Raw genomic sequence first — 115343 nt, forward strand, 5'->3', positions numbered from 1 at the left:
TACTATGGTTGGTGGAACAAAATTCTATAGCCGTAAGGAAATTCGTGATGTGATTTCATACTTGAACGTTATTGCCAATACAGCTGATAATATCAGTTATGAACGTATTGTTAATGAACCAAAACGTGGTGTTGGTCCTGGAACGCTTGAAAAAATTCGTAGCTTTGCTAACCTTCAAAATATGAGCTTGCTTGACGCTTCAGCTAATATCATGCTCTCTGGTGTTAAAGGAAAAGCTGCGCAAGCTGTTTGGGATTTGGCAAATCTTCTTATGAATCTTCGTGCGGATTTGGATAAATACACAGTTACTGAATTAGTTGAAGCTGTCCTTGATAAAACAGGCTACCTAGATGCTCTTCGTGTGCAAAATACGCTCGAAAGCCAAGCTCGTATCGAAAATATCGAAGAATTCTTGACTGTAACTAAGAATTTTGATGATAATCAAGATGATGCTCCTGAAGATGAATCTGGTATTGACAAACTAAGTCGTTTCTTGAATGACTTGGCTTTGATTGCTGACACTGATGACGGTGATGCAGAAACAGCAGAAGTGACTTTGATGACCTTACATGCTGCCAAAGGTTTGGAATTTCCAATTGTCTTCTTGATTGGTATGGAAGAAGGTGTCTTTCCACTTTCTCGTGCCGCTGAAGACCAAGATGAGTTAGAAGAAGAACGTCGTTTGGCTTACGTTGGTATCACACGTGCTGAGCAGTTGCTTTTTGTAACTAATGCCAATACGCGTACGTTGTTTGGTAAGACAAGCTATAATCGTCCATCACGCTTTATTCGTGAAATTGATGATGAACTATTGCAATACCAAGGTTTGGCTCGACCAGCGAATTCATCATTTGGCGTTCGTTATAGCAACAGTAGTAGTGACTCGATGAGTTTTGGTAAGGGCATGAGTCTTCAACAAGCCCTTCAGGCACGCAAAGCAAAAGTTCAGCCGGCATCTCGTGCTGCACAGCCATATTCAAAAGCTGGAAAAGCTGTTCCATTTGGGCAATCAGCTAGCGCTTCAAAAGAAGCTGTTGACTGGCAAATCGGAGATATTGCTCACCACAAAAAATGGGGTGATGGAACAGTTCTTGCTGTCACTGGAACAGGTAAAACCCAAGAACTTAAAATCAATTTCCCAGAAGTTGGCCTTAAAAAATTACTTGCCAGCGTTGCACCGATTGAGAAGAAATGAAAAAGCACAGATTTTCTGTGCTTTTTTGATTAAAAATAAAAGTTTTCTGAATATTGTTGCATATTTAGAAGTGGTGTGGTATAGTTATTCTGTAATTAAATAAGATATTTGGGGTGCGTAAAAGCTGAGATTATACCCATTGAACCTGATGCAGTTAGAACTGACGAAGGGAAATGTGTGAGCAACAAAAAGCTGTTTTTTGTTGTGCTTAAAATCGATTTTAGATAGTTCTTTTGTATAAGCAAGAGAACTATTTCGCAGTTTTTAAATAGATAAGACTCCATTTGATGTTTTTCAGATGGCGTTTTTTATTTTCTGTGAGCTTTTAGTGTTCTGCCGGTGTCAGGAAAGGATTTTTTATGGCGAGTAATCGTGTACATCGTTTAACTATTTTAGCTATTATGATTGCCTTAGATTTTTTGTTAACACCGCTTTTTAGGATTGAAGGTATGGCTTTCATGTCAAGCGTAATGAATATCATTGCTGGAACATTTATGACGCCACTTTATGCTGTGGCTATGGCTTTTATTGTTGCTATTATGAGAATTTTAACTCAAGCTGGTGTGGCTAGTGTGGCTCCTTTAGCAATTATCGGTTCTGTTCCGGGGGCATTTTTAGCAACTTATTTTTACCGTTTAACGAAGAAACCAATTATGTCTTGGTTTGGTGAGTTTCTTGGAACAGGTATTATTGGTTCACTGGTCTCAGCACCTGTTATGGTCTGGTTCTGGACATTTTCAGCACATGGTGATGAAGAAGTCTTATCAAAAGCTAGTCAGGCACAATCATTACTCTTTTTTACACCAAGATTTGTTTTAGCAACACTTATTGGTGGTGCCTTAGCAATGGCTGTGCTTAAAGGATTAAAGTATTCAAGTTATTTCATGCATTTGGAAAAATTATATGTAGCTAAGGGAATCAAAGAGGGAAAATAGGTAATGAAAAAAGCAAAAATGTTTGATGGTTATGCAAATGCTTATGATCAATGGTTTATGTCAAATGCAAATGTCTTTGCTAGTGAACTGAAATTGTTACACCGAGCATTGCATGGTATTGAAAAGGATAATATTTTGTCGATTGGTTGTGGTAGTGGTTTGTTTGAAGCAGCACTCAATCGTGAATATGGTATCAAAGTTCAACGTGGTGTTGAACCTTCAAATGACATGGCTGAAATTGCCAGAAAACGTGGTATGACTGTTAAGATTGGCGATGCTGAAACAAGCCAATTGACTCCAAATGCTTATGATGTCATTTATTTAAATGGTTGTTCAAGTTACATTAAAAATTTATCGGCAGCTTACCAAAATTGCCATAAAGCTCTGAAAAAAGGCGGACATTTAATCTTGCTTGATGTGCCTGTTGAGAGTGCATATGGCATTTTGTACAAATTTGCTGCACATGTTGGTGAGTATGACAAGGAAATCTTTAAAGAAATTGCACCAACTTTCCCTTATCCAATCGAGCTTGTCCGCTCTGCCATTTTTCATTCGCCACTTGAAAAAGAAAATATTCTTCGTGATGAACTTGGTATGACAAACATTCGTTATTTCCAAACTCTGACTGCTCAGCCAATCTACACTAATGATTTTGTGGAAGAGCCGATTGAAGGATACGACAAAGGAGGTTATGTTGCCCTTGTCGCTCAAAAATAAAGCTGAAAAGGTTATTTTTCTAGATTTAGATGGTGTGGTTTTTGATTCTTATGGATTATGGGACGAGGTTATCGAGCAAGTATTATCACATGCAAACATCCCATATACTCAGTCAATTAAGAAGCAACTTTGGCGATTAAACATGATAGAAGCACAAGAATATTTAGCTAGTTTATTTGCGCAGCAAAATGTAGTCTATCAAGCCAAAAAAGTTAAAGAGCAGCTAGTCAAAGCTTATCAGAAAGTCTTGCTGATGCCTCAGTCAACTGAGTTTTTAGCAGATTTGTCTAGAGAGGGTTATGTAATCTATGCGGTCACTTCAAATTATGATGATTTGGCTAAAATAGGTCTTGAATCAAAAGGAGTATTGAAATACTTTTTTAAAATCTATTCTTGTATTGAGGAAGGATTTGCGGATAAAACCAAGGATTTCTTTAGGAATTTGCTTGAAAAAGAAGGTTTAAAGAGTGAGCAAATTATTTATCTGGAAGATAGTGTGAGAAATCTAGAGGAAGCAGCAAGATGTGGTATTAAAGGAATTTACCTATCAAATACTGATAATCCTCAAGATAATCAAGGACAGAGATGTTACACTATTCGATGTTTAAATGACTTTAAAAAATTGTAAAGGAAGAAAAAATGATTAATGAAATGAAAAAACGTAGTCTTATCTTTGTTGATAAGATTTATCAAGATGATTTTATCCAGAATATGATTGCAGGAAATTTGTCAAAAGAGGCTGTTTGTCATTATTTAAAGGCAGATGCGATTTATTTGGAGAAATTTACAGATATTTATGCCCAATTATTTGCGCGAATTCCAGATAAAGCAAGTAAAAATTTCTTTTTAAGTCAGATTGATTTCATTTTTAACCATGAAGTTGGAGCTCACCATATTTTAGCTGAAGCTGCTGGTAGAGATTATCATGATATTATTGAGGATAAAGCTTGGTATCCAAGTTCTGATCACTACATTAAGCACATGTATTATCAACTTTATCAAGATAATCCATCATATATTCTTGCGGCTATGCTTCCTTGCCCATGGATTTATCAGCAAGTTGCTCAAAAAGCTCTTGCAAGTGGCAAAATTGCTGATGAGAATCCTTTTAAAGCATGGTTTGAGTTTTATGCTGGTGATGGGGCAACATCATGTTTGCCAACTTATTTTGACTTATTAAAACGTTATAGCAAACAACTACCAGAAGAAAATAAAAAAGAAGTCATTCGTGTCTTTTTAGAAAGTTGCCAACATGAACGTAATTTCTTTCAAATGGCAGTAGATCAAGAAGAATGGCCAGAGGAGGTAAGAAATGTCTAAATTAAATGTCGCTTTAACCATCGCGGGAACAGATCCAAGTGGTGGTGCGGGAATCATGGCGGATTTAAAGAGCTTTCAAGCGCGTGGTGTCTATGGCATGGCTGTTGTTACCAGTGTCGTGGCACAAAACACCAAAGGTGTTCAGGCTATTTGTAATCTGGATCAAACCATCCTTGATGAGCAACTAAAGAGCGTCTTTTCTGATATTACTCCCGACGCGATTAAAACAGGGATGTTAGCTGAAGTTGAAACCATTGAACGAGTCAGTCAGTATTTGAATACTATTTCGTGTCCTTATGTCTTAGACCCAGTTATGGTGGCAACAAGTGGTGACCGCTTGATTAGCCAAGAAGCTGTTGAAGCATTGAAAGAAAAATTGCTACCTTTAGCGACGATTATTACGCCAAATCTGCCAGAGGCAGAAGTCCTTTTTGGACAAGAATTGAAAGATGAGGCTGCGATTCTTAAAGCAGGTAAAGCCATTCAGGAAAAATACGGTGTTAAAAACGTCGTCATTAAAGGTGGCCATTTGGAAACTGAAGCAAAAGATTTTCTTTTCTTAGAAGATGGTCAGGTGATGACATTTTCTGCTGAACGAATTCCAACCAAACACACGCATGGTACTGGTTGTACCTATGCAGCTGTTATCACAGCGGAATTAGCTAAAGGTCATACCGTCCAAGAAGCAGTAGCAACAGCCAAACGATTTATTACAAAAGCCATTAAAACAGCTCCTGAACTTGGTCATGGTAATGGTCCGGTAAATCATGTGACGTATAAAGGAGATTAAATGACATATTTAGACGATTTAAGACAAGAAAAGCCTTTGACTATTTGTCTGACGAATAATGTTGTTAAAAATTTCTCGGCCAATGGTCTTTTGGCTTTGGGAGCTTCACCTGCAATGAGTGAATACCAACTAGATTTGGAAGATTTTTTACCAAATGCAAGTGGTCTTTTAGTCAATATTGGGACTTTGAAAGAAGATAGTTGGCAACTATATAAAGATGCCTTAGATATTGCTGAAAAATATTCAGTTCCAACCGTTTTAGATCCTGTTGCGGCTGGTGCAGGTGCTTATCGTAAAAAAGTATCACTTGATTTGGTTGAACATCATAAGATTTCACTATTGCGAGGGAACGCTGGAGAAATTGCTGCGCTTATTGGGGAAGAGGTAGCTAGTAAAGGGGTTGACTCAGCTGATGTAGACAATATTGGTCACTTAGCTCTGCTAGCCAATCAAAAACTAAATATCCCAGTGGTTATCACCGGAAAGATAGACGCTATAGCTGTCAATGGGCAAGTGAAACTTCTTAAAAATGGTAGTTCAATAATGCCATTGGTGACGGGAACAGGTTGTTTACTTGGTGCGGTTTTAGCGGCTTTCATCGGATTGGCTAAAAAAGGAGATTTATTAGCTTGTCTGGAAGAAGCTATGTCTATTTATAATATTGCTGGTGAAATGGCAGAAGAGGCATCAGGTAAAGGATTACCAGGTAGTTTTCAGATTGCCTTTTTAGATGCCCTTTGTCAGATTAGCAATCAAGACGTTAAAAGATTGAAAAAAGTAGAGGATTATTGTGAATAAAGAACAGTTACAAGTTTATTTTATTTGTGGCACCCAAAATTGCCCTAAGGGAAAATTCCTAGGTACACTTGAGGCAGCTTTTAAGTCTGGTGTAACCTGTTTTCAATTTCGTGAAAAAGGCCAAGGAGCGCTCGTTGGGCAAGAAAAGACAGCTATGGCATTAAAAGTTAAAGAGCTTTGCCAAAAATATCACGTTTTATTTCTCATCAATGATGATATTGACTTAGCTCTGCAAATTGGTGTTGATGGTGTTCATATTGGTCAAGATGATATGCCGGTTCGTCAGGTAAGAAAATTATTTCCTGATAAGATTATTGGTTTATCTGTCGGAAATAGCAAAGAATTCTATTTGTCTGATATTGAGAAAGTTGATTATATTGGTGTTGGTCCTGTCTTTCCAACGTCTTCTAAATCTGATGCTGGTCAAGTCATTGGCTTAAAAGGCTTGAGAGAAATGCGGAAGCTGGATCCAAAAATTCCAATCGTAGCAATTGGTGGGATTACATTTGGTGATGTTGCGGCCATTCGTCAAACAGGAGCTGATGGCGTTGCAGTTATTTCAGCCCTGGCTCAATCAGAACAGATTGAACTAGATACTCAGCGTTTTGCCAGAGCTTTTGACTGAGAGGTATAGTTTGAAACTATATCTAGTCTTTTTTAATAAGTATTAGTCAAGTTTTTTAAAAGAGTGTAAAATTGTATGTACATTCAGAAATTTTAATGATTGGAGTACATGCCATGACACGAAAATATAATTTTGAAACTTTGCAATTACACGCTGGTCAAACTGTTGACCCTGTCACTAAATCTCGTGCTGTTCCAATTTACCAAACTACATCATATGTTTTTGATAATGCTCAAGAAGGTGAAGACTTATTTGGTTTAAAAAAACCAGGGAATATCTATTCACGTATTGGGAATCCAACAGTTGAAGTCTTTGAAAATCGTATTGCTGCCCTAGAAGGTGGTGTAGGAGCACTCGCTACATCATCAGGTATGGCAGCTATTACTTACGCAGTTTTAGGCTTGGCACACGCTGGAGATCATGTGGTAGCAGCCACAACACTGTATGGTGGAACATTCAATTTGCTTAAAGAAACACTTCCACGATACGGTGTAACAACAACATTTGTCGATGTTGCCAATCTTGAAGAAATTGAAGCAGCCATTCAAGACAATACAAAACTTGTTTTTATTGAAACTCTTGGTAATCCAGTCATCAATATTCCTGACATTGAAAAGATTGCTGATATTGCTCACGCTCATAAAATTCCTTTGGTGTCAGATAATACTTTCGGAACACCATATCTTATCAATGTTTTCTCACATGGGGTAGATATTGCCGTTCACTCAGCAACAAAATTCATCGGAGGTCATGGAACAACCATTGCCGGTGTTGTTGTTGATTCAGGTAAATTTGATTGGGAAGCTTCAGGAAAATTCCCACAATTCGTAGAGGAAGACCCATCTTATCACAATATTAGCTATACACGTGATATTGGTGCAGCAGCCTTTATTACAGCATTGCGTGTACAATTATTGCGTGATACTGGTGCCGCTTTGTCACCATTTAGTGCCTTTTTGCTCTTACAAGGTCTTGAAACACTATCGCTTCGCATTGACCGTCACATCGAAAATACTAAAAAAATCGTTGAATTTTTGGAAAATCATCCAAAAGTTGAGAAGGTTAATTATCCTAGCTTACCATCAAGTCCATACTATGAATTGGCTCAAAAATATTTCCCTAAAGGAGCGGGTTCAATCTTTACTTTCCATATCAAAGGTGGACAAGAAGAAGCACATAAATTCATCGATAACCTTGAAATCTTTTCAGATTTAGCTAATGTTGCTGATGCTAAATCATTGGTTGTGCATCCAGCGACAACAACTCACCAACAACTTTCTGAAGAAGATCTTCTAGCTTGTGGTGTTACACGTAATCAAATCCGCGTGTCAGTTGGTCTTGAAAACGCAGATGATTTGATTGAAGATTTGCGTTTGGCATTTGAAAAAATCTAATTGGTGATTCGTATTAAGTTCATAGGGTAAAAGCAAGCAGTCTGTATGCCAAATAGGCTGCTTTTTGATAGAATGATTTTTAGATGATAATACGATAGTTTTTGGAGGAAGTTTATGTCAAAATATGATGACATTTGTCGATCTTTTGAAGCTAATGCCAATCCTAAAAAGGCTCAAGAAATGTCAGCTTACATGAAAAATCGTTTTTTGTTTTATGGCATTCAAACCCCGAATCGACGGGCAATTTACAAAGAATTTATAGCTATTGAGAAAAAAAAGGGAACAGTAGATTGGGCGTTTTTAGATCACTGTTGGGAAGATAAGCATCGTGAATATCAGTACTTGGTACTTGATTATTTACGTGCCTTTCAAAAATACCTGACTTTTGAAGATATTAAAAAGATAAAGCCATTTATTTCAAGTAAGCAGTGGTGGGACAGTATCGATGTGTTAGCAGGAATTGTTGGTCGAATCGGTTTAGAGGATACTAGAGTAGATGATGTTATGAAAATATGGGCTCAAGATGACAATCTCTGGTTTCGTCGTATAGCCATACTTCATCAACTTGGCCGAAAAAAGAAAACGAAGCTAGAATTGTTAGAATGGATTCTTTTAACGAATCTTGGTTCAAGAGAATTCTTTATCAATAAAGCCATCGGCTGGGCTTTACGTGATTTTTCAAAGGTAAATCCTGATTGGGTAAGACAGTTTTTAGCTAAAAATGAAGAAAAATTGTCTTCACTTTCAATCAGAGAAGCTAGTAAATACCTATGATTTCCGAGCATATTTTTCGTTTTAAAAGTCATTTTTCGGTAAAATAAGAGATGAATAAAAGGCTTATTCATCTGATTTAGTATTATATTTGGTGGAAAAAGAGCCCCCTTATAACGGAGGAATAGATATGACAACTTTTCTTGGAAAACCTGTAAACTTAGTTGGTAAACAACTTCAAATTGGCGATGTTGCGCCCGATTTTTCACTACGAACATCTGATTTAACTATTAAGAGTTTATCTGATTTTTCTGGCTTGAAAAAAGTGATTAGTATCGTCCCATCAATTGATACTGGCATTTGTTCTACACAAACTCGTACCTTTAATCAAGAATTATCTAATATGGATGATACTGTTGTGATTACTGTTTCAGCTGATCTTCCTTTTGCACAGGCACGTTGGTGTGGTGTTGAAGGACTTGATAAAGCCATTATGATGTCTGATTACTACGATAATCGTTTTGGTAAGGCTTATGGTCTTTTAATGGAAGAATGGCATCTTTTAGCGCGAGCGGTACTTGTTTTAGATGCTGATAATCATTTGGTTTATGTTGAATACTTGGAAAATGTAAACTCAGAGCCAGACTATCAAGCAGCAATCAATGCGGTAAAATCAATTTAAAAAATTCCCTCACTTAGTTTGTCTAGGTGAGGGATTTTGTTTATGACTCTTAAAGAGTTTTATCCAGTGAAGCAACTTTGAGAATAATCTCAGTTAACTCTTCAGTACTTTCTTTGCCACCATTATTCACCCACAGTGAAATAATACTCTCAATAGAAGACAAATAAACCTCAGTAGCATACTGGAAAGGAATTCCATAGTAGGCGACAAGGATTTCTTTGAAATCTGGGATGGTCAAAAGAAAATTGTAGATAAAATCTTTGACGGTCTTGGAAAAATTAGAGTATGATGATTTTGAAAGTGCATAAGTTAATTTGAAATTGTCACGAACGTAATCAAGGCAACGTGTGATAACTTTTGGAGTATCAGTATAAAGGGAGTCGGTGTTGAGAATAGCAAACAAATCATTAAGAGTTTCATGTTTTAATTGGTCCATCATATCATATTTGTCAACGTAATGGAGGTAAAACGTCCCACGGTTAACTCCGGCAGTTTTTGTTAAATCAGAAATGGTAATTTCTTCAAAGCTTTTTTCTAATAAGAGTTTTGCTAAAGCCTGCTTGAGATAGTTCGTGGTTTCGGTTTGTCTTTTTGCCAAAATAACTCTCCTTTCTTGGATATAGCTAAAATGAACAGATTGTCTATTTTTGTCCTTGTTTAATAATTGTGAAAATTATATACTATTCCTCGAATTAAATCAACAACATGTTTAATTAAGAAATACAAAGAGGTGATTTTATGGCTTATATTGAAATGAAGCACTCATACAAGCGTTATAAAACTGGTGAAACTGAAATTGTAGCAAATAATGACATTAACTTTGCTATCGAAAAGGGAGAGTTAGTGATTATTCTTGGAGCATCAGGTGCCGGAAAATCAACGGTTTTAAATATTCTTGGTGGAATGGATACCAACGATGAAGGGCAAGTCTTGATTGATGGTGTTGATATTTCTCAATATAATGCTAAAGAATTGACAACATATCGTCGTAACGATGTCGGATTTGTTTTTCAATTCTATAATTTAGTCCCTAATTTAACAGCAAAAGAAAATGTTGAATTGGCATCAGAAATTGTAGTAGACGCAAGAGACGCTGAACAGACCTTGATTGATGTTGGCTTGGGTAAACGTTTGAATAATTTTCCAGCACAGCTGTCAGGTGGGGAACAGCAACGTGTGTCAATTGCGCGTGCGGTGGCTAAAAACCCAAAATTACTACTTTGTGATGAACCGACAGGAGCTCTTGATTATCAAACCGGAAAACAAGTGTTGAAGATTTTGCAAGACATGTCTCGTCACAAAGGTTCAACAGTTATTATCGTGACACACAACTCTGCCCTTGCACCGATTGCTGATCGTGTTATTCACATGCACGATGCTACTGTGAGCAGCATTGAAGTCAATGAGCACCCTCAAGATATTGAGACACTAGAATACTGAGGTGAGCATTATGTCAAAAAAGACTTATTGGAAAGATATCAGAAAATCAATTGGTAGTTCTAAAGGTCGTTTTTTGTCTATCATGCTCTTGATGATGCTTGGAGCCTTTGCTTTTGTAGCATTAAAAGTAACAGGCCCTGATATGCAAAGAACAGCTAGTGATTACTTGAAAAAGCAAAATGCTATGGATTTATCAGTCATAGCTAGTTATGGCTTTAGTGAAGATGATGTAAAAGAACTCGATTCGATTAAAAATAGTCATGTTGAGTATGGCTATTTAACAGACGTTACTATTAAAAATACTGATGATGCTATTCGTGTTTTTTCAAAGAGTAAGAAGATTTCAAAATATGAACTTGTCTCAGGGTCTTATCCTAAAACATCTGATGAGATTGCTCTTGCTTCAACTATGAAGAAGAAGTATCATCTTGGAGATACTATTACATTTACCCAATCTGATGAACAAGGCATTTTAAAACAGACAGCTTTCAGGGTTGTTGGCTTTGTTAATTCATCAGAATTGCTTTCAAAATCTAGTCTTGGAACCTCAAGTGCAGGAAATGGCGTATTGAAATACTATGCTATAGTTCCAGAATCAGCTTTTGATAGTGACTATTATACTATTGCTAGAATTCGCTATGATGACTTAAAAGATTTAAATCCATTTTCTGAAGCTTATAAAGAAAAAATTGCTCAAAAAGAGGATACATTAGATGACTTGCTTTCAGATAATCCAAGTCAGCGCTTAAAAGAATTGACTTCAAAACCTCAGGCAGAAATTGATAATAGCCAAGCAAAAGTCGATGAAGCCAAAAAACAACTAGAATCCCAAAAAGCAATGCTTGCTCAACTGCCTAAAGAACAGCAGCTAGCAGCACAAAGTTCTCTTGAACAGGCACAATCTCAAATTACAGAGAGTGAAAAACAAATCAAAGTAGCTCAAGGTAAGATTGATGCAATGAAAGAGCCTACATATACGACCTATACTCGTTCTACTCTACCAGGTGGAGGTGGTTATCAAACATATGCCTCTAGCACCTCAAGTATTGGCAGTATCGGAAATATTTTTCCTGTTGTTTTATATGTTGTTGCTGCTTTAGTCACATTTACAACGATGACACGATTTGTTGATGAAGAGCGAACAAATTCTGGTGTTTTAAAAGCTCTTGGTTACAGCAATAGTGATGTTATCAAGAAATTTGTTATCTATGGTTTTGTTGCAAGTATGACTGGTACCACCTTGGGAGTTTTGGGAGGTCATTATGTTTTATCACGAGTGATTGCAGAAATCGTGACTGGTGATACGACTTTAGGAAGTACCAATCTTTATTTCTATTGGTCATATACCCTTATTGCAGTTGTATTTGCACTGGTCAGTGCAGTTTTACCAGCTTTTATCATCGCCAGAAAAGAACTTAGTGAGAAACCTTCACAATTGTTATTACCAAAACCTCCGGTTAAAGGTTCAAAAATTTTCTTGGAGCGTTTGGGCTTTATTTGGCGTCGTTTATCATTTACTCATAAAGTAACCGCACGTAATATCTTTCGTTATAAACAGCGTATGCTGATGACTATATTTGGTGTTGCTGGCTCGGTAGCTCTCCTATTTGCTGGTCTTGGTATTCAATCTTCTTTAGGTAAAATTATTGATAATCAATTCTCACGTTTGATGCCTTATGATATGATTGTGGTGAAAAATGATGATAGTAGTAATCAAAAAGAGTTAAAAGAATTCCTAGATTCTGATAAAGTATTCCAATACCAAAGTATTTATTTATCACATTTAACAGAAACTATTCCAGGTTTGATTGATAAACAAGACATTTCAATCATGGTTAGTCAAAGTAAAGATTTTGGTGATTTCATTCATCTTAAAGATAAAAAGACTGGAAAAGCATTGACCTTAACTGATGATGGTGTTGTCATTTCAGAAAAACTTGCTAGTTTGTGTGGGGCTGAAGCGGGTGATACCTTTGACTTAAAAGATCAAGATGGTCAGAAACGTTCCATTAAAGTTTCGGCAGTGGCTGAAATGAACGTCGGTCATTATCTATTTATGTCACAAAAAGCTTACGAAAAGATTTTTAATGATGGTGTTAAAGATAATGCGTATCTAATCACTCTAAAGAATCATTCAGGTAAGAATATTGAAGATATGGCAACTAAATTATTGGCTATGGAACAAGTTTCGGCAGTCAGTCAAAATGCTTCAATGATAAAAAATGTAAACTCGGTCGTCATTTCATTAAATGGTGCAATGAGTATTCTTATTATCATTTCTGTTTTGCTTGCGGTGGTTATTCTTTACAATTTAACTAATATTAATGTGGCTGAACGAATTCGTGAATTATCAACGATTAAGGTTTTAGGTTTTTACGATAAAGAAGTAACCATGTACATTTACCGAGAAACAATCAGTCTATCAATTATCGGAATTGTGGTTGGGTTGATTGGTGGGAAATACCTACATCAAATGATTATGGACATGATTGGTTCAGATTATATCAAATTTGGTACAGAGGTTGGATTATCCATCTATATCATTCCAATTGTCGTTGTTATCGGAATACTATTTTTATTAGGCTGGCTTGTTAATCATATTTTAAAAACAGTTGATATGCTCGAAGCCTTGAAATCAGTAGATTAATATTAAAGTGATAAAAAATGCTCCTTAGATATAAGGGGCGTTTTTATTTGTCGAGAAATGTTCTTTTGATGTCATTAACCCTATTTAAAAAATGCTATTTTAATGATATACTTAACCGGTAAATTATTTTGAGGAGGCGACAATGACAGAAAATCCACATACAATGGAACATAGCCAACAAAAACAGTTAAATAAACGGTTGAAATCAGAGTTAGGACCGCATAAATATGAACTATATATTGCAGCATTTTTGTCCTGGATACAATTTATAATGCGTATTCTTTCATTTTTTATTATCGCAAAAGCGGTAGATGCCTTATATCAAGAAAGTGATATTTCAATACTCAATCTAGTTTTATCATTATTATTTTTAAATCTTATTGGTTATATATCAGCTTGGCTAGCGAAAAAATATCAAGGAACAGCCTCTCAATATCCACGAAATCGATTAAAACAAGCATTTTTTGATGCTTTTCAAAGACATGGTGGCGAATTTGATGATCAGAATTTTTCGACTGCTGACGTGATGACAGTTGCATCACAAGGTATAGTAAAGGAGCAGCAGTTGTGCTGCTCTTTTCGCTTGTTTAAAAACTATTTTAGTATTATAATACTAATATGTAAAGGAGATAGCTATGAATGAAGTAGTCGAACGTTACAGAGAAAATAATGTTGCTAAAATTTCTTTAAGAGAAGTGACGGAGCATTTTAAAGGAAAGGCAGTTTCTAAGCTAAATGATGTTGGAAATATTTCAGTTATTAATTTGAGTGATATGTTAGAAACTGGCATTAATTATGAAAGTCTAAGGAAGATTGAAGCTGAAGAACAAAGTTTGAAACGTTACTTGTTACAAGAAGGTGATGTTTTGATTGCTTCAAAAGGGACTGTTAAAAAAATTGCTGTTTTTGAAGAACAAGAAGTACCTGTCATTGCCTCAGCAAATATCACGGTTCTAAGGCCTATCGCAGATATTTCAGGTGGTTACATTAAACTATTCTTAGATTCGGAAGTTGGACAAGGTCTTTTAGATGAGACAAATACTGGGAAGAATGTTATGAATCTAAATACACAAAAAATCATTAGTATTGAAATACCAAATCTTCCTTTAGTTAAGCAAGCTTATTTATTGCAGCGCTATGAGCAAGGGCTTAGAGATTATAAGCGTAAAATAATGCGTGCTCAACAAGAATGGCAACACATTCGAGAAGAAGTTGAAAGAAATCTATTTTAAAGTATAAGGTTGGGATTAAGTATCCTAGCCTTATTTGTTTACTATAGAATGAGTTTGAATATGTATCCTTTTATCAGAAAAAAATCTCAAGCTTTGTTATAATAATAGTATTATTGAATGAGCGAGGAAATTATGAATAATATTAAATGCCCGCATTGCGGAACTGTTTTTACAATCAATGAGACAGAGTATAGTCAGCTTTTAGCACAAGTCCGTAGCAATGAATTTGACAAAGAAATCCACGACCGTCTGGAAAAAGAGAAAGCTTTATTGGAAGAGAAATCGAAGAATGATTTACAAGTTCAAGTAAGCATCAAAGATAAAGAAATTGCTGATCTTTCATCAAAACTAGAGCAGTTAAAACAGGCCTTAGAGCTTGAGAACCAACGCCTTTTGAGTGCTAAAAATCAAGAGATTACTGAATTAAAGTCACAACTTAATAACTTAACGTCGGTTAAAGATTTGGAGTTGACACAAGCTTTAACTGAAAAAGATAAAGAAGTCATTGGTCTCAAAAATCAACTTGAACGTCTGACACTTGAAAATAAAACAAGTTTAGTTGAAGCTGTTGCAAGTGTTGAAAAAGAACGTGATGAAGCAAAATCGAAGTTAGCGCTACAAGAAAAAGAAGCTGAATTATCTTTAGCATCAGTAAAAAGAGATTATGAAGCTCAGTTGAAAGCGGCTAATGAACAAGTTGAGTTTTATAAGAATTTCAAAGCTCAGCAATCTACAAAAGCAATCGGTGAGAGCTTAGAAGTTTATGCTGAAACAGAATTCAATAAAGTTCGTGCCTACGCTTTTCCAAATGCTACCTTTGGAAAAGATAACGAAGTATCAAGTCGTGGTTCAAAAGGGGATTTCATTTATCGTGAAACGGACGAAAATGGTATTGAAATACTATCTATCATGTTTGAGATGAAAAATGAAGCTGATGAAACAAAAACGAAGCACAAAAATAGAGATTTCTATAAAGAATTAGACAAAGACCGTCGCGAGAAAAATTGTGAGTATGCTGTTTTAGTAACCATGCTAGAAGCAGACAATGATTACTTCAATACTGGTATTGTTGACGTTAGTCATGAGTATGAAAAAATGTACGTTGTCCGTCCGCAACTATTCATTCAGTTGATTGGTATTTTGCGAAATGCTGCGCTTAATTCACTCAAGTATAAGCAAGAATTAGCTTTGGTTCGTGAGCAAAATATTGATATCACTCATTTTGAAGATGATCTTGAAACCTTCAAAAACGCTTTTGCTAAGAACTATACTTCAGCAAGTAATAACTTCAAAAAAGCCATTGATGAAATTGATAAATCAATCCGCCGTATGGAAGAAGTCAAGCGTTTCTTGACAACTAGTGAAAATCAGCTCCGCCTTGCTAACAATAAATTAGACGATGTTTCCGTCAAAAAATTAACACGAAAAAATCCAACCATGCGTGCCAAATTTGAAGCGTTAAAAGAAGAATAGGACCTTTCAATGTGGTGTTGTTTCTTTTCCTGAAATGTGTGAGGACTGAAAATGATTATTAGACCTGCTCAACTATTAGATATTGAAAAGTTATCCCCTCTTTATGCTGAACTTGGCTATCCTGTCAAGGAAGCTGAATTGGTTAGACGATTAAAAACAGTTCTTTCTCATCCTGATTACCATCTTTTAGTCGCAGTTGATGACAATGAAATCATTGGGATGATTGGTTATGCTAAAATGTTATTTTTTGAAAATGAAGGTGCCTACTATCGTATTCTTATTCTGGCAGTATTACAAAACTATCGCCGTAAGGGTGTTGCGACAGCCTTGATAGATGCTGTCAAAAATCGTGCACTATCTGAAAATATTCACGCTTTAGCGCTAAATAGTGGGGATACTTTAGAACGACAAATAGCTCATCGTTTTTATGAAAATTATGGTTTCAAGCAAGCTAGTCGTGGTTATTCTCTCTATCTAAAATAATGTTAATTGTTAATAGTTTCAAAATCATTGTCACTTTTCTGATGTGTTATAATAAAGCTATCAAATATTGAGGTAATTATTATGAACAATATTATAGATTTGAAAAAACCAGTTGCCGAGATTATCAAGGATCATCCTGAAATCAAAGATATACTGGTTGATTTAGGCTTTACGCCATTAGCAAATCCAGCAATGTTAAATACTGTTGGTAAGGTAACATCTCTTAAATCTGGTGTAAAACTGGCTAACCTAAAAAGTGGGTAAATTCATCCATATTACCTATGCGGCAGTTCGTGATGAAAACGGTGAATTCCAAGGTGTTTTAGAATATGTCCAAGACATTCAAGAATTCTTAGATATTGATACAGATGTTAACCGTGATATCTAGAAAGAATGAACAAGTTAAAGCAATACAAAGTTTTAACTTGTTTTTTATTGATGAAAACAGGTATAATATTATTTATGATTAACGGAATTATTAATTTGAAAAAGGAAGCTGGGATGACAAGCCATGATGCTGTCTTTAAGCTTCGTAAAATTTTACATGAAAAGAAAATCGGTCACGGTGGTACGCTAGATCCAGATGTTGTAGGAGTCTTACCAATTGCTGTCGGAAAAGCAACTCGTGTGATTGAATATATGACAGAAGCTGGAAAAGTATATCGTGGGCAAATCTGCCTAGGTTTTTCGACGACGACTGAAGATGCCAGCGGTGAACTAGTTGAGAAGTCACCAGTTAGCGAATTAAGTGAAGAAGAAGTTGACCTAGCACTTTCTCGTTTTATTGGTGAGATTACTCAGATTCCCCCAATGTATTCAGCTGTTAAGGTTAATGGGAAGCGTCTATATGAATATGCTCGTGCCGGTCAAGAGGTCGAACGTCCAAAACGTCATGTGTCAATTTATGACTTTAAGCGCACAAGTCCATTAAATTTCAAGGATGAGTGTTGTTATTTTGATTTTGAAGTTGCATGTAGTAAAGGGACTTATATCAGAACCTTATCAGTAGACTTAGGAAAATCGCTTGGTTTTGCAAGTCATATGTCTTATTTAGAGCGCCAAGCGTCAGCAGGTCTTCAGTTGGAAGATGCACTTACCTTGTCTGAAATTGCTGAAAAAGTTGCTCAAGATGATTTTTCATTTCTTTTGCCAATTGAATATGGTGTTATGGACCTACCTCGTATTGATTTGACCGAGGAACAAGTTACAGAGATTTCATTTGGTCGTAAAATTGCTCTAGATAGAAACGAAGAACAATTGGCAGCTTTCTATCAAGACAAAGTAGTTGCTATTCTCATTCCACGTGCTGACCTATACAAACCAAATAAAGTGTTTATATAATAGAATGGAAAAAATGAATATTCAACAAATAAAAGATGCTCGAGATATCAAACGTACTCGAGATAGTGTTTTAGTATTGGGATACTTTGATGGTCTTCACAAGGGCCACAAAGCTTTGTTTGATCAAGCGAGAGAAATTGCAAAACGTGATCAGTTGGAGTTAACTGTTTTGACTTTCAATGAATCACCGCGTTTAGCTTTTGCTCGCTTTACACCTGAGTTATTATTGAATTTGACTTCACCAGAAAAACGTTATGAAAAATTTTCTGAATATGGTGTAACTGATCTCTACTTAATTGATTTCACATCTGATTTTTCAAAAAAAACATCAAAAGAATTTCTTGAAACTTATATCAAAGCCTTACGCGCAAAAACAATTGTTGTTGGCTTTGACTATAAATTCGGACATGATCGTAAAGATGCTAATGATTTGACAGAAATTTTTGATGGTCAAGTGATAGTAGTGCCAGAAGTTCAAGACGATGGTAAAAAGATTAGCTCAACTAGAATTCGTCAGGAAATTTTATTAGGGAATGTTTCTGAAGTTAATCGCCTTTTAGGCTATGAATTCTCAATTAAAGGAATTGTGGTTCACGGAGATGCGCGTGGCCGTACAATTGGATTTCCAACAGCGAACTTAGCTGTTTTAGACCGAGTTTATCTTCCTGGTGATGGCGTTTATGTGTCAGATATCATTGTTTCAGGAAAACGCTACCGTTCAATGACAAGTATTGGTAAAAATGTCACATTTGGTGGTCAAGATTTACGACTTGAAGCAAATATTTTTGATTTTGATGAAGATATTTATGGAGAAACCGTCGAGATTATTTGGTTAGACAAGATTCGAGGCATGGAAAAATTCTCAGGAGCTGATGAATTAGTTAAGCGCTTAAAAATTGATAAAGAAATTGCCCAAAATTGGGGAAAAAATAGAAAACTTTTTTAAAATTTTGTATAATTAAGTTGAGAAGATTAGAGAGGTGGTTTTATGATTACTTTATTTTTGTCACCAAGTTGTACAAGCTGCCGAAAAGCACGAGCTTGGCTTAATGAACACGATGTTAAATTTCAAGAACACAATATCATTACCAGTCCTCTTAGTCGCGATGAATTAATGGCTATTTTGGCCTTTACAGAAAATGGAACAGAAGATATTATTTCAACTCGTTCAAAAGTATTCCAAAAGTTAGATATCGACCTTGACGAGTTATCAGTTTCAGAATTGATTGATTTAATTGCGAAAAATCCTGGCTTGCTTCGCCGTCCAATTATTTTGGACAACAAACGTATGCAAATCGGATTTAACGAAGATGAAATTCGTGCTTTTTTACCACGTGATTATCGTAAACAAGAACTACGTGATGCAACGATAAAAGCAGAAATTGAAGGATAGAATTAGAAAGGAATAACTTCTTAGTAAGAACTCTTGAATTCTCTTGATGTAGAGAGGAAAATAGGCTTTTCTCAGAAGTTTGGAAGATCTTTGTATGAAAAATTACAGCTATCCACTTGATTTGTCTTGGAGCACTGAAGAGATAGCATCAGTGCTTCATTTTTTAAATCAGGTTGAAGCCGCATATGAAACAAAAGTTGCTGTCAGTGATTTATTAGATAGCTATGCAACATTTAAAACGATTGTTAAAAGTAAAGCACAAGAAAAACAAATTGATCGCGAATTTCAACAAAGCAGTGGCTACTCAACTTATCAAGCCGTAAAAGCTGCTAAAGCAAAGGAGAAAGGATACATTTCCCTTGGAAAATAAGTTTCAATTTGCTAAAAAACTGATTCGTGAAGCGGGTGACTTTATCAAATCTAATATGGTTAACGAGCTTGAAATCGAAGAAAAAACACGCTTTGATGATTTGGTAACCAATTTAGATAAAGAAACGCAGGAATTGTTAATCGCTAACATTAAACAAGTCTACCCTGATGATCATATTTTGGCTGAGGAAAATGGTGTGCATCATAATATCACTGATGGCAATGTTTGGGTCTTAGACCCAATTGATGGAACAGTTAATTTTGTGGCGCAAGCTACACATTTCGCTGTCATGATTGCTTATTATGAGAATGGTATTGGTCAGTTTGGATTGATTTACGATGTAATGAATGATTTGTTGTATAGCGGTGGTGGCCAATTTGACGTTTGTGTGAATGACAAAAAATTATCACCATTTAAAGATCGACCACTGAACCGTTTTTTGGTAGGCTGTAATGCTAACATGTTCGCAAGTAATTATCACGGCCTTCACGACATGATTGAGCAAACTTTAGGTGTTCGAGTCTATGGCGGTGCTGGTATCAGTATGGCTGCTGTCATGGCAGGGCAATTGTTGGCTTACTTTTCATACATTCAACCTTGGGACTACGCTGCAGCAAAGGTGATGGGTGAGAAGCTGGGGTATGTTTTACTGACGATAGAAGGGAAAGAGCCTGATTTTTCACAACGTCAGAAAGTCATGTTTGTTCCAAAAGCAAAATTATCAACGATACAAACTTATTTATCTAAAACCTAGTATTTTTCTAGGTTTTTCTTTTATATCTGTGATAAAATAGGAGTAATTTAATAGAAAACGTTTTAATTAAATAATTTTTTTAAAAGGAGATTTTTTATGATGAATTGGCTAATGACACAAAATGTTGTCCTTTTAGCCTTGTTAGCAGGTCTATTTACATGGGGCTGTACCATTGTAGGGTCTGCTGTTGTCTTTTTCTTTACCAAAGTTAGTCGCAAATTACTTGATGTCATGATGGGGTTTGCTGCCGGAGTAATGATTGCAGCGTCCTTTTGGTCTTTGCTTGACCCAGCACTTTCTTATGCTAAGGCTGATTATGGTAATTTTGCTTGGGTACCTGCAGCAGTTGGCTTTTTATTAGGTGGTTTTAGTCTTCGTTTGATTGATGCCCTTGTCCCACACTTACACTTGGGGTTAGAAGTGTCTGAAGCTGAAGGGATTCAACCAAAGAAAAAACTATCAAAAACAGCTCTTCTCTTTTTAGCGATTACTATTCATAATTTTCCAGAAGGTCTAGCGGTCGGTGTTACTTTTGGAGCTTTGGCTTCTGGTAATATGACTAGTTCGGCACTTATTGGTGCTATTGGTCTTGCTATTGGGATTGGTTTGCAAAATATCCCTGAAGGTGCTGCGTTGTCGATTCCGATTCGAGCTGATGGCAGTTCACGGTTGCGAGCTTTCTTCTTGGGGTCAATGTCAGCAATTGTTGAACCTATTGGAGCTGTTTTAGGAGCAGCGCTAGTGATTATTATGCTACAAATTATTCCGTATGCTCTGGCCTATGCAGCTGGTGCCATGATTTTCGTTGTTGTTGAAGAGTTGATTCCTGAATCACAGACGAATGGGAATACTGATATGGCAACTCTTGGATTAATGGTTGGGTTTGTTATCATGATGGTGATGGATGTGGCATTAGGCTAATCACTTTATATTCAAAAAGAGGTTGAGGTAAAATTTCTCAATCTCTTTTTTGGCGTGCAAATTATTTGAAACAGTTTTCAAAATTTATTAAAATGGAGAAAAAAGAAAAAGGTGACCATATGGCAATTACAGTTAATTTGTATTATAAAGGTGCAAACGGCAGTGCTAGACAGTTTGTGGAAGAAATGGAAAAATCTGGTATAGCAGATGCTATTCGTGCTGAAAAAGGTAATTTACGTTATGACTATTTCTTTCCGGCTAAAGAAACTGAGACAGTTTTATTGATTGATAGTTGGGAAAATCAAGAAGCCCTTGATATTCACCATGCTTCACCAATGATGACTACTTTAGCGAAATTGCGCGATAAATATGATTTGCATATGACAGTTGAACGTTATATTTCAGATAATAGTGACGTTGATGACAGTGCTTTTATTCGCCATTAATTTATCAATTACATCGATTATTAAGTTTTCTACAGGGGGTATTCAGATGACATCATTTGCATCATTTTTTACAGAAATTACTGCACAAGAAGCTAAAAAGTGTTTAGAAGTAGCAGAAGGTTTTATTCTCTTTATTGGTCGCCCTAGTTGTCCATATTGTCGCCGCTTTGAACCGAAGTTAACTCAAGTTGCTAAAGATAATCAACTTACTGTTTACTTTATAAATAGTGAAGCAGTCGATTCTGATATTCAAGACTTAAGAACAGCATATGATGTTCCAACAGTACCAGGATTATTAGTTGCCAAAGCTGGTCATGTTAAAGTGGTGTGTGATTCGTCGTTGTCAGAAGAAGCAATTTTAGATTTTATCAAAAATTAGATTTGGAGAATATATGGACGTTAAGCAATATGACTATATTGTTATTGGCGGTGGTTCTGGTGGGATTGCTTCAGCTAATCGCGCAGCCATGCATGGTGCTAAGGTGATTCTTTTTGAAGCGAAAGAAGTTGGTGGTACTTGTGTCAATTTAGGATGTGTTCCTAAAAAAGTGATGTGGTACGGGGCTCAGGTCGCTGAGACGATTCAGACATACGCTAGCGAATATGGTTTTCACACGGCTGATACTACCTTTGATTTCAAAACTTTAAAAGCTAATCGCGAGGCTTATATTGACCGTATTCATGGCTCTTATGAACGCGGATTTGATAACAATGGTGTTGAGCGTGTTTATGACTATGCTAATTTTGTTGATTCTCATACGGTTGAAGTTGCTGGTCAATACTATACAGCTCCGCATATTTTGATTGCGACTGGTGGTCATGCTCTTTATCCTGATATTCCAGGTGCTGAATACGGCATGATTTCAGATGACTTTTTTGCCTTAGACAGTCTTCCAAATAGCGTTGCTGTTGTTGGAGCTGGCTACATTGCTGTTGAACTTGCCGGAGTCTTACATACACTTGGTTCAAAGACGGACCTTTTTGTTCGTAATGAACGACCACTTCGTACGTTTGATAAAGAAATTGTTGAATCCCTTGTTAAATACATGGCCGAAAGTGGTCCACAATTACATACGCACTCAATTCCAAAAGAAGTTATTAAAAATGATGATGACTCTTTGACGTTAATTTTAGAAAATGGCGAATCTTACACGGTAGACGCTATCATTTGGGCAATTGGCCGTAAAGCAAATGTGAGTGGATTCGGACTTGAAAAAACAGGAGTAGAATTAACCAAAGAAGGTTTCATTAAAACAGATGCCTATGAAAACACCTCTGTTGACGGTATTTACGCTCTAGGAGATGTTAATGGCAAACTTGAATTAACGCCAGTAGCAGTTAAGGCAGGAAGACAATTATCAGAGCGTCTTTTTAACAACAAACCAAATGCAAAAATGGATTATAAAGACGTTGCCACAGTCATTTTTAGCCATCCAGCGATTGGTTCTATTGGCTATTCGGAAGAAAAAGCTACTGAAGTATTTGGAGCAGATAAGATTAAAGTTTATCGCTCAACTTTTACGCCCATGTATACTGCTCTAGGTAATCATCGCCAACCAAGTAAAATGAAATTGGTTACTCTAGGTGAGGATGAGAAAATTATTGGTTTGCACGGTATAGGCTACGGTGTTGATGAAATGATTCAAGGCTTCTCAGTTGCTATCAAAATGGGAGCTACTAAAGAGGATTTTGATAATACGGTAGCCATTCATCCAACAGGAGCCGAAGAATTTGTGACGATGAGATAGATTTAAAATTTTTATAAACAAACAAAGCAGTTCGAATATAAGAACTGCTTTTTATTGACTAAATTGCTGATTAAATCAGTCATATGCTTGTCTTAAAGTTGTAAAACACATGTGAAATTGTTATCATATAAGTATGAAATTACCTGATAAATTTATTGAAAAATACCGTAATCTTCTTGGACAAGAAGCAGATGATTTCTTTGCAACTTTTGATCAAGAAGCTGTTTCTGGATTTCGTGTAAATCCTCTTAAAAATGCTCAGCAGACTTTTGAATCACCGATTCCTGACACTCCGTGGGGCCACTATGGAAAAGTATCAGGTAAGTCACCTGAACATGTATCAGGACTGGTTTATTCTCAAGAACCTGCTGCTCAGATGGTTGCTCAAGTAGCAGCACCCAAGGAAAACATGCGAGTACTTGATTTAGCTGCAGCACCTGGTGGAAAATCAACTCACCTTCTCAGTTATATGAACAATACTGGTGTTCTAGTCAGCAATGAGATTTCTAACAAGCGCAGTAAAATCCTTGTTGAGAATGTCGAACGATTTGGTGCAAAAAATGTTGTGGTGACCAATGAAAGCTCAGATAGATTAGCAAAAGTTTTCAAAGAGTACTTTGACTTGATTGTCTTTGATGGTCCTTGTTCTGGAGAAGGAATGTTCCGAAAAGACCCTTCAGCGACACAATATTGGCATGAAGGATATCCAGCTGAATGTGCCAGTCTCCAAAAGGAAATCTTAGAAGAAGCAATGAAAATGCTTGCTCCAGGTGGTACACTTGTTTATTCAACATGCACATGGTCTCCTGAGGAAAATGAAGGGGTGGTAAATTGGTTACTATCAGAATACGACAACCTTGAGCTTGTTCCGATTGAGAAAATCAACGGGATGGCTGAAGGAATTAACATGCCAGAAGTTGCTCGTATGTATCCTCATCGATTCAAAGGTGAAGGGCAGTTTGTTGCAAAACTTCGAGACACGCGTGAACCTGTTCAACGAAAAGTCAAAGCTGTTAAATCGAACTTAACCAAAGATCAACAAAAATTGTGGCAAGATTTTGCGAAAAAACATCTTAAGCTTGACTTAAAAGGGCTTCTTCAAACCTTTGGTGATAATCTTTATTTACTGCCTGAAGGATTACCAGATTTGGGAAAATTGAAAATTGCTCGCAATGGACTTCATCTTGGAACATTTAAGAAAAATCGCTTCGAACCATCCTTTGCATTAGGACTGGCTCTTTCACCAAATGACGTAGAACAGTTTGTAGAAATTGATATAGAACAGTTCAAGGTTTATGTTACAGGAAATGTCATAAACTTAGAACAAAGCTTAAAAAATGGCTGGTATTTAGTTTCGATAAACGGCAACGGCATAGGTTTTGCAAAAATTACTGGAAATATTCTGAAAAATTACTTTCCAAAAGGACTTCGCTTTAATCCATAAACTGTTATAGGTACAATTTTTGAGTGACATAGGTTGAAAACCACTTTTCAAGGTTTCAGTGATGTGATACTATTTCCTTGTGAGGTATTTGTAACACTTCATGTTAATTACTTTTTATTTTCAAATAAGTAGGAATCGCAAATGAAAAAAATGAAAATTCTTAGCTTTTTATTGCTAGTTACCTCAGTTACCTTTGCACTGTCTGGCTGCGCAAGCTGGATTGATAAAGGTCAGTCGATTACAAGTGTCGGATCGACAGCTTTGCAACCATTGGTAGAAGCTGCCGCAGATGAATTTGGATCGACTAATGTTGGAAAAACAGTCAATGTCCAAGGTGGTGGATCTGGTACAGGTCTTTCACAAGTTCAGTCAGGGGCTGTTCAAATTGGTAACAGCGATGTTTTCGCGGAAGAAAAAGAAGGTATTAATGCTGATAAGTTGGTTGATCACCAAGTAGCAGTAGCAGGACTTGCGGTTATTGTTAACAAGAAAGTTTCAGTTAACAATCTAACGACAGATCAGTTACATCAAATCTTTACTGGTAAGATTACGAACTGGAAAGAAGTTGGTGGTCCGGATTTAGCCGTTTCTATTATCAACCGTGCTGCAAGTTCAGGTTCTCGTGCGACCTTTGATAGTGTTATCATGAAAGGTGATCCGGCTATTCAAAGTCAAGAGCAAGACTCAAATGGTATGGTTAAATCTATTGTTTCGCAGACTCCAGGAGCTATTTCTTATCTTGCTTTTGCCTATGTAGATAGTTCCGTTAAGATAATTCGTTTGAACGGCTACAAACCAACTGCTGAAAATGTAACAAAAAATAACTGGCCACTCTGGTCTTATGAACATATGTATACGAAAGGTAAACCAACTGGTTTGACTAAAGAATTTTTGGACTACGTCATGAGTGATGATGTCCAAAAAGGTGTCGTTGAACAGATGGGGTATATTTCAGTTAACGATATGAAAGTTACCAAATCAGCAGATGGCACTGTTACAGCAAAATAAGGAGATACTATGAGAAATCAAGATCTTGAGAAACAGTTAACAACGCCTTCAAAAAATTCTCGCCTTGAGAAGTTTGGAAAAGGAATAACATTCTTTTGTTTAGTACTGATTGTTTTCATTGTTGCAATGATTTTAATCTTTGTTGCTCAAAAAGGGTTATCAACTTTCTTCGTTGACGGTGTTAACCCAATCAAATTCCTTTTTGGAAGTAAATGGGATCCAAGTTCAGGATCATTTGGAGCCCTTCCAATGATTTTGGGATCATTTATTGTAACAATTTTGTCTGCCTTGATAGCAACACCGATTGCTATTGGTGCAGCAGTCTTTATGACAGAAATTTCTCCAAAATATGGAGCTAAAATTCTTCAACCAGCAATTGAATTATTGACAGGTATTCCATCTGTTGTTTATGGGTTCATTGGACTACAAGTTATTGTGCCATTTACACGTTCTATTTTTGGTGGAACTGGTTTCGGTATTTTGTCTGGTGTCTGTGTTTTATTTGTCATGATTTTACCGACGGTTACGTTTATGACAATTGATAGTTTAAAAGCAGTACCAAGACACTATAAGGAAGCAAGTTTAGCGATGGGGGCAACTCGTTGGCAAACCATCTGGCGTGTCATTTTGAATGCTGCTAGACCTGGTATCTTTACCGCAGTTATTTTTGGTATGGCTCGTGCCTTTGGTGAAGCCTTGGCTATTCAAATGGTTGTTGGTAACTCAGCAGTTGTTCCAACTTCACTAACAACTCCAGCGGCAACCCTAACTTCAGTTCTAACAATGGGTATTGGTAATACTGTTATGGGAACTGTCCAAAATAATGTTCTTTGGTCACTTGCTTTAGTCTTGCTCATTATGAGTCTTGGCTTTAACATGCTCGTGAAATTTATTACAAGAGAAAGAAAGAGAAACTATGCACGCTAAGAAATTTGATAAGTTAGCAACAGGAATTCTCTATACAATTGCTGGAATTATTGTTGCTATTTTGGCATCATTATTACTATATATCTTGGTTAATGGATTACCTCATGTCAATTGGTCATTCTTGACAGGTAAGTCATCGTCATATGAAGCTGGTGGTGGTATAGGGATTCAGTTATATAATTCCCTCTTTCTTTTGGTAATCACATTGATGATTTCTATTCCATTATCAATGGGAGCAGGTATTTACTTATCTGAATACGCTAAAAAAGGGCGTTTTACTAACTTTATCAGAACATGTATTGAAATCCTTTCATCATTACCTTCAGTTGTTGTTGGTTTGTTTGGCTACCTCATCTTTGTAGTTCAATTCCAATATGGATTCTCAATTATTTCTGGTGCTCTTGCGCTTACGGTTTTCAACCTTCCTCAGATGACGCGTAATGTTGAAGATGGTCTTCGTAATGTTCACCACACACAACGTGAAGCAGGGCTTGCTCTAGGTTTATCGCGTTGGGAAACAGTTGTTCACGTGGTTATTCCAGAAGCTTTGCCAAGTATTGTTACTGGTATTGTTCTTGCTTCAGGACGTATCTTTGGTGAAGCAGCAGCTCTTATCTATACTGCTGGTCAATCAGCTCCAGCGCTTGATTGGTCAAATTGGAATCCGCTAAGTATTACAAGTCCGATTTCAATTTTCCGCCAAGCCGAAACTTTGGCTGTTCATATCTGGAAAGTTAATAGTGAAGGAACAATCCCTGATGCTACTCAAGTGTCACAAGGTAGTGCTGCAGTTCTCTTGATTTTCATCTTAATTTTCAACCTCTCAGCACGTTATATCGGTAAAAAACTTCACGCTAAATTAACGTCAGCAAAATAAAGGAGAAGAGATGACAAAATATAACTGGGATGAACGACATATTATTACTTTTCCTGAAGACAAACTAGCTTTAGCGACAAAAGATCTTCATGTTTACTACGGTCAAAAAGAAGCTATCAAAGGAATTGATATGCAGTTTGAAAAAAATAAAATTACTGCTCTTATCGGTCCTTCAGGATGTGGTAAATCAACTTTTCTTCGTAGCCTAAATCGTATGAATGATACAATTGATATTGCAAAAGTTACAGGTCAAATTTTGTACGAAGGTATTGATGTTAATGCTAAAAACATTAATGTTTACGAAATGCGTAAGCACATCGGAATGGTTTTCCAACGACCAAATCCATTTGCTAAATCAATTTATAAAAATATTACATTTGCCTATGAGCGTGCAGGTGTCAAAGATAAACAATTTTTAGATGAAATTGTTGAAACTTCTTTAAAACAAGCTGCTCTCTGGGATCAAGTAAAAGATGATTTGCACAAATCAGCCTTTACACTTTCAGGTGGTCAGCAACAACGTTTGTGTATTGCTCGTGCTATTGCAGTGAAACCAGATATTCTTTTAATGGACGAACCTGCATCAGCCCTTGACCCAGTTGCGACAATGCAACTGGAAGATACGATGTTTGAGTTGAAAAAAGATTACACAATCATTATTGTTACTCATAACATGCAACAAGCTGCACGTGCTAGTGATTATACAGCCTTCTTCTATTTGGGAGATTTAATCGAATACGACACAACGAATAATATCTTCCAAAATGCCAAATTGCAATCAACTAGCGATTATGTATCAGGACACTTTGGTTAGAAAGGCATGACATGACAGAACCTATTTTAAAAGTAAGAGACTTATCTGTTTACTATAATAAGAAAAAAGCGCTCAATAATGTCTCTATGGATTTCTATCCTAATGAAATTACTGCATTGATTGGTCCATCTGGTTCAGGAAAATCAACACTATTACGTTCAATTAATCGAATGGGGGACTTGAACCCTGAAGTAACCCTAACAGGATCAATCGTTTATAATGGACATAACATTTACAGTCCAAGAACAGACACTGTTGAACTTCGTAAAGAAATCGGAATGGTTTTCCAACAACCTAACCCATTTCCAATGTCAATTTATGAAAATGTTGTTTATGGTTTGCGTTTAAAAGGAATCAAGGATAAGCAAATTTTGGATGAAGCAGTTGAAAGTTCTTTGATTGGTGCCTCAATCTGGGATGAGGTCAAAGATCGTTTGCATGATTCAGCCCTTGGCTTGTCTGGTGGTCAGCAGCAACGTGTTTGTGTCGCGCGCGTTTTAGCGACAAGTCCAAAAATCATTTTACTTGATGAGCCAACATCAGCTCTTGACCCTATCTCAGCGGGTAAGGTCGAAGATACACTTTATGGTTTGAAAGATAAGTATACAATGCTTCTTGTGACACGTTCAATGCAACAAGCATCACGTATTTCAGATCGTACAGGTTTCTTCCTGGATGGAAAACTCATTGAATATGGTAAAACTCATGAAATGTTCATGGATCCTAAATGCAAAGAAACTGAAGATTATATTACTGGTAAATTTGGTTAGTTTTGGGAACACTCAAAAGGAGATGATATTATGTTGAGATCAAAATTTGATGATGAATTAGAAAAATTACATAACCAGTTCTACGCTATGGGTACTGAAGTGTTATCACAAATTAACAAGACAGTTCGTGCTTTTATTAGCCATGACCGTGAATTGGCTAAAGAAGTTATTGAAGGTGACGAAATTGTCAATAATTTCGAAACAAAACTTGAGAAAAAATCTCTTGAAATCATTGCCCTACAACAGCCTGTTTCACAAGATTTACGTACTGTTATTACCGTATTGAAAGCTTCTAGTGACGTAGAACGTATGGGTGACCATGCAGCGTCAATTGCAAAAGCCACTATTCGTGTAAAAGGTGAAGAACGTTTGCCAGAAGTAGAAGCAGAAATCAAAAAAATGGGTAAAGCCGTTCGTAACATGGTAGAAGAAGCTCTTGATGTTTATGTGACAGGTGAAGAAGAACGTGCTTATGAAGTTGCGGCTTCTGACGAAGTCATTGATAATTACTTTAAAGAAATTCAAAATATGGCTGTTGAATCTATTCGTCAACAACCAGATACTGTATTTGCTGGTAAAGAGTATCTTCAAGTAATTACTTACTTAGAACGTATCGGTGATTATGCTCGTAACCTTTGTGAATGGGTTATTTACCTTAAAACAGGAAAAATTATTGAATTGTAAAAGTTTAAAAGACTGTCTATTAGGCAGTCTTTTTCAATAGGCTTTTTAAAACTGACATATATCATATTTTGTGATATAATGATGAAGTTTGATGGTATTGTCGTTTTCTGAATTTTCATTTATTATACAATCCATCATCCGATTTAATTTTTAAAAGATTAGGTGATATGGGGAAGCAGTATACTGGTCCTCATTCTACGTTTTAAAGGAGTTATATGAAAACTGTAGAACATTTTATTGAAAAGTTTGTTCCTGAAAATTATAATATTTTCCTTGATATTAATCGTCAAGACAAAACTTTTTCAGGTAACGTTGCCATTAGTGGTGAAGCTTTAGATAATGTTATTTCATTCCACCAAAAAGATTTGACAGTTGCTTCTGTTTTGTTAGACAATCAAAATCTTGAATTTACGATTGATAATGATAATGAAGCTGTCCATGTTGAATTACCAGAAACTGGAACAATGACACTTGTTGTTGAGTTTTCAGGTAATATCACTGATAACATGACTGGTATTTACCCATCATATTACACAGTTGATGGGGTTAAAAAAGAAGTCATTTCAACTCAATTTGAAAGTCACTTTGCGCGTGAAGCATTTCCATGTGTTGACGAACCAGAAGCTAAAGCAACATTTGATTTAAGTATCAAATTTGACCAAACTGAAGGTGAGATTGTTCTTTCAAATATGCCTGAAGTTGATGCTGATCGTCGTAAGGAAACTGGTCTTTGGACATTTGATACAACACCACGCATGTCATCATACTTGTTGGCTTTCGCTCTTGGTGATTTGCAAGGTAAAACCGCTAAAACTAAAAACGGTACTGAAGTAGGAGTTTTCTCAACAAAAGCACATGCTCTTAAATCTCTAGATTTTTCACTAGACATTGCTGTTCGTGTCATTGACTTTTACGAAGAATACTTTGGTGTTAAATACCCAATTCCATTGTCATACCACGTTGCGCTTCCTGACTTTTCAGCGGGAGCTATGGAAAACTGGGGCTTAGTAACATACCGTGAAGTTTATCTTCTTGTTGATGAAAACTCAACAGTTAAGAGTCGTCAAAGCGTAGCCCTTGTTGTTGCTCACGAATTAGCTCACCAATGGTTCGGTAACCTTGTTACAATGAAATGGTGGGATGACCTATGGTTGAATGAATCATTCGCCAATATGATGGAATATGTCTCTGTTGATGCTATCGAACCATCATGGAATATCTTCGAAGATTTCCAAACAGGAGGTCTTCCATTAGCGCTTAAACGTGATGCAACTGATGGTGTTCAATCTGTTCACGTTGAAGTCAAACACCCTGATGAAATCAATACATTGTTTGATCCAGCTATTGTTTACGCTAAAGGTAGTCGCTTGATGCACATGCTTCGTCGTTGGTTAGGTGATGAAGATTTCCGTGCTGGTCTTAAAATCTACTTTGAAAAACACCAGTATAGCAATACAATCGGTTGTGACCTTTGGGATGCTTTGTCAGAAGCATCAGGAAAAGATGTTGCTGCTTTCATGGATGCATGGTTAGAACAACCTGGTTACCCTGTTGTGACTGCTGAAGTTGTTGATAATACACTTGTTCTTAGTCAAAAACAATTCTTTATTGGTGAAAGTGTTGATGAAAATCGTATTTGGCCAATTCCATTAAATAGCAATTGGAAAGGTCTTCCAGATACTTTAACAGAAGCTCGTCTTGAAATTCCTAATTACAGCAAACTTGCTTCTGAAAATGATGGAGCTTTCCGTCTCAATACAGAAAATACAGCCCACTATATCACAAACTACAAAGGTGAGTTGTTAGATACAGTTCTTGAACAATTGACTGAACTTGATACAGTTTCAAAACTTCAAGTAATCCAAGAACGTCGTTTGCTTGCTGAAAGTGGCGAAATCTCATACGCTGAGTTAGTGCCATTATTAACAAAACTTTCTGATGAAACATCATACTTGGTAGCAGAAGCTATTTCTCAAGTTGTTGATGGTTTGGATATCTTCTTAGACGAAGGAAGTCAAGCACAAGCTCAATTCAAAGCCTTGATTAGTCGTTTGATGCAAAAAAACTACGATCGTTTAGGTTTTGAACCAAAAGCTGGTGAATCTGATGAAGATGAGATGGTTCGACAAAATACTATTTCATTGATGTTGTATGCTGATAATGAAGATGCTGTTACAAAAGCTGAAGCAATCTTCCATCAACACAAAGATAATATTGAAGCCATTCCAGCATCAATCCGTATGTCAGTTCTTGCCAACCAAGTCAAACATGCTGAAACTGAAGATTTAGTATCACTTTACCTTGACACTTATGTGAAGACAAACGATGGTAACTTCAAACGTCAATTGGCATCTGCTTTGTCAAATACAAAAGATAATGCAACAGTTGAACGTGTATTGGCTGAGTTGAAAAATAAAGATGTTGTTAAACCTCAAGACTTAGCTATGAGTTGGTACCGTCCATTCCTTGATAAAACATTCTCTCAAGGTGCATTCTGGACATGGGCTAGAGAAAACTGGGATTGGATTAAAGCTGCACTTGGTGGCGATATGAGTTTTGATAAATTTGTTATCTACCCAGCTAATTCATTCAAGACAGTTGAACGTCTTGAAGAGTATAAAGCTTTCTTTGAACCTCAATTGAATGATATGGCTATTAGCCGTAACATCACAATGGGTATTAAAGAAATCTCAGCTCGTCTTGATTTAATTAGCACAAGTAAAGTTGCTGTTGAAGAAGCTCTAGCAGCAGTTAAATAAGCAGTGATAAAGAGGCGTTTGAGTGAAAACTCAGACGCTTTTTTTCTGCCTTTTAGGAAATCTTAAGCTCAATTCGATATTCTTTTGATAGACTAAATAAATTGCATTAAATACTTAGACCAAAGGGTTAAGTCATGATATAATAAGATGAATAAGGGAGCAGATATATGATTAAGATTTTATTAGTAGAAGATGATTTGAGCTTGTCAAATTCAATCTTTGATTTTTTAGACGATTTTGCTGATGTTATGCAAGTTTTTGACGGTGAAGAAGGATTATATGAAGCAGAAAGTGGTGTTTATGATCTTATCTTGCTTGATTTAATGTTGCCAGAAAAAGATGGTTTCCAAGTTCTTAAAGAACTACGTGAAGATGGCATTACAACACCAGTTTTAATTATGACAGCTAAAGAAAGTCTTGACGACAAAGGACATGGCTTTGAACTAGGTGCTGATGACTATTTAACGAAACCATTCTATCTTGAAGAGTTAAAGATGCGTATTCAGGCACTTTTGAAGCGTTCAGGTAAATTCAATGACCACACTTTATCTTATCACGAGTTAACTGCTGATACATCAACTAACACAACAACAGTAAATGGCGAAAAAGTTGAGTTGTTAGGTAAAGAATTTGATTTATTGGTTTATTTCTTACAAAACCAAAATGTTATCTTACCAAAATCTCAAATTTTTGATCGTATTTGGGGCTTTGATAGTGATACGACGATTTCTGTCGTAGAAGTTTACGTTTCTAAGATTCGTAAAAAGTTAAAGGGCACAAGCTTTGCTAATAATCTTCAAACACTACGAAGTGTAGGATATATTCTAAAAGATGCTGAATAACATACACAAAAAAATATCTACTGGGACTTTTTCTCACTTTTTCCATTTCTTTGCGGTATTTACTGGGATCTTTATCATTATGACTACCATTATCTTGCAGATTATGAGATATGGTCTGTATTCTTCTGTAGATACTACTTTGAAAAATGCAGCAGACAATGCAAGTGACTACGTTACACGAACGATGGAACGTAGTGATTCTCTGCAATCCAATAATGACTTTAGTGATTCTGGAAAGAGCAAACCAAGATCAAACATTGCAAGTTTAAGTAATGTCAGTGTTTTGCTGTATGATACAAATGGGAAAATTGTTAACGCTATCGATGCGTTCGTTCAATTTGGAACCCTGACTTCGAGTGTAGATGAGGATTCGGTTGGCGAGATTAAAGATGAAAAGATGACAACCATCTTTGGTCAAACGGAAAAATATCACGTTTTAACTGTAAGGGTGTACAGCAGTGATTATCCCTCAATTGAGTATGCAACCTTCTTGATTAGTGTTAGCCAACTTGATGAGGCAAATGAACGTTATGTAACGATTACCATTTCAGTTATGATTATTTTCTGGATGATTTCTATTTTGGCAAGTGTCTACTTAGCTAACTGGACACGTAAGCCAATTCTAGAAAGTTATGAAAAACAAAAACGCTTTGTCGAAAATGCTAGTCATGAATTACGAACACCATTAGCCGTGCTTCAAAATCGACTTGAAAGTTTGTTCAGACGACCTAATGCAACGATTCTTGATAATAGTGAAAGTATCGCGGCAAGTCTGGATGAGGTTCGAAATATGAGGATTTTAACAACGAATCTTTTGAATCTTGCTAGACGAGACGATGGCTTGAAAGTTGAATTGGAAGAGATTCAACCATCTACTTTTAACGAAATTTTTGAGAATTACAATATGATTGCCAAAGAAAATGGCAAAACATTTGTTGCTCACAATTCAGCTGATCGTCCAATAAAATCTGATAAGACGCTGCTCAAACAATTGATGACTATCTTATTTGATAATGCTATTAAGTACACTGATGATGATGGTTTTATCGAATTTACTGTTAAGACAACAGAACGTCAAACGATTTTGACAATCTCTGATAATGGACCTGGTATTAGTGATGCTGATAAAGAGAAAATCTTTGACCGCTTTTATCGCATTGATAAAGCTAGAACACGTCAAAAAGGTGGGTTTGGTCTTGGATTATCATTAGCAAAACAAATTGTTGATGCCTTAAAAGGTGATATTCAAGTCAAAGATAATCATCCAAAAGGAACGATATTTGAGGTTCGTTTCAATCGACACAATTTTGGTAAATAGAAAAGGGACGCTAATCAGCATCCCTTTTAGTTTGTAAGAGTGTTCATTAGAAAAAAGAAAAACTCCATTTGGAGTTTTCATTGGATATTATTTAGCCAATTTAGCAGCAAGACGTGCTTTATCGCGGCTAGCTTTGTTTTTGTGAATCAAACCTTTTGATTCAGCTTTATCGATGCTTGCAGAAGCAGCACGGAAAAGCTCTTCAGATGGGTTAGCTTCAAATGCTTTGATAGCAGAACGCATAGCTGATTTTTGTGCTGAATTTTTTTCGTTTTGTTTAACGTTAAGTTCAGCGCGTTTGATAGCTGATTTAATATTTGCCAATGTTTTCACCTCCAAATTAATCTAACTACATTATTATATAGAATTTATTGCGTTTTGGCAAGCCTTAATCATTGTTTCAGGAAAATTTACTTATTTTTTCAAGTAAATTCGATCGATTTTGTGGTTGTATGTCTTGTGCAAAATCAATTCGGCACGATTGCGAGTTGGTTCAATATATTTTTCAAGATTGACAAGATTAACCGTTTTCCAGACCATTTTAGCGAACTCTAAAGCATCTTGGTGAGGCATTTTTACGAAACGATTATAGTAATTAGTCTGATCTGTTTTAGCTAATTCAAGTAAACTATCGAAACGTTCTAAGTACCATTTTTCAATTAAATCATTTTCAGCGTCAATATAAATAGAAAAGTCAAAGTAACCAGTCATATAGATACGCTTATTCTTTTGATTTTGGAAAACGTTAATACCTTCAACAATTAAGAAGTCTGGTGCCTCAATTATTTGTTCTTGGTCAGGAATAATATCATAAACTTCATGTGAATATACTGGAATATGAGCAGTCATTCCGTTTTTAACAGTATCTAGGAAGTTTAGAAGAAGTTCCATATTATAACTTTCAGGGAAACCTTTACGATCTAAAATATTTCGCTCGATTAACTCTTTATTTGGATAAATAAAGCCATCTGTTGTCACCATTTCAACCTTGCTATCTTTAAATGTTCTAGACAGGAGAAGTTGTAAAAGACGACTTGTTGTTGATTTCCCAACGGCTACAGAACCAGAGATTCCGATAATAAAAGGTCGATTGCTCGCTTCTTTTTTTAAGAAAATGCTTTTTGAAAAGGATAGGTTTTCTTGAGCATTTTTGTAGATTTGAATCAAACTTATCAAAGGAAGATAAACTTCAATAACGTCTTGAATACTGATGTTATCATTCAAACTTTTAATTGATTCAAGTTCCTCAGCAGTAAGAAGTGGCTGAGTCTTACGATGTAACTCCTGCCAAGTTTCACGAGAAATAAGATCAAAATTAATAAATTCGTTGGTCATACGAAACTCCTTAAAGAGGTTATGTACCTTATTATAGCATTTTAAAGAAGGATTGAAAACAGTTACAACGTTTGATATGATAGAAGAGTATGATAAAATAGAAGTGCATTATAAGAGAAAGTGATAGAAGAATGACTAAAATGTATTATGCAGAAAACCCTGATAGTGCTCATGATATTCATGAACTAAAAGTTACATTGCTTGGAGAATGTTTCACTTTTTTAACTGATTCAGGTGTTTTTTCTAAAAAAATGATCGATTATGGAAGTCAAGTCCTTTTAAATACCTTAGATTTTGAAAAAGGGAAAACTCTTTTAGATCTTGGCTGTGGTTATGGTCCGCTAGGAATTTCATTAGCTAAAGTTCAGGGTGTTAAGCCAACTATGGTTGACATTAATAACCGTGCTATTGATTTGGCTAAGCAAAATGCACAAAAAAATGGTGTTTGTGCCGATATCTTCCAATCAAATATTTACGAAAAAGTGAATGGAACATTTGATTATATCATTAGTAATCCACCAATTCGAGCTGGTAAGCAAGTAGTTCATACTATTATATCTGAAAGTATCAACTACTTAAATGCAGGCGGGAATCTAACAATTGTGATTCAGAAAAAACAAGGAGCCCCAAGTGCTAAAGCGAAAATGGAAGAAGTTTTTGGAAATGTTGAGATTTTAAAACGTGACAAAGGCTATTATATTTTGCGCAGTGAAAAAATTAATAAGTGAATAAAAAATCTTTATTGAATTAGATATTGATTCTAGTTTGATAGAGATTTTTTTATTGAATTCCTACAATAACAGGCTTTGTGACAAATGTCATAGAATAATTATGACACAAAGGTCACTTTTTAAAGTATAATTATTCACATAAAAATCATAAAATACACTAATTTAAAGCGCTCACAGTATCAAAAAAGTAAGATTTTATATTCGTAAAAACTTGTTGTTTATAGTAGAATAATATAAAAATGTTCAGAAATACCGAATATGACATGTGACACATGTGTCACATTTTGTACAAAAACAAGTCTTTAACAAGGTTTATAGATAAAAAAGAAACAAAAAAGCGTTTTAATGAATTTTCGGATTTTGCCATTTTTGCTGTTTATTAAAAAAATAGCAAAAAAGACTTACATTCTATCAAAAAAATGGTAGAATAGGTAGAGTGTAATTATTAATGAAATGAAAAAAACATTTTCAGGAAGGAACGGAAATTAAATTAATGTCTATTAACAAATACATTGATCACACTTTATTGAAACCTGAAAGCACTCAAGATCAAATCGATAATCTTATTGCTGAAGCGAAAGAATACAACTTTGCTAGCGTATGTGTTAATCCAACTTGGGTATCACACGCTGCCCAAGCTTTAAAAAATTCAGATGTTAAAGTTTGTACAGTTATTGGTTTTCCTTTAGGAGCTAACACAAGTCGTGTTAAAGCATTTGAAACAAAAGATGCTATTGAAAATGGTGCGGATGAGATTGACATGGTTATTAATATCGGTCAATTGAAAGCAAAACAATATGACTTTGTTGAAAATGATATTCGTGCTGTTGTTGAAGCAAGTGGTGATAAATTGGTTAAAGTTATCATCGAAACTTGTCTCTTGACTGATGAAGAAAAAGTAAAAGCTTGTCAATTATCAGTTGCAGCTGGTGCTGATTACGTTAAAACATCAACTGGCTTCTCAACTGCTGGTGCAAACGTTCATGATGTTGCGCTTATGCGTAAAACAGTTGGACCAAACGTTGGTGTAAAAGCAGCTGGTGGTGCTCGTTCATATGCTGATGCAGAAGCTTTTGTTAAAGCTGGTGCAACTCGTATTGGTGCTTCATCTGGTGTTGCAATTGTTAATGGTGAAACTGCTGCAGAAGGTAGCTACTAATCATTAATTAGAAGAACTTCAAACGATAATTTATTTTTGATTGTGGACGGTCGTGACGACGGTCAGGTGGTAACATTGCCACAGTGTTGTAGACTTTTTGGAGTCTATTTTCAGAGTGTTCATTAAGCCATTTGGCTTGATAGATTTTAGCAACAAAAGTTGCTTATAAGTTTTTTAGGAGGGTTCATTTTTCATGAACAAGAAAATTGTTGGTCTTGGACTTGCTGCAGTAGCAACATTAGCGCTTGGCGCATGTAGTCGTTCAAATTCATCTAGCTCTAGCTCAAACTCAAGCGTAAAAGCTGCAATCGTTACTGATACAGGTGGTGTTGATGATAAATCATTTAACCAATCTGCTTGGGAAGGTATGCAAGCTTGGGGTAAAGAAAACAAATTGAAAAAAGATACTGACTACACTTACTTCCAATCTGATAGTGAGTCAGACTATGCAACAAACCTTGATTCAGCTGTTTCAAACGGCTACAACCTTGTTTTTGCAATTGGCTACAACCTTCACGATGCTGTTGATGAAGCTGCTCCACAAAATGAAAAAACAAACTATGTTATCATTGATGACGTTGTAGCAGACCACAAAAATGTTGAAAGTGTATTGTTCGCTGATAACGAAGGTGCTTACCTTGCAGGTATCGCTGCAGCAATGCAAACAAAAACTAAACACGTTGGTTTCGTAGGTGGTGTTGAATCTGATACAATCACTCGTTTCGAAACTGGATTCAAAGAAGGTGTTGCTTCAGTTGATAGTTCAATCAAAGTTGACGTTCAATATGCTGGTTCTTACTCTGATTCTGCTAAAGGTAAAACAATCGCTGCAACAATGTATGCTAGCGGTGCAGATGTAATCTATCATGCTGCTGGTGGTTCAGGTACTGGTGTCTTCTCACAAGCTAAAGAAATCAATGAAAAATTGCCTGCTGATAGCGACAAAAAAGTTTGGGTTATTGGTGTAGACCGTGACCAAACTGAAGAAGGTAACTACACATCATCTGATAAAGTGAAATCAAACTTCGTTTTGACTTCAACAATCAAAGAAGTAGGTCAAGTTGTTAAAGATATCGCTAATGATCAACTTAAAGGTGATAAATTTGACGGTAACACAACTAAAACATACGGCCTTAAAGACGGTGGTGTAGATCTTGTTACTAAAAACCTTCCTGATAACATTAAATCTGCTGTAGAAACTGCAAAAGATAAAGTTATCAAAGGCGAAGTCAAAGTTGACGATGGCGTAAACAAATAATCGCTCTTATGAAAAAGCGACCAAATTGGTCGCCTTTTTTCAGGGGCTGAGATAAAATGTATTTTTATCTCAGTTAAGTTCATTAATGTTAGTTTTTAATGGGCTTAACTGACCTAAAAATTATTATTAGACTGAAAGGGATCACACATGACACAAGAAAACGTCATAGAAATGCGTGAGATTACCAAAAAATTCGGTGATTTTGTCGCAAATGACCATATTAATTTACAAGTCAGAAAAGGTGAAATCCACGCTCTTCTTGGAGAAAATGGAGCCGGTAAATCGACTTTGATGAATATGCTTGCTGGCCTTTTGCAACCAACAAGTGGTCAAATCTTAGTAAAAGGTGAAGAAGCAGTACTTGATTCTCCATCTAAGTCAGCTAAAATGGGTATCGGAATGGTTCACCAACACTTTATGTTGGTAGAAGCTTTTACAGTTGCTGAAAACATTATCTTAGGTAATGAAGTCACAAAAGGCGCAGGTGTTCTTGACCTTAAAAAAGCTAGTAAAGAAATTAAAGAACTGTCTGAGAAATACGGTTTAGCGGTTGATCCATCTGCCAAAATTTCTGATATTTCAGTTGGTGCGCAACAACGTGTTGAAATCTTAAAAACACTTTACCGCGGAGCTGATATTATTATCTTTGATGAACCAACTGCTGTTCTAACGCCTTCTGAAATTACTGAATTGCTCGATATTATGCGTAATTTGGTTAAAGAAGGAAAATCAATTATCTTAATCACACACAAATTGGATGAAATTCGTGCGGTTGCAGATCGCGTAACAGTTATTCGTCACGGTAAATCAATTCAAACAGTTCCAGTTGCTGATTCGACAAGTAATGAATTAGCTGAAATGATGGTTGGTCGTGCTGTTTCATTCAAAACAGATAAGATTCCTGCCAATCCAAAAGATGTCGTTCTTTCAATCAAAGACTTGGTTGTTAACGAAAACCGTGGAGTTCCAGCCGTTAAACAATTGTCATTAGATGTTCGTGCAGGAGAAATTGTTGGTATTGCAGGTATTGATGGTAATGGTCAAACAGAATTAGTTGAAGCTCTTACAGGTTTGCGTAAAGTTGAATCTGGTCAATTCTTCATCAAAGGTTCTGATATGACAAATCAACGTCCTCGTAAAATTACAGAACTTGGCGTTGGACATGTCCCAGAAGATCGTCATCGTGATGGTATGGTTCTTGACATGACAATTGCTGAAAATATCGCCCTTCAAACTTACTACAAAGAACCATTTAGCAAACATGGTTTCATGAACTATAATAAGTTAAATGAACATGCTCGTAAGTTGATGAAAGAATTTGATGTTCGTGCAGCAAGTGAATTAGTTTCTGGTGGTGCTCTTTCAGGTGGTAACCAACAAAAAGCAGTTATCGCTCGTGAAATCGATCGAAACCCAGATTTGCTTATTGTTAGTCAACCAACTCGTGGACTTGACGTTGGTGCCATTGAATATATCCGTAAACGTTTAGTTGCTGAACGAGATAAGGGTAAAGCCGTTTTGGTTATTAGTTTTGAATTAGATGAAATCCTTGATGTTTCCGACCGTATTGCCGTTATTCATGATGGTAAAATTCAAGGTATCTTAGACCCTGCCACAACCAATAAACAAGAACTTGGTATTTTGATGGCTGGTGGAAAAGTGGAAAAGGAGGATTCTAATGTTAATGTCTAAGAAAACCCAAAAATGGGCTGTTCCATTAATTGCAGTGTTCCTAGGAATGTTGCTTGGAGCAATCCTTATGCTTTGCTTTGGATATAATCCTTTCTGGGCTTATAATGATTTGCTTTATACAGCTTTTGGTACTGTTAAAAATGTTGGGGAAATCTTCCGTGCAATGGGTCCACTTATCCTGATTGCCCTTGGTTTCTCAGTAGCTTCAAAAGCTGGCTTCTTTAACGTTGGTCTTCCAGGTCAAGCGTTAATGGGTTGGGTAATGTCAGTTTGGTTTGCTCTGTCATTTCCAGATTTACCAAAACCAATTTCAGTAATCTGTACTGTTTTGGTTGGTCTTGTTGCTGGTGGTATTGCAGGAGCAATTCCTGGTATTTTACGAGCTTTCCTTGGAACAAGTGAAGTTATCGTAACGATCATGATGAACTACATTATCTTATACGGAACTCAATATTTGATTCAAGATGTTTTCCCAGATAGTATCATGCGTACAACTGAAGCAACAATCAAAGTTTCAAAAAATGCTTCTTATCAAACTGAGTGGTTGTCAGCTTTAACTGATAATTCACGTATCAATATTGGTATTTTCATTGCTTTACTTGCTGTTCTAATTGTTTGGTTTATGATGAGTAAAACAACGCTTGGTTATGAAATTACTTCTGTAGGTATTAATCCACATGCTGCTGAATATGCTGGTATGTCAGCTAAACATTTGATTGTTGTTTCAATGATTATTTCTGGTGCGTTGGCTGGTCTAGGTGGTACAGTTGAAGGGCTTGGAACATTTGGAAATGTGTACTCACAAACAAGTTCATTGAGTATTGGTTGGGACGGAATGGCCGTATCGCTTCTTGCTGTGAATTCAGCTGTAGGTATTCCATTTGCTGCCTTTCTATACGCCGTTCTTGCTATTGGTAAGACAGGGATGATTGGTATTCCATCAGAAGTTATCGATGTTGTATCAGCATTTATCATCTTCTTTGTTGGAGCTGATTACCTAATTCGTCAATTTATTAAAACTAAAAAAGAAGAAGGAGGAAAGTAAGATGAGTTTTTCAACCATGTTAGCCCTATTAGTTTCTTCCATGCTAATTTATTCTGCACCATTGATTTTTACAAGTATCGGTGGAACGTTCTCTGAACGTGGTGGTATCGTAAACGTTGGCCTTGAGGGAATCATGGTGATGGGTGCTTTTTCAGGTGTTCTTTTCAACCTCAGTTATGCTGATGTCTTTGGACATGCTACACCATGGGTTGCTTCAATTGTTGCTGGATTAGTAGGTGTTTTATATTCACTTATTCACGCAGTAGCAACCATCAACCTACGTGCTGACCATGTTGTGTCTGGTACAGTATTGAACTTGATTGCCCCATCGTTTGCTGTTTTCCAATGTCGTTACTTGTTTGGTAAAGGACAAACAGATACAATCACTCAAACATTTGGGCGATTCTCATTCCCAATTTTAAAAGATATTCCTGTTATCGGAAAAATCTTCTTCAACAATACATCTCTAGTTGCTTATGTAGCAATTTTGGTGTCATTCATCTCATGGTTTATCATTTTCAAAACACGCTTTGGTTTGCGTCTACGTTCAGTTGGTGAACATCCACAAGCTGCTGATACACTTGGTATCAATGTTTATCTTATGCGCTATGCAGGTGTTATGATTTCAGGTTTCCTTGGAGGAATTGGTGGTGCTGTCTACGCTCAAACCATTTCAAATAACTTTGCGGTTACTACAATCGCTGGTCCTGGTTTCATCGCTCTTGCTGCAATGATTTTCGGTCGCTGGAATCCTGTTGGAGCAATGCTTTCAAGTTTATTCTTTGGCTTGTCACAATCACTTGCTATTATCGGTGCACAATTACCATTCTTCTCAAATATTCCACCTGTTTACCTAAAAGTCGCTCCTTATGTATTGACAATCATTGTCTTGGCAGCGTTCTTTGGTAAAGCAGTAGCGCCAAAAGCAGATGGTGTTAACTACATTAAATCTAAATAAAGAAAAAAAGTTGGTGTGAAGCCAACTTTTTTTAAGCTAAATATTTGTAAGCGATTTACATGTGTGATATAGTTATCTTAATAAAATAATATAATTGAGGTTACTTCTATGAGTAAAATTGTTGTTATTGGAGCAAATCACGCTGGTACAGCTTGCATAAAAACGATGTTAACTAACTATGGTTCAGAAAACGAAGTAGTAGTATTTGATCAAAACTCTAATATCTCATTTTTGGGATGTGGTATGGCTTTATGGATTGGTCAACAAATTTCAGGACCTGAAGGACTTTTTTATTCAAATAAAGAAGAACTTGAGCAATTAGGTGCAAGAATTTACATGAATTCTCCTGTAGAATCAATTGACTATGAGCAAAAAACAGTGACTGCATTAGTTGACGGTAAACCACATCTTGAAACGTATGAAAAGTTAATATTTGCTACAGGTTCACAACCAATTATTCCACCTATTAAAGGTGTAGCTTTAAAGGAGGGATCACAAGAATTTGAAGCAGAACTTGAAAATATCCAATTTGTAAAATTATATCAAAATGCGCAAGATGTTATTGAAAAGTTAAAAGATAAAGATATCTCGCGTGTAGCTGTTGTAGGAGCAGGTTACATTGGTGTTGAACTGGCTGAAGCGTTCCAACGTAAAGGAAAAGAAGTTACTTTGATTGATGTTGCTAATACTTGTTTAGCAGGCTATTATGACGAAGATCTTAGTGATATTATGGCTAAAAATCTAGAAACACATGGTATTAAGCTGGCTTTTGGTGAAACCGTAAAAGAAATTGTTGGTAAGACGAAAGTTGAAAAAATCATAACTGACAAGGCAACTTACCAAACTGATATGGTTATACTTGCTGTAGGCTTCCGACCAAACACCGGCCTTGCTGGTGGTAAACTTGAGTTGTTCAAAAATGGAGCCTTTCTAGTTGATAAGAATCAAGAAACAAGTACTCAAGATGTTTACGCAATTGGAGATTGTGCAACAATCTATAACAATGCGTCTCGTGAAACTGACTATATTGCACTTGCATCAAACGCTGTTAGAACAGGTATTGTTGCTGCACATAATGCTTGTGGTCATAAACTTGAAGGGATTGGTGTCCAAGGTTCAAATGGTATTTCAATTTATGGCTTGAATATGGTTTCAACAGGGTTAACACTCGAAAAAGCAAAAGCCAAAGGTATCGATGCAGAAGAAGTTGAGTATAGTGATAAACAAAAGCCTGATTTTATTGAGAAAAACAATTTTGAAGTTACTTTAAAAATCGTTTACGATAAAGTTAGTCGACGTATTTTAGGTGCACAAATGATGGCGATGGCAGATATTTCATTGGGAATTCACCTTTTCTCACTTGCTATCCAAGAAGGAGTGACAATTGATAAACTCGCTCTTACTGATTTATTCTTCTTGCCTCATTTCAATAAGCCATATAATTACATTACAATGGCTGCTTTGAATGCAAAATAGTAAATAAAAAAGCTATCCCAAGGGATAGCTTTTTTATTCAAAAACTAGAAATTAGTTTTTGCAAGCAGAAGCAAATTCTTCTTTAGAGAAAGCTTCGTCGATGATAGCTTTCAATTCTTTAGCAGAAGCTTCCATTTTTTGTTGTTCAGCGTCATTCAATGGAATGTTAACTGGACGAACGATACCGTGTGCACCAACGATAGCTGGTTGACCGATGTAGCAGTCAGTTACGTTAGCGTATTGACCTTCTTGGAATACAGAAAGTGGAAGTACTGCGTTTTCATCGTTAAGGATTGCTTTAGTGATACGAGCAAGCGCAACAGCGATACCGTAGAATGTAGCACCTTTTTTGTTGATGATTGAGTAAGCAGCGTCACGAACACCTTCGAAAAGTTCAACCAATTCAGCTTCGTCAACGTTTTGAACGTCTTTAAGGTAGCTTTCAAGGTTTACACCGGCAACGTTAGCGTGTGACCAAACAGCAAATTCTGAGTCACCGTGTTCACCCATGATGTATGCGTGAACTGAACGAGCATCAACATCAAGTTTTTCAGCCAAAGCTTGACGGAAACGAGCTGAGTCAAGTGAAGTACCTGAACCGATAACGCGTTCTTTAGGGAATCCAGAGAATTTCCATGTAGAGTAAGTCAAGACGTCAACTGGGTTTGCAGCAACCAAGAAGATTCCTTTGAATCCAGATTTAACAACTTCAGTTACGATTGATTTGTTGATAGCAAGGTTTTTACCAACAAGGTCAAGACGAGTTTCACCTGGTTTTTGTGGAGCACCTGCAGTGATAACTACAAGGTCAGCATCTGCACAGTCTTCGTATTTAGCTGCGTAGATTTTTTTAGGTGAAGTGAAAGCAAGAGCGTGGCTAAGGTCTTCAGCATCCCCAACAGCTTTGTCAAACAATTGAGGGATTTCGATGATACCAAGTTCTTGAGCGATTCCTTGGTTTACAAGTGCGAATGCGTAAGAAGAACCTACGGCACCGTCACCAACAAGGATAACTTTTTTGTGTTGTTTAGTTGCAGTCATTTATCTAAACATCTCCTTAATTTTTTTAGGCTGACGCCCATACGAATAATATTTTAACACGTTAAGTGAGAAATGTCACGAACTAATTGGAAAAAATTGAAAAAAGAAGAAAGCAATATTTTTAGGAGAATTTAGTCATATTACCTTCTAAAAAATAGTGAATTTTTCACAAAAATTTTACTTATTTTTGTCGTATTTTGCTTTTGAAAATCATATGAAAAGCAGTGGTAATTTATCTGACATTCAGTTAAAAAGGAGTAAAAGGATATTAGTGTTGATGTGGTTTTAATGCAGTATTTATGATATAATATAGTTGAGTTTTACACTAGAAAAGGAGTGTTTTTCCTTAATGCAGGATAAGAATTTAATTGACGTAAATCTAACTTCAGAAATGAAGACAAGTTTTATTGATTACGCCATGTCTGTTATTGTTGCTCGTGCTCTTCCTGATGTACGCGATGGATTAAAACCAGTTCATCGTCGTATCTTGTACGGAATGAATGAGCTCGGTGTGACGCCAGATAAACCTCATAAGAAATCTGCACGTATCACCGGGGATGTTATGGGTAAATATCACCCACACGGTGATTCATCAATTTATGAAGCTATGGTTCGTATGGCACAATGGTGGAGTTACCGCCATATGCTTGTTGACGGACACGGAAACTTTGGTTCTATGGACGGTGACGGCGCAGCCGCACAACGTTATACAGAAGCACGTATGAGTAAAATCGCTCTTGAAATGCTTCGCGATATTAACAAAAATACTGTTGATTTCCAAGATAACTACGATGGTAGTGAACGTGAACCACTTGTTTTGCCATCACGTTTTCCTAACTTACTTGTTAATGGTGCTACTGGTATTGCTGTTGGTATGGCAACAAATATTCCGCCACATAACTTAGGTGAATCTATTGATGCCGTTAAATTAGTCATGGATAATCCTGATGTCACAACTCGTGAATTAATGGAAGTATTGCCTGGTCCCGATTTCCCAACAGGAGCTCTAGTTATGGGTAAATCTGGTATTCGTAAAGCTTATGAAACAGGTAAAGGATCTATCGTATTACGTTCACGTACTGAGATTGAAACAACTAAGAGTGGCCGTGAACGTATCGTTGTTACAGAATTCCCATATGGTGTTAATAAGACAAAAGTTCACGAACACATTGTTCGCTTGGCACAAGAAAAACGTATCGAAGGAATTACCGCCGTTCGTGATGAATCAAGCCGTGAAGGTATCCGATTTATCATTGAAGTGCGTCGTGACGCATCAGCAAACGTTATTCTAAATAACTTATTCAAACTTACTAGCTTGCAAACAAACTTCAGCTTTAACATGCTTGCTATTGAAAAAGGTGTTCCAAAGATTCTTTCTTTGAAACAAATCATCGTTGATTACATTGAACACCAAAAAGAAGTTATTGTACGTCGTACAGAGTTTGATAAGGCTAAAGCTGAAAAACGTGCTCACATCTTAGAAGGATTGCTAATTGCTCTTGATCATCTTGATGAAGTCATCAGCATTATCCGGAACAGTGAAACTGACGTGATTGCTCAAGGCGAATTGATGAGTCGTTTTGACTTATCTGAACGTCAAAGTCAAGCTATCCTTGATATGCGTCTTCGTCGTTTGACAGGATTGGAACGCGAAAAAATCCAAGCTGAATACGATGATCTTCTTGCTTTGATTGCTGATTTGGCTGATGTTTTGGCAAAACCGGAACGTGTAATTACAATCATCAAAGAAGAAATGGACGAAATCAAACGTAAGTACGCTGATCCACGTCGTACAGAATTGATGGTTGGTGAAGTCCTTTCACTCGAAGATGAAGACTTGATTGAAGAAGAAGATGTCTTGATTACTCTTTCAAATAAAGGTTACATCAAACGTTTAGCTCAAGATGAATTCCGAGCACAACGTCGTGGTGGACGCGGTATTCAAGGTACAGGTGTTAATGATGATGATTTTGTTCGTGAATTAGTATCTACCAACACTCATGATCATGTTTATTTCATGACAAATAAAGGGCGTGTATACCGTTTGAAAGGTTATGAAATTCCTGAATATGGACGAACTGCAAAAGGTTTGCCAATCGTCAACCTTCTAAAACTTGACGAAGGTGAAATCGTTCAGACAATTATCAGTGAAAAAGGTAGTGACGATCACGAAAATTACTTATTCTTTGTCACACGTCAAGGTGTCGTTAAACGTACTAAAGAATCTGAATTTAGCAATATCCGTCAAAATGGTCTTAAGGCACTTAACCTTAAAGATGGCGATGAGTTGATTAATGTTATCCGCACTAACGGTAGTGATGATATCATCATTGGTACTAAAACAGGATACAGTGTTCGCTTTAATGAATCTGATGTTCGCAGTATGAGCCGTTCAGCAACTGGTGTTCGTGGGGTTAACCTTCGTGAAGGAGATGAAGTCATCGGCGCATCACGTATTACAGATGATCAAGAGGTTCTTGTCATTACTGAAAAAGGGTACGGTAAACGTACGCTTGCTTCTGAGTACCCAACTAAAGGTCGCGGTGGTAAAGGTATCAAGACTGCTAATATCACTGAAAAAAATGGTCAATTAGCTGGACTTGTAACCGTAAATGGTGATGAAGATATCATGGTTATTACTGATACTGGTGTTATGATTCGTACAAGTGTTGCTGATATCTCACAAACTGGTCGTGCAACACTTGGTGTTAAAATTATGCGCCTTGATCAGGACGCTAAAATCATGACACTTGCTCTTGTACAACCAGAAGAAGAACAAGAAACTGAAGAAGTAGAAGATTAGAATGGTAAAAAAAGAGAAGAAAACGCATCGTTTCTTGACATTTCTTAGAGTCACAATTTCCTTGATTTTATTATTATTTGGGCTTGCTTTGATTTTTAACCAATCCATTTGTAATTTTTTGATTGGTCATCAGTCAAATCGTTATCAAATCAATAAAGTGACTAAAAAGAAACTTCAAGATAACCAAAAGGCGAAAGTTACTTTTGATTTCTCTGCGGTTGAACCCGTCACGGTTCAGTCTGTTTTAAAAACTCAATCAACTAAGACAGATCTTCCTGTCATTGGTAGTATCGCCGTACCAGATCTTGGTATCAACTTACCAATCTTTAAAGGTTTAGGAAATACTGAATTATCTTATGGTGCTGGAACGATGAAAGAGGATCAAGTAATGGGTGGGCAAAATAACTATGCCCTTGCTAGTCATCATGTTTTTGGCGTTTCTGGTTCATCAAAGATGTTGTTTTCTCCTTTGGAAAATGCGAAAGCCGGAATGAAGATTTATCTTACAGATAAATCAAATGTTTATACATATGTTATCACCGACACTTTTTCAGTGGCACCTGATCGTTCAGATGTCTTAAATGATGTTCCCGATCAAGCCTTAGTTACATTAGTAACGTGTACCGATCAGGAAGCAACTGCGAGAATCGTTGTCAGAGGTAGTTTAGAATCAGCGGTTGCCTATGACAAGGCATCTAATGACATACATAAAGCCTTTGATTATTCTTACAATCAAATGACCTTTTAAAGAAAAAGCTGGGAGTAAGTTTTATTCTCAGCTTTTTTTCTGACAATATCTTATAAGGAGATTTTTATGAAACTAATTGCTGTTCACCATGTGGCTCTTATTGTATCTGATTATGACAAATCACGAGATTTTTACGTTAATAAACTTGGTTTTGACATTATTCGTGAAAATCATCGTCCGGAGCGTCATGATTATAAGTTAGATTTGAAATGTGGTTCTATTGAGCTAGAAATTTTTGGAAATAAAACGTCAGATCCAGCCTATGTTGCTCCTCCAAAGCGAGTTGGGCAACCTGAGTATCACATGGAGGCGTGCGGTCTTCGCCACTTAGCTTTCTATGTAGAAAATATCGAAGCCTATAAAGCAGAACTCGAAGAAATGGGTGTTTACGTACAACCTATCCGTCATGATGACTATACTGGTAAAAAAATGACTTTCTTCTTTGATCCAGATGGTTTACCTTTAGAATTACACGAGTAAGTACAGTTTTTTTCAGACGCTTTAGACAAGAAGTGCTATAATTAAATACCTAAGTGAAAGGAATTAATTAAGATGAAATTTAAAAAAACGCTTATGGCTTGTGCGCTAGCTTTATTTTCAACAGTAACTGTTGGGCATGTTCAGGCAGCAAGCAATTCTGTTCAAGATGTTATTGATGAAACATATGTTCAACCAGATTACGTTTTAGGTTATTCTTTGTCTGATGATCAACGCAATCAAACATTATCTTTACTTGGTTATGACAGTTCAAAAGACACAAGTGTTAAAACAATTACAACTAGTGCTTATGCAAATATTATGGATGTTGCTGACGATCCAAGCTTGCAGCTGTATTCATCAGTAAAAATTCAAAAACTAGGCTCTTCAGAGACATTGACAGTTAATATTGTCACTCCTGAGAATATCACAAAAGTGACTTCTGATATGTATCGAAACGCTGCTGTTACTCTTGGAATTGAGCATGCTGCAATCACAGTAGCTTCTCCAATCCCAGTAACTGGTGAATCAGCTTTAGCAGGTATTTATTACTCACTTGAAGAAAATGGTGCCAAAGTTTCTGATGAAAGTAAACAATTGGCACAAGAAGAATTGAACACTTTGTCAACGATTAACGCTGAAAATCAAGGAACTGATGGCTATGATGCTGATAAATTGAACGTTGCCTTAGCAGATATTAAATCAGCAGTAGCAGATGCAGGTTCAAACATGTCAAAAGATGATGTCCGTAAAATCGTTGATGAAACACTTGATAATTATAAATTAAAAGATGTTTTATCAAACAATCAAATCAATATGATTGTCAACTTTGCTTTTAATCTTTCAAAATCAAGTATTATTGATAGCAGTAGTTTCAAATCAGCTTTGGCTTCTTTGAAAGATAGCATTGTTTCAAATGCTGGATCAACCTTTAAGGGAATTAATCTTAACTTTGATTCTTCAAGTGCTATTGAATCAGGGAAAGGCTTTTTGGCAAACATTTGGCAAGCTATCGTTAATTTCTTCAAAAGCTTGTTCTAAATTTTTAAAGGTCTTTTGACTTTAACGCTTTTATGATAAAATAAAAAACACCTCGTGTTAAATATTGGCATGAGGTATTTTTTACGCAATTATTTTAGAAAAAATTATAAATTAAGGAGAATGCATGAGAAAGGTAAAAGAACCTCCTTTAGCATTGGGGGACTTGGATTAAGCTTCTTTTCGCTTGGGAATATTTTAGGTGATTATTCATTGATATTACGCTATATCTTGGGTGGGATAGCATTTGTTTTGTATTTCTTCTTAATGATTGCTGTTATTAAATCCCTTCATACTTACTTAGCTAGCTTAAAAGCCCCTTTGACAGCCTCAATTTTTCCAACACTTTTAATGCAAGGTAGGCTAATGATTGTTTATTGTGATGTTTTTCCAGATTTGTACGGAATCACTGAATTGATTTTCCGAAGCATCTGGTGGCTATCTTTTATCCTGCTAATCATTTATATAATTGTTTTTTCAAAACGTTTTCTTTGGAATTTTAAATTGAGTAATGTTTTTCCTCTTGGGCAGTCCTTTATATCGGAATTGGGATATCTAGCGTAACTGTTCCATGGACAGGTTACTCACATCTAGGCAAAATCATTTTTGCTTATATATTATTCACTGTCATTATGTTATTACCCGTTGTTTTTTTAAGGCTTTATAGACATGGTATCCCAGAAGACATACAAGCAAATTTGGCGACACTTTGTGCTCCTGCACTTGTACTTGTAGCCTATCAGAACGCTTTTGAGACTGTTCATCATCCTTTACTACTTGGATTAGTTCTCTTATCACAAGTCTTATATTTTATTGTTCTATACCACGTTCCTAGAATATTGAAAAATGGTTTTAATCCAGGTTTCTCAGCCTTAACTTTTCCTCTTATTGTTTCAGCGACTGCATTAAAGGGAAGTACAAGTTTTTTGTAGCTTATCATTGGTTAAATGCTTTATTTTTACTTGAATTGATAATTGCTATTTTGATTTTAATAATAGTAGTGGTTGGTTATGTGAAATACTTTAGATATTGAGAATTCACTAACTAAAAAAGTCAAGAATTGCTCTTGGCTTTTTTAGTAGGTAATTTAAGAGCTAATATAAAAAAATAAATTCAAAAAAATTTTTTCAGTTTTTTCAGAAAATTTACGCAAAAAGGTTGACTTTTGTTGGTTTGAGTTGTAAAATAATTCTTGCACAATTCAGAATTATCTGAAAGTTGAAAAGTTTATTTAGAAAGAGGTCTATTTTATGACTGAAAATATAGAACAACAGTCGACCTGGCGTACTAAGTTAAAAGCACTTGGCCCTGGTATTCTAATGGCATCAGCTGCAGTTGGCGGCTCACACATCGTTTCATCTACACAAGCAGGAGCTATCTATGGATGGCAATTGGCTTTGCTAATCATTTTGATTAACATCTTCAAATATCCATTTTTCCGTTTCGGTTCACAATACACAATGGAAAATAACAAAAGCTTGATTGAAGGATATGCTGAAAAAGGAAAAGGTTGGCTTGCCATTTTCTTCATTTTGAATGTATTTTCAGCTATTGTAAATACAGCAGGTGTCGGTATCCTTTGCGCAGCCATCTTATATAACGTATTCCCAAATGGTCTTGGGATGAGTATCTCTCAACTAACTACAATTATCATTGTGATCATCTGGGCAATGTTACTTATTGGTGGTTATCGCTTCCTTGATTCACTTGCGAAATGGGTAATGACTGCTTTAACAATTGCAACTGTTCTTGCGGTAGTCATTGCATTATTTAAACATCGTGAATATGCTCCAAACTTTGAAGCGCCTACACCTTGGCGCATGGCTGCTCTACCATTTATCGTTTCATTGATGGGATGGATGCCTTGTCCGATTGAAATTTCAGCCATCAATTCAATGTGGTCAGTTGAAAAACGTAAAACAGTCAATATGTCAGAGAAGGATGCTGTTTTTGATTTTAATATTGGTTACATTGGAACAGCAATCTTAGCACTTATCTTCTGTGCGCTTGGTGCCTTAATTCAATTTGGCTCTGGTGAAGAAGTGCAAGGAGCATCAGCAGCTTATATCGCTCAGTTTGTTAATATGTATGCTGAAGTTCTTGGTGAATGGGCTCGTTTCTTGATTACTTTAATCGCCTTCCTATGCATCTTTGGTACAGTTATCACTGTTATTGATGGTTACTCTCGTGCCAATAACGAATCTCTTCGTTTGTTGCTCGGTAAAAAAGAGTCATCACAAAAAGCTCTTTACATTTGGATGACTGTGACTGCAGCAGTTGGTCTCGTTATTGTTTATCTATTTGCTGGTAACGTGGCAACAATGCTTCGCTTTGCGATGATTGCGTCATTTATTACAACTCCGTTCTTTGGCTACTTGAACTATTCATTGGTGAACAACAAAGAACACCAAATCAAACCATGGTTGAAAGTTTTATCAATTATCGGTCTTATCTATCTCTTTGGTTTCGCTTTATTCTTTATCGTTGCATGGTTAACAGGTAATATTTAAAACAACCAATTCATGAAATGCAAACTCTCTAAAAAACAACATAACAACACCTTTTCTCCCTTAGGTGTTGTTTCTTTTTATGTAAATATATTTATGTAAATCAATAGATAACTAACCTTTAATGGTCTTAAACTGAAAAGCAATGCATAAAAAACTCCCTCTATAAAAATAGAAGGAGTTTAAACATCATTAATTAGATTTATTTAACAAATGCATTGATTTCTTTTTCGATGTTAGCAATTTTAGCTTCAGCGTCAGCTAAATCTTTACCAACAGTAGCGAAGTAGAATTTGATTTTTGGTTCAGTACCTGAAGGACGAACCGCAATCCAAGAATCATCGGCAAGAGTGTATTTCAAAACGTTACTTGGTGGTGTTGTCAACTTTTCAACGCCAGCTGCACTTGTAGCTGTTTGAGCCAAGAAGTCTTCAGTTTTAACAACATCTGTTGCGTTAAATTGAACTGGGGCATTGTCACGGAATTTATCCATGATTTTCTTAATTTCAGCAGCGCCATCAACACCACTAAGAGTTACTGAAATAGTTTTTTCTGCGAAGTATCCGTATTCTTTGTAGATTTCTTCAATACCATCAGCAAGAGTTAATCCACGTGAACGGTAGTAAGCAGCAATTTCAGCTACGATAAGAACAGCTTGAACAGCATCTTTATCACGTACGAAAGGTTTGATTAGGTAACCAAAACTTTCTTCAAAACCAAACATATAAGTGTGGTTGTGTTTTTCTTCGAATTCTTGAATTTTTTCTGCGATGAATTTGAAACCAGTCAAAACGTTAAACATTTTAGCGCCATAACTTTCAGCAATTTTTGTAACCAATTCAGTAGACACAATTGATTTTGCTAAAGCTGCGTTTTCTGGAAGAGTTCCAGCAGTTTTGTGTGCTTCAAGAATGTATTTAGCGATGATAGCACCGATTTGGTTACCTGAAAGGTTGCGGTATGAACCATCTGCTTGACGAATTTCAACACCAAGACGGTCAGCGTCTGGGTCAGTTGCAACAAGAACATCAGCATCGACTTTACGTCCAAGTTCTTCAGCAAGTGCAAATGCTTCTTGGTTTTCAGGGTTTGGTGATTTTACAGTTGAGAAGTCTGGATCTGGAACAGCTTGAGCTTCAACAACTTGAACTGATTCAAAACCAGCTTGAGCAAGCGCACGACGTGCAAGCATTTCACCTGTACCGTGAAGTGGAGTGTAGACAATTTTCATGTCTTTACCATATTCATCAATCAATTTTTGGTTGATGTTAACATCTTTAACTTCTTTAAGGTATTCAGCATCGACATTTTCACCGATAACTTCAATAAGACCAGAAGCTTTGCTTTCTTCAAGATCAGCTAATTCGATAGCAAATGGATCATCGATAGCACGAATGAAATCAGTCAAAGCATCAGCATCAGCAGGTGGCATTTGTCCACCATCTTCACCGTAAACTTTGTAACCGTTAAATGGTGCAGGATTGTGACTTGCAGTCACCATGATACCAGCAAATGTACCAAGGTGACGAACAGCAAATGACAATTCTGGAGTAGGGCGAAGTGATTCAAAAACATAAGCCTTAATGCCGTGTTTTGCTAAAACTTGAGCTGACTCAAAAGCAAATTCAGGTGAGAAGTGGCGTGAATCGTAAGCGATAGCAACACCACGTTTTTTAACGTCTTCACCTTTTGTTTCGATAAGTTTTGCAAGACCTTCAGTAGCTTGGCGTACTACATAAACGTTGATACGGTTTGTACCAGCGCCAATAACCCCACGCATACCTGCTGTACCAAACTCAAGGTTTGTGTAAAAAGCATCTTCTTTTGTCTTTTCGTCCATGGCTAACAATTCTTCACGGAGATAGTCGGGAAGCCCCGCAAAATCGAGCCATTTTTGATAGTTTTCAGTGTAAGTCATTAATGGAACTCCTTTTTATGATCTTATAAACGCTTTCATTATACCACTTTGTAAATTATTTTTCTAGTAAAAATTTAATATTGGTGAAAATATTGTTAAATCAAGCTTTCTAAGCATTTTTTGTAAGTTACGCAAACGTTTGTGTTAGGTAAAAATTAACCAAGTTTTTTACTTCATGTCATTAAAAAAAATCACGGTTTTCCCGTGATTTTCATTATTTATGATTTGATTTTCTGTAATCTTGGAACAATTGCAAGTGTCAAAATTGCTGAAATAATCATTTCTGCAATTGCGTTTGTTCCGAAAACAACAGCAAGAAGCGCTTTAATGTCTCCGCTATATACGTTAGCAAAAAGTAAGAAGATGCCTCCTAAAACAAAAATTGTATTTGTCATTGAACCAATCGCACCGGCGATAACGATACCAAATTTATTGTGAAGCCATTTGTAAACAAAATATGGTGTGATACCAATCAAGATACGTGGCACCATAGCAATAATCAGTGATGAAAGATTACCATTCTCAACAAATGGAGAGAAAAGATAACTTGTTGGTAATAGAGTCAAAGTATTGACTGTGACACTGATAACCCCCATTAAAGCACCGAGTGTGGCACCAATTCTCGGTCCGTAAACAATAGAAGCAATGATTACTGGAACATGTACAAGGGTTGGTTTGATTGGCACAGGCCAAAGGTTAAAGACAAGACTTGTTAAAAAATTAATAACAAGCATGATAGCAAAGAAAATTGCAACCGTAGCAATATTACTTGCTGCTTTATTGTTTTTCATAACTCCTCCTAAAGGACGACTTTTTTCGACTTTTCTTTCAAAAGCCCAATACATTATACAAATTTACAAGTGTCTTGACAAGAGTAAAATTTAAAGATTTTTTCTATACGTTCAATGATGGCGTCAAGCTCAGCTAGCGCACCGCGCCCAATATCTCCACAGGCTAATAAACTTGAACGAGGCTCGATTTCTTCAAAGCCAACTTCTTTTAATATAGCTAGATTACGCTGTGTGAGTGGATTTTCGTACATTTTTGTGTTCATAGCTGGCGCGATTAATTTTGGTGTATCGGCTGGCAAAGCAAGAGCAGTAGCTGTAACCATATTATCAGCCATACCGTGTGCTAGTTTTGCTAAAGTATTAGCTGAAGCAGGGGCAAGGACAAATAAATCTGCTTTTTTTGCTAACTCGATATGATTAACACTTTTAGGATCATCTTCTGTCATTACATCAAGGTGAACAGCATTTTTTGATAGCACTTGAAGTGTTAGTGGCGTAATAAAATCAGTAGCAGCTTTTGTCATTAAAACATGAACATCGTAGCCTTGTTTCGTTAATTGATTAGTTAAATCTGCTGCTTTATAGGCAGAGATACTACCTGAAACAGCAAGTAAAATCGTTTTAGTCATGATTGGTCACCCTTTCAAAAATTAAGCTAGCAATACTTTCTTTAGTATCAGCTTCATAAACATTTGACTCATCTAACATGTAAGCGTGATGGTGATTTCCATCAATCTCTGTCAAATCATTTGCAACGATGTAGCGCGCCTTATTTTTTTGCAAACTTTCACGCGCAACAGCAAAAAGTTCCTCTTTGCTGACACCAACCAATAATTTAAAGCCGATTAGAGCAATATCTGGATTCCATGTTTTTACCAAAGAAATCACTTTTGGTGTTTTTTTCAAAAAAAGCACTTGATAATCTTCCTTAGAAGAAATCTTAGTTTCAGTATTATGACGTTGTAACAAATCAGAAACACGGTGAGCACTTTCAACCTCACTAAGTCCTGTCATATAGACTGGAGTATAATCAGAGACTGCCATGCTATGAATAAAAACATCGTGGTTTTTGACTAGAGGTTCAAGTGTTGTCAGTAAACTTTCAACATTTGTAATAGTATGTACAGTCAAAAGAGGATGCTCGTTTGGTTTGACAGCTTGTTTAGTTGTCACCAAAGTAACTTGATAACCTTTTTCTAAAAAAATTTCTGCAATATGTTTTCCTAAGGATCCTGTAGCGTGATTGGTAATGCCACGAACGGAATCTATTTTTTCGGTGGTTCCACCGGATGTAATTAAAATTTTCATAGCCTTATTTTACACAAAAACGTTTTTTTCGTAAATTGTTTAATATGTTTTTGGTTTGAAAAAATATTTTTTAAAGATTTAATAGAGTAAAAAGCGAACAATATCAGATATTTCGCTTTTAAACTTTGATTGATAAAACAAATGTCTTCAATAATGATTATAAAACCAGATAATCACTCAATTGCCCATGTTTTCACAGTTTATGAAATATTCTTGGTTATAAGGAATAACTATAACTATTGATAAAAATAATTGTTTTGCATCGGTAAAAAACGAACAATAATAATTATTTTAATAAATATCGTGCGTTTTTAAAAAAGTGTGTTATAATGTTTTTATCAATCAAAAAATATCAGAGGAGAGTCCCCGTGAAATCAGATATCGAAATTGCACAAAGCGTAGAGCTTAAACCAATCACAGAAGTTGTTGAAAAAGTTGGTATCACATTTGATGATATTGAACTCTATGGTAAATATAAAGCAAAATTATCATTTGATAAAATCAAATCTGTTCAAGAAAACAAACCAGGTAAACTTGTTCTTGTCACAGCTATCAACCCAACACCAGCTGGTGAAGGTAAATCAACAATGTCTATCGGTCTTGCTGATGCCTTAAACAAAATCGGTAAGAAAACAATGCTTGCTTTGCGTGAACCATCTCTCGGACCTGTAATGGGGATTAAAGGTGGTGCTGCAGGTGGTGGTTATGCCCAAGTACTTCCTATGGAAGATATCAACCTTCACTTTACAGGTGATATGCACGCTATCACAACAGCTAACAATGCTCTTTCAGCAATTATTGATAACCACCTTCATCAAGGTAACGAGTTAGGTATTGACCAACGTCGTATTATTTGGAAACGTGTTGTCGATCTTAATGACCGCGCCCTTCGTCATGTAACAGTTGGCCTTGGTAGCCCAGTTAATGGTATTCCACGTGAGGATGGTTTTGATATCACTGTTGCTTCAGAAATCATGGCAATCTTGTGTTTAGCAACTGATATTAAAGATTTGAAAGAACGTTTGGCTAACATTGTTGTTGCTTACCGTTATGATCGTACACCAGTTTACGTGCGTGACCTTAAGGTAGAAGGTGCTTTAACACTTATCCTTAAAGATGCTATTAAACCAAACCTTGTTCAAACAATCTATGGAACACCTGCTTTTGTTCACGGTGGACCATTTGCTAATATTGCTCACGGATGTAACTCTGTTCTTGCTACAACAACAGCTCTTCACTTAGCTGATTACACTATCACAGAAGCTGGTTTTGGTGCTGATCTTGGTGCTGAAAAATTCTTTGACATTAAAACACCAAATCTTCCAACAACACCAGATGCAGTTGTTATCGTTGCGACAATTCGTGCCCTTAAAATGCATGGTGGCGTAGCAAAAGCTGATCTTGGTGAAGAAAATGTTGAAGCAGTACGTGCTGGATTTGCTAACCTTAAACGCCACGTTGAGAATGTTCGTAAATTTGGTGTTCCAGCAGTTGTTGCCATTAATGAATTTGTTGCTGATACAGAAGCTGAAATTGCTGCGCTTAAAGAACTTTGTGCCGAAATCGATGTTCCAGTAGAACTTGCTAGCGTTTGGGCAAACGGAGCTGACGGTGGTGTTGATCTTGCTAACGCCGTTGTAAACGCCGTTGAAAATGGAAATGCAAACTACAAACGCCTTTACTCAGATGACCAAAGCCTTGAAGAAAAAGTAACAAAAATCGTTACTGAAATCTATGGTGGTAACAAAGTTATCTTTGGTAAAAAAGCTAAAAACCAATTGAAACAATTTACTCAATTTGGTTGGGATAAATTGCCAGTATGTATGGCCAAAACACAATATAGCTTCTCTGATAATCCAACACTTCTTGGAGCGCCAGAAGGATTTGATATTACAATCCGTGAGTTTGTGCCAAAAACTGGTGCAGGATTTATTGTTGCTCTAACAGGTGATGTTATGACAATGCCTGGCCTTCCGAAAAAACCAGCAGCACTTAATATGGATGTTGCTGAAGACGGAACTGCTATTGGATTATTCTAATTTAATACATATATAGATGAAGTCGGCTTTTAGCCGGCTTTTTCTGCCTTCCAAAAAAGGACATAATGTAAAGTATGATATAATAGTAGCAAATGAAAAAGGACGACACGGGAGGTTATGATTATCGACAATAAAAGCACAAATAAAATCAAAGCAATACGTTTATTAGATAAAAGCCGTCGCAGTTTTCTTCGAGGAATTTTTAGTCGAACGACTGTCATTTCTATTCTCCTAATTTTACAACTGTTGTTTATTATTGCATCATTTGTATGGTTAGATCAATATCGCATTTGGGTTGCTATCATTGAGCGTGCTCTTGCAATTGCTGCTGTACTATACTTGGTTAATAGCGAGATGGATGCTTTATCTCGTGTCACTTGGTTAATTTTGGTTATGATTGCCCCTTTGTTAGGGTCGTTGTTTCTTATTTATACCAAACTTGACTGGGGATATCGTGGTCTCAAGCTTCGCATGAATCATTTGGTTGATGCTAGTAGTCAGTATTTGCAAGATAATCTTGAAACTTTGCGAGTTTTAAAAAGCAATACCTCAACAACTTATCATTTGGTTCAATATTTTGACCGTAGCCGAGGGGATTTTCCAGCCTATCAAAATACAGAAGTAACCTATTTCCCAACGGGAGAAGCATTTTTCGAAGAACTTAAAAAACAACTGCTTAAAGCAGAAGAATATATTTTCATGGAATTTTTCATCATCGCAGAAGGGGTCATGTGGGGTGAAATTCTTCGAATTTTAGAGCAAAAAGTCAGAGAAGGGGTTGAAGTTCGTGTTCTCTACGACGGTATGATTGAATTTTCAACCTTATCATTTGACTATACACAGCGCTTGGAAAAAATCGGTATTAAGGCCAAAGCCTTTTCACCGATTTCACCATTTATCTCAACTTATTACAATTATCGTGACCACCGAAAAATTATTGTTATTGATGGTAAAGTTGGTTTCACAGGTGGTGTGAATTTAGCTGATGAATACATTAATAAAATCAATCGTTTTGGTCACTGGAAAGATACCGCACTAATGCTTGAAGGTAAAGCGGTTGATAGTTTCTTGGTTCTTTTCTTACAAATGTGGTCAATTACTGAGCGTCAAATGGTGGTTAAACCTTATCTTGCAAAACATGATAAAAAACGTAAAGCAAATGGCTATGTTATCCCATATGGCGATTCGCCGCTAGATACGGATAAAATTGGTGAGAATGTCTACATCGATATTCTTAACCACGCCAGAGAGTATGTCTATATCATGACACCTTATTTGATATTAGACAGCGAAATGGAACACGCTCTTTGTTTTGCGGCTGAACGTGGTGTAGATGTCAGAATCATCATGCCGGGTATTCCAGATAAAAAAATTCCTTATATGCTAGCTAAAACATACTTTAACAAACTTATGCGCTCTGGCGTTAAAATTTATCTCTACACACCTGGTTTTGTTCACGCCAAAGTTTTTATCAGCGATGATAGCAAAGCAGTAGTCGGTACGATTAACCTTGATTACCGTAGTCTCTACCATCATTTTGAATGTGCTACTTACATGTATAAAGTTGATGCTATCCGTGATATTTACGACGATTGCATTCAAACCATGCGAAAAAGTAAGCGCGTGACACAAGAAATGCTCGACAACCGACCAGCTCACGAAAAACTCATCGGATTACTTGTCAAAACCATCGCACCGTTGATGTAGAGAAGAAGGTGGACTAATATGAATAAAAGAAAAAACTTTCTTCTATCATTATCAACTATTAACCTTGTATTTTTTGGTTTTTTAACAATAAAAACTAATCAAATATTTTATATACTCATCGGTTTTTCATTATGTCTTGGTTTACTAATAACATATTATTTTTGGAAAGATAATTAAATATTTAGCCAAAACATGTCCTAATCTTATTTGATAGGAGAATAGTTATGCCGTCTTTAAAAAGTAGGAATGAAATGTTAAAACAAATTTATAATTTGATACTTGATTCTGATATATCAGATGGGGAGCGAAAATTATTTATTGAAGCAAAAGAACAGCTAGAAAACAATAGAGATTTTTTATAAGTTGTTTCTGAATTAAAAAATAATCTTTCTCCGATAGCCTTACAATTTAGACTGAGCAAAAAATCTTTGAATTTTTATAGTGAATTACAAAAACAGTTTCCATTGAAAGATAAACTTTGGAGACCAGGTGGAACTTTATTTTAGGAGAAATCAACATAAAAAAGTTACATTGGCGTATTAACATAATCGATAAAAGATATGAATAAGGAGATACACTCGGGTAAAACTTCTTTGCAAATCTTACTGTCTATGGTATAATCATTTACATGCGATGAGCCGAATTAACTCGATTTGAGAGTTTATTTGCGCAGGAGGAGGTCATTCTAGTTCGACTAGAAACGCAGGAGCGGACTTTGGCAATCTGTGTGAACCTTTTTGCCACATTCAGTTTTGAATGCCTCATTCCCTTACCATTTTAGTAGGGGATTTTTTTGTTTCCAAAATATTTTAAAATTAAATAAAATTCAGTCTTTTCTTTTATTCTAAAAAATTGTATAATGTAGCTACTATAAATTTTTAGAAAATTGAGAATAGTATACTATTTTCCAGGAAGAGGTATTGAAATGGGCTATACAGTCGCTGTCGTTGGTGCCACAGGTGCCGTTGGAACTCGCATGATTCAACAATTAGAACAATCAACACTCCCTATTGACAAAGTACGTCTTTTGTCATCTTCACGTTCTGCTGGGAAAGTATTGAAGTATAAGGGACAAGATGTTACTGTTGAATTGACAACTGAAGATTCATTTGAAGGCGTTGATATTGCTCTTTTCTCTGCAGGTGGTTCAGTTTCTGCAAAATTCGCACCATATGCTGTTAAAGCTGGAGCAGTTGTTGTTGATAACACATCTTATTTCCGTCAAAATCCTGATGTGCCACTTGTTGTACCTGAAGTCAATGCACACGCCTTAGACGCACACAATGGTATTATTGCTTGTCCAAACTGTTCAACTATCCAAATGATGGTTGCTTTGGAACCAGTTCGTCAAAAATGGGGCTTAAGCCGTATCATCGTATCAACATACCAAGCCGTATCAGGTGCAGGTCAATCAGCTATTAACGAAACACTTCGTGAAATCAAAGAAGTTGTTAATGATGGCGTTGAACCCAAAAATGTTCATGCTGATATTTTGCCATGTGGTGGTGATAAGAAACATTTCCCAATCGCATTTAACGCTCTAGCACAAATTGATGTTTTCACTGACAATGACTACACTTACGAAGAAATGAAAATGACAAACGAAACTAAGAAAATCATGGAAGAGCCTGAACTTCCAGTTTCTGCAACATGTGTTCGTGTGCCAGTTCTTTTCTCACACTCAGAATCAGTTTATATCGAAACAAAAGAAGTAGCCCCAATTGAAGAAGTGAAAGCAGCTATTGCAGCTTTCCCAGGTGCAGTTCTTGAAGACGATGTAGCTAACCAAGTTTACCCACAAGCAGCTAATGCTGTCGGCAAACGAGAAACATTCGTTGGACGTATCCGTAAAGATTTGGATGTTGAAAATGGTATTCATATGTGGGTTGTTTCAGACAACCTTCTTAAAGGTGCTGCTTGGAACTCAGTTCAAATCGCTGAAACCCTCCACGAACGTGGACTTGTACACCCAACAAAAGAGCTTAAATTCGAACTCAAATAATAACTCAAGCCAGTTTCTATTAGAAGCTGGTCTTTGAGCATATTTTATCAATTAGGTTTTACATTCTTAGACAAAGAGGGAGATTATTATGTCTATTGAAGATTTAAGAGATGTCAAAATCATCACCGCGATGATTACCCCATTTAACGCAGATGGCTCAATTAATTTTGATGCACTGCCAAAACTTGTTGAACACTTACTAGCACACCATACAGATGCGCTCTTGTTGGCAGGGACAACTGCTGAAAGTCCAACATTGACACACGATGAAGAATTGGAACTTTTTGCGGCTGTTCAAAAAATCGTCAAAGGTCGTGTACCTTTGATTGCCGGCGTTGGTACCAATGATACACGTGACTCAATCGAGTTTGCGCGTGAAGTAGCTGCCTTTGGTGGTTTTGCTGCGGGGCTTGCTATCGTTCCTTATTACAACAAACCATCTCAAGAAGGTATGTATCAACACTTCAAAGCCATTGCGGATGCCAGTGACCTTCCAATTATCATTTACAACATTCCAGGTCGTGTCGTTGTCGAAATGACTCCAGAAACAATGCTACGTTTAGCAGAACATCCAAATATTATCGGTGTTAAAGAATGCACAAGTCTTGCTAACATGGCATATCTTATTGAACACAAACCAGATAATTTCTTAATCTTTACTGGTGAAGACGGAGATGCTTTTCATGCTATGAACCTTGGTGCTGATGGGGTTATCTCAGTTGCTTCTCACGTTAACGGTGATGAAATGCATGAAATGTTGACAGCTATTGAAAATAGCGATATTAAAAAAGCAGCTGCTATTCAACGTCAGTTCATTCCGAAAGTTAATGCTTTGTTCTCATACCCAAGTCCAGCACCTGTTAAAGCTGTCTTGAATTATCTTGGCTTTGAAACAGGTCCTCTACGTCTTCCTTTGGTATGTTGCCCACCAGAAGACGCTAAACGTATTATCAATGTTGTTATTGATGGCGATGTGGAAGCTACTAAAGAAACCGTTACAGGTGTTTTACGCCCTGATTATTAATTGACTATTTGAGACAACTAAAAAACTCCAGAGATGGTCTCTGGAGTTTTATTTTGTATGTTGCTTAGCTATTAGCACTAATGTTTCCTGAAGATGTTTGTCATTAGGAAGTTTAATAAATTGCTTCTCGGCTGAAGAAAGATAATTAGTCTCTAAATAATTGATTTTATTGGTAAATTTGAGATCTCCTAGGTGCTGATTTTGTGGAAGTTCAAGCACCAATCCTTGAAGAGAAGTACTAAAATGCTCAATAGCAGGAAATTGCGCTAACATTACTTCGACTTTGTGTCCTTGTTTTTGAAAAACTTGCTTTAGATAGTTGAGATTCTTTTCAAACAATCCACTATCTAAATAAAGCGAAAGTGCCTTTTGCATAATAAGATTAGTATCATAATCAATCATCTTTTTGTGATCAAGAAAAGCTTGTGTTAAGGCAGATGGCAAAATAATGCTACCTAAGCGCAAAGCTGGGAAAATCGTCATCGAAAAGGATTTTAGGTAAATGACATGCTCAGAAGTGTCATAATAATGAAGGGGCAAATCTGTTGATTTTGCAAAATCTCCCATATAATCATCTTCGATAATATAAACATTGTATCGCTTAGCTAGCTCAACAATTTTTTGTTTCTCACTGGTTGAATAAGACAAGCCAAGAGGGTTAGAAAAACGTGAAATAGTGTAGAAGAACTTGATATTGCCTGTTTTAAACAAGTTTTCCAACTTCATTAGATTTATTCCGTCAAAATCACGCTCAATTGTGCGATAAGGCAAATTAAGCGAGCGAATCAAATCAATCATACGATGATATGTCGGTTGTTCCAAGAGAATGGTTTCCTTGTGATTTGGAAAGTGTACTTGAGAAAGGATGTACAGAGCCTGTTGTGTTCCAGATGTTACTAAAATATTTTCTTTTTTAGCGTAAATAGCACTTTTTTCAAGGTAAATCTGCAAAGAATGAATCAATTCTTGCAACCCTTCTTGTTGGTAGTAGTAGTTGAAGAGGTAATTTTCACGATTGACAAGCGTTTCTGTTAGACAAGTTGTAAAGTCCTCATAAGCCATATTATTGTAGTCAGATAAGCTGAGATTTAAGGGAGATTCTTTCTGATTTTTTCCTTCAAGAACGTAATACCCACTCTTTTCAACAGCATAAATATAATTTTTGAATTTTAATTCTAACAAAGCACGTTGAACCGTATCTTTACTACAGTGATAACTTTGGCTCAAACGACGAATCGATGGCAGTCGATCTCCCTTTTGCAATTGTCCATTTTCGATTTGACCGATAATCGATGTCATAATGTCTTGGTATTTACTTGTCATAATCTGTCCCCATACAGTTTCTTATGATACCTATTGTATAATAAATTGAATTTTCTTACAATATTTCTAAACTCTTAATTTAAACCCTTTTCTTCTTGATAAGATTGGGCTTTAAAGAAGATTAGAAAGTTGTTTATTATGAATCATCTTACACGATCTGTGATTGTTGCTAATGACATTGTTGGGGTTGGGAAAGTCGCCTTATCAAGTGCTTTACCTGTTTTATCAGCTTGCCAAATTGAAGTTATGCCGATGCCGACTGTTCTTTTGTCATCACACACTGGTGGTTTTGACAACATTAGCATCACAGATTTAACTCAGGCTAGCGAAGGCTTTATCAAACAGTGGGAGATGCTTGATTTTACTTGTCATGGAGTGATTACAGGCTATTTTAAAACTCAAAAGCAATTGCACTTGCTATCTAAATTTGCTGCTGAAAATCATCTACCACGTTTTGTGGACCCGATCATGGCTGATAACGGGCACTTGTATGCTGGTTATCAGGAAGATTTTGTCTTAGCCATGCGTGATTTTTGTACAAACGCAGATGTGATTACACCAAATATCACTGAAGCATGTCTTTTAGCTGACTGTCCTTATCTTGGTGAGTCATATAGCAAAGCAGATATTGAGCAGCTGTTTCGAGCACTAGTACCCCTTCATAATAAACACATTATTTTAACAGGGGTCTCTTTTGAAAATGACAAAATTGGTTTAGCTCATTTTGATTGTAATAGTGGGCGTATCTTTTATCATTTTTCAAAAAAATATCCTTATCATTTCTTCGGAACTGGTGACTTGTTAACGGCAGTTCTTGGTGCCGGCTACTTTCATGGATTAGCTTTAGATGATGTCACTAGCCTTGCCTTAGCTTTTATTGACAAATCTTTGCAAAGAACTTTGGCATTGAAACGCGATTTACGCTTTGGACTATCTTTTGAGCCTTTTTTAGCTGATTTAGCCCTACAAATGAAACAATTAATGGAGGAAAAAGCATGAAAAATCTTACCACACGTCAACTTGTTGAACTTAGTTTTTATTCAGCCTTGATTTTTATTAGTGTACAATTTTTACGTATCCCATTAGGCGCTCAATTTGTCCATTTTGGCAACGCTTTAGTAGTTGTGGCTGTTTTATTGTTTGGCTCAAAAATCGGCGCTCTAGTCGCCTCTATCGGCCTAGGATTGTTCGATGTGCTTAATGGATACGCAGCAGAAGTCTGGATTACTATTTTAGAATCTTTAATTGTATGTTTGGTACTTCATTTTGTTTTTGAAAAACTGTTGCATTCTGACACCAAAACACGTAACGTGATTATTGTTGGGATCGTAGCTGCCATTACAAAAATCATTAGTAACCTTGTTAAATATACTTTGATTAATAGTCTTGTGGGTGGTCTTCATCTGCAAGTTGCTTTTTGGACAGCTTTGATTAAAATTGGTGGCACATTTGGTTCTGCTCTCGTCACAATTATTTCAGTACCAATTCTTTACCCAATTTTGAAACAGTTCTTTACTCAAGAGCATGCCAATGCCAAAATAATTTCTGAATAAGTCACAGAGGCTGGGACAAAAATTCCCAACCTCTTAATTAGTGTCATAACGAAGTGATTAAGTAGGTTCTAATACGTTGATAAATCAAGTTTCTATGAAACTACTGATTTGCTTTCTAATTTTTATGCTCATGAATAAAGTCTCTACCGGAGACTTTATTTGTTCCACTCTCTTTTATTTTCCAAAGCAGTCAACGTTTACAAGCTATAAAGGCATTGCCTTAGCTCTTAAAGTCATGCTATAATTGAAAAGATTATTAAAAAAGCTGATTTGCGCAGCTATTTTCAAAAAAGAAATTGAATGAAAGATTATAACTAATGAGTATTTTAGAAGTTAAACATTTAAGCCACGGCTTTGGTGAACGTACAATTTTTGAAGATGTATCTTTCCGTCTTTTAAAAGGCGAACACATCGGACTTGTCGGTGCTAACGGCGAAGGAAAATCAACCTTCATGAGTATTGTTACTGGTCATTTGCAACCAGATGAAGGAAAAGTAGAATGGTCAAAATACGTGACTGCTGGCTACCTTGATCAACATACCGTTTTAGAAGCAGGTATGACGGTGCGTGATGTTTTGCGTACAGCTTTTGACGAGCTTTTCAAAACAGAAGAACGTATTAATGAAATTTACATGTCTATGGCTGATGAAGGAGCTGATATGGATGCTCTTATGGAAGAAGTAGGAGAATTGCAAGATCGTCTAGAATCACGTGATTTTTATACTTTGGATGCTAAAATCGATGAAGTTGCCCGTGCTCTTGGGGTTATGGATTTCGGGATGGAATCTGATGTAACGGAACTATCTGGTGGTCAACGTACTAAAGTACTTTTAGCAAAACTTTTGCTTGAAAAACCAGATATCTTACTTCTCGATGAACCTACTAACTACCTTGATGCAGAACACATTGAATGGTTGAAACGTTACCTTCAAAACTATGAAAATGCCTTTGTTTTGATTTCACACGATATCCCATTCCTAAATGATGTCATTAATATTGTTTATCACGTGGAAAATCATGATTTGGTTCGTTACACTGGTGACTATGATAACTTCCAAGCAGTTTATGCCATGAAAAAAGCACAGCTTGAAGCTGCTTACGAACGTCAACAAAAAGAAATTGCTGACTTGCAAGACTTTGTTAATCGTAATAAAGCGCGTGTTGCCACACGTAATATGGCTATGTCACGTCAGAAAAAATTGGACAAGATGGACCGCATTGAGTTGCAAGCTGAAAAACCAAAACCATCCTTTGAATTCAAAGAATCACGTACACCAAGTCGCTTTATCTTCCAAACACAAGACTTGGAAATTGGTTATGATCGTCCATTGACAAAACCACTTAATCTAACTTTTGAGCGCAATCAAAAAGTTGCTATCATCGGTGCTAATGGTATTGGTAAAACAACCCTTCTTAAGAGCTTGCTAGGAGTTATCCCACAAATCTCAGGAAGTGTTGAACGTGGTGATTATATTGAGCTTGGTTACTTTGAACAAGAAGTTGCTTCTGGTAACCGTCAAACACCACTTGAAGCTGTCTGGGACGCTTTCCCTGCCCTTAACCAAGCAGAAGTTCGCGCTGCCCTTGCTCGCTGTGGTTTGACATCAAAACATATCGAAAGTCAAATTCAAGTACTTTCTGGTGGGGAACAAGCAAAAGTTCGTTTTTGTCTATTGATGAACCGCGAAAACAACGTCCTTGTCCTTGACGAACCAACTAACCACTTAGATGTTGATGCTAAAGAAGAATTGAAACGTGCTCTTAAAGCCTACAAAGGAAGTATTCTTATGGTTTGTCACGAACCAGATTTCTACGAAGGCTGGACTGAAGTCTGGGATTTCAATGATCTTATGTAAAATAAAAAAGAGACTTAACAAGTCTCTTTTTTATAGCCAAAGTAATGCTATTAATTGAAAACTAACCAATTACGACGAAAAACGACTGTTTGCGACATAGTCGTTTTTTTGAACCTTTATCTGATAAAATAAATGTGTGAAATAAATTTTGGAGCATTTTAACTATTATTTTAAAAGGGAATATTTTAAAAAGGAGAAAAATAATGACAGTGATTTATAAGGGAAAAGTTGCTGATGTTTGGCAAGTCAGCAAAGATAATCGAAATAGTCCTGATTGGGTAAAAGAAGCTTTTGCAAAAAGATATTTTTGCTGGTTAGATAACCACCTTCGTGTTTTAACGGCTGGTTTAAAGCCATCAACAGTTAAAAACCTTAAAACAGGAGCGATTGGAAGCCTAGGTGGCGGATTTGTTGGCTACGGTATGTATGAATTGGCATACTTAGGCGATTATATCGATATTACCAATCGCCGTATTATTGCTCAAAAAACATTTGAAAAGGAATATCAGATTATTGATTAAAAGAGTCAATTCGTTTATAAGAAATCACCCTAAAACGACAGCAAAATTATGGCTAGGATACTGTGCTTTTTATTTAATCATGAGTTATGTTATGCTTGGTCAAAGTCACAAATGGTTTTATGTTTTATATTACCTAACGCTTACTAGTATTCCAATACTAATTTCACTACAAAAGAAAAAATAGACCCCATGTTTCTAAAAACATGGGGGTTCTTTTTATTAATCGCGATATTTTATAATAGCTTCACAACGTTCTACTAAAAGAGAAAGTCGACCATCATCAGAAGTTTCGTAAATACCTGCTCCAGTTTCAAAGGCAAATTTTTCTGAAGCAAGCGTTTTGGATGTTGCTTGATAAAGTTGCCATTTGGTTTTATGACTTGATAGTGCAATAAGTGCTTCAAGAATAAGTACAAGAGAAGAACTAATCACAGCAAGGAGTTTAAAACAAGGAATTGGCAAACTAGCCAAAATCGGGATTAACGCCAATGTAATAATTTGAATAACTTTAAAAACAATAAACCAAGCGCGATGAAAACGAGCTTTTTTGTCATAACTTTTAATTGCAGGTTCTAAACGTTCTGTTAAATAAGTTTTGATTGTCTTTTCTTTGTAATCGTCCATTTGAATCTCCTTAAATAAAGCCTTTTCTCATTTGATTTCATTGTATCGTCTTAAGAAAGGATAGTCAAGAAAGGAGCTGGCGAACGCTCATTTCGAAAACACTTTATGTTATAATGATATGTGGTATATTTTTCACTTTTTGTGGAAAACAAGAAATAATCAATACTAAAACATAGATTAGTTTAACAAGGAAAGGAATTATACACTTATGGCAACTATTCAGTGGTTCCCTGGTCACATGTCGAAAGCTCGTCGACAAGTTCAAGAAAATATCAAACACGTAGATTTTGTAACAATTCTGGTTGATGCACGTCTTCCATTATCTAGTCAAAATCCAATGCTAACAAAAATTGTTGGTGATAAACCCAAATTAATGATTTTAAACAAAACAGATTTGGCTGATAGTAACCGCACAAAAGAATGGCGCAATTATTTTGAAAATCAAGGCATTAAGACCCTTGCTGTTAACTCAAAAGAACAATCAACTGTCAAATTAGTCACTGATGCAGCTAAATCTTTAATGGCTGATAAGTTAGCTAAATTACGCGAACGTGGTATTCAAAAAGAAACCCTTCGTACTATGATTATCGGTATTCCAAATGCAGGTAAATCAACGCTCATGAACCGTTTAGCTGGTAAGAAAATTGCTGTTGTCGGTAATAAACCAGGTGTCACAAAAGGTCAACAATGGCTTAAATCAAACAAAGACTTGGAAATTCTTGACACACCAGGGATTCTTTGGCCAAAATTTGAAGATGAAGTTGTAGGCCTAAAACTCGCTCTTACAGGGGCAATTAAAGATCAATTATTGCCAATGGATGAAGTAACTATCTTTGGTTTGAATTTTTTCAAAGAACATTATCCAGAACGTTTAATCGAATGCTATAAAGGTATTGATTTGGAAGAAGAAGCGCCAGAAATCATTATGGCTATGACACAAAAACTTGGTTTCCGCGATGACTATGATCGTTTCTACAGCCTTTTTGTAAAAGATGTTCGTGAAGGCAAACTTGGTCGCTATACTTTGGACATTGTAGGAGAAGTAGAAGATGGCGACCGTTAAAGAAATCAAAGAAGCCTTAGCTGAGATTGATAGTCTTGACGATGCGCGCTGGAAAGCCTACGAGGAAGATAGCAGAGCAGGTGTTCAGAAGGCTATCATTCAGCGTAAAAAGGCTATTCAAGCTGATATCGATGAAAATTTACGTCTTGAAAAAATGCTGCGCTACGAAAAAGAACTTTATCAAGCTGGTTATGAAGCTATCGGAGGTATTGATGAAGTAGGACGTGGCCCATTAGCGGGTCCTGTCGTGACTGCCTGCGTTATTCTGCCTAAGAATTGTAAAATCAAGCATCTTAATGATTCCAAGAAAATTCCTAAAAAACATCACGAAGAAATTTATGAAGAAGTCCTTGCGCGTGCTTTAGGAGTTGGTATTGGTGTTATTGATAATAATGTTATCGACGATATCAATATTTACGAAGCCACAAAAGTTGGTATGTTACAAGCAATTGACCAGCTCAAAGGACAAATCACAAAACCAGATTATCTGCTAATCGATGCTATGCATCTCGATACTGATATTCCTCAAGAATCGCTTATTAAAGGCGATGCTAATTCTCTTTCAATTGCGGCTGCATCCATTGTCGCTAAAGTGACTCGTGACCGTATGATGACTGAATACGCAAAAGAATATCCAGGCTATGCCTTTGAGAAAAACGTTGGTTACGGAACTAAAGATCATCTCGAAGGTCTTAAAAAGCTTGGTGTTACACCTATTCACCGTAAATCTTTTGAACCAATTAAATCCATGTTAAAGGAGCAATAAATGACAAGCGAAAAAGAAAAAATGCTAGCTGGCCAGCTGTATGACGCTGGTGATAGTGAGCTACTTGCCATGCGTCTACATGCCCGTAAACAAATCACCCTTTTTAACAATGAAGAAGACCGCAATAAGCGTAAAGAGATTATCAAATCACTGTTTGGTGCGACAGGTGACAATCTTCTTATGGAACAACGATTTGTCTGCGATTACGGGTCAAATATCTACGTTGGCGAGAACTTTTTCGCTAATTATAACTGTACCATGTTAGATGTCTGCGAGATTAACATTGGAGACAACGCTATGATTGGTCCGAATTGTCAGTTTTTAACTCCTCTTCACCCACTAGATGCGAAAGAACGTATTTCTGGTTTGGAATACGGAGCACCAATAACTATTGGTGATAATGTATGGCTTGGTGGTGGTGTAACCATTTTACCAGGTGTCACTTTAGGTGATAATGTCGTGGTAGGAGCTGGATCAGTTGTTACTAAGTCATTCGGCGATAATGTCGTTATTGCTGGAAATCCAGCTAAAATCATTAAAACTATAGACAATAACTAAAATAACCTTACAAAGTCCTGTATTAACAGGACTTTTTTTCGAATAGAAAAGTAGTGAGGTGACTAATGAATAATTTTGAACTTTTTAAATTAAAACAAGCAGGACTTACTAATCGTAACATTCTTGCTATTTTGGATTATCAGAAGCAAGTAAATAAATCTCTTTCTTTGCGTGATATGGCTGTGGTTTCTAAGTGTAAGAACCCAATTCTCTTTATGGAAAAATATAAAGCTTTAGATAGCAAGGAGTTAAGAAAACTTTTTAATCAATACCCTAGTATCTCGATATTAGATGATGAATACCCTTTGGAATTAAAACATTGCTATAATCCACCTGTTTTACTTTTCTATCAAGGAAATATCGACTTACTCAGTCGACCGAAGATGGCAGTAGTAGGAGCGAGAACTAGTTCTCAAACTGGAACAAAATCTGTTCAAAAAATCATCAATGAACTTGGCAATCACTTTATTATTGTCAGTGGTTTAGCTAGAGGTATTGACACCAGTGCCCATATCTCAGCCTTAAAAAATGGCGGTGCAACAATAGCAGTAATCGGATGTGGTCTGGATGTTTATTATCCCAAGGAAAACAAGCAGTTGCAGGAGTATTTAGGAAAAAATCATCTGATTTTGAGCGAGTACACCGCAGGAGAAGCACCGCTGAAATACCATTTTCCAGAAAGAAACCGGATCATTGCAGGCTTATCACAAGGCGTCATCGTAGCAGAAGCAAAGCTACGCTCAGGCAGTCTCATTACTTGTGAACGAGCATTAGAAGAAGGGCGAGATGTTTTTGCCATTCCTGGTAATATCCTAGATGGAAAATCAGATGGTTGTCATCACTTAATCAAAGAGGGTGCAAAGTGCATCACATCAGGGCTAGACGTTCTTTCGGAATACCAAATGTAAACAAGTTTTTTCTATTGAATACAACTTTTTTATTGACAGTTCGCAAAAAGCGGGGTATCATGTTATAAGTTTATTACTGATAGGAAGTGAGCTTATGGCAACGACTACTACAAAAGCCCAAACAGCTGTTAAAAAGACAAGTAAAAAAACGACAAAGAAAAAAACAGCTGCCAAGAAAAACTTGGTTATTGTGGAATCACCAGCTAAAGCAAAAACCATTGAAAAGTATCTAGGACGCAACTACAAAGTTGTCGCTTCGGTTGGTCATATCCGTGATTTGAAAAAATCAAGCATGTCTATTGATTTTGAAAATAATTATGAACCGCAATATATTAATATTCGTGGTAAAGGTCCTCTGATTAACGATTTGAAAAAAGAGGCTAAAAAATCTAAAAAAGTTTATCTCGCAAGTGACCCGGACCGTGAGGGAGAAGCTATTTCATGGCATTTGGCACACATTTTGGGACTTGACGAAAATGATAAAAACCGTGTTGTTTTCAATGAAATTACTAAGGATGCTGTTAAAAATGCCTTCGTTGAACCACGTCAGATTGACATGGATTTGGTAGATGCGCAACAAGCTCGTCGTGTTCTTGACCGTATTGTTGGGTATTCTATCTCACCATTGCTTTGGAAAAAGGTTAAAAAAGGTCTTTCTGCAGGTCGTGTTCAGTCTGTTGCATTGAAACTCATTATCGACCGTGAAAATGAGATTAAAAACTTTAAACCTGAAGAATACTGGACAATTGATGGATTCTTCAAAAAAGGAACTAAGAAATTCCAAGCAGCCTTTTATGGCATTGATGGTAAAAAATTAAAACTCAACACTAACGAGGATGTCCAAGCAGTTCTTGCTCGACTTACAAGTGACGAGTTTAACGTAGCAAAAGTTGAAAAGAAAGAGCGTCGTCGTAACGCACCACTTCCATATACAACATCATCTCTTCAACAAGATGCTGCCAACAAAATTAACTTCCGTACACGTAAAACTATGATGGTTGCTCAACAGTTGTACGAAGGGATTAGTCTTGGTAAGAGTGGTACACAAGGTTTGATTACTTACATGCGTACTGACTCTACACGTATCAGCCCTGTTGCGCAAAATGATGCTGCAGGCTTTATTACAGAACGTTTCGGTGAAAATTACTCTAAACACGGTAGTCGTGTGAAAAACGCTTCAGGTGCTCAAGATGCCCACGAGGCTATTCGCCCATCAAACGTTAACCTAACACCAGAATCTATCGCAAAACACTTAGACAAAGACCAATTAAAACTCTACACATTGATTTGGAATCGATTTGTCGCAAGTCAAATGACAGCTGCGGTGTTTGATACCATGAAAGTTAACTTGGAGCAAAATGGCGTTCGCTTCACAGCTAACGGTAGTAAAGTAAAATTTGACGGTTACTTAGCTGTTTATAACGATTCTGATAAGAATAAAATGTTGCCAGATATGGCTGAGGGTGATGTTGTTAAGAAAGTTTCTACAAGTCCTGAACAACACTTTACTCAACCACCTGCACGTTATTCTGAAGCTACACTGATTAAAACCCTTGAAGAAAACGGGGTTGGTCGTCCATCAACTTACGCACCAACACTTGATGTCATCCAACGACGTTACTATGTTCGTTTAGTTTCAAAACGTTTTGAACCAACAGAACTTGGTGAAATCGTCAATAATTTGATTGTTGAATTCTTCCCTGATATTGTTGATGTCAAGTTTACTGCTGATATGGAAGGTAAACTTGACGAAGTCGAAGAAGGTAAAGAACAATGGCAAAAAGTCATCGATGCTTTCTACAAGCCATTTGAAAAAGAATTGGCAAAAGCAGAAACTGAGATTGAAAAAATTCAAATCAAAGATGAACCTGCCGGCTTTGATTGTGATGTTTGTGGACATCCAATGGTTATTAAACTTGGTCGCTACGGTAAATTCTATGCTTGTAGTAATTTCCCTGAATGTCATAATACCAAAGCCATTACTAAGGAAATTGGTGTAACCTGTCCAATTTGTGGTAAAGGCCAAGTTATTGAACGTAAAACAAAACGTAACCGTATTTTCTATGGTTGTGATCAATATCCTGAATGTGAATTTACATCATGGGATAAACCAGTCGGACGTTCTTGTCCAAAATGTGGTCAATTCCTTGTTGAGAAAAAAATTCGTGGCGGCGGTAAACAAGTCGTCTGCAGCAATGAAGAATGTGACTACGAAGAAGCAAAAGTTAAATAAATCTTTCAAACCTTGCAAATTTTCTTTGTGAGGTTTTTTAGGTCAGTTTTCATTGCCATTATAATAGACTTTTTAAATAATTTCCGTTATAACGGACTTTTTGAGTTAAGTCTGTTATAATAGACCTATAAGAGAGGTGGCCTATGAATTATTTTGCATTAATTGGTGATATCATTGATTCAAAAAAAATCGATAATCGTTACCAAGTTCAAAAAATATTAGAAACTTGCTTAAATGATTTGAATACAGAATTTAAAGAAGTATTGGTTTCAAAATTATCTATTACATTGGGAGATGAATTTCAAGGATTATTGACGCTTGATGCCCCTTTATTTCAAATTATTGACCGCATCAATCTCGCTATGCAACCTTATCAAGTTCGTTTTGGGATAGGACTAGGCAAAATTTTAACAGACATTAATCCTGAACAAAGTATTGGTGCTGATGGCCCAGCTTATTGGCACGCTAGAAAAGCCATTAATTATATTCATCAAAAAAATGATTATGGCAATACGCAAATTGCAGTTTCTTTTGATGATGAAAGTCAAGTTAACATTGTGAATGCCTTGATTGCTAGTAGCGAAGCCATCAAATCAGATTGGCGAGCAAGTCAAGAAATGATTTTAAAGGAACTGTTAACTCTTGGCATATATGATGAGCAGTTTGATCAGCAAATACTTGCCAAACGCTTAGAATTAACAACCAGCGCTTTGTCTAAACGGCTCAAAAGTAGCAACATCAAAGTCTACCTTCGCGCACGTAAAACGGCTTTAAAATGCCTTAAACATCATGGAGAGGAGTTAGCTTAATGCCTATTACTGGACTTTCTCACTATCTCATTCAAAATCCCATTTTGACACTTTTCTTAATCTGTCACTTTTTATCCGATTTTCATCTGCAAAGTCAAACAGTTGCGGATCGTAAAAATACGGAGAGCAAATATCTTCTGATTCACCTTTTAGGTGTTGCCTTTCCTTTGGCAGTAGTAACTCTCTTTTTACCAAGTTTGTGGAAGATTAGTTTAGTCATTTTAGTGACACATTCGATTATTGATTTTGGAAAATCTAATGTGGCTAACTGGCTTCGATTAAACCCTATGGTGACTTTTCTTCTTGATCAAATCCTTCATTTAGTGATTATTATTTTATTAACACGCCATCAAGTGGGGTTAGGTCTGATAACTAGCCAGTTTGCGGGGCAAGTTTTAAATATGATTTTATTTCTTGTCTTAATCACCAAACCAACGAATATCGTCTTTAAAATTTTCTTTCAAAAATACCAACCACACGATAATCAAAAAATGGATACCATTCCAGGGGCTGGGGCAACTATTGGACTATTAGAGCGTATTGTGATGAGTATTTGTATTATCTTTAATCAATTTGCCTCAATCGGTCTGGTTTTCACAGCAAAATCAATTGCACGTTATAACAAGATTTCAGAGAGCCCAACATTTGCAGAATATTATCTGATTGGTTCATTATTTAGTATCTTAAGTGTTCTATTAACTGCTTGGATTTGTATATTCTAGGGAGGATAATCATGCATTTTGGCTTTTCTTATGTTGGATTGATCTTTTTAGTACTGCTAACTGTACCAAATCTTATTTGGACACGACATAAACCAAAAGATTATGACCACTATCAGTGCCAAGAAAATAAGTACTTAACCCTACTTGAACGTATTGGAGAAGTGCTTGTTACCTGTCTAGTTCTCATCTTTTCTGACTTTAACTGGCATTCTTGGACAAATTGGAATTGGTGGCTAATAGCAGCAGCTCTTTGCATGCTTCTTTATGAAATCTTTTGGATTCGTTATTTTATGGGTCCAAAAAGAATGGCTGATTTTTACGCCCCTATTTTGAAAATACCAGTAGCCGGAGCAAGTTTGCCCGTTATTGCAGTTCTATGTCTAGCCATCTATGGTAAAAATCTATTTTTAGCCTTAGCAGCAATTATTTTAGAAATTGGTCATATCGGCATTCACTTACAGTATCAGAATATGATTAGAAAAGATAATCATTGATTGTTTACATAATTTTACTTACGTAAACAATCACAAGATTTTATTTGTATTTCCTAAAAATTATGTTATGATAATCAAGTATCAAAAATAGAAAGATTCAGATATGGGCAAATACCCATGTCTGGGAAATGACGCCAGATAGCTTTCTGTGCTCATTTTAGAGGTATTAGTATATTGTCTCAATCATCATACATTAACGTTATCGGAGCTGGTTTAGCAGGCTCTGAAGCTGCTTATCAGATTGCCAAACGTGGTATTCCTGTTAAGCTTTATGAAATGCGCGGTAAAAAAGCAACACCACAACATAAAACAGACAAATTTGCTGAACTTGTTTGTTCGAATTCACTACGTGGTGACAGTTTGACAAACGCGGTAGGTCTTCTTAAAGAAGAAATGCGCCGCTTAGATTCTGTGATTATGAAAGCTGCTGAAAGCACGCGCGTCCCTGCTGGTGGCGCTCTTGCAGTTGACCGTGACGGATTCTCACAAATGGTAACTGACGAAGTCACAAACCACCCACTTATCGAAGTCATTCGCGAAGAAATCACTGAAATCCCAGATGATGCTATTACAGTTATCGCTAGTGGACCACTTACTTCAGATGCTTTGGCTGCAAAAATCCACGAATTAAATGGTGGCGATGGTTTCTATTTCTACGATGCGGCAGCACCAATTGTCGATAAAAGTTCTATCGACATGGATAAAGTTTACCTAAAATCACGTTATGACAAAGGTGAAGCTGCCTACCTTAACTGCCCTATGACTAAAGAAGAATTTATGGCTTTCCACGAAGCGCTTGTCAACGCTGAAGAAGCACCATTAAATTCATTTGAAAAAGAAAAATACTTTGAAGGATGTATGCCTATCGAAGTTATGGCCAAACGAGGCATTAAAACAATGCTTTACGGCCCAATGAAACCAGTTGGTTTGGAATATCCAGATGACTACAAAGGCCCACGTGACGGTGAATTTAAGACACCTTATGCTGTAGTTCAATTGCGTCAAGACAATGCTGCTGGTAGCCTCTTTAACATTGTTGGTTTCCAAACACACCTTAAATGGGGAGAACAAAAACGTGTTTTCCGCATGATTCCAGGCCTCGAAAATGCTGAATTTGTCCGTTACGGCGTTATGCACCGTAACTCATACATGGATTCACCAAACCTTTTGACTGAAACATTTGCTACACGTCAAAATCCAAATCTTTTCTTCGCTGGTCAAATGACTGGTGTTGAAGGTTATGTTGAATCTGCTGCATCAGGTCTTGTAGCTGGTATCAATGCTGTGCGTCGTTTCAAGGGTGAAGAACCTGTTGTTTTCCCTCAAACAACAGCTATCGGTGCTTTACCACACTACATCACTCATGCTGAAAGCAAACATTTCCAACCAATGAACGTTAACTTTGGTATCGTTAAAGAACTCGAAGGACCACGTATCCGTGATAAAAAAGAACGTTACGAAAAAGTTGCTGAACGTGCTTTGAAAGACTTAGCAGAATACCTTAACGTTTAAACCTATTAATCAAAGAAGAGGTGACAAAATGTTTCCGATTCAATTAGGACTAAAAGCTAGCTGTGCCCCTGAACAAGTAGCTAGTCGCTTAAAATATCATCCTGATGTTTTTGAATTTTTTACAAGTGAAACTGATTTTACAACTGATGGCTTAAAACAGCTAGAAGAAGCTATCAAGAAAGTGAAATCAAGTGGTGTAAAGACTATCGTTCTTCATCACCCCATGAAATATCATGGCAAGCGATTAGAATTAGTCGCACACCCACAAAATAATGCTGAATTGGTTAACTTTATTGATTTTTCAACGCAAAAATTACTTGATTTAGCTAAAACTTATCACAGCAAAGTACTTGTCCACGGATCTTATGAATTAGAAGAAGCTGAATTACTAGAACCATTTGATTCTATTGAGGAAGCTCGAAAGTACCTTTTCACCCGTATGGATCACTTTTGCCATATCGGCAAAGACCATATCATGTTTGAAAATGGTATTTCAAAACTCTATTCATATGGAAATCCTGATTTTGATCACTTGCTTGCTGAAAAAGGTTATCCACTAGCTTACGATGTTTCACATGCTTTTATTTACCTTCACGGTGACAACAAAGCTCTGCAAAAATCTCTAAAAACATTAAAAGATAACATTGTTCATTACCATTTAGTAGATTCTCTGGGAGAAACCCATGATAGCCTGACACTTGGTCACGGAAAAATTGATTGGGATAAAGCTTTGCCACTCTTTAATGAAAAAGCAAGTAGCATCTACGAAATTAATTTGAAAGACTTGACTAATCCATTTGAACAGCTTGAAAGTCACGCTTACTTAAAACAAATTGCACAAGATTTGTAATATCATAACCTTAAAACGCAGAAGTATCGGCTTCTGTGTTTTTCTTACATTTTTGTAAGGTTTCATCCCTGAAATTGTAAGAAAAGAAGGGGTGATTTCCGATAAAATAAAGATATCAATAAGAAAGGAGTAGCGACATGAAAGAAGAACTCAAAAGACATGTAAATTTATGGAACAATTTTTTCATTTGGGTAGTGTTACTCCTTTTAGGTTCCATTGCTTATATCATCTGTTACGCTTTTCGCATAACGAAATAAAAGGAGGTGCTTAGCATGATTGCGCTGTATAGTCTGATAACCATTCTATTGATTATTGTAGTAGGAGTAGCGAGCTTAGCTTTTTGGTACTGGAACGGCAGGCGACCTCTAAAAAAGACCTGAAAGAAACTAAAAAAGTTTCGAAAACTAAAGACTAACTAAGCATTTCTTAAACCGAAAAGGTATAATGAAAAAAAGGAGAAATTATGTTACTGGAAATCAATCACCTCGAAAAGGTCTTTCGCACGCGTTTTTCAAAAGAAGTTACACGTGCTTTGCAAGATGTCGACTTTAAAGTAGACAAGAATGAGTTTATCGCCATCATGGGGGAATCAGGTTCAGGGAAAACAACATTGCTAAATATCCTAGCAACACTGGAAAAACCTACTAAAGGTTCCGTTATTCTAAATGGTGAAGAAGTCACGAAAATCAAAGAAAGCCAATTAGCTGAATTTCGTTTAAAAAATCTTGGCTTTGTCTTTCAAGATTTCAACTTGCTCGACACTTTGTCTGTTAAAGACAATATTTTCTTGCCATTAGTTCTTGGTCGAGTTCATCATCAAGAAATGGAAAAACGCATTGCAACACTTGCTCCAAAATTACACATTGAAGAGTTACTTAAAAAACGTCCTTTTGAATTATCTGGTGGTCAAAAACAACGTGTTGCCATTGCTCGTAGTTTAATTACTAATCCGCAGCTTCTTTTGGCTGATGAACCAACCGCAGCGCTTGACTATCGTAATTCAGAAGATATCTTAAATCTTTTTGAAGACATTAACAGCTATGGCCAAACAATACTTATGGTAACTCACTCAGCCAACGCCGCAAGCCATGCTAAACGTGTGCTTTTTATCAAAGATGGTCGTATTTTCCACCAAATTTACCGTGGTAACAAAACCAATCAAGAATTTAGTAAAGACATTTCACTTGCCATGACAGCCCTTTTAGGAGGTGAATAAGATGTTCTATGCTAAACTAGCTTGGTCAAATTTGAAAAAATCACTTGATATTTTCGGCCCATTTTTACTCGCCAGTGTAGTCCTTTTTATCCTTGACTGTTCAACCTTGTTAATTCTCTTTAGTCCAGTATCAGACGACATGCGTTACAGTAACACCGTATTAGGGCTGGCTATTGTTGTTTTGATGATTTTTACAGTCATCATGGAGATTTATAGTTATAATTTCTTGCTCAAGCAAAGAAGTAGGGAATTCGGTCTTTACAATATCCTTGGGATGAATAGACGTCAGGTCGGTTTGGTGTCAACAATTGAATTAGCTATTATGTTTGTAGGTGTTATCGTAATTGGCAGCATCTTATCAGCCATATTTTCACAATTGTTCTACCTAATTTTTGTCAATCTCTTACATTATGATAAGTTTATTTTGACATTATCACCACTTGCCTTTATGTTTGCTGCTTTTGCTTTTGCGGCTATCTTTGTATTGCTAGAAGTTATTAATCTGGTTATTATTCATCGTTCATCACCACTTGCTTTGTTTAAACGTCAAGAAAAAGGTGAAAAAGAACCTCGTGGAAATATAATTTTAGCTTTGCTAAGTATTATCAGCCTAGGTATTGGCTATTACATGTCTATTTCCTCTGCAAAAGTAGCTGCGCTCGTGGTTGTCTATCGTTTCTTCATTGCAGTAGTGCTTGTTATTATTGGGACTTACCTATTTTACGTCAGCTTTATGACATGGTATCTCAAACGCCGTCGTAAGAATAAAAACTATTTTTACCAACCAGAACACTTTGTCACAACTGCACAAATGATTTTCAGAATGAAGCAAAATGCCGTTGGTCTTGCCAATATCACTTTGCTTGCTACAATGACTTTTGTAACCATCGCAACAACAACTTCTTTATATGTTAGTGGTCAAAATCAAGCCAATATTCTATTTCCTAAAAATACACAAATAACCTTTTCTAATAATGGCTATGTCGAGAAGGATTCTAGAATAATCTCTGAGGATGAATTTAAAGAAGAATTCCAAAATCAAATCGTCGATAAACTAGATAAGCCAAGCAGTGATTACATAACTTATCAGTCAGCCATGTCTTCAGCTTCCCTTGCAAATGAAAAAGTAATGGCTATTAATGACGATTCAATCAAACATCCCGATGTCAATACGTTTGGTGCTCTTTATTTAACAACTCAAGACGCTATTCAAAAACTCGGAAATGATCTTCCGAAATTAAAAGACAATCAAATTGCTTTTTACAAACAAAAGGGAGACAGTCAACTTGAAACATTGACATTGTTTGATAAAAAATTTGAAAACGTCAAAAACTTTAAAAATCTCAAGTTTCCTGAACTAGGAAATACCTATAATCCGAGTGTTATTATTTTCAGTAATAATGCGGTTATGGAAGAAATGCTAGAGCTTTTCAAACAACATGATCTCATGTTTCAAAGTACTTTTTCAGCTTATGCTGATCTTTCAACTAAAGACATTTCAACAATCTCTGACGGATTAAAATCAGATAAAAACAGTGAAATCCAAAGTGATATTTACACTAAGAAAACCTTTATGAATGACATGTATGCTATTACTGGAGGTTTCTTGTTTACAGGATTCTTACTAGGACTCAGTTTCTTGCTTGGTGCAGCCTTAATCATTTACTACAAACAACGTACAGAAGGAATTGAAGATAAAAAATCTTATAAAATCCTGCAAGAAGTCGGAATGAGCAAAGAAGCAGTGAAACGAACAGTTAATTCACAAACATTACTTGTTTTCTTCATGCCACTTGGCGTTGCTATCTCACATTTTGTTTTCGCTTTAACTATGCTAAAACAAATGCTCTTACTCTTTGGAGTAGCTGGTTCAAGTATGGTTACTGTAAGTGGTATTACAATACTATGCTTGGTTATCATTTACTTCTTTATCTATAAACTAACAAGCCGAACTTATTATAAGCTCATCAATCGTTAGTTACTAAAAACTACTTTCTTTAATAAGACTAACTACAAATATTTTGATAAGAAACTCAGCTGAAAATGGTCGTAAAGACCATTTTTTGTTAGAATGAAGCTATGAAACAAGGAAAAATTTATATCGTAGAAGATGACAATACCATTGTAACCTTATTAAAACAGCATTTAAGCAAAGTTTATGATGTCTATAGCGTTAATAATTTTCGTGCGATTAAGCAAGAAATCGAAGAAATCAATCCAGATTTGATTTTAATGGATATCACTTTGCCTTATTTCAATGGTTTTTATTGGACAACAGAAATTCGTAAAACGATGACTTTACCAATCATCTTTATCTCATCCAGCGATGATGAAATGGATACTGTTATGGCACTTAATATGGGAGGAGACGATTTTATTTCTAAACCCTTCTCATTGACTATCTTAGATGCTAAGATATCAGCTTTTTTGCGTAGAGCCTATCAATTCACTTCCGATAATTATCAGCTCGATGAGTTTTCATTATCCCGTGAAGGAATTCTATCAAATGGCAGCAAGCAGATTAACCTTTCTCCAACAGAAAATAAAATCCTTAGTATTCTATTTGAACACCAAAATCAAGTTGTGCCAAAGGAAGACTTGTTAGAGAAATTGTGGGAAAATGAAAGTTTTATTGACCAAAACACCTTAAGTGTCAATATGACACGTTTGCGCAAAAAAGTACAACCATTAGGATTTGATCGCATTCATACCGTGAGAGGAGTCGGGTATCTTCTAAAATGATACGACAATTTTTTAAAGAATTTGGTGTTTGGTACCTTACCTACACCATTTTAACGACCTTATTTTTAACCACTTTTATTCTATTTCACTTGCCGGTTGCCTACTTTAAAGTCAGTTTTAGTGTCAACATCACCATTCTTATCTTTATCACGATTTGGCAATACTATAAATTTAAGCGTAAGCAATTAATTTTACAACAATTTATTTATGTAAAAGAGTTGAATGATTTTCACTTACCGTCTGAACAAGCTTTCAAAGCAATCATCTGGCAGCAAAAAGAGACTCATGCTAGTGAGCTCTTAAAACTTCAAACTCAGATGAAAAATATTCAAAACCTCATTAAAATGTGGTCACATCAGATGAAAGTTCCTCTATCAGCTTTATCATTGATGGCTCAGACTGACCAACTTGACCCAAAAGAAGTGGAACAGCAGTTAAATCGTCTACAAAATTATTTAGATACCTTGTTAAATTATCTTAAATTCAGCCAAAATAAAGACGATTTTCGATTTGAGAAACTATCTGTCAAAAATATCGCAACCTCAATCATCAAAAAATACCGTATTCCTTGTTTATTAAAACACCTCTCTGTTGAGGTGACAGGTGATTGGGAACTCAAGTCTGATAAAAAATGGGTGACCTTCGCACTGACACAAATAATTGACAATGCCATTAAGTATTCGAAAGATAACGGCAAAATCATCATCCGCATTTCTCAAGCTAGTATTGAAATATCAGATGATGGTATCGGCATACTTGAAGAAGATTTACCACGTATTTTTGAAGAAGGTTTCACAGGCTTCAACGGTCATGAACATCAAAAAGCCACAGGTCTTGGTCTTTACATGACAAAACAAGTTCTAGATAGTCTTAATCTAGATATCACGATTCAAAGCCAAATTGACCAAGGAACACAAGTTTTCATCACACCTAAAAAACGTTAAGCAAGACTATTTCGTCTTGCTTTTTTACTGAATATCTTTTATAATGTTGTTAGTTTATAAACTAACACAAAAAGGAGGAAGCTATGTTTTCTGGAGAAAAATTAAAAGCATTGCGTCAAGAAAATGGCTATTCTCAAGCTGATTTAGCCAAAAAGTTACAGATATCAAGAGCTTCGTACTTTAATTGGGAGAATGGTAAAACAAAACCAAATCAAAAAAATTTAGAACAATTAAGTCAGATTTTTAAAGTTGATGAAACGTATTTTCTTTCTGAGCATGATATTGTCAATACTTACCTACAATTGAATCCAGATAATCGCTTAAAATTAGAGAACTACGCAGAAAATCTCCTAAAAGAGCAAAAAATTGTTAAACCATTACCAAAACTTTACTCTTATAAGGTTTTTGAAAAGTTATCTGCAGGTACTGGTTACTCTTATTTTGGCGATGGCAATTACGATACAGTCTTTTATGATGAGCAGTTAGACCACGATTTTGCATCTTGGGTTTTCGGTGATTCAATGGAACCAACTTATCTAAATGGTGAAGTGGTACTTATTAAGCAAACTGGCTTTGATTATGATGGAGCCATTTACGCTGTTGATTGGGATGGACAAACTTACATCAAAAAAGTTTATCGAGAAGAAGATGGATTACGTTTAGTCTCTCTCAATAAACATTATGCTGACAAATTTGCACCTTATGATGAAAATCCAAGAATCATCGGAAAAATCGTTGGTAACTTCAAACCCTTAGAAATTTAAATATTACATAATAATATTTATGTAAATTAACTAATTTAATAACTTTTGAAATTTCTTTATATATAAAAATATGGACTATTAATTAGCCCATATTCATTTTTACAATTTATCTAGCGCATTTTTTTGTTCATCATTAACGATATGGGTATACAAGTCAGTAACCTGAGTGCTGGCATGCCCTAGTTGGTGACTAACCAAAACTTGTGATTTAGTTGCGCCATACAGTCTCGTTGCTAATGTATGACGAAGTTTGTGGGGAGTCACACGAACCTTAAAATCTTGCGAATACTTGGCAACTAATTTTTCAATACTTGAAGCATCGATACGATTTGGAACACCACGGTATTCTGTTAAAAATAGTGCTTGATCTTGTTTTTCTGCTTTATAACGAGGTGCACGAATTTTTAAATACTCTTCAAGGTACGGTTTAGCAAAAGCAGCAACGTTAACTGAATCGCGTTTACCACCTTTACGAGTAACTTCGATAACCATCATATTAAGGTTTAAATCTTTTAAATCAAGATTAACAGCTTCAGATAAACGAACTCCTGAGGCAAGAAGAAGTGAGATAATCGCTAAATCACGTTCCTTATTCTTCTGGAAGGAGGAGAGAGCACGATGAGAGAGCTTGTTTTGGTATTCTTTATCGATATATTCGATAAATGCCATAGTTTCATCACCTAAAAAGAGTTTTCCTTTAATGTTTTCAGCACGAGCAGCCAAGGTTTCCTTCTTTTTCTTGGTCGAAATCTTTTTCATGACATTTCGATAGAAGTAGGGGTCACCATTTTCGTCCTCGACCTCTTCTGTCAGATATTTAAATAAGCTTGAAAGTGCTGAGAGTGTGCGATTGATAGTGGTTTGTGAAACCCCTTGCTTAGTTGAATAGGTATTTAAAGAAGGACGTTCACGTAGATAAAGAACGAAGGATTCCATATCTTTTTTTGATAAATGTTCTAAAGTACTTAATTCAATATCAGCAATTTGATTAGCATTTGAAATACCTGAATCAAGAATCCATTCAAAGAATCGTCGATATTCCTTGAGGTATTCATACAAGGTTGTAAAACTATATGGTACAGAAAGTTTTGATTGGTAATAGTCAAGGACATACCAAGGCATTATATTTTTTAGTTCATCAATTTTTTCAAGTAATTTTTCACGTTTCATCTAAAAATCTCCCTAGATGTCTTTATAATAGTAGTTTATCATAGACTGATTTATTTTTCAAGAAAATTACAGTTTTTCGGAAAGATGTAATGAGAAAAAATCATAGAAAGAGATATCATTCATTTATGACTTCTTGTAAAAAAACGTGTTTTATCAACGTTTTTAATGCTTTTTAGAATTTTTTGTCTAACTTGTACTCTTACTTTTGTTTTATTTTTTTAAACAGAAAAAAAATCCCTGACAAATAATTTTTCTGTCAGAGATTTACAATCTATTTTAAATATATTTTATGGATATATTATTATGTTATATTTGATATTTTAAGCTTATTCAACGAATTCTATGATTCTTCCTTTACAATGTTTAATTAATTCGTAATCATGTGTCACCACGATAATTATCTTTCCTGTTTGAGCCATTTGCTGCAAATCTTCAATCATTTTATCCATTTGTTGTCTAAACAGACCACTTGTTGGCTCATCTAAAACGATAATCGGCTTATTTGAAGCTTTTGCCATGGCTAATAATAATCGTTGTTTTTCACCGCCTGACAAACTTTGTGGGTGTCGCTCTATTTTATCTATTAATCCAAACTGTGTAAGCGCATCCTTTTTAACGACGTCATCATCACTAACTAGCGAGATTTCTGACCAAACAGACTCTGTAAAGAGCTGATAATTCACATCTTGAACCACGGCGAATATTTTCCAAAATCGTATTATCAAACAACGTAACGTCTTGAAAGACAATTGAGATGTTGTCAAATAAACTATTGGTGCTAATGTCTTAGATGTTCTTGCCGTCAATAGTGATTTGACCTTCTTGATAATCATACAAGCGAGATAAAAGTCTTAATAGGGTTGTTTTACCACATCCTGATGGTCCGACAAGTGCTGTGATTTCATTTTGTTTGGCAACAAAAGATACACCGTCGATGATTTTTTGTCCATCTTTATAAGCAAAGCCAGCATTTTTGAGTTCGATGTCAAAATGCTTGAGAGTAACATCTTGTCCACTTTGTTGTTTGACTGCATGGAGTTCTTTAATATTTTTAACAGCTGAGTCAATGTAGAGAATTTCACCGACATTTAAAACAATGTTTTCAGTGCTGTCAGAAACTTTGATAGCAAGTAGGATAAACATCAGCAAAACCAGAAGACTCAGCAGAGCACTTATTAATGACAACCCAACTAGAAAAATTAAGGAAGTGGCTATTACGGTCGGCTATACCTCTCACAGCCGCTTTGCCAGCCTATTTAAAAAGTATATCGGTGTTTACCCGCATGATATCAAAAAACAAACTACACCCAACAAAGATAAACGTCCCTGCCACGATTGCCTCAATAAATTCTGTGAAGCAAAGGTAGAAAGAAATAACCAAATCAAACACAAAAAAACCGAGAACCACTTCTCGGTTTTTTAACAACTATTTTTTATTGCGTTTTTTCTTAGCTTTTTTCATTTTGTTTGCCATGCGTTTCATTGATTGTTTCATAGCAAATTCACCGATTTTACCTTTGAATCCGCCACCCATCATTTGGCTAAGATCCATATCTCCACCGCCAAGTGCTGAAAGGTCTGGCATTCCGTTTCCGCCCATCATGCCTTCAAGTGATGACATGTCCATGCCGTTTGGCATGTTTTTAGGAAGATTATTGGGGTTGATACCCATTTTCTTCATCATTTTTTCCATATCGCCAGACATGACACCTTGCATCATTTGTTTAGCTTGGTTGAAATCTTTGATGAATTTATTAACTTCGACAAAGCTGTTTCCTGAACCAGCTGCAATACGACGGCGACGGCTTGGGTTAAGCAAGTCAGGATTTTCACGTTCTTCTGGTGTCATTGATGACACGATAGCACGTTTACGAGCGACAGCTTTTTCATCGACCTTGAAGTTCTTAAGAGCTGGGTTGTTAGCCATACCAGGAATCATTTTAATCAAGTCTTCCATCGGTCCCATATTTTGAACTTGGTCAAGTTGTTCGATGAAATCGTTGAAATCAAAGGTATTTTCACGCATTTTTTCTGCGAGTTCCATTGAACGTTTTTCATCGTATTCTTGACTGGCTTTTTCAATCAATGTAAGCAGGTCACCCATACCAAGGATACGGCTTGACATACGATCTGGGTGGAATGTTTCAATATCAGTGATTTTTTCGCCAGTACCAGTGAATTTGATTGGTTTACCAGTGATTTCGCGGATAGAAAGAGCCGCACCACCACGAGTATCACCATCAATCTTAGTCAAGACAACCCCTGTGATATCCAATTGTTTGTTGAATTCGTCAGCGACATTGGCAGCTTCTTGACCAATCATGCTATCAACAACCAAAAGAATTTCATTTGGTTGAGCTAGGGCTTTGACATCACGAAGTTCTTGCATCAAAGCTTCATCGATTTGCAGACGACCGGCTGTATCGATGATAACATAGTCGTTGTGGTTTTCTTTAGCTTGTGCTAAACCATTTGTCACGATTTCAACGGCTGAGTGGTCAGTTCCCATATCAAAGACTGGAACATTGATTTGGCTACCAAGTGTTTTCAACTGATCAATGGCTGCTGGGCGATAGATATCGGCAGCAATCATCATTGGACGAGCATTTTCTTCTTTGATCAGCTTGTTAGCCAATTTACCAGCAAATGTTGTTTTACCAGCACCTTGAAGCCCGACCATCATAATGATTGTTGGAATTTTAGGTGATTTTTCAAGTTCAGCTGTTTCAGAACCAAGGATTTCTGTTAATTCTTCGTTAACGATTTTTACGATTTGTTGTGTTGGGTCAAGGGTATCAATGATTTCGTGACCAACCGCACGTTCGCGTACACGTTTGATGAAAGTCTTAACAACTGGAAGAGCAACGTCAGCTTCAAGCAAAGCAAGACGAATCTCTTTGGTTACTTCTTGAACATCCTTTTCAGAGAGTTTTTTCTTCCCACGAATATTTTTAAAAACCCCCTGAAGGCGTTCTGTTAAACTTTCAAAAGCCATAATATAATTCTCCTACCTCATATCTCTATTGTCTTATCGAATTTCGCTAGTTTTCAAATTATCCTAGTCACGGTTATCAATGCTACTCAAAATAGCGATTTTTTCTTTCAAAAATTCATCATCAGGATATTTGTCTAAAATATCATCAAAAATCTGACTGCGAACAATGTAATCAGAATACATGTGCAGTTTCATCTCATAAGCCTCTAAAATCTTTTCTGTTCGCTTGATGTTATCATAGACCGCTTGACGACTAACGCCGAATTCCTCAGCAATCTCAGCCAAGCTGTAATCATCCGCATAATATAGTTCAATATAATTCATCTGCTTGTCTGTCAGCAAAGCTGCATAAAACTCAAACAGAGCATTCATACGATTGGTTTTTTCAATTTCCATAGCCTTTATTTTACCATAATTTAGCTGAATTTAATAGTCAGAAATGGTTAAAAATCATGATACCTCATTTTCAATAAAAATAATAGTAAGAATGCTTTTTCTTGCTTTATTTATCGTAAAATGGTACAATTTATTGTACAAAATAGACAGAGGAGGAACCAATATGGAAGCTGTTGCATATTCAAATTTTAGACAAAATTTAAAACATTATATGAAACAAGTTAACGATGACGCTGAACCACTTATTGTGACTTCTAAAAATATTGATGATACTGTCGTAGTCCTTTCAAAACGTGACTATGATAGCATGCAAGAAACATTTCGCATTATGTCTAATAACTACCTAATGAATAAAATTAAACGTGGCGATGAACAATTCAAGGCAGCTAATTTTCAGACACATGAATTGCTCGAGGTAGATGATGATTAAAGCATGGTCTGACGATGCGTGGAACGACTATATGTATTGGTATAATCAAGGAAATAAAGCGACAATTAAAAAAATTAATCGCCTAATCAAGGAGATTGACCGCACTCCTTTTACTGGCATTGGTAAACCTGAACCACTTAAACACGATTTATCTGGCAAATGGTCACGACGTATAACCGATGAACATCGTTTAATTTACAGTGTTGATGGGAATACTATTTACTTTTATTCTTGCAAAGACCATTATTAAAAAAACTGTCCAGTGGACAGTTTTTTCATGAGTCTAGAAATGAAAAAGCTAATCATGAGTTTTGTCATTTCAAATCTTTTGTGGCTTCTTCTAGGATGTGCATTTGGAGAATGGTTTGTTCCTCTGTTACCAAGATTGGTTTGTGATTGATGAGAGTTTCATACAAGGCGTCGTAAAAGCGACCGTTATCTCCTGCGACTGTCTCTACTGCTTCTTCATGGTAATGCCCATTGTCATCGTAATACGTTAATGTGCCAAAATTTTCTGGTTTATCCAAACCAAAATCGTCATTGTCTGGCAAATAGAATTTCTTGAGATCCGCTTCTTGGCGGTCTTTTTCGTATTTAACAAACATGCCCTTGCGACCATAAACGACAAAACTTGGACGTTCTTTTACTCTGAAATAGCTTGATTTTACCGAAACTTTTAAGCCGCCAGGAGCAACATGAAATGTATCTGTTGAATGTTGATAATAAAAATCAATGTCAAAATAATCATTCATACGCCCAGCACCTAAAAGCTGACGCACATCATATTGCACATCATCAGGCTTGCCAAAATAAGAAATCACTTGGTCTACCGTATGACAAGCGTGGTTATAAACATAAGATTCATCTTTCGAATATTGTGTAACATGCTCTGGCACCTCAGGGCGGTAGTAATCGTAGTGCATTTCAACTTCTAACAAATCACCCAATTTTCCAGAAGCAATCATCGCTTGCGTTGTCAAAAAATCACTGTCAAATCGGCGATTTTGATACCCTTGTATCATGAGCCCTTTTTCTCTTGCCAAATCAAATAATTCTTGTGATTCCTTAACAGACTGAGTAAATGGTTTTTCAAGAACAAGATTTTTACCTGCTTCTAAGACCTGCTTAGCTGTCTCATAATGTGCGGGAGCAGGCGTCGTCACAACAACGACATCAATTTCTGGGTCGTTCAACAAGTCATCTAATTTATCGGTGTAATGAACACCTTCCCACCTAGCTCAATCATCTCGCAAAGTCGGGGCATAAATCGTCTTTACAAAAATAGTGTCTTGCCGACGCATTAAAAACGGTAAATGGTAGCGATTCGTGCTTTTACCATTGCCATAATAACCAATTGTCAATCGTTTTGTCATGATAGGTCTCCTTTTACAAATTAAATCAAAAATCCTGTGAATGGCTCTGCTTGAACCGAAAGATAATCTGCCATTCCTGTTACTAGAACACGAAAATCATCACCATTTTTTAAACCTGATAATCCAACTACGGCGACCAATTCCTCGCCCACCTTAATCGGAAAAGCGCCGCTAACGGGTAACTGCGAATGGATTTCCGTTTCTGTCAAAGTTATTTCTCCTACATGATGAGCAACTAAAGTCCAGAAACTATTGTGTTCTGTTTTTAACACAGTGTTTATCTTGCCTTGAACAAAACTGAGATTTCGTTCTTTCGCTTGGTTACCAACGTATTGAAAAATGGGGACTTTGTCAGATACTCTGATGATTTGGATAGCGATTTTTTCAGCTTGCTCTGTATTTTTGAGTATTTTTCCACCCAAAGCAAGTGCCTCTTGACTGCCAAAACTTTGAAACCGCAGCTGATGTTCAAGTTTCTCTAACTCCTTCAAATGTTCAGGTTTATAATAGTTTTTTGTTTTCTCTAAAATCGTTTCATTTGCCATATAATTAGTTATCCATTGGGAAAATAATGCCTGCTTCTTTACGCAATTGTGTTTGAACTTTGCTGACAGAAAGACTGGCTTCAAGTTCTTTGTAACAAGCTTCCAAATCATTGTCATCAATCATTTTGACGAAGGATTGAAATTCTGGAATGAGTCTTGCTTGTGACAAACCGTCATCAAAAACTTTCTTTGATACCGTCATTTAAGACCAATTTGACCTCGCCGATGAGATTTGGAGATAGCGTTGTTTCGATATACCCCTTTGTTCCTTAGATAAGGCTGCCAGATTTTCCTTTGCTATCTTTTGCTGCTGTACAAACCGCGATAAAGTCTGGATAGTTTAACACAGCAACACCACTTATATCAATGCCACGTTCCACATTTGCAAAATAATGCTGATTTTCTGGTTGACCGAAAAGCCCCATGACAAAGTGCAAGTTATACAAATTTAAATCCATCATGGCACCGCCAGCTTTGGCAGGGGCAAAAACAGGTAAAACCTCACCTTTCTGAAAAGCATTATAACGACGAGAATATTGACTGTACTTGCTTTCAACTAATTTTATCTGACCGATTTTCGGTAACCATTCACGGATTTTTTGATAGGTTTTAAAATAACGTGTCGTGATAGCTTCAAACAAGAACAATCCTTTAGATTGTGCTAATTCTTTCAAATGCTGCGCTTCTTTGGCATTACTTGTCATTGGTTTTTCAACGATAACATTGAGCCCGCTATTTAACGCCTTTTCAACAAAAATAACGTGTAAAAAATTAGGAACGGCAATATAAACGGTATCGATGCCAGATTGACTTAATTCCTCAAAATCACTGGTAGCTAGAGGAATGTTATACTTTGTGCACCACTGCTTTAATTTGTCCATATCACTTGGAACGCTTTGAATCCCTAAAATTTCCAACTGCTCTATTTGAACCAATTTCGGTAAAAATTCTTCAACAATTAAACCTGCTCCGATAATGCCTAATCTCATTGTTTTTCTCCTTTGTAACTTGATACTGTTATCTTACGCCTTGTTTACTGAAAAAGCATAGTTTTGAGCAGATTTAGAAAATTATTTTCACGATTTTTTTGCCTAGATAGTTCTTTTACGGACATTTTTTTCAGACATTTTTGATATACTTAAAGAAAAGGACCATGATATGGGAATTATTGCAAATTTGGAAAATCAAACAACCTTTACCGAGCTTGAAAAAGAGCTTTCTAATTACATTTTAGAGCATTTAAATGACATTCCACAGCTGACAATTTCGCAGTTAGCTCAGCAATCATTTACGTCAAATGCTACTGTCAATCGCCTATGTAAAAAGCTTGGTGTGGCTAGTTACAAAGCTTTTCGTATTGCTCTAGCAGCCGAACTCGAAAAACAACGTTTCTCAAAAAGTCATGTTGATTTTGACAATCCTTTCTCCATAAGCGAAAATACGGCGAATATCTTCAAAAGCGTTGCCAGCATTTCTAAGGAAGCTATCGATATTTGCTACGCTTCGGTGTCACAAGACTTAGTCGCCAAAGCTGCTCAGCAAATTGCCAAGGCTAAGCGTGTTTACATTTTTGCGACAGGAGATTCTTACTTGGTTGGCTTGTCTTTTTCAAATATGTTGGTAAAACTTGGCATTCAAGCAATCATGGTCAATCAGTTTCATGACAGTATTGCTGTGATTTATCATTCAAACAAAGATGATGTGATTCTGTTTTTATCTTATTCTGGCAATATCTTGAACACCTACGCTCAAGAATTGGAGCTTATCCAAGCTCGGCACGGCAAAACGATTTTGATTTCTTCGAAAGCCTTTAGAGATAAGATTGACTTAAACATCACTTTTCCTGCTAAAGAAAGTATCGTTAACAAAGCAGGCGGTTACTATTCACAAACCGCCATGCATTACATTTTAAATTGCCTTTATAGCCTGCTCTACACCTCAAATTACTTTACCAACCGAAAGCAAAAAAATGCCATCGAAAACCTAGCTAAGAAAGACTTGCAGTGATTGTGAGTATAAGAAAAATCCAAGAAGTTTTATTTCTTGGATTTTTCTGATTTGGGACAGAGCAACTCAAGTTTGATACGATTAGGATCCTCAACAAAAAAAGCTAGTTGCTCGTCGCCTGAAGCAAAGGGAAAACGTTCTGAATAAAGTTCAGTCACTGGCTGCTGGCGCAAATCTTCTACTAATTGCCAAAAAATAGATTTAGACGGTGCTTGCAAAGCAATATGATTGATACCAACTTGTTTACGGTGATAAGAATTTTGCTGATAAGCCGATTCGACTTGTACAAAAACCAAGTACCAGCTATCTTTCTGATAAGAAAAGCCTCTAGTCCATTCTTGATAAAGTTTCCAACCTAATTTTTCAAAGATAGGTTGATAAAATTGTCTACAAGTCGCCAAGTCAAATACATTGATTTCAATATGGTTCATACACTTTTATCTTCCTTAATGCTTCTAATCATCCTATGAAATGCTGCTTCTTTACAGTCTCACCTAAGATAACTAATTATTCTCCAAATAAAATTCAAAGCGATCGCCGACATACTGACTATGAACGTACTCGAATGGTCGTCCATCTGAGAAATATGACACCTGAGTCAAGGCAAGCACCGCATGATTTTTAGGCACTTTAAGATAATTAGCCACGCGCTCACTCGCATTTTTGGCATAAATGGTTTGCTGACTCTTACCAATCTCATAGCCATTGTCCGTCAAAGTCTGGAAGAAATGCTCCGTAATATCCTCACGCTTAAACTCACGAATCAACTTCTCTGGGATTGACGCCACCTCAAAAACAAGCGGCATGTTATCCGCATAACGCACGCGCTCCATACGCACCACATAATCGCTAGCCTTAAGCTGTAACTGCTGAATCTCAGTGTCATTAGCTGGCTTACGTTGATAAGAAATCAACTGTGAAGATGGCATCTTACCTTGCGAACGCACAATCTCTGTAAAACTCGTTGTCCCGCGCATCTTCTCTTGCACACGATGACTCGCCACATAAGTCCCGCTACCCACACGGCGCTCAAGAATCCCTTCTTCCACCAAAAGCGTAATCGCCTGACGAAGCGTCATACGACTCACCTCATAATCATCCGCCAAATCACGCTCACTCGGCAAACGCTGACCAATCTCCCAATAACCATCGTCAATCTTTTTCTTTAACGCATCATGAATTCTAATATACGCTGGAACCATAACCACTACTCCCATTCTGTTCTAAATAACTTAGCTCTATTTTAGCATAAAATCAAGGAAGTTTTTAGTCACGGTATTATTTCTTTTGGAAAATGGCGGGGCTGTATAGGAGGTTTAACGAAGGCCTAAGTTTATAAAGAGATGTTTGGAAGGGGAGAAAATTGGCTAGCGCTGGAAGAATTGGGGAGAATGGTAAATAATTATTTTGAAAGATTTTCAAATAAATATTCTAAAGTATCCCTATCGAATCTATAATTTTCATCAGTCTGATCATGTGCAATAAATCCAAATGATGTCTTTATCCCATTTTTAACTTTCTTGATATATGATGGATAAATGAGAGTCACTTTACCATTATTATAATTTTTAATAGAAAAGTATTGACTAATCAATATTTTTAATTGAGGAGAGGTGAAATTTAAAAAATGTAGTTTGCATTTTTCTATGATTTCATCTAAAGTTTCACACCATCTGTAGAAATAATCTGTTAGTGGAATTACATCGTTCTTTAGAGAATTAAGAAAAATATCATTACGCTGATTTTTATTTTTATTGCGACTCAACTCCTTTTTAGAAGTATAAATCTCTAGCCTACAAGTATCTTCAGTAAAACTAACTTCCTGTTTTAAATTATCAAATGGTGATGAAAAATGCTGGCTATAATCTCTCAATAATTTCATCATCTTTAATTCATCTCGTTTTTCATAACTCTTTATCTCTGTGTTTAAATCCTTCAAATTCAATTGTCTAACAAAAGATTTAACATTGTCAATAAAAATCCTTCCTAATAAAATGTTTGCTGAAAACAGATATCTCATTTCATAAAAAAGATTATCTAAAGAATTTTCAAATTCTTGATTTTCTAAAAAATCTTTCAACTTTTGCTCTGATACTTTAAAATTTTTATAACATCCATATATATTTGAAAAATTCAAAAAAGTTGAATGATAATACTTTAGATTATCAAATTCATCCTTATTTATTTCTTTCAAAAGATCATTAGGATTATTTTTATCAGCGATAAAATACTGCATAATGCCCCTTTTCTAGTCTAATAAGTTCAAAAAATAATTTTCTGCAAAAATAAATCATTAATAGCTTTTTTGATATTAACACTCTCTACGCCACAATAAGATAATTGCATTATATAGATAATAAATTCCATTAATATTATGTCAATTATCGTTGTAGAATTAAACTCTTTATCCAAATTTCCATGTGCAAAATCATTCCTTTGCTCAGCAAGTCTAGAGGAAATATTATTGATATTAAACTCTTCATTATTTCTTAAATATAATTTTTTACCAAATAACTCTATTTCGTCTTGATAATCTTTAAAAATCAGCTGGATTTTTTGGTTTAAAGGGGTGAAACTCCGTATTGATTTTCTTAACTTTTTATAAATCGCTTTCTCTCTTCCTGTTGAACTCTCTATTAATTTAACAATTTCCTCCTCAACAGCATTTTCTGCGACAGTAGCTTTCTGACTCTTTTGGTCATCTATATTTGGATATTTTTTCTTAAATTCCCATTCAAATGCAGTCATAACAGAAAGGAAGCTAGCTACATCAACTACAGTTGATTCCTCATAATTTTTAGGTATATGTCGTAAAAATAGCCTATCCTCAGCTATACAATTTAATATATCTACAGCATGTTCCTCAATTAGGTTAGCTGAAATATACCCTCTCTTTTCAGGAGTACTTTCACAAATTACTTCAGACGATTCATACATGATACCTATTTTGACTTTATTTGAGACTAGATTAACCCCATTAAACACAATGTTTCTTCTATAACAAAGAAATTGAATAAATTGTCTAGCGATTTCATACAAGTGTAAAATAAAAATATAATCATTAGTGGGCTCAAATTCAAATCTCATCGTTGAATTAAATACAATAGAAGAATTATTCTGTTTTTCAGATATTTTCGTTGCTATTCCAAAATATAACCCTATTTCTCTTCCTTCTAAATTAAAAACTCTATTTTTTATTTTTCTAGGATTATTTTTTTGTGCCTTCAAAATTATATCTTTATCACTAGTTTCATGTGAAATTGTATACACTCTATGCATAGGATGGATGTAATCTAGCTCTTGGCAAGAGAATTCCATGCACGATATAGTTTCATCACTTTTTCTACATAAAATAAAAGCATTGATTTCTATCTCAAACTTATTTTCATTTTCAGAAAAAATACTGCCTTTTCTAGGCAAAAATATAATAGTTTGATAATTACTTTCATTGCACTTCCCTATTAAAATATCGTCTTGAACAAATAAAGGAGCACTTTTTGAACAACGCAACCCTGTCAAACTATCTTTTTCTGTAAAAAAATCCATAAATAATGCCATAAATTTATCTTTCGGAGGTATTAATTGCAGAATTTTTCCATCAAATAAAAAAACAAATTCAATATCTTTATATATAACATTTCCTGTATACATTTGTCTTTCCAAATCAATCTCCCCTCCATTATACCTCTTTCAACGCTTTCTGTAATTCTTCGTCAACAGCAAATAGATACAATCCATTAACGCCTCGAGTTAGTAAAACATTCAATTCGTTTTTTAATAATGTTTCACCGAATTTCATTTTAGTTCCATCGGCTAGTGTTCTGTTGCGAATGGCTTTTTCGTTACAGCTAGCGCTTGGATCAAAAACGATTTTCCCGTCGCGATATTTTACTGATGGCCCAATAATGACTGCAGCATAGTTTAAGTCAAATCCTTGGATGGTATACGTTGAACCAACTTCAGCAATTGTTTGTTTCTGTTCTGCCCATGAAAGGTTTTTGGTTGCTCTATCTTTGGGTAACTGTAAATTCCATGGCATTGAAAAATCCCCAATTCTCACATTCCAATATTGGTCGTCTTCTGGTTTACCGTTTTGCTTATATTTCCAATCATAAGTCGCCAGCATTCGTGAAATGCCATGTTCTTGGTCTTGGTTCTTTTCTTTGATGGCTTCGTACATCTCTTGTGGAGAATCAAATACTCTAAAATCATATTTATCGTCTTTTCTGAACGGATAAATAACTTGCTCATCTACTAAACTGCGAATCCAATCAATAGTTGATTGTTGGGCGTTAATTCGCATTTGATTGCGTAACGATATCACACACTGAGCATCCAATCTGATTTCTGCTAAATCCGAACTTTCCCAAACTTGTTCAGTTGTCAAAATTTGATTTTCATCAAAAACAGCTACCACAACTTTAGCATTTGCTAATAGGTCTTTCAGATGATTTTTTCCTTGATAAGACTGTTTTCCCTGAGTTAATAATAAGTGCGCCTCGTCGACAATAACAATATCTGCTTTTGAATCCGTTTTAGACTGTGAGTTAATAAAGCTTGTTGGTTTCATAATAACCTCAGCTCCATTTTTATTCTTTAAGCCCAATTTCTTTGCCAGTTGCTGATAGACTGTTAATTGTTGTTCATGATTAACCAAAAGGTGAACAGATATCTTATCTTTGTCAATAGGAAATTCATCTGAATTAAACAATTCATAAAGCAAACTGCTCATTAGAACGGTTTTTCCAGAACCAGCTTCTCCCTCAACTAAGATTAATTGTCCTTCAAGATTTTGACTTAGATTTGAAAGAATTTGAAGTATAATATCATTTTTTGCATCATCTTGTTCCTTTGTTAATTTATGGAAAGGTGATGCCTTAAATAGCGCCGAATCACGAATAACAGATTCTAATGGGAAAAGTACACTATTTAATGAATGTAGCTTACGCCATACTTTTGAAAAAATTGAATCCATCATATCAGAAGTATAATAATCATTTTGAGGATTTCCTCTTCGATTACTAACATTTTTTACAGATTCTGAACTTAATAAATATTGTAGTAATTTATTTTCAATGTCTAGCGTCAGCGATTTATTAAAATACCGATGGCCTATGATATACATCTCAGAAGTTTTTGAATTACCTAGTCTTTTAAAATCTTCACGAGTAGCATCGTTTTGATGTTGTCTTGTTCGGCGATTAATATCAGAGGTTTCTCCAACATAAACACTATAGCTATGTTTCTTATTAGATACTTTATCATCAATGATGTAAACTGTTGGATAATCTAAAAGTAATTGCTCATCTTTCTCAGGAAGTTTCTTATCTTTAATAGCTTTTACCGAGAAAGAATTATAACTCACCTTTTCTATAATTGGTGAATATTTATCTTTGAGTGACATAATCTCAATCCTTTTCTGAAAACGTTTCGTTAGCTTCTATTATATCACTTAAAATAAAAAAATCTTAACCATTCAAATAAAAAAACTTACCTGGCTCTTCATAAAACTAGGTAAGTTATTCTTGGTTAGTCTTCACGTTCTTCATCTTCAACCTCTTCCAACCCCACCAATTGTCATTGGCATCTCCTTTTGGGTTATCTTACCTCATACCGATACGTTCTGACTTGGGGGCTTTCTTGGGTGGTGATGATGGTGAAGTAAAAGTAATGGTCGCGGTGGTCTTTGCTGTTTTCTTTATTGAGTTTGAAGTAGTTTTTCTGGGTTAGGGCCATTTCTCGTAGGATGTCATCTGTGAGAAAGGTTAGGGGGATATCCATGTTAGAGTATTTGTAGAAGTCTTCTTCAAACTTAAGATAGCTCTCTGAAAAATAATCTAGTTGTAGTTTGTCTTGGTAGAGTTCGTATCAGCTCATTTATACCTCCTCGATGCCGATGGTGATAATGTCATTGATATCAAGCGCGTGGTAATGGTGTCTAGTCTGCAAGGTGATATTTGTTGGGGTTAATTCAACCACTTGTCCGCTGATGATTTTATGGCCAAGGCCATCTTTTAGGGTAAAAAGGCCAGTCAATTGACTAGCATAGAGTTGTCCGATTAAGGTTAATTTTTCAGCTTTGCTGAGTTGGCTAGAGAGGTTTTCTTTTTGGCTGTCGTGTTTTAAAGAGGTGGTGTGTTCGGATAAGAAAAATCCCATCCACTTCTCCATGCCTCGGTCTTGATGCTCACGCGCCGATTGAAATGGTAAATAACTACGATCAATCATTTTAATCCATCTAATCCTCCAGCAGAATGTCCTCCGACCAAACGGCTGCGCTCCAAACTTCGTGAAGCTTCCTTCAAAGCATTAGCTTTTTGAATCGTTGTAAAGCCGAATTGGTCGCGAATGGCATCGATTGCTGACTGGAGCCTTTCTTCTTTTTCTATTTTCTCAACGTCGTCAAAAAGGGAAATCAAACCATAAGATTCATCAACCAAGCCTGAATAAGAAACACCGATATGTCTAACCACTCCTCCCGTGTATTTTTTACGAAAAAGGGTTGTGACGTGTTTGATTAATTGGTTAGTATTATTAGTTGGCTCGATTTTCACCTGGGCTTGAAGGTGTCTTTGTGGCGCAGCTTTTGAAAAGCCAACGTAAATCGACACATTAGTCGTTTTTTTGTGGGCACGTCTAAGACGTATGGCTACCTGCTCTGCCATTTCCCCAAAAACTAACTCGATATCAGCCTGTTTGGTGTAATCACGCGGAAGAACCTGAGAGTTTCCGATACTCTTTGACTTAGCTTTATAAGGCTTGTGAACGTTGCTCTCATCAATGCCGTTAGCATGAAAAAAGAGGTCAACGCCAACAACACCAAGCTCTTTCTTAAGAATATCAGGATTACAATTGGCAAGTTCCTTGATAGAGAAAATGCCAAGCTTATTTAGGCGTTTTTCCATACGGCTACCAATTCCCCAAAAGTCTGTCATTTTCGAAATAGCCCAAACCTTACTTTCGACATCTTCATAGGACCAATTAGCCCGCATGGTCGGGGTCTTTTTAGCTTCGTTATCAAGTGCCAACTTGGCTAGTAAGGGATTGGCATTAGACATACCAACCGTTGAATAAATTCCTGTTTGCCGCCAAATGTCTTTTTGAATTTTTGCTGAAATCATCTCAAGCTTATCTTTTCGACTGATGCTCTTATCAGGAACAAAGTAATTCAAAGACGACGTTAAATCAATAAATCCTTCATCAATCGAATAAGGTAGAATGTCTTCTGGGCTAGCGTAATTTTGAAAAATGTGCTGAATCTCAATATTCTTTTCAATGTAAGCATCCATGCGCGGTGGCACAATCCAAGTCGCCTTTGCCCAATTTTCAATGAAAGCGACATACTCAGGCGTGGTTGGTAAACCTTGACGTTTGGCATTGTAATAGGAAAACTTGCGCGTGTGCACATCAAACGGCAAATCATAAGCACGGCTGACATTTGACTTGCCAAAAACTTTCTTGAACGTCGGTGAAGATGCCAAAATCAAGCCACTGGCATTTTCCGCTCGACTCATAACACATAAGGACGTTTTTAAAGGATGCAAGCCACGCGCCACACACTCCACACTAGCATAAAAAGATTTCATATCCACAAAGGCAATATCAGAGCGTGGCTCTCGTGAATAATCAAAATACCCCATCTAAGCCTCCATGGTAATTAAGATAGAATCATTGACCAAAAAGGCGTATGGTGAGAGTTCACTGTCTTGATTTTCCGGTAAATAAACTCTTGAAAATCGCTGATGCATGACAGATTCCGCAAAATCATCCATATCAAAAATTTCGACCTTGCTATCAGGAGCTAAGTCATATGAATCTAAATCTAAAATATCTTTTAATCGCATCTTATCCTCCTATGATTGGCATAAAGCTCCCAACAATTTTCCCGACAATCCTTGGATTATCCTCATAAGGAGCAAATTTGTCCGCATAATCTTTGTTAATCGATACTAGGCGTAGCCCATTTTCCTCGCGGTAAACTTTTTTGATATAAGTCTGTGAATTCCAAACAACGGCATAAACCGCGCCGTCATAATCAAAACCAGTCTCACGAATGAGGGCGACAGAGCCATTGTGATAAGTAGGCTCCATAGAATCCCCATCAATCCACGAGGCAAAATCATGCGCCAACTCTTTATCAAAATAAACTGTATCGTAATCCATATCATCATAGACATTAGCACCGATACCAGCTGACAAACGTTCGTAAACCTTGTAAGCAAAACGTGGTTCTTGAACCATAGTAACCACCTTGCGCTGCTGTTCAAGTAAATCTTGAACATAAGTCAAAGCTTTATCCTGATTTTGGTCAGTTAATTGCTTATAAAGAGTCGCAATCTCAAGCTCAGAAAAATAGCCGTGCGACACTTGCAAAAGCTCTTCTAACTTAGCCAAGTTAGCTTTTGTTGGCTTTGCCGTACCTTTTTCCCAAGCAAAATAAGACTGTTTAGAAATCCCAAGCTCCTTTGCCAGTTCTGTCTGCTTCAAACCAAGCTCCAAACGACGATTTTTTAACTTTTCAGGATAATACATCAAACTCACCTCTTTTATCGTATTTTGTAAAGATAAACTGATTTGCTTTCAAAAGTCAGTTATATAACTGACTTAATTATATAAAAAAAGTGGATCATTGTCCACTTTGACATGTAGATGAAGTCGCAAAGATTATTACCAATTTTCCCACTCGGTTTTAACGGTCACATCGCCATAATCTTTAGGTGAAAACTTACTATCATAGATAGAACACCAGTCTTTTAACACTTTTTGGTTTACGATTTCATCGTAATATTTATCTAAATCAGATGCCATGATGCCGTATTTTGCAAGATAAGTTTTGACCTTAGAGTGATCTTCGATGTATTTATCTGAGTTAGCTAAATTAAGCCGATTTGGATAACTAATAGTCGGCTCAAACTTATCAGTTTCATTCATGTCTTTATCAATGATTTTATAATTTTTAATGTCAGCATCCTTTATTTTATAGAAATCATTCTCACCTAAATAATTTCCTTTCATTTCTAAATACAGTTCATCAAAAATATTCTTGGGTTGACTAAGATAATGATGAAGACCAAAAGTTAATGCTGCAACTAGCAAGACTAGAATAGCTATTAGTTTTTGATCATAAATCCTCCTTTATTTGCCTGTCGCAGACTCTATGCGATTCAAAAATACAGCTTCAAAATCACTGGCTACTGAATGAAGATTATCTGACGCTGTTTTAACAGCTGATGTGATTTGTGTCAGTATAGTTGCAGATTTATCAATCGCTTCGTGGCAACGTGTGTTTCCTGCTAAATTAGTCTGTGTGTCTTTGCTGACAGTGGCACTTGAAGACAAGGTCTGACAAGCGTTAGCTAACTGACTAGCATAGGTATGCGCTACTTCTTGATTACTTTTGACTGTTCCCATAAAAAAATCCTTTTCACCTAATTTATTTTTCACTTTATCATAAAAACGCTTATAAGACAGAAAAAAAGCGGACTTAGGCCCGCCTAAATTCAACTATTGTATGGTATTCATCCATTTTCTACTGCGGAACATAAAGACTGACACGATAAAACGGAACAATTCCTCTTGCGATAGAATAAAATAAACCCAAACAATCGGCAATTTTAAAACCAAGCCGGTAAAGAGCCCTAACGGAACACCGATACACCAAGTTCCTAAAATATCAATAATCATAATATACTTAGTTCTACCACCACTTCGAATAATGCCTCCGCCTAGTATCATGTTTTGAACTTTGACAGGTGCTAATATGGCAAATGTTATGAGTAATTGTGTGCCGACACGGCTGACATCGTCACCGACATTGTACAGATTGATATAAAATCCTTGGCTAAGTACAAGAATAACTGACAAAATCAAGGAAGCCACAAAACCGTAAAGACATAGTCTCTTAGAATCTTGATAGGCCCTATCGTAATCATGTTCACCCAGACGACGACCAATCAAAATTCCCGCAGCTTGCGATAGACCAGCCAAAGCTCCGATAAATAACCCTTGGATTGGACCAGTTAAGGACATCCCCGCAAGTTCACTAGTCCCCATATGACCATAAATATAAGTGTTAACATTTTGCCCAATAGTCCAAAGCAACTCATTAACAACAATCGGTGTCAGCATGACAATATACTGAACAACTTCTACTTTTTTCATATGTAAATCAAAAGCAAAACGGCATGTTCTACGATAGAAGTAAATCATCAAGAGCAGATTCACAACTTGTGATAAGAGACTAGCAACTGCAGCTCCCTTTATCCCCATAGGGCTTATACCAAAATGACCAAAAATCAAAACATAGTTCATAAAGGTATTGACCAGAGCCGCCACAGCACTAATGTACAAAGGATATTTGGCACGGTTACGACAACGTAATTGTACCGCTAACAGTGTCGAAATCCCAGACAATGGATAAACCCAAGCCAGAATTTGAAGATAGGGTTTCGCCGATAAAACAACACTGCTATCTTTGGTGAAAATACCTGCAAGTTCGCTTGGCAAGGATAAGCAAAGCACCATGGTAAACAAGGCTAATGCTAACATGACCAAAAGATTAACAGACATACTTGTATTAATCTTTTTCTGATCATTTTTCCCCATGTACTGGGAAACCATAATCCCTGTTACCGTAGCGATAGCCCCACTGACAAAAGCAAAAACAAACTGTGGTTTTCCACCAACCTCAACAGCTGCAATTGCAGTTTTTCCAAGTTGTCCGACCATTAACTGGTCAATCATAGAAAACGACGACTGAAGCATTGCTTGTAAAGCAACTGGAATAGCAATAGCCATTGCTTCTTTCAAGAATTCTTTTCTTTTTGTCATATGCATTCTCCATATTTTATGATAATTGCATTATACCGCAAACGTTTGCAAACCACTAGTGGTCCATCTGCACAATTTTTTTAGGCATTTAGCCTCTAAAAAAACACCCTTAGCCAAATTTGGCTAAAGGTACATATTTAGAGGATTCTAATCAAGATAACAAATGAATCAAAGTGGCTATCACATCACAACCATTTCCAATAAAATGTGCCGTCATCACAACATAGATATTCTTGGTTTTGATGTAAGACACACTCAAAGGAAATGCCCAAATCATAGCTAATAAAATACCCCACCATGAAAGAGAATGCTCTAAAGCGTAGAATAGCATGCTAAAAAAGGTCGTGAGGACAATTATTTTCTTGCTAGCAAAACGAATCATATTTTTTCTATAAAATGTTTCTTCGGTCACAGCTGGCAAAAAGATAGTCGAAACGGCAAATATTAAGAGTGTTAACCAGCTGTCTCTTTTCAAATCAAGAGTTCCAGTATTAAAATTTGGAAAAACACCTTCTAAAAATACGGTCAATCCAAAAGCAAACATAAACCCTAACAAAGTCAGTAAAACTTGAATCCAGTACTTTCTACCACTCTTAAAACTTAAAAACCAGCCTTTTAAATTAAGATCTTTCGAGATAAGAAAATACGCTAGGAGCAAGAGATAAAATAAAGCATTTGTGTAAATGATATAGCTAGATGGCACAATCAAACACGACAAGACAAAGACCACTTCAATCATAATAGGAATAGCGTTTGAAGTGATATAATCTCTAAAACTAATCTTTTTCTGTTCACTCATCATATCCTGAAATCTCCCTTTTTAGATGTCAATTTATCTTAGTATTTCAATACTAATCTATCTTTCTTCACCAAAATTATACACCAATACTAGCTAAACTTAAAGTTTTAAGCATAAAAAAGCTACCAAATACTAGCACGCACATCACTAGATTTGATAGCTTCTTTTATGGAGTTATTGCTTTTTTAACTAAACTAGTATTTAAATACTAAACTTTATTAATGAGTGATTAAGCTTCTACAAAAGCTACATCTTCATCTTCCAAGTCACCAGTTTTTGCATCATAATAGTGTTTGTGACCTTCGGCGTCTGTAGCAAATCCGCCTTTAGTTTGAACACCATTTTCATCAAAATGCAATGTTTGACCGTTGATTTCTTGGTCACCAGTTACCACTTGACCATTTTCGTCAAAGTAATACCAATTGTCACCGTCAGCGATAAATTTATTTGTGGCAAGATCACCTGAATCTGGATCGTAAAAGTGACGGTTTCCTTCAGCGTCTGTCACAAAGACACCTTTAGCTTGAAGACCATCTTCAGCAAAGTAAAGTTTTTGACCACGGATAACTTGTGAACCTGTTGCCAAGTTACCATTTTCGTCAGCATAGTACCAGTGATTATCACCTGTTGTGAAGAAGTCACCAACAAATTTTTCACCAGATTTGGCATCGTAGTAACTACGTGTACCATCTTCATTTGTCACAAAGATACCTTTGGCTTGGACACCATTTTCATCGAAGTACAATTGTTGACCATTAATAGTTTGAGCACCTTTAACCGCTACACCATCTTCGTTGAAGTAATACCATCCACCATTGATAAGAGCGAATTCAGAAGCAACCATTGCACCTGAGTCACCTTTGAAGTAACGTGTATTACCATCTTTGTCTTTAACAAGTTGACCTTTAACTTGGTTACCATTTTCATCGTAGTATTGGTAATCTTCACCGATTTTAACAAGACCACGCGCCATAATACCGTCTTTACCGAAGTAACGCCAGTTAGTTACAGTTTTGGCAACACCATCAACTGTTTCAGTTGTGTTGAAGGCATAGTAATGACCACCTTCATAACGGCTACCTGTTTTACCGAAGTAGTATTGGTTTCCTTCTGCATCTTCGTAGATAGCGTCACGAATTTCAATACCATTTGGCAAGAAGTAATAAGTTTGACCGTCGATTTCACGCATACCAGTTACCATGTGACCATCTTCGTCAAAGTAGTAATGGTTTCCGTTGTAAAGAACGAATGAAGATTTAGCTTGGTAACCACTTGTTGAGTAGTAAGTCATCCCTTTACCATCATAGTAGAAACCAGTTTGAGCTGAATCTGATGTCATTTGTTTTGGAAGGAATGCGCCGTTTTCGTTAACAGTGAAGTATGTACCTGTTGCTTGATCGTTAAGAACGTAATCAGAACCTTTGCCAAGAATGTTTGTTCCGTTGAAGTATTCAGCTTTCCAAACTTTAATCTTAGTTGATGGATCGATTTTCTTACCGTTAGAAATCATAACACGTTCAAAGATTGATGGGTATTTTTCTTGAAGGTATTCTAAGAATTCACCACCGTATTGTGCTTGATAGTCTTTACCACTACTTTTAGTGTTTGCGGCATAAGGTTTGTTCTTAATTTGAGCACCTTCGCGTTCTTCACCGTAGTCGTTAACACGTGTTGCTGTTACGATTTCTTCACCTGGAAGAGCGTAAATTTGGTCTGGAACCCAGTCAGCAATGACTTGAATACCTTTAGAGTGAAGGGCTTTGATAGCATTTCTAAGGTCTTCTGCTGAACCGTATTTATTGTTTTTGCTCATTGCCAAGTCATAACGGTCGCTGAAGGCATAACCATTTTGAATGATTGAGTCAAGGAATGTACCATCAGTTGATGACACGTATTGTGGTGCCAATTCAAATGATGTGATACCCCATGATTCGAACAAATCAGCATTTTCAGCAATGACTTTGTTAGTGTATTGTGAAGGGTCTTGAACAAAGTCTTGGAAGTTTGAGAATCCTTCAAAGATTACTTGTGAATCAAGAGCTGCTGAAGTTTCGTAAGTTAATTTGCCTTCTTCTTTAGCTTCTGTGCTTGCTTTCACACGGATATCTTGGTCAGCAGATGCACCAACTGGTACCCAAACAGTAAGGAAACCGTTCATATCAACTGTTTGGAAGCCTTTGATTTCATCACCTGTGAAGTAGATAAATCCGTTTTCGTCAACCAATTTAGTGATATCAGTATCAGAATCGTTAAGGTAAGCTTGTAATCCGTTATCAGTTGGTGAAAGCAATGGACGGTAGTATTGACCTGCGTGGGCAATACCAACTTGGACAGCAATTTTATCAGAGCTATTCAATTTAAGGTTTGGATTGTTAGAAATGATTGTCACAATACCTGAAGTTGGAACAGATTCGTCAGTTGCTTTTTGTTCAGCTGTCATGATACCTTTACCAAAACGAACTGATGTCAAAACGCCACCGTTAGCGCCATCAGGGTATTGAACGTTCATTGCTTGACCACCAGCTGCGTATTTAATACGTGATTTAAGAAGAGCTGTGATTTGATCATAGTATGGAGATTTAACTGCCATGTATTGACCATTATCAGTGAACAAGTCACCATAGTAAACACGTGGAACAGATTCCATATTTGTCAAAAGCAAAGCGTATGCTGCTGGGATATTGAAGTGAGTGTATTGTTTATGAACGCTGTTCATATCAGCGTTATAAATTTCGAAGGCTTGTTTCAATTCATCAAGTGTGAATGTGAAACCATCTGTTTTAGGATTGATTTTACCAGCGATGATTGATGCGATAATACCTTGTACTTCACTATCGTGTGCACGAACAAAGGCATATGATGGCATTGTATCACCATAAGCGCTATCTACAGTACGGTCAGTCATACCAAGATCATTGTGAATCAATGATTCTAGGCTAGTACGGCTACCTTCTGGACGAGTCAAAGCATCAAGGAATGCCATACGAAGACCGTTATCGATAGCAAGTGCTGCACCATTTGTATCGTGGTTGTAATCAGGGTCGTTAAAGCTCCAAGCTTCAAGGATAGAAATGTGAGCAAGTGCTTGTGCTTCTGTTTTGTTAACACCGTAAGCTGCTTCGAACAAGTCTGTGTAAAGTTGTAGAAGGTCAGCATCGACGTTATCTACGGCATCGACACGAACACCATCAAAGTTAGCGTCAGCATCACCAAAGACGACTTTACCCCAGTTCATAAGGTAGTAAAGTTGGTTCAATTGTTCAGCTTGAACGACTGGGTTTGAGTTATCAACGTCGTTTGCAAGCAAGAAGTCATAACCACCTGTACGGTCAGCTTTGTGGTAATTTGTTTGACCATTTTGATAAGTAGGTGCGCGGTTAAGAAGACGGTAGTCTGAATTAGCCCATTCAGTTAAGTCACTGTTAACGTAAAGAAGGGCACCACCTTGCAAGTGGTCAGTGTCACGATCTTCTGAGTTCATGTTCCATTTATCTTGTGTTGAAACAAATGAAGCAATGATTTCACGCAACCATTCAGCGTTACCACGACGTGTGATTTCTTGTTCAATTTTAATTTGAATAGCTTCTGCAGCTACGTTCAAGCTAGCTTGACCATCTTCAGCAGAATATTTTTTATCCAAACCAAAGTATTCAGACATATGGTTAAGGTAGTTCACTTGTGTATCAACATCAGGCCACCATGCCATTACCAATGGACGGAATGTTTCTTCTGTTGAATCTACCCAGTTTTCACCATTTTCCAAAACTTTAGTAGGACGATACCAAGAATTAGCTGTTAAATAACCATCAACCAATTCAAAGCTTTTTTCTGTTGAATCGTAAGCTTGGTTATTTTTTGAGAAGTTATCGACAAGATCTGTCAATCCTTCTGTAAATGAGTATGTTGATGTAGATGACAAAGCACCTGTTTCAGCATCAAAGTAAAGCAATTGACCATTTACAGTGATTGCAAAGTTTTTCTTAACTGTACCATCTTCTTGAACATAGTAGTATTTACCATCAATTTTTTTGATGTTATCCAAGCTCAATTGGTCAACAGCTGCTTTTTCAGCGTCTGTTGCTTCTGCTGCTTTGTTTGTTTTGTCATCACGCACTTCTTCGTCAGTAGCTTTGTGTGAATCATCTGATGGGTTAGTTTCAGAAGTTTCACTTGTTTCTGTTGAAGTAGCTTCTGAAGGTTTAGTTGTTTCTTCAGATGATGCTTCTGTAACTGAGCTTTCTGTAGCCTTGTCATCAGCTTTTGCAGCTGTAGCATCTGTTGTTTTTTGTGAATCATCGGCAACTACTGTTTCTTCTGTTGATGAAGCTTCTGCTATTGCTTCTTGTGCTTCTGTAGTTGTGGCAGAAGTTTCTGTCTGACTACTACTTGCACTAGTTGCTGGCGTATCACTGCCTCTTGTAACTGCAACAGCATTTGTTTCATCGGCAGAAACAGTATGTGTTGTAGTAGCAGCTCCTGCAACTGCTCCAACTAATACGAAACTTGCAACAGCAATGGTTACCCATTGTTTTTTAACTTTGTGTAGCTTATAGCGAATCTTGTTTTCCATAAATCCTCCTAAATAAATTCCATAAAAAGACTACACGAATAGTTTACTCGAAATTACAAATGGGTTAATTCTTTTTGCATATGTGATGTTTCGGCTTTCAATTCTGAAATTCTGTCTAACATTTGCTGTGCAATGCTATGACATTCAAGAAACATCATGATTTCTGCGCATTTTTCCATTGTCTGAAGACCTGATAAATTCCCTGTTTTAAACAAGTAATAACCTCTGCAGTACTTAATAGCATTGCGAATGAACAAATCGGTTTCATCTTTTTTCAAATTATCAGCGTAATTCAGCAGTTTAAAGGCTAAGGAAAAGCGACTTCTTTCAATACAAACGTTAATCACATTGAACAACATCTGATTGACCAGGCGGCGATTTTCAGGAATTTCTTGATAGAACTGCGTGCGGTTAATCATTTCACAAGCAAAAGTTTCAACCAAGTTACTTGTCATCAATGAGGCACTGTAAGTGAAAAGCCAGAGCTCATAACGCCCCCATTCTTCAACTGAAAACAGGTAATCTACCAAGAATTGAACGTCCTTTTTTGCGACCTTTTCTTTCTTGTCACACTGCTGCAAAACAGCTTTGACAATGATTGTATTGAGTTTGTAAAATTTTTGGTTTGGTGATGAAGCTTCAAGTTGCTGACATTTGACTAGATAGTGTTTTAGGGTTAGTGTATTTTTTTCAATGTAAGCCTTAGCCACTTCATCTTGAAAAAGCAGTGTTTGATTTTGTAAGTAATTCCTACAAACACACTGAAATTCTGCAATAGAGACATTCATATTCTCCAAACACTGATAAAGCGTATCAGCGTTAATATTACTAACACCACGTTCAAAACGTGATAACTGCGCGATGGAAATAACCTCCCCAGCTATTTCCTTTTGCGATAAGCCTTTTGATTCTCTCAAAAGCTTAAAGCATTTTCCAAAATTATTTTCCATGATGTATCCCTTTCCATAAAAAATAGAACATCATCTATATTACTCCATTTTTAGGTTTATGAAAAGATATTTTTTGTATGTTTTCAAGAAAATTTCAGAAAAGTTACAATTATCATTCGATTTTTGCATCATTGCAAAACATTACTTTGATAATTGAAATTATTTTTAGTGAAAAGGTAGTCAATAAATAAAAAAGCCATTTCAAAAAATGAAATGACTTTACCAAATAAACGGAATCAAACGATAACGAACTTTTTCTTGATAGTCCTGATAGCCTTTTAAATACTTTTCAAGTACAACTTCTTCATTTCGAATACGCTTGACAATGAGGGGAATGTAAAAAAGCAAGATTATAAATGACAAAAGAGAACCTAAGACAAGTCCCATAGATAAAAATAGCAATAAAGTAGCCCCATACATAGGGTGACGAATAATACCGTATAAGCCAGTATCAACCACCTTCTGCCCTTCTTGAACCCCAATCGTCCGAGCTAGGTAAGTATTTTCACGCAAAACCTCAGCATATAAGCCATAGGCTAGAAGAAAAACGACTGATGCATAGTAACTAACACTAGGGGATAACCGCATCCAATTAAAGCGAAAACTAAAACCTGCTAACAAAAAAGCCAACAGAAACATGAGCGCACTCCATTTTATAACTGACTGCTGCTCTTCTTCACTTTCTTTAGCATCTAACCGCTTTTGAAGCAAGCTTGGATTAAGAAATATCATGACTAGCCCTGCGACAAACATTGGGATAAAGAGAATGGCTAACAACAGCCAAGCATTCCAAAAACGTAAGCTCCCCGCTGAAAGAAATAAAAGCATAGCGACAAGCAAAAATCCTAATAAAAATTTGCTAATAGCCTGAATAAAAAGTTTTTTACTCATTTATCTCACCTCATTCAACTCAAATAGGCAATCCAAATAAACAAAAGCGCATAAAGTCAATTGTACCATGTGCAACCATGGCTGATGCAATATCTCGTTTTCTCTGCAGAAAGGCAAAAACTAGACCAAAAATGAGAAGATATAAAACAACCGATATCAGCCATTCAAGCAGACCAGATAAAAAGCCATTTTTAAAACACTCCACTGTATGGGGTAAAATATGCGGAATAGTCATCATAACATAAGCTGTCAATTCTTGTCCTTTCGACTGCAACTTCTGACCAGATACCATGGATAAACAAAAAGCATAAAAAGCAGTCCGATATGCAATTTCTTCAATAATAGCAGGACTCAAGGAAAGCAAAAAGGCTTTAAAAACGCTGGATGGCTGAAGGGGATTACTTCCTAACATCAACAAACAATTAATAGCACCCCAAATGAGTCCAACAAATATGCCAATACCAATACTGGTTGCTACACTTTGGCCAGAATTTCCCTTAAACCATTTCAAGGCTCCCTTTGTTTTTTGAGCAAAAACACCCATCACAGCACAAGCCGATAAAAAGACAAGGACGATATTAAATATCGACAAAGGTGTTAGATGAATCAGTTCTGACAAAATATACAAGCCACAAAGCCCGCCAGAAATAATCAAGTGCTTAGGCTGCAAGTAACGATAGTATTTCCAAAGAATAAAGCTATCAATCACAAGAACATAAAACTCTAAAAGAAGCCAAACAAGCTGTTTTTGATTAAGTATTAGACTACCTAGCCAAAAAAACAGCAAATATATCAAAAATGATAGCCATACTCTATTTAATTTCATATTTTCTTTTTTCATAATTCTCTTCATCGTGATTATTAATTATAGTTATCATATCATATTTAAAAATCTTTTACCCAAATTGAGTAAAAGATTTTTTTATTTTATAAATGCTTCTAATTCTGTCACATAGGCTGCCGTATTATCCGCAAAATAACCACAATGTGGGTAGCCTTTTCGAATAACCACATCAACTTTTGGAAGATATTTTTTAAAAGCTTTTTTAGAAACGCCGAGATCAAAATCTTTCTCGCCATATTCTAAATGAAGTTTGCTTTGTTGTTCTGCTGTTAACAGATGTAAATCATAATGGCAACAAGCGTGGCAAATAGCATCGATTTCCTGGTTGGTAATTCTATCAAAATTTTTCGTCATCAACTCAGCCAAATCATTACCATACATTCTAATAAGAGATTGTGATGCTGCTGCGCCAGATTTTTTTAGTGCTCTTTTCTTTTGTCTGAAAAGAAGGCGCGTGATATTTTCTAACAGCCAAGCATTTTTCTTCAAAGCAACTCCATCAAACCAAGCGTGCTCAATTATGAAGCATTGGTCATTAAATAATCGCCATCCAACAGCTACACCAAGCGAAGCACCGTAAACTAACTTAATATCGAAATATTCTTTTTCGACAAGATAATCTTTCAATTGCCGATATTCATCATCAGCGCTAATATAACGTCCTGCTTTACCATGACCACCTTGGTCAGGTGCGATAATGCAATAATCACCTTTCAAATAAGGTTTCATCAACTGATACAAATTCTCACCAGATATCATCATCGGTGCTAAGAGGATTACCTTAGGATGTTCAGGATTACCAAATTCATGGATATACATTCGCCATTCACTTCTTTCCCTAACTTTTTAATCTTTATTTTTCAAGAGCAATAAGCCATAAATACCTAACAAAACATAGGCAACAAGCGACGTTATCAAGGCAATTTGTGGATACTGATTACTTGTTGAAAAACAGAAAGGAATACCGCATAAATCAATGACAAAGTGTAAAATGATTGGCAGCCAAAGGTTACGCGTCTTAACATAGACACTTCCAAGATAAACACCAAGAGCCATTGCCCAGACAGTTTTACAAATAACTGTTCCAAGTGGTTGTCCAAGTGCCCCAAATATATGACCAAAACCAAACAAAAAAGAGGTAATCAAAATAGCATATAATGCTGCGTTCTTGCTATTTTCAAAACAATTTTCTAAAAGATTTTGCAATAACCCTCTCAAATACACTTCTTCTACAACGGCCACACCAATATAATAAATAATCCCTTCAACTAAAACACGCCAAAAGGACGGTTGATTATCAAATGGTGCTAAGCCAATGCAAAAAGTAATTGCTACAGCTAGCGTCGCAATCACAGCTGGTAAGCCAAATCTTTGTAAACCTGAAAAAAGACCTGATTTTTGTAAACCAAACTTCAATGATTTAATCCAAAATTTTTGGCACAACCAGCAAATAAGCAAGGCTAGAATAAAATTTAGCATCAATGTAAAATACATAGGATTAATATCTTTAAAAGTTATTTGACCTAAAAAAGCTGCAGGTAGGGCTGAGAGCTCCATAAAAGCCATTAACAAAGTTAAAATAAGCACTTTCATTCTTGGTAGCTTATATATCATCGTTATCTCCTGATTCTAAGTGTCGCTGCCACAACTATTTTCATTAAATTTTCAAAACATTTTTATTATACGTTACCTGAAAATGCATTTCAAGAAAGAAATCAAAAAGCCTCAAAGAAATTCTTTAAGGCTTTAGGCTATATATTCTATTCAAAATAAATATCTGTTGTACCGAGACCATTATCAATGTTGAGTTTCAACAATGGCAATGTTTCATCTGTTGCTGGATTACCATGCGTGTTAACGGTACCGAGACCATTATCAATATTGACTGATACTCTAAATTCTTTTGGAACGTAAACTTGCAGTTTACCTAGACCATTATCGATATCAATCGTAGCACCCGATTCATCTAAACTTGTGCCATTAAGATAAACAATCAAACTACCTAGGGCATTTTCAATTTTACCATGTCTTAAATCATTCACAGACATATAAGCTGTTCTTTCACCAAGACTATTGTCTACTGTAAATGTCCCGTCAGCATCCGAATATTCCTTAGAATCTGAAATATTACTATAGATGTACTTGCCTCCAAAATCATGACGAACATATA

116 protein-coding genes, 3 pseudogenes and 1 riboswitch (2 of these 120 cut by a window edge) are annotated in these 115343 nt (G+C 36.2%); of the genes and pseudogenes, 79 read left to right on the forward strand and 40 right to left on the reverse strand.

The features are described 5' to 3' along the window. The 11 genes from pcrA to tpx form a co-directional block, all read left to right on the forward strand. A protein-coding gene (gene pcrA, locus JG537_RS04055; protein WP_199543824.1) for a DNA helicase PcrA crosses the window boundary here: on the forward strand, positions 1-1195 show its 3' portion. Its footprint begins 1118 nt before the window's first position; only the last 1195 of its 2313 coding nucleotides appear in the window; its start codon lies beyond the left edge, outside the window; it ends in the stop codon at positions 1193-1195. Between the two features lie 99 nt (positions 1196-1294). Then, positions 1295-1384, forward strand: a riboswitch (TPP riboswitch). Positions 1385-1554: 170 nt separating this feature from the next. Beyond that, positions 1555-2130 (forward strand): energy coupling factor transporter S component ThiW, encoded by a 576-nt coding sequence (gene thiW, locus JG537_RS04060; RefSeq protein WP_132868909.1) that lies wholly within the window; start codon positions 1555-1557, stop codon positions 2128-2130. A gap of 3 nt (positions 2131-2133) precedes the next feature. Further along, positions 2134-2847 (forward strand): class I SAM-dependent DNA methyltransferase, encoded by a 714-nt coding sequence (locus JG537_RS04065; protein ID WP_199543825.1) that lies wholly within the window; start codon positions 2134-2136, stop codon positions 2845-2847. Further along, entirely contained in the window at positions 2822-3475 is a 654-nt protein-coding gene (locus JG537_RS04070; protein ID WP_199543826.1) for an HAD family hydrolase, read from the forward strand. Before JG537_RS04065 ends, JG537_RS04070 begins: the two co-directional genes overlap by 26 nt. Positions 3476-3486: 11 nt before the next feature. Further along, positions 3487-4167 (forward strand): thiaminase II, encoded by a 681-nt coding sequence (tenA, locus tag JG537_RS04075; RefSeq protein ID WP_199543833.1) that lies wholly within the window; start codon positions 3487-3489, stop codon positions 4165-4167. Next, entirely contained in the window at positions 4160-4957 is a 798-nt protein-coding gene (gene thiD / locus JG537_RS04080; RefSeq protein WP_199543838.1) for a bifunctional hydroxymethylpyrimidine kinase/phosphomethylpyrimidine kinase, read from the forward strand. Before tenA ends, thiD begins: the two co-directional genes overlap by 8 nt. Next, positions 4958-5755, forward strand: coding sequence for a hydroxyethylthiazole kinase (gene thiM / locus JG537_RS04085; protein ID WP_199543847.1), 798 nt, complete (start codon positions 4958-4960; stop codon positions 5753-5755). Then, positions 5748-6380 (forward strand): thiamine phosphate synthase, encoded by a 633-nt coding sequence (gene thiE, locus JG537_RS04090; protein ID WP_199543849.1) that lies wholly within the window; start codon positions 5748-5750, stop codon positions 6378-6380. The genes thiM and thiE overlap by 8 nt, the downstream gene beginning before the upstream one ends. Before the next feature lie 113 nt (positions 6381-6493). Next, the gene (locus tag JG537_RS04095) at positions 6494-7774 is read left to right on the forward strand and encodes an O-acetylhomoserine aminocarboxypropyltransferase/cysteine synthase family protein (protein WP_132869938.1); all 1281 of its coding nucleotides are present in this window, start codon (positions 6494-6496) and stop codon (positions 7772-7774) included. 114 nt (positions 7775-7888) lie between these two features. Next, positions 7889-8548, forward strand: coding sequence for a DNA alkylation repair protein (locus JG537_RS04100; RefSeq protein ID WP_199543852.1), 660 nt, complete (start codon positions 7889-7891; stop codon positions 8546-8548). 127 nt (positions 8549-8675) lie between these two features. Further along, positions 8676-9167: a thiol peroxidase gene (gene tpx / locus JG537_RS04105; protein ID WP_132869709.1), complete on the forward strand. Its 492-nt coding sequence runs from the start codon at positions 8676-8678 to the stop codon at positions 9165-9167. A 49-nt stretch (positions 9168-9216) separates the two neighbouring features. On the opposite strand, the gene JG537_RS04110 is transcribed toward tpx, so the two are convergent. Next, on the reverse strand, positions 9217-9765 hold the full coding sequence (locus JG537_RS04110; protein WP_199543855.1) for a TetR/AcrR family transcriptional regulator: 549 nt from the start codon (positions 9763-9765) through the stop codon (positions 9217-9219). A gap of 140 nt (positions 9766-9905) precedes the next feature. On the opposite strand from JG537_RS04110, the gene JG537_RS04115 reads away from it, so the two are divergent. The 27 genes and pseudogenes from JG537_RS04115 to JG537_RS04245 all read left to right on the forward strand — a co-directional run bounded on the left by JG537_RS04115 (position 9906) and on the right by JG537_RS04245 (position 34858). Continuing rightward, complete coding sequence (locus JG537_RS04115) at positions 9906-10607, forward strand: ABC transporter ATP-binding protein (RefSeq protein WP_199543858.1); 702 nt, start codon at positions 9906-9908, stop codon at positions 10605-10607. 10 nt (positions 10608-10617) lie between these two features. Next, positions 10618-13254: an FtsX-like permease family protein gene (locus JG537_RS04120; RefSeq protein ID WP_199543861.1), complete on the forward strand. Its 2637-nt coding sequence runs from the start codon at positions 10618-10620 to the stop codon at positions 13252-13254. 142 nt (positions 13255-13396) lie between these two features. After that, positions 13397-13897 (forward strand): ABC transporter ATP-binding protein, encoded by a 501-nt coding sequence (locus JG537_RS04125; RefSeq protein ID WP_199543864.1) that lies wholly within the window; start codon positions 13397-13399, stop codon positions 13895-13897. Then, positions 13890-14486, forward strand: coding sequence for a restriction endonuclease subunit S (locus tag JG537_RS04130; protein ID WP_199543867.1), 597 nt, complete (start codon positions 13890-13892; stop codon positions 14484-14486). Before JG537_RS04125 ends, JG537_RS04130 begins: the two co-directional genes overlap by 8 nt. A gap of 132 nt (positions 14487-14618) precedes the next feature. Then, positions 14619-15959: a DUF2130 domain-containing protein gene (locus JG537_RS04135; RefSeq protein WP_199543870.1), complete on the forward strand. Its 1341-nt coding sequence runs from the start codon at positions 14619-14621 to the stop codon at positions 15957-15959. A gap of 51 nt (positions 15960-16010) precedes the next feature. Next, a complete protein-coding gene (locus JG537_RS04140) occupies positions 16011-16442 on the forward strand; it encodes a GNAT family N-acetyltransferase (RefSeq protein WP_074657245.1) in 432 nt (143 codons plus the stop codon). Between the two features lie 81 nt (positions 16443-16523). Beyond that, positions 16524-16706: a DUF1858 domain-containing protein gene (locus tag JG537_RS04145; RefSeq protein ID WP_199543872.1), complete on the forward strand. Its 183-nt coding sequence runs from the start codon at positions 16524-16526 to the stop codon at positions 16704-16706. Then, positions 16702-16830, forward strand: a pseudogene (locus tag JG537_RS04150) (DUF438 domain-containing protein); the annotation flags it as partial. The gene JG537_RS04145 and the pseudogene JG537_RS04150, both read left to right, overlap by 5 nt. Before the next feature lie 74 nt (positions 16831-16904). Continuing rightward, positions 16905-17783 (forward strand): tRNA pseudouridine(55) synthase TruB, encoded by an 879-nt coding sequence (gene truB / locus JG537_RS04155; RefSeq protein WP_132869694.1) that lies wholly within the window; start codon positions 16905-16907, stop codon positions 17781-17783. 13 nt (positions 17784-17796) lie between these two features. Beyond that, positions 17797-18729 carry a bifunctional riboflavin kinase/FAD synthetase gene (locus JG537_RS04160; protein ID WP_281402431.1) on the forward strand — a complete coding sequence of 311 codons (933 nt, stop codon included), beginning with the start codon at positions 17797-17799 and terminating at the stop codon, positions 18727-18729. A 42-nt stretch (positions 18730-18771) separates the two neighbouring features. Further along, positions 18772-19176 carry a Spx/MgsR family RNA polymerase-binding regulatory protein gene (locus JG537_RS04165; protein ID WP_006532216.1) on the forward strand — a complete coding sequence of 135 codons (405 nt, stop codon included), beginning with the start codon at positions 18772-18774 and terminating at the stop codon, positions 19174-19176. A gap of 94 nt (positions 19177-19270) precedes the next feature. Continuing rightward, on the forward strand, positions 19271-19546 hold the full coding sequence (locus JG537_RS04170) for a UPF0223 family protein (RefSeq protein ID WP_074481806.1): 276 nt from the start codon (positions 19271-19273) through the stop codon (positions 19544-19546). Next, the gene (locus JG537_RS04175; protein ID WP_199543879.1) at positions 19536-20300 is read left to right on the forward strand and encodes an inositol monophosphatase family protein; all 765 of its coding nucleotides are present in this window, start codon (positions 19536-19538) and stop codon (positions 20298-20300) included. The genes JG537_RS04170 and JG537_RS04175 overlap by 11 nt, the downstream gene beginning before the upstream one ends. A 99-nt stretch (positions 20301-20399) precedes the next feature. Beyond that, complete coding sequence (locus tag JG537_RS04180) at positions 20400-21221, forward strand: ZIP family metal transporter (RefSeq protein WP_199544529.1); 822 nt, start codon at positions 20400-20402, stop codon at positions 21219-21221. Positions 21222-21340: 119 nt separating this feature from the next. Continuing rightward, positions 21341-21667 (forward strand): putative quinol monooxygenase, encoded by a 327-nt coding sequence (locus JG537_RS04185; protein ID WP_132869209.1) that lies wholly within the window; start codon positions 21341-21343, stop codon positions 21665-21667. Positions 21668-21713: 46 nt separating this feature from the next. Next, complete coding sequence (locus JG537_RS04190; RefSeq protein ID WP_199543881.1) at positions 21714-22046, forward strand: DUF6568 family protein; 333 nt, start codon at positions 21714-21716, stop codon at positions 22044-22046. A gap of 13 nt (positions 22047-22059) precedes the next feature. Further along, positions 22060-23415, forward strand: coding sequence for a glutathione-disulfide reductase (gene gorA / locus JG537_RS04195; protein ID WP_199543883.1), 1356 nt, complete (start codon positions 22060-22062; stop codon positions 23413-23415). A 133-nt stretch (positions 23416-23548) separates the two neighbouring features. Beyond that, on the forward strand, positions 23549-24859 hold the full coding sequence (locus tag JG537_RS04200) for an RsmF rRNA methyltransferase first C-terminal domain-containing protein (protein WP_199543888.1): 1311 nt from the start codon (positions 23549-23551) through the stop codon (positions 24857-24859). A gap of 141 nt (positions 24860-25000) precedes the next feature. After that, positions 25001-25867, forward strand: a complete 867-nt coding sequence (locus JG537_RS04205; protein WP_199543890.1) for a phosphate ABC transporter substrate-binding protein PstS — start codon at positions 25001-25003, stop codon at positions 25865-25867. Between the two features lie 9 nt (positions 25868-25876). Beyond that, positions 25877-26794: a phosphate ABC transporter permease subunit PstC gene (gene pstC / locus JG537_RS04210; protein ID WP_132869214.1), complete on the forward strand. Its 918-nt coding sequence runs from the start codon at positions 25877-25879 to the stop codon at positions 26792-26794. Continuing rightward, positions 26784-27671, forward strand: coding sequence for a phosphate ABC transporter permease PstA (gene pstA / locus JG537_RS04215; RefSeq protein WP_132869215.1), 888 nt, complete (start codon positions 26784-26786; stop codon positions 27669-27671). The genes pstC and pstA overlap by 11 nt, the downstream gene beginning before the upstream one ends. A gap of 10 nt (positions 27672-27681) precedes the next feature. Next, on the forward strand, positions 27682-28485 hold the full coding sequence (gene pstB / locus JG537_RS04220; RefSeq protein WP_132869216.1) for a phosphate ABC transporter ATP-binding protein PstB: 804 nt from the start codon (positions 27682-27684) through the stop codon (positions 28483-28485). 11 nt (positions 28486-28496) lie between these two features. Further along, positions 28497-29255 (forward strand): phosphate ABC transporter ATP-binding protein PstB, encoded by a 759-nt coding sequence (gene pstB / locus JG537_RS04225; protein ID WP_074481746.1) that lies wholly within the window; start codon positions 28497-28499, stop codon positions 29253-29255. A gap of 30 nt (positions 29256-29285) precedes the next feature. After that, positions 29286-29939 (forward strand): phosphate signaling complex protein PhoU, encoded by a 654-nt coding sequence (gene phoU, locus JG537_RS04230; RefSeq protein WP_199543893.1) that lies wholly within the window; start codon positions 29286-29288, stop codon positions 29937-29939. A 215-nt stretch (positions 29940-30154) separates the two neighbouring features. Beyond that, positions 30155-32698 (forward strand): M1 family metallopeptidase, encoded by a 2544-nt coding sequence (locus JG537_RS04235; RefSeq protein WP_199543895.1) that lies wholly within the window; start codon positions 30155-30157, stop codon positions 32696-32698. A 167-nt stretch (positions 32699-32865) separates the two neighbouring features. After that, a complete protein-coding gene (locus tag JG537_RS04240; RefSeq protein WP_132869597.1) occupies positions 32866-33540 on the forward strand; it encodes a response regulator transcription factor in 675 nt (224 codons plus the stop codon). Beyond that, positions 33530-34858 carry a sensor histidine kinase gene (locus JG537_RS04245; protein WP_199543897.1) on the forward strand — a complete coding sequence of 443 codons (1329 nt, stop codon included), beginning with the start codon at positions 33530-33532 and terminating at the stop codon, positions 34856-34858. Before JG537_RS04240 ends, JG537_RS04245 begins: the two co-directional genes overlap by 11 nt. 87 nt (positions 34859-34945) lie before the next feature. Here JG537_RS04245 and rpsT read toward each other — a convergent pair whose 3' ends face one another. Next, positions 34946-35197, reverse strand: a complete 252-nt coding sequence (rpsT, locus tag JG537_RS04250; protein ID WP_004231769.1) for a 30S ribosomal protein S20 — start codon at positions 35195-35197, stop codon at positions 34946-34948. Positions 35198-35272: 75 nt separating this feature from the next. Further along, positions 35273-36193, reverse strand: coding sequence for a type I pantothenate kinase (gene coaA / locus JG537_RS04255; protein WP_199543900.1), 921 nt, complete (start codon positions 36191-36193; stop codon positions 35273-35275). A gap of 131 nt (positions 36194-36324) precedes the next feature. Between coaA and JG537_RS04260 the strand changes: the two genes are divergently transcribed. The 7 genes from JG537_RS04260 (at position 36325) to nox (ending at position 44512) form a co-directional block, all read left to right on the forward strand. Further along, positions 36325-36921 carry a class I SAM-dependent methyltransferase gene (locus tag JG537_RS04260; RefSeq protein ID WP_199543902.1) on the forward strand — a complete coding sequence of 199 codons (597 nt, stop codon included), beginning with the start codon at positions 36325-36327 and terminating at the stop codon, positions 36919-36921. Between the two features lie 496 nt (positions 36922-37417). Then, positions 37418-38083: a deoxyribose-phosphate aldolase gene (deoC, locus tag JG537_RS04265; protein WP_199543904.1), complete on the forward strand. Its 666-nt coding sequence runs from the start codon at positions 37418-37420 to the stop codon at positions 38081-38083. Between the two features lie 193 nt (positions 38084-38276). Next, on the forward strand, positions 38277-39341 hold the full coding sequence (locus JG537_RS04270; RefSeq protein WP_199543906.1) for a BMP family lipoprotein: 1065 nt from the start codon (positions 38277-38279) through the stop codon (positions 39339-39341). A 147-nt stretch (positions 39342-39488) separates the two neighbouring features. Next, positions 39489-41033 carry an ABC transporter ATP-binding protein gene (locus JG537_RS04275; RefSeq protein WP_132869555.1) on the forward strand — a complete coding sequence of 515 codons (1545 nt, stop codon included), beginning with the start codon at positions 39489-39491 and terminating at the stop codon, positions 41031-41033. Then, the gene (locus tag JG537_RS04280; protein ID WP_199543909.1) at positions 41026-42078 is read left to right on the forward strand and encodes an ABC transporter permease; all 1053 of its coding nucleotides are present in this window, start codon (positions 41026-41028) and stop codon (positions 42076-42078) included. Before JG537_RS04275 ends, JG537_RS04280 begins: the two co-directional genes overlap by 8 nt. 1 nt (position 42079) lies before the next feature. After that, the gene (locus JG537_RS04285) at positions 42080-43036 is read left to right on the forward strand and encodes an ABC transporter permease (protein WP_132869553.1); all 957 of its coding nucleotides are present in this window, start codon (positions 42080-42082) and stop codon (positions 43034-43036) included. A gap of 108 nt (positions 43037-43144) precedes the next feature. Beyond that, entirely contained in the window at positions 43145-44512 is a 1368-nt protein-coding gene (nox, locus tag JG537_RS04290) for a H2O-forming NADH oxidase (RefSeq protein WP_199543917.1), read from the forward strand. Positions 44513-44563: 51 nt separating this feature from the next. On the opposite strand, the gene JG537_RS04295 is transcribed toward nox, so the two are convergent. Continuing rightward, complete coding sequence (locus tag JG537_RS04295) at positions 44564-45553, reverse strand: L-lactate dehydrogenase (RefSeq protein ID WP_132869900.1); 990 nt, start codon at positions 45551-45553, stop codon at positions 44564-44566. A gap of 349 nt (positions 45554-45902) precedes the next feature. On the opposite strand from JG537_RS04295, the gene gyrA reads away from it, so the two are divergent. From gyrA to JG537_RS04330, 7 genes are all read left to right on the forward strand, one after another. After that, positions 45903-48356: a DNA gyrase subunit A gene (gene gyrA / locus JG537_RS04300; RefSeq protein WP_199543920.1), complete on the forward strand. Its 2454-nt coding sequence runs from the start codon at positions 45903-45905 to the stop codon at positions 48354-48356. Position 48357: 1 nt separating this feature from the next. Beyond that, positions 48358-49104, forward strand: coding sequence for a class A sortase (locus JG537_RS04305; protein ID WP_199543921.1), 747 nt, complete (start codon positions 48358-48360; stop codon positions 49102-49104). A 66-nt stretch (positions 49105-49170) separates the two neighbouring features. Then, positions 49171-49584, forward strand: a complete 414-nt coding sequence (gene gloA2, locus JG537_RS04310; RefSeq protein ID WP_199543922.1) for an SMU1112c/YaeR family gloxylase I-like metalloprotein — start codon at positions 49171-49173, stop codon at positions 49582-49584. A 72-nt stretch (positions 49585-49656) separates the two neighbouring features. Further along, a complete protein-coding gene (locus JG537_RS04315) occupies positions 49657-50622 on the forward strand; it encodes a DUF1002 domain-containing protein (RefSeq protein ID WP_199543923.1) in 966 nt (321 codons plus the stop codon). Between the two features lie 120 nt (positions 50623-50742). Next, positions 50743-51183 carry a TDT family transporter gene (locus tag JG537_RS04320; protein WP_246454290.1) on the forward strand — a complete coding sequence of 147 codons (441 nt, stop codon included), beginning with the start codon at positions 50743-50745 and terminating at the stop codon, positions 51181-51183. 68 nt (positions 51184-51251) lie between these two features. Then, on the forward strand, positions 51252-51551 hold the full coding sequence (locus JG537_RS04325) for a TDT family transporter (protein WP_199544561.1): 300 nt from the start codon (positions 51252-51254) through the stop codon (positions 51549-51551). Positions 51552-51869: 318 nt separating this feature from the next. Continuing rightward, a complete protein-coding gene (locus JG537_RS04330) occupies positions 51870-53129 on the forward strand; it encodes an NRAMP family divalent metal transporter (RefSeq protein WP_199543924.1) in 1260 nt (419 codons plus the stop codon). Positions 53130-53328: 199 nt separating this feature from the next. Here JG537_RS04330 and JG537_RS04335 read toward each other — a convergent pair whose 3' ends face one another. The 4 genes from JG537_RS04335 to JG537_RS04350 all read right to left on the reverse strand — a co-directional run bounded on the left by JG537_RS04335 (position 53329) and on the right by JG537_RS04350 (position 57143). Next, complete coding sequence (locus JG537_RS04335) at positions 53329-55044, reverse strand: phospho-sugar mutase (RefSeq protein ID WP_132869737.1); 1716 nt, start codon at positions 55042-55044, stop codon at positions 53329-53331. A 218-nt stretch (positions 55045-55262) separates the two neighbouring features. Next, positions 55263-55835 carry an ECF transporter S component gene (locus JG537_RS04340; RefSeq protein ID WP_074481765.1) on the reverse strand — a complete coding sequence of 191 codons (573 nt, stop codon included), beginning with the start codon at positions 55833-55835 and terminating at the stop codon, positions 55263-55265. A 53-nt stretch (positions 55836-55888) separates the two neighbouring features. Continuing rightward, positions 55889-56464, reverse strand: a complete 576-nt coding sequence (gene coaC / locus JG537_RS04345) for a phosphopantothenoylcysteine decarboxylase (protein WP_199543925.1) — start codon at positions 56462-56464, stop codon at positions 55889-55891. Further along, positions 56457-57143, reverse strand: coding sequence for a phosphopantothenate--cysteine ligase (locus JG537_RS04350; RefSeq protein ID WP_199543927.1), 687 nt, complete (start codon positions 57141-57143; stop codon positions 56457-56459). Before JG537_RS04350 ends, coaC begins: the two co-directional genes overlap by 8 nt. A gap of 368 nt (positions 57144-57511) precedes the next feature. Here JG537_RS04350 and JG537_RS04355 point away from each other — a divergent pair, with 368 nt between their 5' ends. The 5 genes from JG537_RS04355 to dapA all read left to right on the forward strand — a co-directional run bounded on the left by JG537_RS04355 (position 57512) and on the right by dapA (position 63915). Beyond that, a complete protein-coding gene (locus JG537_RS04355) occupies positions 57512-59182 on the forward strand; it encodes a formate--tetrahydrofolate ligase (protein WP_132869769.1) in 1671 nt (556 codons plus the stop codon). A gap of 117 nt (positions 59183-59299) precedes the next feature. Beyond that, positions 59300-60889 (forward strand): cardiolipin synthase, encoded by a 1590-nt coding sequence (gene cls / locus JG537_RS04360; protein WP_132869768.1) that lies wholly within the window; start codon positions 59300-59302, stop codon positions 60887-60889. A 224-nt stretch (positions 60890-61113) separates the two neighbouring features. Continuing rightward, a complete protein-coding gene (locus tag JG537_RS04365; protein WP_199543931.1) occupies positions 61114-61251 on the forward strand; it encodes a bacteriocin immunity family protein in 138 nt (45 codons plus the stop codon). A gap of 563 nt (positions 61252-61814) precedes the next feature. Continuing rightward, complete coding sequence (locus tag JG537_RS04370; RefSeq protein ID WP_199543937.1) at positions 61815-62891, forward strand: aspartate-semialdehyde dehydrogenase; 1077 nt, start codon at positions 61815-61817, stop codon at positions 62889-62891. 88 nt (positions 62892-62979) lie between these two features. After that, entirely contained in the window at positions 62980-63915 is a 936-nt protein-coding gene (gene dapA, locus JG537_RS04375) for a 4-hydroxy-tetrahydrodipicolinate synthase (protein WP_074481771.1), read from the forward strand. A 48-nt stretch (positions 63916-63963) separates the two neighbouring features. Here dapA and JG537_RS04380 read toward each other — a convergent pair whose 3' ends face one another. After that, positions 63964-65238: an aminotransferase-like domain-containing protein gene (locus tag JG537_RS04380; protein ID WP_199543939.1), complete on the reverse strand. Its 1275-nt coding sequence runs from the start codon at positions 65236-65238 to the stop codon at positions 63964-63966. A 138-nt stretch (positions 65239-65376) separates the two neighbouring features. Here JG537_RS04380 and JG537_RS04385 point away from each other — a divergent pair, with 138 nt between their 5' ends. From JG537_RS04385 to JG537_RS04400, 4 genes are all read left to right on the forward strand, one after another. Then, positions 65377-66237, forward strand: a complete 861-nt coding sequence (locus tag JG537_RS04385) for a pyridoxamine kinase (protein ID WP_132869634.1) — start codon at positions 65377-65379, stop codon at positions 66235-66237. Further along, positions 66234-66791, forward strand: coding sequence for an ECF transporter S component (locus JG537_RS04390; protein ID WP_199543942.1), 558 nt, complete (start codon positions 66234-66236; stop codon positions 66789-66791). The genes JG537_RS04385 and JG537_RS04390 overlap by 4 nt, the downstream gene beginning before the upstream one ends. Positions 66792-67108: 317 nt before the next feature. After that, a complete protein-coding gene (locus JG537_RS04395) occupies positions 67109-68647 on the forward strand; it encodes an ABC-F family ATP-binding cassette domain-containing protein (RefSeq protein WP_132869632.1) in 1539 nt (512 codons plus the stop codon). 203 nt (positions 68648-68850) lie between these two features. Continuing rightward, positions 68851-69168: a hypothetical protein gene (locus JG537_RS04400; RefSeq protein WP_199543943.1), complete on the forward strand. Its 318-nt coding sequence runs from the start codon at positions 68851-68853 to the stop codon at positions 69166-69168. 219 nt (positions 69169-69387) lie between these two features. Here JG537_RS04400 and JG537_RS04405 read toward each other — a convergent pair whose 3' ends face one another. Then, complete coding sequence (locus tag JG537_RS04405) at positions 69388-69792, reverse strand: DUF4231 domain-containing protein (protein ID WP_132870059.1); 405 nt, start codon at positions 69790-69792, stop codon at positions 69388-69390. 208 nt (positions 69793-70000) lie between these two features. Here JG537_RS04405 and ylqF point away from each other — a divergent pair, with 208 nt between their 5' ends. The 15 genes from ylqF to JG537_RS04480 all read left to right on the forward strand — a co-directional run bounded on the left by ylqF (position 70001) and on the right by JG537_RS04480 (position 85373). After that, positions 70001-70855, forward strand: coding sequence for a ribosome biogenesis GTPase YlqF (gene ylqF / locus JG537_RS04410; RefSeq protein WP_199543945.1), 855 nt, complete (start codon positions 70001-70003; stop codon positions 70853-70855). After that, on the forward strand, positions 70842-71621 hold the full coding sequence (locus tag JG537_RS04415) for a ribonuclease HII (RefSeq protein ID WP_074481780.1): 780 nt from the start codon (positions 70842-70844) through the stop codon (positions 71619-71621). The genes ylqF and JG537_RS04415 overlap by 14 nt, the downstream gene beginning before the upstream one ends. Beyond that, a complete protein-coding gene (locus tag JG537_RS04420) occupies positions 71622-72179 on the forward strand; it encodes a sugar O-acetyltransferase (RefSeq protein WP_199543946.1) in 558 nt (185 codons plus the stop codon). It begins immediately after the preceding gene. A gap of 65 nt (positions 72180-72244) precedes the next feature. Next, the gene (gene dprA / locus JG537_RS04425) at positions 72245-73087 is read left to right on the forward strand and encodes a DNA-processing protein DprA (protein WP_199543949.1); all 843 of its coding nucleotides are present in this window, start codon (positions 72245-72247) and stop codon (positions 73085-73087) included. A gap of 94 nt (positions 73088-73181) precedes the next feature. Continuing rightward, the gene (topA, locus tag JG537_RS04430) at positions 73182-75320 is read left to right on the forward strand and encodes a type I DNA topoisomerase (RefSeq protein WP_199543951.1); all 2139 of its coding nucleotides are present in this window, start codon (positions 73182-73184) and stop codon (positions 75318-75320) included. Between the two features lie 143 nt (positions 75321-75463). Further along, positions 75464-76129 carry a SatD family protein gene (locus JG537_RS04435; protein ID WP_132869146.1) on the forward strand — a complete coding sequence of 222 codons (666 nt, stop codon included), beginning with the start codon at positions 75464-75466 and terminating at the stop codon, positions 76127-76129. Continuing rightward, positions 76129-76851, forward strand: a complete 723-nt coding sequence (locus tag JG537_RS04440; RefSeq protein WP_199543953.1) for a DUF3307 domain-containing protein — start codon at positions 76129-76131, stop codon at positions 76849-76851. Before JG537_RS04435 ends, JG537_RS04440 begins: the two co-directional genes overlap by 1 nt. Positions 76852-76862: 11 nt before the next feature. Next, on the forward strand, positions 76863-77345 hold the full coding sequence (locus JG537_RS04445) for a hypothetical protein (protein ID WP_132869148.1): 483 nt from the start codon (positions 76863-76865) through the stop codon (positions 77343-77345). Between the two features lie 174 nt (positions 77346-77519). Next, positions 77520-78857: a methylenetetrahydrofolate--tRNA-(uracil(54)-C(5))-methyltransferase (FADH(2)-oxidizing) TrmFO gene (gene trmFO, locus JG537_RS04450; RefSeq protein WP_132869149.1), complete on the forward strand. Its 1338-nt coding sequence runs from the start codon at positions 77520-77522 to the stop codon at positions 78855-78857. A gap of 28 nt (positions 78858-78885) precedes the next feature. After that, a complete protein-coding gene (locus JG537_RS04455; RefSeq protein WP_199543955.1) occupies positions 78886-79707 on the forward strand; it encodes a sugar phosphate isomerase/epimerase family protein in 822 nt (273 codons plus the stop codon). Between the two features lie 463 nt (positions 79708-80170). Beyond that, positions 80171-80923, forward strand: coding sequence for an ABC transporter ATP-binding protein (locus JG537_RS04460; RefSeq protein WP_132869151.1), 753 nt, complete (start codon positions 80171-80173; stop codon positions 80921-80923). Position 80924: 1 nt separating this feature from the next. Then, on the forward strand, positions 80925-82901 hold the full coding sequence (locus JG537_RS04465) for an FtsX-like permease family protein (RefSeq protein ID WP_199543956.1): 1977 nt from the start codon (positions 80925-80927) through the stop codon (positions 82899-82901). Positions 82902-83002: 101 nt separating this feature from the next. After that, positions 83003-83665, forward strand: a complete 663-nt coding sequence (locus tag JG537_RS04470) for a DNA-binding response regulator (RefSeq protein ID WP_199543961.1) — start codon at positions 83003-83005, stop codon at positions 83663-83665. Then, a complete protein-coding gene (locus JG537_RS04475) occupies positions 83662-84609 on the forward strand; it encodes a sensor histidine kinase (RefSeq protein ID WP_199543963.1) in 948 nt (315 codons plus the stop codon). Before JG537_RS04470 ends, JG537_RS04475 begins: the two co-directional genes overlap by 4 nt. Before the next feature lie 83 nt (positions 84610-84692). Continuing rightward, positions 84693-85373: a LexA family transcriptional regulator gene (locus tag JG537_RS04480; RefSeq protein ID WP_199543965.1), complete on the forward strand. Its 681-nt coding sequence runs from the start codon at positions 84693-84695 to the stop codon at positions 85371-85373. 99 nt (positions 85374-85472) lie between these two features. On the opposite strand, the gene xerS is transcribed toward JG537_RS04480, so the two are convergent. The 5 genes from xerS to JG537_RS04510 form a co-directional block, all read right to left on the reverse strand. Continuing rightward, positions 85473-86543 (reverse strand): tyrosine recombinase XerS, encoded by a 1071-nt coding sequence (gene xerS / locus JG537_RS04485; RefSeq protein ID WP_199543976.1) that lies wholly within the window; start codon positions 86541-86543, stop codon positions 85473-85475. A gap of 326 nt (positions 86544-86869) precedes the next feature. Next, positions 86870-87238: an ATP-binding cassette domain-containing protein gene (locus JG537_RS09785; RefSeq protein WP_343068224.1), complete on the reverse strand. Its 369-nt coding sequence runs from the start codon at positions 87236-87238 to the stop codon at positions 86870-86872. Positions 87239-87329: 91 nt separating this feature from the next. Beyond that, positions 87330-87686: an ATP-binding cassette domain-containing protein gene (locus tag JG537_RS09790; protein ID WP_199543986.1), complete on the reverse strand. Its 357-nt coding sequence runs from the start codon at positions 87684-87686 to the stop codon at positions 87330-87332. A 283-nt stretch (positions 87687-87969) separates the two neighbouring features. Continuing rightward, on the reverse strand, positions 87970-89538 hold the full coding sequence (gene ffh / locus JG537_RS04505) for a signal recognition particle protein (RefSeq protein ID WP_199543991.1): 1569 nt from the start codon (positions 89536-89538) through the stop codon (positions 87970-87972). Positions 89539-89601: 63 nt separating this feature from the next. Next, complete coding sequence (locus JG537_RS04510; RefSeq protein ID WP_074482220.1) at positions 89602-89934, reverse strand: putative DNA-binding protein; 333 nt, start codon at positions 89932-89934, stop codon at positions 89602-89604. 163 nt (positions 89935-90097) lie between these two features. Between JG537_RS04510 and JG537_RS04515 the strand changes: the two genes are divergently transcribed. Further along, positions 90098-90364, forward strand: coding sequence for a type II toxin-antitoxin system Phd/YefM family antitoxin (locus tag JG537_RS04515; RefSeq protein WP_012961966.1), 267 nt, complete (start codon positions 90098-90100; stop codon positions 90362-90364). Beyond that, on the forward strand, positions 90357-90614 hold the full coding sequence (locus JG537_RS04520; protein ID WP_199543996.1) for a Txe/YoeB family addiction module toxin: 258 nt from the start codon (positions 90357-90359) through the stop codon (positions 90612-90614). Before JG537_RS04515 ends, JG537_RS04520 begins: the two co-directional genes overlap by 8 nt. Before the next feature lie 64 nt (positions 90615-90678). On the opposite strand, the pseudogene JG537_RS04525 reads toward JG537_RS04520, so the two are convergent. The 4 genes and pseudogenes from JG537_RS04525 to JG537_RS04535 all read right to left on the reverse strand — a co-directional run bounded on the left by JG537_RS04525 (position 90679) and on the right by JG537_RS04535 (position 93271). Continuing rightward, a pseudogene (locus JG537_RS04525) lies at positions 90679-91737 on the reverse strand (Gfo/Idh/MocA family oxidoreductase). A gap of 20 nt (positions 91738-91757) precedes the next feature. Further along, positions 91758-92282 carry a heme-binding protein gene (locus JG537_RS04530; protein ID WP_199543998.1) on the reverse strand — a complete coding sequence of 175 codons (525 nt, stop codon included), beginning with the start codon at positions 92280-92282 and terminating at the stop codon, positions 91758-91760. A gap of 4 nt (positions 92283-92286) precedes the next feature. Further along, positions 92287-92484 (reverse strand): hypothetical protein, encoded by a 198-nt coding sequence (locus tag JG537_RS09720; RefSeq protein ID WP_246454292.1) that lies wholly within the window; start codon positions 92482-92484, stop codon positions 92287-92289. A 67-nt stretch (positions 92485-92551) separates the two neighbouring features. After that, positions 92552-93271 carry a Gfo/Idh/MocA family protein gene (locus tag JG537_RS04535; RefSeq protein WP_246454294.1) on the reverse strand — a complete coding sequence of 240 codons (720 nt, stop codon included), beginning with the start codon at positions 93269-93271 and terminating at the stop codon, positions 92552-92554. A 169-nt stretch (positions 93272-93440) separates the two neighbouring features. On the opposite strand from JG537_RS04535, the gene JG537_RS04540 reads away from it, so the two are divergent. Beyond that, positions 93441-94289: a MurR/RpiR family transcriptional regulator gene (locus JG537_RS04540; protein WP_199544000.1), complete on the forward strand. Its 849-nt coding sequence runs from the start codon at positions 93441-93443 to the stop codon at positions 94287-94289. 29 nt (positions 94290-94318) lie between these two features. Here JG537_RS04540 and JG537_RS04545 read toward each other — a convergent pair whose 3' ends face one another. The 21 genes and pseudogenes from JG537_RS04545 to JG537_RS04640 form a co-directional block, all read right to left on the reverse strand. Beyond that, positions 94319-94720, reverse strand: coding sequence for a VOC family protein (locus tag JG537_RS04545; protein ID WP_199544002.1), 402 nt, complete (start codon positions 94718-94720; stop codon positions 94319-94321). A gap of 72 nt (positions 94721-94792) precedes the next feature. Continuing rightward, on the reverse strand, positions 94793-95491 hold the full coding sequence (locus tag JG537_RS04550) for a GntR family transcriptional regulator (RefSeq protein ID WP_199544003.1): 699 nt from the start codon (positions 95489-95491) through the stop codon (positions 94793-94795). Positions 95492-95691: 200 nt separating this feature from the next. Further along, positions 95692-96525, reverse strand: a complete 834-nt coding sequence (locus JG537_RS04555) for a hypothetical protein (protein ID WP_199544004.1) — start codon at positions 96523-96525, stop codon at positions 95692-95694. 26 nt (positions 96526-96551) lie between these two features. Beyond that, positions 96552-97952 carry a HEPN domain-containing protein gene (locus JG537_RS04560; protein ID WP_199544005.1) on the reverse strand — a complete coding sequence of 467 codons (1401 nt, stop codon included), beginning with the start codon at positions 97950-97952 and terminating at the stop codon, positions 96552-96554. A 16-nt stretch (positions 97953-97968) separates the two neighbouring features. Next, positions 97969-99693, reverse strand: coding sequence for a DUF2075 domain-containing protein (locus tag JG537_RS04565; protein WP_199544006.1), 1725 nt, complete (start codon positions 99691-99693; stop codon positions 97969-97971). Positions 99694-99887: 194 nt separating this feature from the next. Beyond that, a pseudogene (locus tag JG537_RS09725) lies at positions 99888-100154 on the reverse strand (DUF5960 family protein); the annotation flags it as partial. A gap of 12 nt (positions 100155-100166) precedes the next feature. After that, the gene (locus tag JG537_RS04570; protein ID WP_199544007.1) at positions 100167-100517 is read right to left on the reverse strand and encodes a hypothetical protein; all 351 of its coding nucleotides are present in this window, start codon (positions 100515-100517) and stop codon (positions 100167-100169) included. Beyond that, complete coding sequence (locus tag JG537_RS04575; protein WP_199544008.1) at positions 100514-101929, reverse strand: Y-family DNA polymerase; 1416 nt, start codon at positions 101927-101929, stop codon at positions 100514-100516. Before JG537_RS04575 ends, JG537_RS04570 begins: the two co-directional genes overlap by 4 nt. After that, positions 101930-102133, reverse strand: coding sequence for a hypothetical protein (locus JG537_RS04580; protein WP_074563634.1), 204 nt, complete (start codon positions 102131-102133; stop codon positions 101930-101932). A gap of 1 nt (position 102134) precedes the next feature. Further along, positions 102135-102821 carry a LexA family transcriptional regulator gene (locus tag JG537_RS04585; RefSeq protein ID WP_199544009.1) on the reverse strand — a complete coding sequence of 229 codons (687 nt, stop codon included), beginning with the start codon at positions 102819-102821 and terminating at the stop codon, positions 102135-102137. A gap of 135 nt (positions 102822-102956) precedes the next feature. Further along, a complete protein-coding gene (locus JG537_RS04590) occupies positions 102957-103418 on the reverse strand; it encodes a TipC family immunity protein (protein WP_199544531.1) in 462 nt (153 codons plus the stop codon). A 6-nt stretch (positions 103419-103424) separates the two neighbouring features. Continuing rightward, positions 103425-103700 carry a TIGR04197 family type VII secretion effector gene (locus JG537_RS04595; RefSeq protein WP_132869347.1) on the reverse strand — a complete coding sequence of 92 codons (276 nt, stop codon included), beginning with the start codon at positions 103698-103700 and terminating at the stop codon, positions 103425-103427. Positions 103701-103793: 93 nt separating this feature from the next. Beyond that, positions 103794-105119, reverse strand: a complete 1326-nt coding sequence (locus JG537_RS04600) for an MATE family efflux transporter (protein WP_199544010.1) — start codon at positions 105117-105119, stop codon at positions 103794-103796. Positions 105120-105270: 151 nt separating this feature from the next. Further along, complete coding sequence (locus tag JG537_RS04605; RefSeq protein ID WP_246454303.1) at positions 105271-105858, reverse strand: CPBP family intramembrane glutamic endopeptidase; 588 nt, start codon at positions 105856-105858, stop codon at positions 105271-105273. Positions 105859-106147: 289 nt separating this feature from the next. Then, a complete protein-coding gene (locus JG537_RS04610) occupies positions 106148-110488 on the reverse strand; it encodes a glycoside hydrolase family 70 protein (RefSeq protein WP_199544012.1) in 4341 nt (1446 codons plus the stop codon). Between the two features lie 53 nt (positions 110489-110541). Next, positions 110542-111438 (reverse strand): helix-turn-helix domain-containing protein, encoded by an 897-nt coding sequence (locus JG537_RS04615; RefSeq protein WP_132869350.1) that lies wholly within the window; start codon positions 111436-111438, stop codon positions 110542-110544. Positions 111439-111657: 219 nt separating this feature from the next. Beyond that, complete coding sequence (locus tag JG537_RS04620) at positions 111658-112329, reverse strand: methyltransferase family protein (RefSeq protein ID WP_199544014.1); 672 nt, start codon at positions 112327-112329, stop codon at positions 111658-111660. A gap of 19 nt (positions 112330-112348) precedes the next feature. Continuing rightward, positions 112349-113170, reverse strand: a complete 822-nt coding sequence (locus JG537_RS04625) for a CPBP family glutamic-type intramembrane protease (protein WP_199544015.1) — start codon at positions 113168-113170, stop codon at positions 112349-112351. A gap of 81 nt (positions 113171-113251) precedes the next feature. Further along, positions 113252-113992 carry an alpha/beta fold hydrolase gene (locus JG537_RS09730; protein WP_246454305.1) on the reverse strand — a complete coding sequence of 247 codons (741 nt, stop codon included), beginning with the start codon at positions 113990-113992 and terminating at the stop codon, positions 113252-113254. 27 nt (positions 113993-114019) lie between these two features. Continuing rightward, a complete protein-coding gene (locus JG537_RS04635; RefSeq protein WP_199544016.1) occupies positions 114020-114787 on the reverse strand; it encodes a CPBP family intramembrane glutamic endopeptidase in 768 nt (255 codons plus the stop codon). Positions 114788-114933: 146 nt separating this feature from the next. Further along, positions 114934-115343, reverse strand: the 3' portion of a protein-coding gene (locus JG537_RS04640; RefSeq protein ID WP_246454307.1) for a LiaF transmembrane domain-containing protein. It continues 325 nt past the right edge of the window; 410 of the gene's 735 nt are visible here — the last part of the coding sequence; its start codon lies off the right edge, out of view; the stop codon is at positions 114934-114936.

The organism is Streptococcus vicugnae (assembly GCF_016461705.1).
In the GTDB taxonomy this organism is placed as follows: Bacteria; Bacillota; Bacilli; order Lactobacillales; family Streptococcaceae; genus Streptococcus; species Streptococcus vicugnae.

Bases quoted from the DNA above. Each gene is read 5' to 3' on its own strand.
- tpx (WP_132869709.1), top strand. From the start codon at position 8,676: ATGACAACTTTTCTTGGAAAACCTGTAAACTTAGTTGGTAAACAACTT.
- thiM (WP_199543847.1), top strand. From the start codon at position 4,958: ATGACATATTTAGACGATTTAAGACAAGAAAAGCCTTTGACTATTTGT.
- JG537_RS04145 (WP_199543872.1), top strand. From the start codon at position 16,524: ATGAACAATATTATAGATTTGAAAAAACCAGTTGCCGAGATTATCAAG.
- JG537_RS04285 (WP_132869553.1), top strand. From the start codon at position 42,080: ATGAGTTTTTCAACCATGTTAGCCCTATTAGTTTCTTCCATGCTAATT.
- JG537_RS04420 (WP_199543946.1), top strand. From the start codon at position 71,622: ATGACAAGCGAAAAAGAAAAAATGCTAGCTGGCCAGCTGTATGACGCT.
- JG537_RS04305 (WP_199543921.1), top strand. From the start codon at position 48,358: ATGGTAAAAAAAGAGAAGAAAACGCATCGTTTCTTGACATTTCTTAGA.
- gloA2 (WP_199543922.1), top strand. From the start codon at position 49,171: ATGAAACTAATTGCTGTTCACCATGTGGCTCTTATTGTATCTGATTAT.
- JG537_RS04335 (WP_132869737.1), bottom strand. From the start codon at position 55,044: ATGACTTACACTGAAAACTATCAAAAATGGCTCGATTTTGCGGGGCTT.
- ylqF (WP_199543945.1), top strand. From the start codon at position 70,001: ATGGCAACTATTCAGTGGTTCCCTGGTCACATGTCGAAAGCTCGTCGA.
- JG537_RS04475 (WP_199543963.1), top strand. From the start codon at position 83,662: ATGATACGACAATTTTTTAAAGAATTTGGTGTTTGGTACCTTACCTAC.
- JG537_RS04555 (WP_199544004.1), bottom strand. From the start codon at position 96,525: ATGCAGTATTTTATCGCTGATAAAAATAATCCTAATGATCTTTTGAAA.
- JG537_RS04065 (WP_199543825.1), top strand. From the start codon at position 2,134: ATGAAAAAAGCAAAAATGTTTGATGGTTATGCAAATGCTTATGATCAA.
- JG537_RS04125 (WP_199543864.1), top strand. From the start codon at position 13,397: ATGACAGAAAATCCACATACAATGGAACATAGCCAACAAAAACAGTTA.
- deoC (WP_199543904.1), top strand. From the start codon at position 37,418: ATGTCTATTAACAAATACATTGATCACACTTTATTGAAACCTGAAAGC.
- JG537_RS04240 (WP_132869597.1), top strand. From the start codon at position 32,866: ATGATTAAGATTTTATTAGTAGAAGATGATTTGAGCTTGTCAAATTCA.
- JG537_RS04510 (WP_074482220.1), bottom strand. From the start codon at position 89,934: ATGGAAATTGAAAAAACCAATCGTATGAATGCTCTGTTTGAGTTTTAT.
- topA (WP_199543951.1), top strand. From the start codon at position 73,182: ATGGCAACGACTACTACAAAAGCCCAAACAGCTGTTAAAAAGACAAGT.
- coaC (WP_199543925.1), bottom strand. From the start codon at position 56,464: ATGACTAAAACGATTTTACTTGCTGTTTCAGGTAGTATCTCTGCCTAT.
- JG537_RS04580 (WP_074563634.1), bottom strand. From the start codon at position 102,133: ATGCGATTAAAAGATATTTTAGATTTAGATTCATATGACTTAGCTCCT.
- JG537_RS04235 (WP_199543895.1), top strand. From the start codon at position 30,155: ATGAAAACTGTAGAACATTTTATTGAAAAGTTTGTTCCTGAAAATTAT.
- dprA (WP_199543949.1), top strand. From the start codon at position 72,245: ATGAATAATTTTGAACTTTTTAAATTAAAACAAGCAGGACTTACTAAT.
- JG537_RS09730 (WP_246454305.1), bottom strand. From the start codon at position 113,992: ATGTATATCCATGAATTTGGTAATCCTGAACATCCTAAGGTAATCCTC.
- JG537_RS04415 (WP_074481780.1), top strand. From the start codon at position 70,842: ATGGCGACCGTTAAAGAAATCAAAGAAGCCTTAGCTGAGATTGATAGT.
- thiD (WP_199543838.1), top strand. From the start codon at position 4,160: ATGTCTAAATTAAATGTCGCTTTAACCATCGCGGGAACAGATCCAAGT.
- dapA (WP_074481771.1), top strand. From the start codon at position 62,980: ATGTCTATTGAAGATTTAAGAGATGTCAAAATCATCACCGCGATGATT.
- JG537_RS04610 (WP_199544012.1), bottom strand. From the start codon at position 110,488: ATGGAAAACAAGATTCGCTATAAGCTACACAAAGTTAAAAAACAATGG.
- JG537_RS04575 (WP_199544008.1), bottom strand. From the start codon at position 101,929: ATGGGGTATTTTGATTATTCACGAGAGCCACGCTCTGATATTGCCTTT.
- JG537_RS04205 (WP_199543890.1), top strand. From the start codon at position 25,001: ATGAAAAAAATGAAAATTCTTAGCTTTTTATTGCTAGTTACCTCAGTT.
- pstB (WP_074481746.1), top strand. From the start codon at position 28,497: ATGACAGAACCTATTTTAAAAGTAAGAGACTTATCTGTTTACTATAAT.
- JG537_RS04330 (WP_199543924.1), top strand. From the start codon at position 51,870: ATGACTGAAAATATAGAACAACAGTCGACCTGGCGTACTAAGTTAAAA.
- JG537_RS04365 (WP_199543931.1), top strand. From the start codon at position 61,114: ATGCCGTCTTTAAAAAGTAGGAATGAAATGTTAAAACAAATTTATAAT.
- JG537_RS04635 (WP_199544016.1), bottom strand. From the start codon at position 114,787: ATGATATATAAGCTACCAAGAATGAAAGTGCTTATTTTAACTTTGTTA.
- JG537_RS09720 (WP_246454292.1), bottom strand. From the start codon at position 92,484: ATGACGGTATCAAAGAAAGTTTTTGATGACGGTTTGTCACAAGCAAGA.
- JG537_RS04445 (WP_132869148.1), top strand. From the start codon at position 76,863: ATGCATTTTGGCTTTTCTTATGTTGGATTGATCTTTTTAGTACTGCTA.
- JG537_RS04270 (WP_199543906.1), top strand. From the start codon at position 38,277: ATGAACAAGAAAATTGTTGGTCTTGGACTTGCTGCAGTAGCAACATTA.
- JG537_RS04390 (WP_199543942.1), top strand. From the start codon at position 66,234: ATGAAAAATCTTACCACACGTCAACTTGTTGAACTTAGTTTTTATTCA.
- ffh (WP_199543991.1), bottom strand. From the start codon at position 89,538: ATGGCTTTTGAAAGTTTAACAGAACGCCTTCAGGGGGTTTTTAAAAAT.
- JG537_RS04460 (WP_132869151.1), top strand. From the start codon at position 80,171: ATGTTACTGGAAATCAATCACCTCGAAAAGGTCTTTCGCACGCGTTTT.
- JG537_RS04535 (WP_246454294.1), bottom strand. From the start codon at position 93,271: ATGAGATTAGGCATTATCGGAGCAGGTTTAATTGTTGAAGAATTTTTA.
- JG537_RS04405 (WP_132870059.1), bottom strand. From the start codon at position 69,792: ATGGACGATTACAAAGAAAAGACAATCAAAACTTATTTAACAGAACGT.
- JG537_RS04185 (WP_132869209.1), top strand. From the start codon at position 21,341: ATGGCAATTACAGTTAATTTGTATTATAAAGGTGCAAACGGCAGTGCT.
- JG537_RS04515 (WP_012961966.1), top strand. From the start codon at position 90,098: ATGGAAGCTGTTGCATATTCAAATTTTAGACAAAATTTAAAACATTAT.
- JG537_RS04595 (WP_132869347.1), bottom strand. From the start codon at position 103,700: ATGGGAACAGTCAAAAGTAATCAAGAAGTAGCGCATACCTATGCTAGT.
- JG537_RS04325 (WP_199544561.1), top strand. From the start codon at position 51,252: ATGTTATTACCCGTTGTTTTTTTAAGGCTTTATAGACATGGTATCCCA.
- coaA (WP_199543900.1), bottom strand. From the start codon at position 36,193: ATGACCAACGAATTTATTAATTTTGATCTTATTTCTCGTGAAACTTGG.
- JG537_RS04095 (WP_132869938.1), top strand. From the start codon at position 6,494: ATGACACGAAAATATAATTTTGAAACTTTGCAATTACACGCTGGTCAA.
- JG537_RS04130 (WP_199543867.1), top strand. From the start codon at position 13,890: ATGAATGAAGTAGTCGAACGTTACAGAGAAAATAATGTTGCTAAAATT.
- JG537_RS04315 (WP_199543923.1), top strand. From the start codon at position 49,657: ATGAAATTTAAAAAAACGCTTATGGCTTGTGCGCTAGCTTTATTTTCA.
- JG537_RS04160 (WP_281402431.1), top strand. From the start codon at position 17,797: ATGAATATTCAACAAATAAAAGATGCTCGAGATATCAAACGTACTCGA.
- JG537_RS04380 (WP_199543939.1), bottom strand. From the start codon at position 65,238: ATGACAAGTAAATACCAAGACATTATGACATCGATTATCGGTCAAATC.
- pstA (WP_132869215.1), top strand. From the start codon at position 26,784: ATGCACGCTAAGAAATTTGATAAGTTAGCAACAGGAATTCTCTATACA.
- JG537_RS04565 (WP_199544006.1), bottom strand. From the start codon at position 99,693: ATGTCACTCAAAGATAAATATTCACCAATTATAGAAAAGGTGAGTTAT.
- gorA (WP_199543883.1), top strand. From the start codon at position 22,060: ATGGACGTTAAGCAATATGACTATATTGTTATTGGCGGTGGTTCTGGT.
- truB (WP_132869694.1), top strand. From the start codon at position 16,905: ATGATTAACGGAATTATTAATTTGAAAAAGGAAGCTGGGATGACAAGC.
- thiW (WP_132868909.1), top strand. From the start codon at position 1,555: ATGGCGAGTAATCGTGTACATCGTTTAACTATTTTAGCTATTATGATT.
- JG537_RS04625 (WP_199544015.1), bottom strand. From the start codon at position 113,170: ATGAAAAAAGAAAATATGAAATTAAATAGAGTATGGCTATCATTTTTG.
- JG537_RS04470 (WP_199543961.1), top strand. From the start codon at position 83,003: ATGAAACAAGGAAAAATTTATATCGTAGAAGATGACAATACCATTGTA.
- JG537_RS04135 (WP_199543870.1), top strand. From the start codon at position 14,619: ATGAATAATATTAAATGCCCGCATTGCGGAACTGTTTTTACAATCAAT.
- JG537_RS04115 (WP_199543858.1), top strand. From the start codon at position 9,906: ATGGCTTATATTGAAATGAAGCACTCATACAAGCGTTATAAAACTGGT.
- JG537_RS04545 (WP_199544002.1), bottom strand. From the start codon at position 94,720: ATGAACCATATTGAAATCAATGTATTTGACTTGGCGACTTGTAGACAA.
- JG537_RS04190 (WP_199543881.1), top strand. From the start codon at position 21,714: ATGACATCATTTGCATCATTTTTTACAGAAATTACTGCACAAGAAGCT.
- JG537_RS04120 (WP_199543861.1), top strand. From the start codon at position 10,618: ATGTCAAAAAAGACTTATTGGAAAGATATCAGAAAATCAATTGGTAGT.
- phoU (WP_199543893.1), top strand. From the start codon at position 29,286: ATGTTGAGATCAAAATTTGATGATGAATTAGAAAAATTACATAACCAG.
- JG537_RS04465 (WP_199543956.1), top strand. From the start codon at position 80,925: ATGTTCTATGCTAAACTAGCTTGGTCAAATTTGAAAAAATCACTTGAT.
- tenA (WP_199543833.1), top strand. From the start codon at position 3,487: ATGATTAATGAAATGAAAAAACGTAGTCTTATCTTTGTTGATAAGATT.
- JG537_RS04280 (WP_199543909.1), top strand. From the start codon at position 41,026: ATGTCTAAGAAAACCCAAAAATGGGCTGTTCCATTAATTGCAGTGTTC.
- pstB (WP_132869216.1), top strand. From the start codon at position 27,682: ATGACAAAATATAACTGGGATGAACGACATATTATTACTTTTCCTGAA.
- JG537_RS04320 (WP_246454290.1), top strand. From the start codon at position 50,743: ATGCATGAGAAAGGTAAAAGAACCTCCTTTAGCATTGGGGGACTTGGA.
- JG537_RS04530 (WP_199543998.1), bottom strand. From the start codon at position 92,282: ATGGCAAATGAAACGATTTTAGAGAAAACAAAAAACTATTATAAACCT.
- JG537_RS04540 (WP_199544000.1), top strand. From the start codon at position 93,441: ATGGGAATTATTGCAAATTTGGAAAATCAAACAACCTTTACCGAGCTT.
- JG537_RS04570 (WP_199544007.1), bottom strand. From the start codon at position 100,517: ATGATTGATCGTAGTTATTTACCATTTCAATCGGCGCGTGAGCATCAA.
- JG537_RS04400 (WP_199543943.1), top strand. From the start codon at position 68,851: ATGACAGTGATTTATAAGGGAAAAGTTGCTGATGTTTGGCAAGTCAGC.
- JG537_RS04605 (WP_246454303.1), bottom strand. From the start codon at position 105,858: ATGATTGAAGTGGTCTTTGTCTTGTCGTGTTTGATTGTGCCATCTAGC.
- JG537_RS09790 (WP_199543986.1), bottom strand. From the start codon at position 87,686: ATGTTTATCCTACTTGCTATCAAAGTTTCTGACAGCACTGAAAACATT.
- JG537_RS04550 (WP_199544003.1), bottom strand. From the start codon at position 95,491: ATGGTTCCAGCGTATATTAGAATTCATGATGCGTTAAAGAAAAAGATT.
- JG537_RS04180 (WP_199544529.1), top strand. From the start codon at position 20,400: ATGAATTGGCTAATGACACAAAATGTTGTCCTTTTAGCCTTGTTAGCA.
- JG537_RS04340 (WP_074481765.1), bottom strand. From the start codon at position 55,835: ATGAAAAACAATAAAGCAGCAAGTAATATTGCTACGGTTGCAATTTTC.
- JG537_RS04620 (WP_199544014.1), bottom strand. From the start codon at position 112,329: ATGAGTAAAAAACTTTTTATTCAGGCTATTAGCAAATTTTTATTAGGA.
- JG537_RS04260 (WP_199543902.1), top strand. From the start codon at position 36,325: ATGACTAAAATGTATTATGCAGAAAACCCTGATAGTGCTCATGATATT.
- xerS (WP_199543976.1), bottom strand. From the start codon at position 86,543: ATGAAACGTGAAAAATTACTTGAAAAAATTGATGAACTAAAAAATATA.
- JG537_RS04200 (WP_199543888.1), top strand. From the start codon at position 23,549: ATGAAATTACCTGATAAATTTATTGAAAAATACCGTAATCTTCTTGGA.
- JG537_RS04245 (WP_199543897.1), top strand. From the start codon at position 33,530: ATGCTGAATAACATACACAAAAAAATATCTACTGGGACTTTTTCTCAC.
- JG537_RS04480 (WP_199543965.1), top strand. From the start codon at position 84,693: ATGTTTTCTGGAGAAAAATTAAAAGCATTGCGTCAAGAAAATGGCTAT.
- JG537_RS04385 (WP_132869634.1), top strand. From the start codon at position 65,377: ATGAATCATCTTACACGATCTGTGATTGTTGCTAATGACATTGTTGGG.
- nox (WP_199543917.1), top strand. From the start codon at position 43,145: ATGAGTAAAATTGTTGTTATTGGAGCAAATCACGCTGGTACAGCTTGC.
- JG537_RS04100 (WP_199543852.1), top strand. From the start codon at position 7,889: ATGTCAAAATATGATGACATTTGTCGATCTTTTGAAGCTAATGCCAAT.
- pstC (WP_132869214.1), top strand. From the start codon at position 25,877: ATGAGAAATCAAGATCTTGAGAAACAGTTAACAACGCCTTCAAAAAAT.
- JG537_RS04295 (WP_132869900.1), bottom strand. From the start codon at position 45,553: ATGACTGCAACTAAACAACACAAAAAAGTTATCCTTGTTGGTGACGGT.
- JG537_RS04435 (WP_132869146.1), top strand. From the start codon at position 75,464: ATGAATTATTTTGCATTAATTGGTGATATCATTGATTCAAAAAAAATC.
- JG537_RS04455 (WP_199543955.1), top strand. From the start codon at position 78,886: ATGTTTCCGATTCAATTAGGACTAAAAGCTAGCTGTGCCCCTGAACAA.
- JG537_RS04070 (WP_199543826.1), top strand. From the start codon at position 2,822: ATGTTGCCCTTGTCGCTCAAAAATAAAGCTGAAAAGGTTATTTTTCTA.
- JG537_RS04520 (WP_199543996.1), top strand. From the start codon at position 90,357: ATGATTAAAGCATGGTCTGACGATGCGTGGAACGACTATATGTATTGG.
- JG537_RS04615 (WP_132869350.1), bottom strand. From the start codon at position 111,438: ATGGAAAATAATTTTGGAAAATGCTTTAAGCTTTTGAGAGAATCAAAA.
- JG537_RS04585 (WP_199544009.1), bottom strand. From the start codon at position 102,821: ATGTATTATCCTGAAAAGTTAAAAAATCGTCGTTTGGAGCTTGGTTTG.
- JG537_RS04275 (WP_132869555.1), top strand. From the start codon at position 39,489: ATGACACAAGAAAACGTCATAGAAATGCGTGAGATTACCAAAAAATTC.
- JG537_RS04350 (WP_199543927.1), bottom strand. From the start codon at position 57,143: ATGAAAATTTTAATTACATCCGGTGGAACCACCGAAAAAATAGATTCC.
- cls (WP_132869768.1), top strand. From the start codon at position 59,300: ATGATTATCGACAATAAAAGCACAAATAAAATCAAAGCAATACGTTTA.
- JG537_RS04440 (WP_199543953.1), top strand. From the start codon at position 76,129: ATGCCTATTACTGGACTTTCTCACTATCTCATTCAAAATCCCATTTTG.
- JG537_RS04395 (WP_132869632.1), top strand. From the start codon at position 67,109: ATGAGTATTTTAGAAGTTAAACATTTAAGCCACGGCTTTGGTGAACGT.
- JG537_RS04140 (WP_074657245.1), top strand. From the start codon at position 16,011: ATGATTATTAGACCTGCTCAACTATTAGATATTGAAAAGTTATCCCCT.
- JG537_RS04165 (WP_006532216.1), top strand. From the start codon at position 18,772: ATGATTACTTTATTTTTGTCACCAAGTTGTACAAGCTGCCGAAAAGCA.
- gyrA (WP_199543920.1), top strand. From the start codon at position 45,903: ATGCAGGATAAGAATTTAATTGACGTAAATCTAACTTCAGAAATGAAG.
- JG537_RS04600 (WP_199544010.1), bottom strand. From the start codon at position 105,119: ATGACAAAAAGAAAAGAATTCTTGAAAGAAGCAATGGCTATTGCTATT.
- JG537_RS04170 (WP_074481806.1), top strand. From the start codon at position 19,271: ATGAAAAATTACAGCTATCCACTTGATTTGTCTTGGAGCACTGAAGAG.
- JG537_RS04370 (WP_199543937.1), top strand. From the start codon at position 61,815: ATGGGCTATACAGTCGCTGTCGTTGGTGCCACAGGTGCCGTTGGAACT.